Raw genomic sequence first — 115343 nt, 5'->3', positions numbered from 1 at the left:
CCAGACGTTTGGCGGTCTCCTGATCTTTGTTTCCGCGGATGAAAATACAGTAGGACTGATGCTCTCCTCTTCCGACACGTCCGCGGAGCTGATGGAGCTGTGCAAGGCCGAACCGTTCGGCATTTTCCACCATCATCACCGTCGCATTCGGCACGTTGACACCGACCTCCACGACTGTCGTCGAGACGAGTACCTGGATTTCTCCGCTGGCGAACCGCTCCATGATCTCGTTTTTCTGCGCCGCCTTCATCTGTCCGTGCAGCATCTCTACTGTGATGCCCGGCAGCTCTTTTTTCAGGAGCTGTGTATAGTCGGTGACGTTTTCCGCTTCCAGACCCTCGCTCTCCTCCACCATCGGGCAGATCACATACGCCTGACGGCCCAGTTCGACCTGACGCGTGATAAAGCGGTAAGCTTTTGGACGGTAAGACGTATCCACCACACAGTTTTTAATCGGCAGACGCTTCGCCGGAAGTTCATCAATCACAGAAATCGAAAGATCTCCGTACAGAATGATAGCCAGGGTTCTTGGAATCGGCGTTGCACTCATAACGAGAACATTCGGCGGTTCCCCTTTTTCAGCAAGTGCCGTTCTCTGCCGGACACCGAAGCGGTGCTGTTCGTCTGTGATGACAAGCGCCAGATTTTTGTACTGTACCTTTTCCTGAATCAGTGCATGTGTGCCGATCACCATTTTGCAGCTTCCGTCTTCCAGACTGGCATAGATTTCCCGGCGTTCTTTTGCTTTCGTGGATCCAGTCAGAAGGCGGGGATTGTATTCCGTCAGATTGTTTTCTTTCAACAGAGTGCAGAGCGATTCATAATGCTGCCGCGCCAGAACCTCCGTCGGAACCATCAGCGCCGATTGGTAGCCGTTCTCAGCTGTCATAATCATTGCAAGGAATGCCAGAATCGTCTTTCCGCTTCCGACATCTCCCTGTACCAGCCGCGCCATGCGGGTATGGCCTTTTAAGTCCCGCTCCAGTTCGCCCCACACGCGCATCTGTGCATTCGTGAGACGGTACGGCATATTTTCGATGACTTCCTCCGTCTTCCAGACGGCGCGGATCGGGAACACATTGGTAATTCCCTCCGTCTGCTCTTTTAACTGCCGCAGGGACAGGATGAAGAGAAAAAACTCTTCGAACACAATTCTGCGCCGCGCCGTTGCCAGATGCTCCTGGTCTTTTGGAAAATGAACCTCATGGAGGGCATAATTGATTTCACAGAGTTCATACCGGGCACGGATTTTCTCCGGCAGATAGTCCTGCGCAGGTGCGCATCGTTCCAGCACCTGTGCTACGGCCTTGCTCACCATCTTGTTCGTGAGACCGGCTGTCAGCCCATAAACCGGCTGAAGACTTGCCAGAAGCTCATGGTATGCGGCAGGAGTGAAGATTTCCGGCTGCTCCATCACGAGACGGCCTGATTTTTCCTGTATCTTTCCGCGGAAGATAAAAACACTGCCTTTCTTCAGCGTGCTCCGCAGAAACGGCATATTAAACCAGGTAAGCTGCAGCCGCACCGGCTCCTCGTAGAGTTCCAGGACAACGACGCTCTTTCTCTGGTTTCCTTTTACCGACGGACTGTGGACAATTCTTCCGTATACCGCATTCTTTTCCTCTTGTCTGCATTCGCGAAGGGGAACCGGCTCTGCATAGCAGTCATAATCTCTTGGATAATAATGCAGAAGCTGCTGCAAATTGTAGATTCCTACTTTTGCAAACAGCTTCTCCGTTTTTTCACCGATCCCCTTCAGTGTTGTCAGGGGTTCCGTATTCATATTTTTCTTTCCTTACTCTTATTCAACCGAAACGACACAGTAGTAAATCGGCTGTCCGCCATAGTTTACTTCCACATCGCAGTCCGGATATGCCTGCTCGATTTTTTCGCCAAGGCTTTCGGCATCTTCCTCACTCATATCTTCACCGTAGTAGATGCTGATCAGCTCGCTGTCCTCATCGACCATGGCGCGGATGGTTTCTTCTGCAACGGTAAGAATATCCTGTCCGACAGCGAGAAGTCCATGATCGCCAAGTCCCATGATGTCGCCCTGATGGATCTCTTTCTCATCGATGTGGGTATCACGTACCGCGTACGTTACCTGACCGGTTTTTACCATCTGGATGCCCTCTGTCATGGCCTCCTCGTTCTCTTCTGCAGATTTCTCCGGCACATAGCTGATCATGGCTGTGATGCCCTGCGGAACGGTTTTGGTCGGAACAACGATGATATTTTTGTCCTCAGTCATGGCTTTTGCCTGATTTGCTGCGAGGATGATATTTTTGTTGTTCGGCAGAATAAAGATATTCTTTGCATTGACCTTCTCAATTGCAGTCAGCATATCCTCGGTGCTCGGGTTCATGGTCTGACCGCCCTCGATCAGGTAATCAACACCGAGTCCCTGGAAGATCTCTTTGATTCCCTCTCCGATGGACACGGCGATGAATCCGTTCTCCTTCGGCGGCTGTTTTGCTGCTTCTTTTCTCTTCTTATCTTCCTCTGCCTGCTGTGCTGCGATCTTTTCTGCGTTCTTGATCAGGCGCTCCTGATGCTCCTCACGCATGTTGTCGATCTTCATTCTGGTCAGCTGTCCGTACGTCAGCGCCTTGGAAATTGCTTTTCCAGGATCGTTGGTATGTACGTGTACCTTAACCAGCTCGTCGTCTGCAACGAGAACGATCGAATCTCCGATTCCATTCAGGAAATCTTTGAATGCATAAACCTCTTCATCCGGAAGCGGGTTTTCCAGCATAATGATAAACTCGGTGCAGTAGCCGAATTTGATTTCTTTTTCTGTCTCTTTGGACGGTCTGACAAATTCTGTCTTTGCTTCCGGCATCTCGAAATTCAGATCAATCTCTTTCCCGAGGAACGCGTCATATGCGCCCTGCAGTACGGTTAAGAGACCCTGTCCGCCGGAATCCACAACGCCTGCCTCTTTTAATACCGGAAGCATCTCTGGTGTCTGGGAGAGCACGTACTCTGCATGCGCGAGAACGTCCTCGATGAATGCGTTCAGATCTTCGCTTTCCGGTGCAAGCTCTGCTGCTTTCTCTGCTGCTCCCTTTGCCACGGTCAGGATGGTACCTTCTTTTGGCTTCATAACGGCTTTGTATGCAGTCTCGACTGCTTTTTCCATTGCCTCTGCAAGAATCTCTGCATTCAGCTCTTCATAGTCGCGGATCTTCTTGGTAAAGCCACGAAGGAGCTGGGAAAGAATAACGCCGGAGTTACCTCTGGCACCGCGCAGAGAACCGGAAGAGATTGCCTTGGAAAGGTTGTACATGTTCACTTCTGTGAGCGAGTTTACTTCCTTGACTGCGGACATGATCGTCAGCGTCATGTTGGTACCTGTGTCGCCGTCCGGTACCGGGAACACGTTCAGCTCATTGATCCACTCTTTCTTTACTTCCAGATTTTTTGCACCAGCCAGAAACATTTTTGCCAGTAAGCCGGCATCAATTGTATTTGTAGCCACTTTCTTCATTTCCTCCTATTACCATCAGTCGATGACGCGAACGCCTTCAACCAGGATGTTGATTTTTTCAATTTCCATTCCGGTGAACTCTTCCACCTTGTATTTCACATTATTGATCAGGTTATCTGTTACGGCAGAAATACTGACTCCGTAAGAAACAATCACGTGGAAATCCAGGGAAATTTTATTTTCCGAAATCGATACATTGATTCCGTGTGTCAGACTCTCTTTTTTCAGAAGTTTGACCAGTCCATCTTTCATGTTTACCGCTGCCATTCCGACAATGCCGAAGCACTCCACAGCAACGCTGCCCGCATACAGGGCGATTACATCCGGATTGATTACGATTTCTCCCAAGCCTGTATTCATACGACCTTTCATGCCTTGTATCCTCCAATTCCATCATACTATTCAAAACACATGGAGACAGGAATAACTGACTCCACTCTACGATACATTATAACCGCTTTTCCGCAAAAAAGAAAGTTTAAAATGAAAAACCTTCAAAATTCATATAATTTTTTCATTTTTTACTTGCAAAACCGGTATAGATCTGTTAGAATGACTTATGTTGTGAGTCTAAAATGCGTTTTGACTCAAGTACGTATGTCAAGGAGGTGCAATCATGGCAAAGTGTGCAATTTGTGAGAAGGGTGCTCATTTCGGAAACAACGTAAGTCATTCACATAGAAGAAGCAATAAAATGTGGAAATCTAACGTAAAATCTGTCAAAGTTAAAGTTGACGGTGTACCGCAGAAAATGTACGTATGTACTTCCTGCTTAAGATCCGGAAAAGTAGAGCGTGCATAAGTTGAATGGTTAAAAGGCCTTTCCAGTCCGGGAAGGCTTTTTTGCTGTTCAAAAATAGAATTAAGATTTTAAAAAAAGTTCTGGGAAGAGCAAACAGGACATAAGTTTTCGCTTATGCCCTGTTGTGCTCTATTTTTTATATTTTAAAAGGGAGAAAAAAATAGCGTGGTCTCTTAAGCTGAACCTGCCAACGATCCATATGCTTAGCAAAAGAAAAAGAGCATCCTACCGAAACTTTCGTTCTGGTAAGACGCCCTCGTCTTGATCTATGATATTAGTATAGTTGGCTGATTCATTTAAGATGGACTTATTATAGCGCAGCTTTCTTCATTTTGCAAGTATTTCTCTGTACAAATCAGCCAGTTCATTTCCGATCTTTTTGTGCATCTTTCACTATTCCCCTGTATTGCAGAACAGATGATATCCCACGCACAGCAGCAGAGCGGCCGCAAGAACCGTAAGAAATGAGCTGCGGATCATCAGGCTGATGAGAAGCCCGACCCCCATCCAAAACAGCAGAAAACCTAAAATTCTGCACAAACGAGCTTACTCCTTATCCGCCTCTTGGTTTATTATATGCTCTACTTTCTCTGCGGTATACCCGTCCTCTTCCTTTTTGCCGGTAAAGCGGCTGATCAGATCCGGAGCCATGTCAATGATTTTGGTGACAGCATCCTGGTTTTTGATGTTGACCAGACGCGTTCCGTTTTTGCTGATGACAAGAACGGCGCTCGGAGAAATTTTTCCGCCCATACCGCCTCCTGCATTGTTCTTTGCATTTTCTGCGAATGCACCCGCTCCCACGCCGAAGGAAACGTCTACCAGCGGCAGAAGAATCGTATCCTCAATGTGGATCGCCTCACCTACGACCGTCTTTGTTGTGATAAAACTGTCCATTCCGCGGAACAGTGCTTCTACGGTATTCTGAAATGTGTTGTCCTTTTCTGCCATCTTTTAGGCCTCCTTGTGTTTGAAATGTCGTATGGTTTTCCGAAGATTCTGATCCCGGAATAATCGAAGTGCAATGCCGGCTGCTGTCACAGCCTGAAAACTTCCTTTCATCCGGACATCGCCCTGGAGAATTTCCTGTTCGAAATCCGGCTGGATGGAAAGGTCTTTCGGCAGTTTTCCATAAATCATACCCAGAATGCCGAGTGTCTCTCCGGTCAGTGCCGGATCGTTAAATCCGAACCGGACTGTGCCGGTTACTTTTTTCGGTGCTGCTTTCTTCAGGAAATAAAGCACTTCTTTCTTTGCATGGAGCAGCGCCTCACGGAACATCTTCGAACGGAAGAATTTTTTCACACTCTCCCACTTTCTTTTTAACCGTCTGCCTGCCTGGATTTTCTGCTCCAGTTTTTCAAGCAGACGGAACGGAAGTTCCAACAGCCGGAAAGCTGTCTGCAGCAGACGGCTGGCAAGATTCAGCAGTTTTTCCGGAAGATATTCGATCCTTCCGAAAAACCGTTCCAGAATGCTTTTTTTCGGCGCATCCGGTTCCTGCTCTTGCTCTGGCTGCTCCTTCTGTGCTGTCACCTTTTGCTGCTTTTCTTTCTGGTCCGGTGCTTTCTGCTCTGCTGTTTTTTCTGCTTCCGGCGCATTTTCTGTCTCATTTTCCTCCGTCCGGGGCACGGACGCTTCTCCCCGGCGGATCTTTTTCAGCCGCCGTTTCCATGTTTCCAGTGATGCCCCGAAAAGCAGAATCTGCGCCTCCGGCTTCTGTTCCTCATACGAGGCCGTCAGCGCGACAGCTCCGAAAAGCCACGATACTCTTCCGCTCGCTTTTACGCAGGCAAATCCCTCTTCTTCTTTCAGAACCTGCGCCCGGTAGCAAAAAGGAAGAAACAGGACGGTGCAGACGATAAGAAGCACGAGAAACAGTAAAACAAGGAGTAAAATCCCCAGTGCCTTCAAAATCATGAATAGTATATGTATCATTCACATCCCTCAATCCGGTTCAGCAGCCATTCCCGGATTTTTACTTCTCCGGTTTCCCGATAAGTTTCCAATGCGATCGCCTCCACAAGCTCAAAAGCTTCCTCGCGCGACACGGCAAGTCCGACAATCATCGGACAGTTTCTCCGCACGGCCGGCTGCAAAAGCAGATCCGCCGGAATTACATCCAGATTGTTCTGCTGATTGGAAGGCAGTGTGAGGAGCCAGACTCCCGGAACTGCTTTTTTGTTCTCAATCCGGCGCATCCATTTTTTCTGTTTCTTTTTTGCAGTATCCCCGACGTACAGATTTTTATACCAGTTTACCATATTTTCCCTGAGCCTGTGGCTGAACCTTCCATAAATTTGCTCTCTTCAGTTCCAGATACTCCTGATAGGCCTTTTCCAGAATCTGCCGTTCATTGGAAAACTTCAGCAGATGATATGCTTCGTGATACTTGTAATAGCCCGAATCCACAAAGTATTCTTCTCTCTGTGGACGGCTGTAGTAGCCGGATGAGACCATCAGATACCAGTGCACCTCTTTTTCCACGGTGTCCTCCGGAATGCTGAAGCTGTACTGGCTTTTTCCCACGTACTTGATGATGGTGCCGTGTACGCCGGACTCCTCATATACCTCGCGGACAGCAGTCTGTTCATGGGTTTCTCCCGGCTCAACGGTTCCTTTCGGCAGAACCCAGCCTTCATATTTGTTGCGGTAGCTTTTGTAAAGCGTCAATATTTTTCCACGGTAGATTACGATACCTCCGCAGCTTACTGCTTCGATCATACGTTTTAAGCTCCTTCTGGCTTTTTCCATTCCCTGACAGCTCTTTTCTTCCCGCTTGCCGCCAGATCTTCTGTTAAAAAGTATACCTCTTTTCCCGCCCCCGCGCAACCTTAAAACCGCATCCTTTTTCTAACATTTTTCTAAAAATTCAGAAAACGCGCCCGAACCCATCCTTTCCGGTTCGAACGCGTTTTTTTCATCGTTTACTGCTGTGCATAATATGCTTCAATTACCTGTCTTGCAATCGGTACAGCGACTTCACTCGAATATCCGCCGTTTTCTGCCACAACAGCAATGACAATATCAGGATCATCCGCATTGGAGAATCCGACAAACCAGGAATGCGGTGTCTCTCCGTCGCTTCCGTGTTCTGCGGTTCCTGTTTTACCGGCGATATTGTACGGCAGATCCGAAAGTGAAACTGCAGTTCCGCTCTGGACAACGCCTTTCATCAGCTCTGTCAGCGTATTGGCTTCGCTCTCGGACATTACCGTGCCAAGAGACTCTTTGTAAAAGGTTTTGACTGCCTGTCCGCCCGCAGACACAATGTTGTCCACATAACGCGGTTTGATCATTTCTCCATCATTTGCAACCGCGGAGGCGATCAGTGCCATCTCCATCGGTGTTACCAGCGTATCGCCCTGGCCAATGGAGGTCTGCATCACAAGAGCATCCGCCGTTGTCGAATCAAGGTCGAAAGAACTTTTGCTGGTCGGAAGCTCCAGATCCAGACGGCTGTTCAGATACAGGGAATCCGCCAGCGAGCGGAAGGCATCTTTATCCAGCCCAAGGCCAATCTGTGCAAAGGCAGAGTTGCACGAATGTGCAAACGCACCTGCAAAATCTTCCGGTCCATGCACTTCACCGCCGGAGCAGTGAATCGTATAGTTTCCTGCTGTCAGCTCACCGTCACAGTCGAACGAAAAACCGTCCAGTGTGCCGTTCTGACGGAGATACGCAAGCGAAGTAACAATCTTGAACGTAGATCCCGGCGGATATCTTCCCTGCAGACCGCGGTTCAGAAACACGCCGCTCTCATCGTCTGCGTTCAGTGCCTCCCAGTCCTCATCAATCGTATTAGGATTAAAAACCGGATTGCTCACATTGGCAAGTACACGGCCCGTTTTTGCCTCCAGCACGACAACTGCACCGCGGTATCCGTCCAGTGCATCGGCCGCGGCCTGCTGGAGTGTTGTATTCAGCGTTGTATAGAGACTGTCTCCCGGGTTCTTCGCATCGCTGAATTCATTCTTTACCTGCTTTAACTTACTTGTATGGGACTCCATCAGCATATAGTTGTAGGAAGATTCGAGGCCGCTGTTTCCTTTTCCCGTGTAGCCAACCACCTGCGCAAACAGGCTGCCGAACGGATACGTTCTTACCTCATCCCCGTTTTCATCTGTCGTCGTCTTTGCCAGTTCCTGGCCGTCCGCAGAATAGATTGTTCCGCGGATCACGCGCTCTGCATAGTTATTCTGTCTCGTATTGTAAGAACTATTCAGAAATTCTTCTTTCCGCACGACATTAAAGTAAACGAGATACGCGATCAGCCCAAGAAACATGGCCACGAACAGGAACGAAACGATCAGATACGGCCCTGCGCCGTTGTTTGCCGCCTTACCAGTGGAGGCTGTTCTCGGTCTGCTCTTCGATCCGCCGTTCGAATTCATCCGGCTGCTCGCGGTACTTCTGGCGGGTTCCCTGTCCATCGTTCCGGCTGCCGCTCTTCTTTCGTCTTTCGGTCTCTTCGTCCGGGCGTCGTTTTTTCTTGGCGCCTGGGTCGTTTTTCTGCTGGTTTCGTTTCTTCTTGTTTCGTCTTTTCTCAAGCTCCTCACCTTCGTCTTCCCTTAAGATGTACAATCCCTGAATGATCGACAGCATCAGCACCGTGGAGAACATAGAGCTTCCTCCATAGCTGACCAGCGGCAGCGTGATACCTGTCATAGGAATAAATTTAATGGTTCCTCCGATGGTGAGGAACACCTGTGTCGCATATTCCGTTCCAAGACCCATGGCAATCAGTTTGTAGAACCGTTTGCTCATCTTCATGGAAATATTGATAATCAGAAGGAATGTGGACATGCACAGCAGAATCAGGCAGATTCCGAAGATAATGCCCATCTCCTCACAGATCGCACAGAAAATAAAGTCTTTCGTTGCAACCGGGATAATGTCAGGCCGTCCCTCGAAAAGGCCGGTTCCGAACCATCCGCCGGAGCACATGCCGAAGAGGCCCTGTGCTAACTGGCTGCTGATATCCCAGTTTCCGATCGGATCCTGCCAGAGTGCCACACGGTTCCGTACATGGGAAAACAGGAAATATGCCACAACGCAGGCGGCACTCATTCCCGCAAGTCCCAAAAGCGGATATCTGGCTTTTCTCGTTGCCACATAGATTACAACCACGTACGCCATAAAGAAGACGAACGCAGTTCCAAGGTCGGTGGATGCAACAAGGATCAGCACATGAACTGCCGCAATGACCGTTGCTTTCACAACGTTTCCAAAGGAATTATCCTCGCGCAGCATGCCTGCCATAAAGAACACGAGTGTGAGCTTGGCAATCTCGGAGAGCTGGAACGTAATGCCGTGGATTTCGATCGACAGCTTCGCACCGCCGGAAGTAAAGCCAAGCACCATAACGACGGAAAGCATGGCAATTCCGAGCACAGCGTAAATCCAAGTCAGATTTTTCAGGAACTTGCCCTTTCGGACAATGACCGGAATGATGAAGCAGAGCAGTGTGGATGCCGCCAGAATTTTGTACTGGGACATCGCCTTTGACACGCTCAGTCTCGTCAGAATAATCATGCTGATCGAGAGCAGCATACACATGTTGTTTACCAGGATCATCGATGCCTTCCGGTAAATCAGGCGGTACAGGATCTGTACGCCCAGGATATACGCCATCGTGAGCAGAAACATCTGAATCGTTGATACTTCGCCCTCCTGGAGGAACATCACGAAGAAACAGATGAAATTCATCAGAATGATCATGATGATCTGCCGCATCAGAATGTAATGGCGCTCATCCTCATCCCGCTCTTTGAGTGCAGCAAACGACTGCACGGTAAAACAGATCATGAGGAAGGTAATCACATATTTTGATAACTGAACAATGGTATTTTCCATAAATTCCCCTTATTTTTTCTCACCGTTTACTCTACTTTCCGGCGGAAATGGCCTTTGGTATATTCCTGTTCGGCCGGAACTGCGATTCCTTTACAGTACGTTCCAGCAAACGCAGCGGCGATTTCTTTTGTCTCCTCCAGTGTCTCGATGGTAAAATTCAGCCGCACCGCAGCCGGATGCATGGACCGGATCTCATCGGCTTCTTTTACCAGGCCGAGCGGAAGGCTGTTGTAGATCACACTGTAGCACGAGGTGCAGTAACTCTTCACCGGGAAGTATTTTCCCATCCGGTCTTTTAAGCGTACCAGGGAATAACTGTGATTGCAGCCGTTCAGGTTCTTCTGGACACACTGGGCGGAAACCATCATCGGAAGGTAGCCGTAGACCACTATTTCGCTGTTCGTATTGTCACGTTTTCCGATTTCCCACTCGTTCAGCTCATACGGAACGGTATCACGCTGCACGCCCTGCTCCTGCCAGAATGCCTGCGCACGGCTGTTGTACGTGTAAACGCTGTAATCGAGCCGGATATCCTTTTCCATTCCCATCTCTTTCAAAAATGAAAAGCTTTCGAGATTGCGGATCAGGAAACCGCCAAGACCGATCTCCTTCAGACAGCGGAACGTGTCGCGGTATTCCTTCAGATCGCCTTCACGTACAACGTGCGGCAGCATCAGATAAACCTGTTTTCCCAGTTCTTTCGCCTGCAGGATGCCTTTTTCCGCCTGCTCTTCGAAGATTTCCCGTTTGAAGCATCCCATGCCGGCGTAGATCGTCGTGATCTCCGGAATCTCGAGCAGCGCATTCCACTGGGCTCTCGTCTCGGCAGATGCGGTCAGCTCCATTTTCTTTTCTGCCCTGCTCTCCTGGTCCGGTTTTCCAGATGCTTTTGCTTCCTGTTCCGGCTTTTCCGCTGCTTTTCTGCGGTATGGCTCTGTCATCTCTTTCACCAGCTGGTCCGAAACGCCTCTCCGCAGCTCATTTAACGTCTGCATCGGCACGAAACAGTTGTCATCCATACAGATATCGAGTTCTTTGAAATAGAATGGTGTCTCGCCTGTCTTTTCCAGCTGTGTTTTTACGCGTTCCTCGGTCAGCGGCTGCTTCTTTGCCGGTTCTACCATGCCCGCCTCTGCTGTTACGCTGTATTTTCCGCTTTCTGCACTTAAGAACGCCGGCTGGCCCGGATACAGGGTCAGAAAGCCGGAAATCGGCTCTTTTGCCTCAGTCTCGATATAATCTCTCTGGATCTCATAAAAGAGCTGCTCATTTCTGCGCTGTTTCTTTTTATTTTCCTGCTCTTTTTCGTTCTTCAGCGCCATCATATCGCGTCCGTTTCTTACGGTATAATAGCTTTTGTTGAAACCGTCACGGTTATACAGCTCATACAGCTTTTTCATGTCCTCCGGCAGAACGTGGAAACGGGACGGCTTTTTTTCGTACAGATCGAGGTATTTGCGGTAAATGCTGACAACGCCCGCTGTATACTCCGGCTTTTTCATTCTGCCTTCGATTTTGAGGGACATAATCCCGGATTTTACAATCTCCGGCAGCAGTTCTACCGTACACATATCCTTCGGGCTTAACGGATAGCGGTCGCCCGGCTCCCCCATGCGGTGGTTGTCTTTATCGTACGCTTCGTACGGCAGACGGCACGGCTGCGCGCATCTTCCGCGGTTTCCGCTTCTCCCGCCGATCAGGCTGGAAAAAAGGCACTGTCCCGAATAGCAGTAGCAGAGCGCCCCGTGGACGAAGCATTCAATTTCAAGGTTGGTCGTCCGGTGGATTTTCTGGATCTCCGCAAACGAAAGCTCACGGGCTGGTACCACACGCGTCGCGCCAAGGCTCTCCAGGAAACGCGCTCCCGCAGATCCTGTCACTGTCATCTGTGTGCTCGCATGAATGTCGAGATCCGGGAACCAGGAGCGGACCGCCTTTAAAACGCCCATATCCTGGACAATCACGGCATCCAGTCCCTGCTCATAGTACGGACGCAGATACGGATACAGTTTCTCTTCCAGTTCCTCCTCTTTTAAGAGGGTGTTGACCGTCAGATACAGTTTCCGGTTCCGCAGATGGACGTAATCGATGGCTGAGAGAATCTCCTGCTCATCCAGATTTTTTGCATACGCTCTTGCGCCGAATGCGGCTCCGCCGAGATAGACGGCATCCGCACCGGCGGAAACCGCCGCTTTTAACGCTTCCATCGAACCGGCTGGTGCTAATAATTCTGTCTTCATCTTTATCTCCTAAAAACGGGCGATTACCTGTTCCGCAATCCCCCGTTTTTCCTTCTTTTACGCTTTTAATAAATCTTCCAGATCCTTATTTGCCTTATCAAGCTGCCGCTGCAGTTCTTCCATCTCGCCGCGCACATGTTCCAGCTCGATTCGTTTCTCTTCCAGCTCTTTTTTCAGATCGCCGGCCTGGATTTCCGCTGCGATCAGATCGTGCTTCATATCGTAGGTTTCCCGGTCTTTGGCTTCCATATCCTCTTCGAGGGTATCTACCTGGCTTTTTGCTTTGAAATAGTCGTCTGCAATGTTCAGTGCAAGCAGTGTGTGCTTCGTATCCACCGACAGGCGGTTGTATCCGGCTGACTGGGAAAGTTCGCTGATCTTCTGATTCAGATAAGCAGCTACTTTCTGCAGATATTCCGGGCTCTCATAGCCTCCCAGTGTGATAATTTTTCCATCTATTAAAACCTGTGTTGTATTTTTTACAGCCATTCTTTTGCTTTTCCTCCACTGAATTTAACCGGACCAAACTTCCGGCTAATATAACCTATCATATACCGAAAATGGAAGAAAAACAACCTTTTTCTGCAAAAAGCGACAGAAAATGAAAGATTCAGGGCTTTTACTCTTCGATCTTACGCGGTGCCTCCAGCCCCAGGTGGTGCCAGGCAAATTCCGTTGCCACTCTTCCGCGCGGAGTGCGGTTGATAAATCCGGATTTGATCAGGAACGGCTCGTAGACATCTTCGATGGTGCCGGCATCTTCTCCAATCGATGCTGCCAGGGTATCGAGTCCCACCGGACCGCCCTGGAACTTTTCCATAATGGTGGTAAGAAGCAGCCGGTCAGTCTGATCCAGTCCGTAACGGTCTACTTCCAGCAGATCGAGAGCAAATGATGCGACCTCTTTTGTGATTCTTCCATCGTATTTCACCTGGGCAAAGTCGCGGACACGCTTTAAAATCCGGTTTGCCAGACGCGGTGTTCCCCTGGAACGGCGCGCCATCTCAAGCGCTCCCTGCGGGTCCACCTCCACATTCAGTACTTTTGAGGAGTGCAGGATAATGTTGGCCAATTCTTCCTCCGTGTAAAATTCCAGATGGTGGATGACACCGAACCGGTCGCGGAGCGGGGCAGTCAAAAGACCTGCACGCGTTGTTGCGCCGACCAGCGTAAACTTCGGCAGATCCAGGCGGATCGAGCGCGCCGAAGAGCCTTTTCCGATCATGATATCAATCGCAAAATCCTCCATCGCTGGGTAAAGAACCTCCTCGACCTGGCGGTTCAGGCGGTGGATCTCATCAACAAACAGGACGTCGCCCTCCTGCAGATTGTTGAGGATCGCTGCCATCTCACCCGGTTTTTCGATCGCCGGGCCGCTCGTTACCTTCATATGGGTTCCCATCTCATTTGCAATGATGCCCGCCAGCGTTGTTTTTCCAAGTCCCGGAGGGCCGTAAAACAGCACATGATCGAGAACATCACTTCGCTGTTTTGCTGCTTCAATATATACTTTCAGGTTCTTTTTCGTCTTTTCCTGTCCGATGTAGTCGTCCAGGTGCTGGGGACGGAGCGAACCTTCGATTTTCACGTCCTCCTCGAGAACGTCAGTTGTGATAATTCTTCTTTCCATCGTTATAAGGTTTCCTTCTTCCACAATTTAGGACCATCTGCTAAAACATATGCTTCAATGCCGCTTTCAGCACAGCCTCGCTGTCCATGCCTTCGGTGATTTCGACTTTCTTTACTGCCTGCAGTGCTTCCGTTCCGGAGTAGCCAAGCGCAGTCAGCGCCTGTACCGCATCCTGGAAGGCATCCGGTTCGCCTGTCTGCCGTACCGCCGCAGCCGCCTGATTTCCTGCCAGCTTCTGCTCGAACGCTTCCTGCAGGTCGAATTTGTCTTTTAATTCCAGAATCAGCTTCTGCGCGGTCTTCTTTCCGATGCCCGGTGTTTTGGCAATCGCCTGGACATCTTCCGAGAGGACGGCAAAGCGCAGATTGTCTGCAGTAAGCGTGGACAGCACCGCAAGCGCCGCTTTTGGTCCGATGCCGCTTACGCCGATCAGCATACGGTATATTTCAAGATCTTCACGGGACAGAAAGCCGAATAGGGAAATTCCGTCTTCCCGCACACTCATATGGGTATATATCTTTAACTCTTCTCCCTCCCGGATGCCTGCGTCGAACATACTCGCTGGAATATTCAGCTCATAGCCGATTCCATGGCTTTCGAGAATCATTTTTCCTTCCGAAAGAGAATCTACAGTTCCTTTGATAAATGCAATCATGTTTTTCCTCCAAAGCGCCGTTTTCTTTTTTCGAAAGCGAACGCACATTCTATTATAGCAGAACTTTTCTCATCACGCAACGATTAGTCGCTGTCTTTCTTGCATGTCAGATTTTTTCGTCTTATAATATCTTTAGATTCAAAAAAGTTTTTCAAAGGAGACAAAAAACCTTATGCAGATCATAGATTCTACCCCCGCTGCTCTCTCTGCCAATCTTCAGATGTATCTGAGAAACGGCGATGTCTTTTTCGATATTGAGACGACCGGCCTTTCCTGGCGTACCTCGCATCTCTATCTGATTGGTGCGCTGTTCTTTGACCCGGCCGCGGATGCTTTCACACTGCGCCAGTGGTTTCTTGATCGACCGACCGAAGAAAAAGAGATGCTTGTCTCTTTTTTCACGTTTCTTTCCGACGTGAAGCAGCTGGTGCATTTTAATGGAACGACATTTGATCTTCCTTACCTCACACACAAAGCACTGTTTTATCAGATGGAAGATCCGCTTTCGTCAATCGCATCCCTGGATCTTTATCAGGCACTCCGCCCGTTTCAGTCAATCCTGGGACTTTCTTCAATGAAACAGAAAAATGTGGAACAGTATCTCTCATTCCCACGGAAGGATCAACTTAACGGAAAACAGTTGATTTCTGTTTACCACGACTATCTTCAGACACTGGATGAAAAGAAACTGGAACTGCTTTTCCTTCACAATTATGAGGATGTCCTCGGCATGGGTTCTGTTCTGGAACTGCTCGCGCTTCCTGCCCTGTTTCACGGCGATTTTTCTGTCCAGTCGTGTCGTTTTACCGGACAGACACTGGAAGTTTCACTGCAGCCCGAGCGGGAAGTTCCGGTTTTCCTCTCCCGTGTCTGCGCGGATGGTTCTCTTACAGCCTTTGGTTCACGGGTTTCTCTCTCCCTGCAGACGCATACGGCGGAGCTGAAATATTTCTTCCCGGACTATAAGAATTACTATTATCTTCCGCTGGAGGATCAGGCTGTTCACAAGAGCGTTGGCGCGTTTGTCGATCCGGAACACCGTCAGAAAGCAAAGGCTGCCAACTGCTATCAGCGGCGGACCGGTACATTTCTTCCGCAGCAGAAAGAGTTTTTCACCCCGGCCTTCCGCGAGGATTTCAAAAGCCGCCCTTACTATTTTGAGTGGTCCGATGCCTTTCTTTCGCAGGAAAATCTCCTGAAAGAGTATCTCTGTTCCGAGCTTCAGCTCTTTTTCAAATACGATAGCAAAACCAGAAAATAAAACAGCCGTACACGTTTTTGCATGCACGGCCGTTTTTCCGGGACTGTCCTTTCCAAGCAGTCCTTTATTTTTTCTCTTCTTTCTCTTCTACCTTTTTTTCTTCCTTTTTCAGAGAAGCATGATGCGTTCCCTGCAGATGCGGATAGGCGCGCAGATAACGTTTCGTTGTCAGGCGCATCAGCCAGTTGGTCGGAAGCTGCGGTTTTGTCATCTGGTCAAAGCGCTCCAGCAGCTCTTTAAGATCCGGCATCTTATCGCTGCGCACATCAAATCCAAGTGCCGCAAACCGTTCTTTCTGCTCTGCTCCGAACTCGGTCAGGCGTTCCTTCTGCTCTGCTCCGAACTCCATCAGGCGGTTCTTCGACTCGGAAAGCGGATTTCTTCTTCCCTCGGCTTCTTTCCGCTCCTTCTCCAGCTTCTGCATCTGCTCCATTGCCTCAGACAGTGTCTGGCGTTTCTCGGCCAGATATTCTTTCATCTTATCTCTGGAATACTCTGCACGATACTGCTGTACTTTCGCATTCATCTCCTCGGCAAGCTGGTTAAAGCGGGATTTCTGCAGATATTTCATAAATTCTCCCCACGTTTTCTCCAGACTGCGCATCTTCTGTCCCAGCTGGAATGCTGCGGCTGCGGAAAATCCAAAATCTACCAGATAGCAGACGGTAACAACGGAAACAATGATCTCTCCTGTAGTATCCGAAACAAGATTCACTACTTTCACGGCAATCGGCTGCAGAATATAGAACAGCCCCAGTGTAAAGAATCCCCAGGCAATCGAACTGCTGAGGCAGATCTTTCCCTGAAAATTAAACTTCTGATTGCTGTAGTCCCACCAGTGCGCATGAAAAATGGTCTCCATCAGCACGCCGGTTACATATTCCAGAACCGTCGCTACAATGACACCTCCGAAATACAGTGCCCAGACGTTCGCTTCAAACGGGCGCAGGATCAAGTATACCATAACAGCGCCGGTGCCGTACAGTGTCAGCAGCGGACCATTGACAAAACCGCGGTTGACCAGTTTTTTCTGCCGGATCGATACATAGGAACTCTCCCAGATCCATCCGCAGAAGCTGTACAGCCAGAACCATGCTAGAACGTGGTACAGATCCACACCCAGAATCTTCGTCTCCCACATAAACTTTCATCCCCTTTTTCTTTTCTGGTGCCAAAAACAGGATGATAAGAAAATACCGCAGGCAACAGGTTTCCTGTCTGTTCAGGAAACCCGGTTGTCTACGGCATTCTAATCATCCAACTGCAGCACCTGCAAGTTAAATTATTCTTACTCTTCTACTGGCTCTTCGTTTTCCAGAGCTTTCATGCTCAGAGAGATTTTTTTGTCTTCCTCGTTGAAATCAACTACTTTTGCAGTGATTTCCTGTCCGATTTTCAGTGCATCAGACGGTTTCTCAACGTGCTCTCTGGAGATCTGGGAAACATGAAGCAGAGCATCTACGCCCGGCTCAAGCTCAACGAATGCACCAAAGTCAGTCATACGGGCAACACAGCCTTCTACTACGTTGCCTACAGCGTATTTGTCAGCAGCGTTCAGCCACGGATTCTCTTCCGGGAATTTTAAGGAAAGAGCGATCTTGTCGCCGTTGATGTCTTTGATCAGAACTTTTACAGTCTCACCAACTTTGAATACTTTTTTCGGGTTCTCTACGCGGCCCCAGGACATCTCAGAGATGTGAAGCAGTCCGTCAGCTCCGCCCAGATCGATGAATGCGCCGAAATCGGTAACATTCTTAACAGTTCCCTCTACAACATCGCCAACTGCAATGCGTGCGAACAGTTCTTCCTGCAGTTTCTTCTTCTCAGCAACGATGAGCTGTTTGCGGTCACCGATGATGCGTCTTCTTCTCGGGTTGAACTCGGTAATAACGAATTCAATTTCCTGATCTGCATATTTAGACAGATCTTTTTCATATACATCAGATACAAGGCTGGCCGGAATGAATACTCTGGTCTCCTCAACAACTACGGATAATCCTCCGTTCAGTACCTGTGTTACTTTTGCTTTCAGAACTTCATGATTCTCGAATGCTTCCTCGAGTCTCTTGTTGCCTTTTTCAGCAGCAAGTCTCTTGTAAGTAAGAAGGACCTGTCCCTCTCCATCATTTACTTTCAGAACTTTGACTTCCATTTTGTCACCTGGCTGTGCAACGGTGTGAAGATCGATGGAAGAATCGTTGGAATATTCGTTTTTGGTAAGAATACCATCGGCTTTGTATCCGATATTCAGGATAATCTGATCGTCTTTGACATCGATTACAGTACCCTCAACGACTTCTCCGTTTCTGATTGTTTTAAATGATTCATCCAGCATTTGTTCAAAACTCATTTCTGACATTTTTTGAACCTCCTCAATTATTTTATTCGGGGTGGATGCCCCAGCTGTAATACCTACGCGACCAAATGATTGAAAAGGCTTAGATTCCAAATCAACGAGTGTCTCTATAAAGTAAGTATTTTTACATTCTTCTTTACATATCTCATACAGCTTTTGCGTGTTTGAACTATGTCTGCCTCCCACGACAAACATGGCATCAACCTTCCTGGCAATTGCTCTCGCTTCCGTCTGTCTTTCCTCGGTAGCGTTGCAGATAGTCTTTAAAACAGTACTATCATAACTCTTTTTCAAAAAAATTTCAACTAAATCTTTAAATTTGTTGTAATTAAATGTCGTCTGTGCCACAATAGATATTGGTTTTCCATTTTCGGGCACAAAACTTTCCGCTTCTTCGGCGGTATGCATCACGGTAACCGGGCCGCTCGCCCATCCCATGATGCCCTGTACCTCCGGATGATCCGCGCTTCCGATGATGACGACGTGGCGGCCTTTTCTGCCCTCCTCGTCCACAATCCGGTGGATCTTCTTGACAAACGGGCACGTCGCATCTACAATCTTCATGCCGCGCGCTTCGATCTTTTCACAGACATCCCGCGACACGCCATGCGACCTGATCACAACGGTTCCGCCGGAAAGCCCCTCTAGTTCATCTTCCGAATGGATCACCTGCACGCCGCGGTTTTCGAGATCCTCCACAACCTGTTCGTTGTGAATAATCGGCCCGAAGGTGTAGACCGGCTTTTCACCGCTCTCAATTTCACGGTATACCGTATCGACCGCCCGTTTGACGCCGAAGCAGAAGCCTGCACTTTTTGCAACAGTTACTTCCATCTGTTTTTCTTCTCCTCTTTTCTCTGCCGCGTTTACATACGCTCGCGGGCAAGGCTTAAGATCTTTTCCACAACCTCATCGATCGTCATTTCAGAGCTGTCAACGAGTACGGCGTCTTCTGCCTGTACCAGCGGGGAATGCTCTCTGTGCATGTCCTGATAATCACGCTCATTGATATCTTCCTCGATTTTCGCAAGATCGGCTGTCTGTCCCTTTTCGGTCAGCTCTTTCCAGCGGCGCAGTGCGCGGACATGGGCACTTGCTGTCAGATAGACTTTCAACGGTGCGTTCGGCAGAACGGCAGTTCCGATATCGCGGCCGTCCATCACAAGATCCGTATTCTCCGCCATCTCCTGCTGCAGCTCCACGAGTTTTTTCCGTACTTCCAGATAGGCGCTTGTCGCGGATGCCATCTTTCCAGCCTCCTCGGTGCGCAGTCTTCCGGTGACATTGACGCCGTTTAAATAAACCTGCTGCTCTCCGTTTTCGTAGGAAATGGAAATTTTCACATCTTTGCAGGCTGCCTCAATTTTTTCCTGCTCTTCCGGTGCAATGCCAAGATCTGAAAAATAGATGCCCATGGCACGGTACATTGCTCCTGTATCAACGTAGACAAACGAAAGCTCCTTTGCCACACGTTTTGCGATTGTACTTTTGCCAGCGCCTGCCGGTCCGTCAATTGCAAGATTAAATCTCATCTTCTCTCTTCCTCCTGAAAATTCTAAAATCTGTGATCCATATTTTATTCCTGTTCTTCCTTTGCCCGGATCTCTTCGGCTGCAGCGTGGGCACTTGCCCAGGCAATCTGCAGATTGAAGCCGCCGGTCAGTGCATCGAGATCGAGCACTTCTCCTACGAAGTACAGACCTTCTTTTTTCTTTGCCTCCATCGTGCCCGGACGGATCTCTTTCACGGAAACACCACCCTGTGTGATAATTGCTTCACGGAAACCCCGTGTTCCGGTTACTGTAAACGGGAAATGCGTGATCAGCTCTTCAAAGTGCTGACGCTCCGCTTTCGATACGGCATTGACCTGTTTGTACGGGTCGATCCCGCCAAGAGAGAGCATCACCGGAAGCAGTTTCGCCGGGAACAGACTGTTGATCACGTTGCGGAACTGTTTGTTCCGGTTTTCCTCAAATTCACGCAGGATCCGCGCATCCAGCTGTTCTTCCGTGAGTGCCGGCTTCAGGTTCAGATATCCTTTCAGCGGCTGCTGTTCCAGTGCTTTTCCGATGTAGGAGCTCGCAGAAAGCCCCAGCGGGCCGGAAATTCCGAAATGTGTAAACAGCATCTCGCCGAATCCATCGAACAGCGTCTTTTTGCCGTTTTTAATCGTCATCGTCACATTTTTCAGGGAGAGTCCCTGCAGCTCACGGATGTACGCTTCCTCTGTTTCCAGCGGCACCAGCGCCGGGCGGAGCGGAGTGACGGCAAGTCCTGCCTTTTCTGCGAAACGGTAGCCGTCTCCATCCGATCCCGTCGTCTGGTACGACATACCGCCGGTTGCGACAACGACATCATTGTAAAAAAGCTCTTTCCCGTTTTCCAGGCGGATTCCTTTCACGCGGTCTCCTTCGAAAAGAAGCTCTTTTACTTTTGTATTCTTATGCACCTGCACATTTTTCCGTTTCAGTTCCGTCTCCAGCGCGCGGATAATATCCGAGGAGTGATCTGACTCCGGGAAGACACGGTTTCCGCGCTCCACTTTTAAGCGGACACCTGCCGCTTCGAAAAACTCCTGCACCTGGGCGCTGTCAAAGCTGTAGGCGGAGCTGTACAGAAATTTCGGGTTTGTCACCACATTCGTGAAGAACTCTTCTGTCGGGCAGTCGTTTGTCACATTGCAGCGGCCCTTTCCTGTGATAAACAGCTTCTTTCCCAGCTTTTCATTTTTTTCATAGAGATGAATCTCTGTCTTTTCGCCGGCGGCAAGCACGGCGGTCATCATTCCGGCGGCGCCTCCGCCGATTACTGCTGCTTTTCTCATGCTTTCTCCTTTACCGGCAGAGCTGCCTTTTTTCCGCCCATGGGACGTGCATCGTCCAGCCCGTTGATTTCATCGTTGCTGTAAACCTGGTACTCATCCCACAGTTTTTCCATGCTCTCAAGTGTCTTTTTCACATCCGCCTGGCGTTTCATGCAGAGCGCCACGACAAGCGCATTGATTACACTCAAAGGGGCCACCAGAGAATCAACGATCGATGCCATATCGCTCTTGGCAATCAGCGTACAGGCTGCATAAACATTCATCGGTGAATGCACACTGTCTGTGATCGTAATCACCTTCGCTTTGCGGCTGTTCGCAAATTCCAGTGCCTTCATCGTACGCATCGAATACCGCGGGAAGCTGATGCCGATCACCACATCATCCTCCGTGATGCGGATCATCTGCTCGAAAATCTCGCTGGAACTGTTTGTCTGTACCTGGCGCACATCCGGGAAAATCATATGGAAATAGAACGCCAGAAAGCTCGCAAGCGGCGCGCAGCTCCGAATGCCGACAATGTAAATTGTCCGCGCAGAAAGAATCGTATCCGCAGCGCGCTCAAAGGCGCTCCGGTCCACTTCTTCCAGCGTCATCTTGATTTTTTCAATATCCGACTGCAGGACGGTCTCCAGAATTTCTCCCTGCGGCACGCGGCCATACGTAAACTGCATCCGCTGCACTGAATTCAGACGATTCATCACCATCTCCTCCAGTGCGCGCTGGAACTCCGGATATCCCGCGTAGCCAAGCTGCATCGCAAAGCGAACCGTTGTCGATTCGCTGACGCCGACCTGCTGTCCCAGGCGCGCTGCCGTCATCGATACGGCCTGGTCATAATGTGCCGTAATAAAATCTGCCAGCCTCTTCTGTCCTTTGCTCAACTTTCCGTAATTTTGATTCAGACGAATGAGGAGATTCTCGTTCGCTGCCTTCTGCTCTTCTGAAGAAGACTGTTCTTTTTCTTTTTTCATGTTATTTTCTTCCTGATTTGTTTTTCCGATCTGCAAATGCCGTTCGGCATCCACATTTTTTCTTTTGGGAGCATCCTGATTCTTTTTCGGACACACCTCGATCTTTTGAATTATAACACGAATAAATTACTGACGCAATGGCTGAAAAGCTGAAAAGGAAAGCCGGTGTTCTGCATTCCCTTTTTACAGGGAACACAGAACACCGGCTGATTTTTTTACTCAGATTTTATTTAGACCGGATATGCGCCGTCTTTTTTGTCAGCGGCTGCCGGATCTACTTTTGTCTGCTGCGCTTCACGATATTTGAAGAAGTCTACAGCTACCTGCGGGAACAGAGCGTAGGTTAATACATCCTCATCCTGCTGTTTCCACTGCTCGATCTCTTTCTCCAGTTTCGGAAGCTCCGGCTCAAGCAGGTCTGCGTAGCGGCAGGTGATCGGCTCGGTATCGCCGATGCATTTCTTCTGTACTTCCGGATTGAACGGTTTTACAGTTGCACCGTATTTTCCGGCAAGAACGTCTTTTGTCTCTTTCGTTACCATCTTGTAACGCTCGCCCATCAGGACATTGAATACAGCCTGGGTACCAACGATCTGGGAAGACGGAGTAACCAGCGGGCACTCGCCGAGGTCTTTTCTTACGCGCGGTACTTCTTCGAGTACATCGTAGTATTTGTCCTCTGCGTGCTGCTCTTTTAACTGGCTTGTCAGGTTGGAGAGCATACCGCCCGGTACCTGATACAGAAGAGTCTTGATATTTACGCCAAGGTTCTTCGGATTTAAGAGGCCTGTATCGAGCGCTTCGTCTCTCATCGGACGGAAGTAATCTGCGATCTCAGCCAGTTTGTTCTGATCCAGACCAGTATCGTATGGAGTGCCTTTGAAGGTTTCAACCATAACCTCAGTTGCCGGCTGTGAAGTACCCATAGCGAATGGAGACATTGCGGTATCGATGATATCAACACCAGCCTCTACTGCTTTCAGGTACGTCATGGATGCAACACCGGAAGTATAGTGGGTGTGCAGCTGAATCGGAAGATCGGTTGCTTCTTTCAGCGCGGTTACCAGCTCAGTTGCCTTGTACGGAACGAGCAGGCCTGCCATATCTTTAATACAGATGGAATCTGCACCCATCTCTTCGATTCTCTTTGCCATGGTGGTCCAGTAATCCAGGGTGTAAGCATCTCCTAAAGTATAGGAAAGTGCTACCTGTGCGTGGCCTTTTTCTTTGTTTGCTGCGCTGACAGCGGTCTGCAGGTTGCGCAGATCGTTCATACAGTCAAAAATACGGATGATGTCGATTCCGTTTGCAATGGATTTCTGTACGAAATACTCTACTACGTCGTCTGCGTACGGACGATATCCCAAGATATTCTGTCCACGGAACAGCATCTGCAGTTTTGTATTTTTGAATCCGTCACGGAGTTTTCTCAGTCTCATCCATGGATCTTCATGCAGAAAACGTAAGGAAGCATCGAAAGTTGCACCTCCCCAACACTCTACTGCGTGATATCCGACTTTATCCATTTTATCGATGATCGGAAGCATCTGTTCTGTTGTCATTCTCGTCGCGATCAGGGACTGATGTGCATCACGCAGAACAGTTTCCATAATCTTGACAGGTTTCTTTTCTACTGCCATTTCTATCCTCCTAAATGAAGTGTTTTTCACTTGTGTTTGTCTCAAGAAGTTATACACCGAAGATCGCCATGAAGGTACCGGCCGCTACGGCTGTACCGATAACACCGGCTACATTCGGTCCCATTGCATGCATCAGCAGGAAGTTCGTCGGATCTGCCTCCGCACCGACTTTCTGGGATACACGGGCTGCCATAGGTACCGCAGATACACCTGCAGAACCGATCAGCGGGTTGATTCTTCCGTGGGTTGCCTTGCACAGTACCTTTCCTAACAGGACACCGCCTGCGGTACCGAATACGAATGCGATCAGACCCAGGGCAACGATCTTTAAGGTGCTGACATTTAAGAATGCCTCAGCACTTGTGGATGCACCAACGGAAGTACCAAGAAGGATAACTACGATGTACATCATGGCATTGGAAGCTGTCTCCTGGAGCTGTTTTACAACGCCGCACTCACGGAACAGGTTACCAAGCATCAGCATACCTACCAGCGGAGCGGTAGATGGAAGGATCATGCAGACAACGATGGTGATAACAATCGGGAACAGGATCTTCTCGAGTTTGGATACGGAACGAAGCTGCTCCATTTTGATTTTACGCTCTTTCTCTGTAGTCAGAAGCTTCATGACCGGCGGCTGGATGATCGGCACCAGTGACATATAAGAATATGCTGCTACTGCGATCGGTCCCATCAGGTGCTGCTGTCCGAGCTTGTTCAGAAGGAAGATAGAAGTCGGGCCGTCGGCACCGCCGATGATGGAGATAGCTGCTGCCTCTCTTCCATTGAATCCCATGAAAATAGCGAAAAAGTACGCCAGATAGATACCAAGCTGTGCTGCAGCTCCCATGATGAAGCTGATCGGGTTTGCAATCAGCGGACCGAAGTCTGTCATCGCACCTACACCCATGAAGATCAGGGATGGAAGGATACTCCACTCGTCCAGAGTAAAGAAATAGTAGAACAGACCGCCCGCATGCTCAAGACCCTGTACGTCGGTATAAGGCTCAGCCATGATGTCCGGGTAAATGTTTACAAGCAGCATACCGAATGCGATCGGTACAAGAAGCAACGGCTCAAATTCATGCTTAATCGCAAGATACAAGAAGAAGCAAGCCACTGCGATCATAACGTAATTGCCCCAGTCCAGATTAAAAAACGCCGTCTGGTGAAGCAGGTTGTTTAAAGTTTCAGTAATCATTTTTTCACCTCCGGTTTTTTCTTACAACGGGCATTAGTTCATGGTTGCAAGAACGTCACCGGATTCTACTGCATCGCCTACTGCTACATTGATGGTTGCTACTGTGCCATCCTGCGGTGCTACAACCGGGATTTCCATCTTCATGGCTTCCAGTACAAGAACAGCATCTCCTGCTTTTACAGCGGTGCCTGCTGCTGCTTCGATTTTGCAGATTTTACCAGGTACAGAAGCAGTAACCTCTACGCTGCCTGCTGCGCCTGCCGGAGCTGCTGCTTTCGGTGCTGCCGGTGCTGCTTTTGGTGCCGGAGCTGCTTTTGCTGCGCTGACAACTGGAGCTGCGCCTGCTGTGGTTCCTTCTTCTACAGTTACGTTATATACATTTCCGTTTACGGTAATGGTGTAGTTTTTCATTGAAAATTTCCTCCTTAAGCTCTTTTGCCTTTTCTGCGGATCGGACGTGCAACATAAGCATCTCCGGATGCAGAAGCCATATCTTCTTCATACATGGCGATTGCAGCTGTAATAACAGCCTGCAGCTCCATATCGTCTGCTTGCGGTGCTGTCTCTTCAACAACCGGTGCTGCGACAGCCTTCGGTGCTTCCTGTACAGGTGCTGCCGGTGCTTTTTTCTTCTTCTTGTCTCCCAAAATGTAATCAAACGAAGAAATAACGAAAATCAGGAAAATCAGCATAACAAATACGGTACCGATTCCGATGATGGTGTTCATGCCGGCCTGGCCGATCAGAACGCCCTTTGACTCCTCAACGGTGATGGTGAGGTCGGTCGGAACTGGTGTTCCGGTGCTGATGTTCCAGAATACGCGGACAATACCAGGATTTTTTTCAAATTCACCCGGAATTGTGCAGGTTACAAAATCTCCGTCTACTTCGAGAGTACCGTCTTCCAGGCTTTTTACCTCTCCGAGGTCAGCCTTTGCCTCTTCCCATGCCTCAGCTGCTCTTGCATAGAACTGCTGGTCGGAAGCTTCCATATTGGCAAGATCGTCATCGCTGTAGGTCATCAGGCTCTGTCCTACCCACTGAACACTGGAGGAGAGCAGAGAATCTACCGTAGATGCCTCAACCGGTGAATAAGCCGGTGTAGATGCCGCATCCGCAAAAACAGGAGCTACGGTCACAACCATGGTGCAGGCTGCGGTAAGGACGAGACTTACTAATTTTTTCCAGTTCTTTCTCATCGTATGCCACCTTCCTTAGACTGTTCCGTGTTTTCTGTCCGGTCTGTCTTCTCTCTTGGTATACAGCATCTCGAATGCGCCGATAACATATTTTCTGGTGTCTTCCGGCTCGATGATGGTGTCCACATAGCCTCTTCTGGCTGCGGAAGTTACATTGTTCTGAAGGGTTGCATATTCAGCTGCTTTCTCGTTGATGGTAGCAGCGTCAGATCCTTCGTACATGATCTTTGCTGCAGATTTTGCATCCATCATTCCGATTTCTGCGTTCGGCCATGCAAATACCATGTCTGCTCCGATGGATTTGCTGTTCATGACAACGTATGCGCTTCCGTATGCTTTGCCGACAACAACGTTTACTTTCGGAACGGTTGCGTTTGCGAAAGCTGCGGTCAGGGCTGCTGCGTTCTTAGCCATGGTTCTCTCAGAGCATTTGGTTGCCTTGAATCCGGTTACGTTTGTGATGGTAAGTACCGGGATGCAGAAAGCATCGCAGAAGTTTACGAAATCTGCTGCTTTTTTGGCTCCTCTTGCGCTTAAGGTTCCATCCATTTTCTCTTTTACAGTTCCGTCCTCGCCGTAGATTTCAGAGCGGTTTGCAACTGCTCCTACGGTTGCTCCGTTTAACTGGATGAATGCGGTTACAACATCTTTTCCGTAAGCGGCTTTGGTCTCAAAATAGATGCCGTTGTCGCTGAGCTGGGAAAGAAGGATTCCGGTATCGCCTGCGCAGTTTGCAAGGTCTGCACATGCACGGTTCAGATCATCCTCGCACTCGGTGTATGCTTCGTCCTCGTTGTTTGCCGGAAGCATAGATACCAGGTTTCTGATCTGTCCGAGGATTTCTTCCTCGGTTCCAGCAAAGTCAACAAGACCTGCTTCTTCGCCCTGGAAATCTGCGGATGCGGTATCACATTTGGATACGTGGTTTCCGTCCAGTGCGTTCGGGGAGTTTACGAAAAGTTTTCCGTTTTTAGACTCCATGAACGTGAAGTCTGTCATAGCCGGGATGAGTGCCATACCGCCGCCGCAGGTACCAAATACTGCTGTGATCTGTGGAATCACGCCGGATGCCATTGCCTGCGCCATATAGATTTCGCCGAAACCGTTCAGAGCATCAGTTGCCTCCTGCAGACGCATACCGGCACAGTCTACCAGTCCGATGACCGGAGCACCTGTTTTCTGTGCAAACTCATACAGTCTCGCGATTTTTTTTGCATGCATTTCGCCGATGGTACCGCCCATCACAGACGCATCCTGGCTGTATACGTATACCAGGCTGCCGTTGATCACACCGTAACCAGTAATTACACCATCGGATGGTGTCTCCATGCCGGCCATGTTGAAATCTGTGCTTCTGGCAGTAACCTGTCCGCCGATTTCCACAAAGCTGTTTTCATCCAGCAAAGAGGCGATTCTTGTGCTCGCTAAACTTTGTGCTGTGTTACTCATTCTTCAAACCTCCATCTTTCTATTTTCATTATAAAATTTTAAACAAATTTTATACAAGTCTATCATATCTGTTTTTTCGTTTTTTTTCAATACTTTTTCTCACCTTTTTGACAGAAAATAGACAGAAAAATTTCAGATTTTTCCTATTATAAATGGAAGGTCAAACTTGATTTTTCCCGGCCTTTCCTTTTTCAAAAAGTCCTGTTTTCTTTCCGCATCGTACAAAAAAGCCGCCCGGCGGCGGCTTTTCTTACACGTTTTTCCTTCGGTTTAATATAGTTCAATGTGAACCGGAATTCCATTCTCATACTGCATCGCCGGTTCGCCAAGAATCAGCGGACGAAGATACGCCATCATCTCCTCGGTCACATCATGACCATCTTCTGTAATCCAGGAAAGCGGCACTTTCTTTTCTTTATTTGCCACTTCCGATACCGGAACGGAGGTATACTCCACGCGGTAAGGATCCGCGGAGATTCTTCGGATCGATGCCATCTGTCCTCCCTGTTTTTCCAGTGCACACTGGCAGGCTTTCATGCCGAGCATACGGGACTCCTCAAGATCAGTCGCACTCGCAAGATGAGCCGCGCACCGCTGCATCAGGTTCAGTTCAATCGATCTTACCTTACAGCCGATACGGTCACGCACCAGCTCTTCGAGTACTTTTGCAGAACCTGCAATGTAGCTGTGCCCAAACTGATCCTGTGCATCGCTCTGCACCTGCTCAGAAACATAGCGGCCCTCGCTGTCATGGATGCCCTCGCTGATTGCAACCAGAACACTGTCCTTCTGTTCCAGTTTTTCCTGCACATCCTTTAAAAACTGTTCGGTGTCAAAGACCGGCTCGCAAAGATAGATCAGGCTCGGCCCTTCTCCGCCGTTGACACGGGACAGTGCAGACGCTGCCGTCAGCCATCCTGCGTTTCTTCCCATGACCTCCACGATGGTCACAGCCTTCTTTTCATATACATGGCAGTCTCTCTCCAGCTCTGCAAAGGTTGCTGCCAGATATTTTGCCGCAGATCCAAAGCCCGGGCAGTGATCCGTTTCGACAAGATCATTGTCAATCGTCTTTGGCGCCCCGACAACAAACACATCGTCCACACCGTTTTCTTTGCAGTACTTTGACATCTTGTCTACGGTATCCATCGAATCATTTCCGCCGATATAAATAAAATAACGGATCTCATGTCTGCGAAAAATTTGAAGTATTTCTTCAAAATCCTCCTTGTTTTCTTCCGGATCGCCCAGTTTATAACGACAGGAGCCAAGCGCTGCTGCCGGGGTCTGCATCAGAAGAGAGATTTTTTCTGCTGAATCCAGTTTTTTTCCAAGATCAAGAAATTTTTCTGCAAGCACGCCTTCAATTCCATTTACCGCACCATAAATATGATCTACTTTTCCGGACAGTACAGCACAGGAAACAACTCCTGCCACCGTTGCATTGATCGCCGCGGTCGGTCCGCCAGACTGCGCTACTAACAGATTTCGCATATGATTTTCCTCCATCTATTCCCACTACTTTCTAAAAGTTTTTCACGAAATCACTTTCGCTTCGTCCTATAGCGTACCATATTTTTTTTCTTCCGTACACCCTGTTTTGCGTTTCCGGGAAAAGCCTGTAGACTTTCACAACGGATTGCAAAGTTTTTCGTTTTTTTCTTGCAGGATTGCCCTTAAAAAGCTATAATAGAAGCAATGTCCACGAAAAGGACGCAGAAAAATATACGTTTCATCAACAAAAAAACTGGAGGTTTTTTTCATGCAGACCAAGCAAGATGGCCGTCTCGGCACCGAAAAAATCGGGAAACTGATGCTCGAACTGGCCCTTCCCTCTGTCCTCGCACAGATTGTAAATGTACTATATAACATTGTAGACCGCATTTATATCGGCCGGATTCCTGATGTTGGTTCCCTGGCACTGACCGGTGTCGGCGTCACGTTTCCGATTATCACAATCATCTCCGCCTTTGCCGGATTCGCAAGTGGAGGCGGTGCTCCTCTTGCCGCCATCGCACTCGGACAGAAAAACCGGGACCGCGCAGAAAAAATTCTTGGAAGCTCCACTTCCCTGCTGCTCTTTTTCTCCGTGTGTCTGATGGCGTTTTTCTTTTTCTTTCAGACACCGCTTCTGTACCTCTTTGGTGCAAGCAGCAACACAATCCGATACGCTTCCACGTATATTTCCATTTATCTTGTCGGAACCGTATTTGTCGAGCTGGCTGTCGGATTGAATACTTTTATCAGCTGTCAGGGACACGCACGCACGGCCATGTGCTCCGTTCTCATTGGCGCTGTTATCAACATTGGTCTTGACCCGGTTTTCATCTTCGTTCTTCATATGGGTGTTTCCGGGGCCGCACTTGCTACCATTCTCTCCCAGGCTTTAAGTGCTGCATGGGTTCTTCGGTTTCTTACCTCAAAAAAATCAGGTGTCCGCCTTTCTCTTCGCACCATGAAACCGGATTTTTCCATTTTAGGCTCTGTCATGGCACTCGGCATCTCACCATTTATCATGTCTGCAACGGAAAGTGCCATCACAATCGTCATGAACCACGGGCTACAGACGTACGGCGGCGACCTCTATGTCGGCTCGATGACAATTCTCCAGTCGGTGCTGCAGCTGATTTTCGTACCGGTCAACGGCTTTACGAACGGTGTACAGCCGATCATCAGCTACAACTTTGGTGCAGGCCAGTTTGACCGTGTCCGCCAGACAATCCGGCGCATGATCGCCATTACTTTTACTGCCGCTTTCGTCTACGTTGTATTCGCAATGCTTCGTCCGGCTCTTTTTGCCGGTCTTTTCACGACTGACCCGGAACTGATTGTCATCGTAGAGAAGGTACTTCCGGTTTACATTGCCGGCATGGCAATTTTCGGACTGCAGAGCGGCGTACAGAGTTCCTTCCTCGGTCTTGGCCAGGCGAAGATTTCTCTTTTTATTGCACTGCTTCGAAAAGTCATCCTTCTGATTCCGCTTGCACTCATTCTGCCGCATTTCTTCGGTGTCATGGGCGTTTACTATGCAGAACCGATCGCTGATGTATGTTCTGTTATCACTGCCGTTACGCTGTTTCTCTGCAATATCCGGAAAATTCTTTCAACGGAAACACTTGCAAAAGTAACTCATACCGAAGAGTGACAAAAGAGGCGCTCTGCGACCTTTTCCATGCACCACCCATAATCAATTTTCTCGATCGTTTCGGCTGCATAGACGGGATATTCCGCGAGAAGAATCCCGTCGATCGAATACGTAACCGAACCGACCTTTTCTCCTTTCTTTACCGGGGCTTTCAAAAGCTCCGGTAAAAAAATGTCTTTTTCCGGTATTTCTGTCTCTTTCAGAAGAGCGGGAAGCGAGCGCGCCGGATCAAGCGCCGGACTTGTAAGGGTAAGGCGGGCGCTGCTTTTTACCTGCAGCATCCCGTCGTAAACACCGTCTGCTACTTCAATCTGCCCTGGGTTCCAGCTATGGTCCAGCACGTCACGATACATATACGATTCCAGCCCGTAGTTTAAAAGCTTTGCGGCATCCGCCCATTTATAGTTTTTATGGCTGGGCCATCCGCATGCAAGCAACGACACAATCAGACGCTTTCCATCCCGCTCCAGCGCACCGGTATAACAGTAACCGGCTTTTGCCGTGAAGCCGGTTTTTCCCGAAACAGCTCCATCCATCTGATCCAGCAGTGCGTTGTGATTATAGCAGTTGAACATGTTTTTCTTTTCCAGATCCCAGAAGGTATAGGACCGCGTCTGCGTCACTGCGAGAAACTGGGCGGCTTTCGGTGAAATCCAGACACAGTATCGCATGATCCGTGCCAGATCAGCTGCTGTCGTGTGGTGATCTCCGCCTGCGTCAGAAGCATCGAGACCGTTCGGCGTCACAAAATGCGTATCCGTACAGCCGATTGCTGCGGCTTTTTCATTCATAAGCGATGCAAATTCCTCTACACTTCCGCCGATGGTCTCTGCAATCATTACCGCCGCGTCGTTATGCGATTCCAGCATCAGGGAATACAGAAGATCGCCAAGCAGAAACTGTTCTCCCTCCCGCACACCGAGATGTACTTTCGGCGCTGCGGCTGCTTTAGCCGATGCAGTTGCGACCGTCTGCTCTTGTCCGTTTTCCAGTGCCAGAATGCATGTCATGATTTTCGTTGTGCTCGCCATTGCCATAGGATCTGTCTCGCGTTTTCCGAACAGCACACGGCCGGTATCGCCATCCATCAGGCATGCCGCCGTTGCAAACAGCTGATTCGGCTCGCTCTCCTGCTCTGTCGCAGTCACGGACACACTTCCCAAAAACAGAAGCAGGATTCCCAGGAAAAAACCTGTCTTGTTTCTTCTTTTTCTGTTCAAAATCAGATCCCCCTTGTGTTTTTTCTCTTTAAAAATGGAAAAGCCGGACGCTCTTTTGGGACCGGCTTTTTGTCTGCTTCTTCTTCATTATATGAGGTTTCCTGCAAAATCATGGTAAAATTTCACAAAGTTATTGACACTGCGATCCATATCATGTATAATTCCCCGTGTTTGTATAGAATTACTAAACTTTTTGTTTATTTTTACTGAGATTTCCTGAGAATCCGTATTCAGCAAAAGGATCCCGGGAAAGACTTTGGATGCAGAAAGGATTTTTTATGGAAATCGGAAAAAAAATCAGGGAACTGCGGATGTGGAAAGGGCTGACGCAGGAGGAACTGGCAGATCGGAGCGAGCTGTCAAAGGGATTTATTTCCCAGCTTGAAAACGATGTGACCTCTCCCTCGATCGCCACGCTGGTTGATGTTCTTACCTGCCTTGGAACGGATCTAAAAACGTTTTTCGGCGAAGAGCAGGACAATCAGGTTGTCTTTTGCGAAGAAGATTACTTTGTAAAGACCGCTGAAGCGCAGGGCAACGAGATCGCATGGATCGTTCCGAATGCACAGAAAAACAGGATGGAGCCAATCCGGCTGACGCTGCAAAGCGGCGCGTGCACCGAGATTGATTCACCGCATGAAGGCGAGGAATTCGGCTATGTACTTTCCGGCCGTATTCTCCTTCATCTTGGAGATGAATGCCACAAAGTGAAGAAAGGGGAAAGCTTCTACTATCCCGCTTCCTGTAATCACTATCTGGAAAATCCGGGTAAAACACCGGCCATCATTCTCTGGGTCAGTTCACCGCCTTATTTTTAGATTTTTTACACCGCGTGATTTTCACGAGAAACGGTGTTCCAAATTTCACAACCCGAAAGGAGCATATTACACATGAGTACCAAATTACTTGATCTGGTCAACATCACAAAATCGTACGACGGAGTTACCATTCTGGATGATCTGAATCTTTATATCCGTGAAAACGAATTTCTTACCCTCCTTGGCCCGAGCGGCTGCGGAAAAACAACCACATTACGTATCCTCGGCGGTTTTGAGACACCGGATGCCGGAAAGGTTTTATTTAACGGACAGGATATCACCCAGCTTCCGCCGAACAAACGCCAGTTAAATACGGTGTTCCAGAAATATGCTCTTTTCACGCATATGACAATTGCGGAAAACATTGCTTTCGGGCTGAAAATCAAAGGAAAATCCAAAGCATATATCGATGACAAAATCAAATACGCATTAAAACTTGTTAACCTTGAGGGTTACGAAAACCGCTCCCCGGCGCTTCTCTCCGGCGGCCAGCAGCAGCGAATCGCCATTGCGCGCGCGATTGTCAACGAACCAAAAGTTCTGCTTCTGGATGAGCCGCTCGGCGCACTTGACTTAAAGCTCCGTCAGGATATGCAGTACGAGTTGATCCGTCTGAAAAACGAGCTTGGTATCACCTTTGTCTATGTCACCCATGATCAGGAAGAGGCGCTTACTATGTCGGACACGATTGTTGTCATGAACCAGGGTTATATCCAGCAGATCGGCACACCGGAAGACATCTACAATGAGCCGCAGAACGCATTCGTTGCAGACTTCATCGGTGACAGCAACATTCTCGACGGCATCATGATTGAGGACCGTCTCGTCGAGATTCTCGGTGCGAAGTTCGAGTGCGTTGATGTCGGATTCGGCAAAAACAAACCGATCGACGTTGTGATCCGCCCGGAGGATATTGATCTTGTGAAGCCGGAGGAAGGTACCATCCGCGGACGTGTCACCCATCTGATTTTCAAAGGTGTTCACTATGAGATGGAGGTTACGGTGAACGGCTTTGAGCTTCTCGTTCACTCTACCGATCTGTTCCCGGTCGGACAGGAAGTCGGCATTCACGTCGATCCGTTCGATATCCAGATTATGAACAAACCGGAATCCGAAGATGAGGAGGCGGCAGCCATTGAAGAGTAATAAATTAAAGAAATGGCTGGCAGCACCGTATGCCGTCTGGGCTGCCGGTTTCATCATCATCCCGCTGATCCTGATTCTCTACTATGCGTTCACCGGGGAAGAAGGCGGCTTTACCCTTTCGAATTTCGCCTACGTTGCGACGAAGGAAAACATCAAGGCACTCGGCCTGGCGCTGTGGCTGTCGCTTCTTAGCACCGCGCTCTGTCTTTTGCTTGCCTATCCGCTTGCCATGATTCTGGCAAACCGGAATGTCAATCAGACCAGCTTTATTGTGCTGATCTTCATTCTCCCGATGTGGATGAATTTTCTGCTCCGTACGCTTGCATGGCAGACACTGCTTGAGAAAAACGGCGTCATCAACAGCATCCTCGCGTTTTTCCATCTGCCCGGCATTTCTATCATCAATACACCGGGAGCGATCATTCTCGGTATGGTGTACAACTTCCTGCCGTTTATGGTTCTGCCGATCTACAATGTTCTGATTAAGATCGACCGTGATGTCATCAACGCAGCAAGGGACCTCGGAGCAAACAGTGTGCAGACGTTTCTGAAAGTAACGCTGCCGCTCACCACGCCGGGTATCGTAAGCGGTATTACCATGGTATTCATCCCGGCGCTTACAACCTTTGTTATTTCCGACCTGCTCGGCGGAAGCAAGATCCTTCTGATCGGAAACGTCATCGAGCAGGAGTTCAAACAGACCAACAACTGGAATGCCGGAAGTGCACTCTCCACAGTCCTGATGATCTTCATCATCCTGTCGATGGTTCTGATGAACAAATACGATAAAGACGGGGAGGGAACGGCATTTTGAGAAAGAAACTGGAAAAAATTTACATGGCACTCATTTTTATTCTTCTGTATGCGCCGATTGTCACCCTTGTGGTGCTCTCCTTTAATGATTCAAAAACGCGTGCCAAATGGGGCGGCTTTACCCTGCACTGGTACCGCTCACTGTTTGCCAATACAGAGATCATGAATGCGCTGTATACGACACTGATCATCGCGCTTCTTGCCTCTGCGATTGCGACTGTGCTGGGAACGCTTGCGTGCATCGGCATCAACAGCATGTCGAAAAAGAGCCGGACGGTTTTCATGGGCATCACCAATATTCCGATGCTGAACGGTGAGATCGTCATGGGTATCTCGTTGATGCTGCTCTTTATCATCTGCCGCATTCAGCTTGGATTCGGTACCATTCTGATGGCACATATTACGTTCAATGTTCCTTACGTTATCTTGAGCGTTATGCCGAAATTAAAGCAGACGAACAAATCGACGTACGAGGCAGCTCTCGATCTTGGTGCCTCTCCGCTGTATGCATTCTGGAAAGTTATCTTCCCGGACATCATGCCAGGCGTTGTTTCGGGCTTTCTGCTCTCCTTTACGATGTCCCTCGATGATTTCGTTATCACCTACTTTACCAAGGGACCGGGCGTTGATACGCTCTCCACAAAGATTTATGCCGAAGTCCGCAAGGGAATCAAGCCGGAGATGTACTCGCTCTCCACGATTCTTTTTGTTACCGTACTGCTTCTGCTGCTCCTTGTGAATGTGAATCCTTCTCCGAAGGAAGAAAAAGAGGAGGCAAAAGAGCGCGAGGCTATGGCGAAGAAGGGCATCCGTTTCCGCATCACGAAACGTGTGGTCTTCCGCCGGATTCTTCCGATCGCCATGGTGCTTGTCATCGGCGGCGGCGGTATTTACTACGGAAGCCAGAATGCTTCAGCCGGCGGCTCCCAGCAGCTGATTGTGTACAACTGGGGCGAATATATGGATTCTGATGTCATCGATATCTTTGAGGAAGAAACCGGTATCCACGTTGTTTACGAGGAGTATGAGACGAACGAAATCATGTATCCGAAGATCAAATCCGGTGCGATTTCCTACGATCTTGTCTGCCCGTCCGACTATATGATTCAGAAGATGATCCAGAACGATCTGCTGCAGCCGATCAACTTTGACCATATTCCGAACGCTTCCAACATTGGAGATATGTACTACGAGACTTCCGAGCAGTTCGACCCGGGCAATCTCTACTCGATCCCGTACTGCTGGGGAACAGTTGGTATTCTGTACAACAAAAAAATGGTAACCGAGCCGATCGACTCCTGGTCTGTTCTGTGGGATACCAATTACCGCGACAGCATTCTGATGCAGGACAGCGTGCGCGATGCGTTTGCTGTTGCTTTAAAGGATCTGGGATACTCCTTAAACTCCACCAATATCAAGGAGCTGACGGAGGCGAAAGATCTGCTTGTGACACAAAAACCTCTCGTGCAGGCGTACGTTGTGGATCAGGTGCGTGACAAGATGATCGGAAATGAGGCGGCTATCGGCGTTATTTACTCCGGTGAAGCTATCTACACGAAGCGTGAAAACCCGGATCTGGAATACGTTGTTCCAAAAGAAGGCTCTAACGTCTGGATCGATTCCTGGTGCATTCCAAAAGATGCGCAGCATGTCGAGAACGCAGAGAAATTCCTGAATTTCCTCTGCCGGCCGGACATCGCACTGAAAAACTTTGAGTATATTACCTACTCTACGCCGAATGATGCGGCGCGTGAACTGATTGAGGATGACGATATCCGAAACAGTGAAATCGCCTTCCCGGATGAGGAAACGCTTGCACGGTGCGAAACCTTTACGTATCTTGGCGATGATGCCGATGAGGTTTACAACCAGCTGTGGCGTGAAGTAAAATCAAATTAAAGATCTGCTTTCGGACAAAAAAAGATCCCGGTCAGGAATTCTTAGGAAAGATTCCTGCCGGGATTTTTCTATTCTTACTGTTGCTCTCAAAAGTCTGTTTTAATCAAAATTGTGGTCAAAGCGCGGAGAAAGCGTTCCGTTTCCATGGAGCACTTCATCCAGCTTTACAAGCTCCTGCGGCGCCTCTGCAAGCGCTCTTTCGTACAGGTGGACAAGATTCCGTGTGCCCGCTTCGCATTCCTTCTGAGGCCTTCCAGGCATCACACGGCCGCCCATCGAATCATAGCAGCCGACCAGTTTCATCGCTCCAAGAAGAAGGCTTCTTACCGCACTGCTGCGGCAGATCGTGATTCTCGTCCAGAGCTTCATGCCCTTCAGGCATTCGACAATTTCTGTTTCCCCGATTTCCGGAAAACAGCGGTGGATGACCTTGTTGCCGTCGGTGTGCGGGCAGATCGGCGATGCCGGACGGTATACGAGCGGATCGAGGCCGTCCTCCAGCATGAAGTACTGGTCAAGGCTCGTCTCAATCTTTGCATGGGAAATTCCAGTGTGATCCACAAATTTCCCGATATACGGATGACACGTCGAATCGAGAAGGTAATGGCAGGCAAAGCCTAACAGATACGCTTCCATCGCCTCTGACGGGCTCTGCTGATACTTTTTCACCTCATCCTCGAACAGAACGGAAGCCGTCTGCTCATGCAGAAGCGTTCCGTAATCAGACACACGGTTTTTCGAGAACGGATGGTAATAAAAGAAGATATCCGGCCCGTGCAGTCCGATCAGATACAATTTTTTGTTTTCTCGAATGATCTTTTTCAAATTTGCCGGAAGCTGTTCATAGACTTCTCTTCCGAACCTGTCGTGTGCGTACGTAGTAGGCATATCGGTATCTCCCTTCTTTTTTCTCCTGCCGGATCAGACATCCAGCTTGATCTGCATTTCCTCTTCCACTTCTGCGCGGAAGTCCTCCATCTTGACCGGACTGATCTCCGGCAGATTGTCGGTGGAATCGACGCCGAAGTTCCGCAGGAATTCTTCGGTCGTGCCGAACACAATCGGGCGGCCCGGCGCGTCGAGACGGCCAAGCTCCTGCACCAGATTGTACTCCACCAGTTTGTTGACCGCGTGATCGCTCTTGACGCCGCGGATCTTGTCGATCTCCTGCTTCGTGACCGGCTGCTTGTAGGCAATGATCGAGAGAGTCTCCATCATGACGTCGGTCAGAACCGCCTTCTTCGGCTGCATGGCGATGTTGACAAGATAATCATAATATTCCTGTTTCGTGCACATCTGATACGCATTTTCAAGCTCCACGATGTGGATGCCGCGGTCTTTCGTATTATATTTTTCCATCATATGGTTCAGAATCCTGCGGGTCGTCTCCGTGTCATGGCCGATCGCTTTTGCAATCCTTCCCAGCTCCACGGAATCTCCCATCGCAAAAAGGACTGCCTCGATGGCTGCTTCCGCCTCCTCGACCGAAGAGGGGCGTCTTGCCTCACCCAGGGCAGTTTCTTTATTCCTGTTCTGTTCTTCCATCTGTCTTGTCCTCACTGTCTGTCTCGTCTGTATACGGCACAACTACGGTGTCTTCATCCTCCAGGGATTCAATCAGGATATCCCCGAAAAGCTCCTCCTGGCTGATCCGGATTTTGCCGGTTTTCATCAGCTCCAGGATTGCAAGGAAGGTGACAATCACATGCACCTTGCCCGGCTGGGATTCCAAAAGGTCGCGGAAGCTGAAGCGGCGTTTTTTAACAGCAAACTGCTCGACATACGTCATCTTGTCCGGCAGGCTGACCTCTTCTTTTTCGATCTTTCCGAACTTGCTTCGGATCGGGTCGATCTTGTCCTCCTGGCGCTTTAAAATCATTTTATAGATCGTATGGAGCTTCGCGAGAGAAATCTGCGAGAGAAGCTCGGAGGTGTCGACCGGCGTCCTGTACTCCAGCACTTCTCTTGGAAGCGTCGGCTCCTTGTACACGGAACGGCTCGCCTCGTTCATGCGGTCACGCAGCTCGTACGACATGTACTTGTACATTTTGTACTCTAAAAGCTGCTGCACCAGCTCGGCTCTCGGGTCCTCTTCCTCGCCTTCCTCATTCACTTCTTTCGGAAGCAGCATGCGGCATTTGATATCCAGAAGCGTCGCCGCCATGACCATGAACTCGCTCATGATGTCGAGGTCTTCCCGCTCCATCTGATGAATGTATTCCAGATACTGGTCCGTAATCTCTACAATGGGGATATCGTAAATATCTATTTTGTTTTTATCGATCAGGTGAAGAAGAAGGTCCAGCGGTCCTTCAAACACCGGAAGCTTTACTGGTATCGCCATGTGCTCTGTTCTCCCTTACGTTTTCCCGATATCTGTAATAATCAATTCTCTTCTGTTCCAGATGCGGACCGGAATGGTGTGTTCGCCCGTTCCTGCACTGATGATCTGGCAGGTGCCGCCCGTCAGGAACAGCCCGCGGCAGTTTTTCGAAAAAAGGCGGAAATCCGGCGTCACAAGCCCCCGGTGCGCGCCAAGGCCCACCACGCCGCCGTGATAATGGCCGGAAAGCGTCAGATCGGCTCCATATGATGCATAGGAGCTGCGGTAGGCAGGGTGATGCGCCAGCAGAATGCCGTAGCGCGCCGGATCCGGTTTTCCAAGATGGTCCGTCAGTTCCGAAACCGGCAGCGGTCCGCGGTAAAAGCGGTTGTAATAGGTGCGGTCCATGGCATAGCCGTAGATCCGGACCGGACAGCCGCTGATGGTAAGATCCGCCGTCTCATTTTCCAGATAGCAGATTCCTGCCTTTTTCAGGCGCTCCCGGAGCTTTTCATACAGATCGCCGTACTGTTCCGGATACAGCTTCAGACGGTATTCGTGGTTTCCGCAGCCATAGATTACCTGGTATTCCTCCGCAAGACGTTCCGCGAAACTCAGACCCGGGTCGAGGTTCTCCCCCGGCTTTGCCACAATCTGGTCCCCGCCGATGATGACAAGATCCGGAGCCGCCTCATCGATGACTGCCTTTAACACCGTGTTATCCGGGCCAAACTCCATATTGTGAAGATCACTGATAAACGCCAGACGAAAACCGTTTCCTTCCAGAAATTTTCCATTTGACGAAAGTTTGTAATAGGTCGTTGTAAATTTTCTCATACCGTTCATTATACTTGATTTTTCGGTGTATGACAACCCGTTTTCCCTGCTGTTTATAAGCCCAATGCCTGTTTTGCCAGCTGATCGGCTTTTTCGTTGTAGGTGACGCCGGTGTGGCCCTTTACTTTGCAGAAGCGGATCGCAACTTTGGCCGATGCCAGATCGTAAAAATTCCGGTAATCGATGGTTCCCTGTTTTTTCGCCTGCCATTCTCTCGTACACCAGCTTGCGATTCCCTGGTAATCGTGATAGATGGCCAGCTCCGGAATATCATGTGTCAGGCAGTAAGCCATGGCCAGCTCTGCGCCCTTGATCTCGCCTGCCACATTCCGCATGGAGACGAGATCCGGGTCGCTGTATTCTTCTGCAAGATTCAACTCTTTTCCGTCCAGGAAGAGGACCACACCGCAGGAGAACTTTCCGAGCGCATGCTGATAGCTTCCATCCACGTATGCGACGGCGCTCCTGCCGACACCGGCGTATTCCGGGTCTTCGCATGGTTTTTCTGCCAGAATCAGGTGTTCCCAGTCCCAAGAAGAAGGATCGGGTGCTGCCGTGCTCTGTACTGCCTTTCGTTCCGGGGCAGCGGAATACGTTCCTTTTGTTTCCCGCAGCAATGATTCCGGCATTTTACCGCCGCCCAGAAAGGCCTCTGCCTCCTCCAGACGCTCAAATCCCTTGTAAATTGCGCCAGGATAACCGTGTACCTGCGCTTTGCACGCATCCCATGTCCGGTAGATGCCCGGAACCTTTCCCTGTTTTACCGCATAGTAATTTTTCTTTGCCATGTTTTTCTCCTTTTCGCGCATGATACTCCGGCTTTATGCCGTCCCAAGAAAATATTGTTTCATCGTACATCCGAACAGGTCCCACATGCCGGCTCTTGCCACGTCTGCTCCATATAAAATCGCAACGGAACCAAGTTCCTCACCGTCTGCTTTGTAAACAACTCTTCCGGCACACTCGCCTTTCTGGATAGGGGCCTGCACCTCTTCCGGCAGTTCTATCGTTTTTTCCACTTCACCGATCACCGTCCCGCCCGTCGCAAGATAGCGGAATTCTTCCGCATATTCCAGTTCTGCCGTATCCTGCTTTCCATAAACAACCGAAAGTTCCGGCAGGGGATCGCGTTCCCGGTCTATGTAGATGCTGCAGGACGAAAACCCATACTGGAACAGTGACGCCGCATCTGCAAACCGCACCTTGTAGTCCGGTGCTCCCATCACGACTGCCAGCATTGTCAGATCATTTTTCTTCGCCACTGCCGAGACGCAGTACTTCGCCTTCGAGGTGCTTCCTGTTTTCAGTCCCACACAGCCCTCATAGCCGCGGATCAGCTTATTTGTATTGGTGAGGGTGAATGGTTTGCTTCCCTTCTGTGTGACATGCGTAATCTCTTCCATCCAGATAGAGGAATAGTTCAGGATCTGCGGAAAGCGCTCGATCAGCTCCCGAGACATTTTCGCCACATCTGCCGCTGTCGTGTAATGGCCGTCGGAATCCGTGAGGCCGCAGCAGTCCTCAAACTTCGTGTCGTTCATGCCGAGTTCTTTTGCTTTCTGGTTCATCCGGCTGACAAACTCGCTTTCTGTCCCCGCAATATGCTCTGCCATCGCTACAGATGCATCGTTTCCCGAAGCAACGACAATACACTTGATCATCGTCTCAACGGTCTGCTTTTCGCCCTCTTCCAGAAAAACCTGGGACCCGCCCATACTTCTGGCGTGCGCACTCGTCGTCACTTCGTCGGTCAGCTGGAGCGTCCCTTTTTCGAGCTCTTCAAAAATCAGCAGCAGCGTCATGATTTTTGTGATGCTCGCCGGGCTTCGCTGTTCCGACGCATTTTTCTCGTACAGAACAGTTCCGGTCTGTGCCTCCATCAAAAGAACAGACGGCGAAGTCAGCCCAAGGTCCGGTGTCATCTCCGGTGCTGTCTCCTCCGTCTCTTCTGTTTTCTGTTCCGTTGTTTCGTTCTGCTGCTTGTCGGAAGATTCTCCATTCTGCTCTGCCGCAGTCACTTTCAAGGGCGCTGCAAGAAGCGCCAGGATCATCAGCAGGCTCCAGACGATATTTCGTGTTCTTCTCTTCATATTCCCCCGAAACATCTGCTCTTTCTTCCCTACAGGCTATGCAGACGACCGCAGAACTATGCTGTCTGTTCCGTTTACAGCAGCGGTGCCAGAAACTTCAGCGCACCGCGGAGTGCACGGACTGCAAAATTTTTCTTTCGGCAGTAGTCCATATTGATCTGCTCACACTGTTCAAACGTGGTCAGCGCATCCTCTTTTACCTGGGCAACCGCACTGCTGCCGTACATCCAGACACCGCACTCAAAATGCAGGTACATGCTCCGGTAATCCATGTTGATCGTTCCGACCGTCGCAACTTCATCATCACAGACAAAGCTCTTGGAATGGATAAAGCCCGGCGTATACTGGTACATCTGAACGCCGGATTCCAGCAGGATCTCGTAATTGGCCTGCGTCAGAATATAGACAATCTTCTTATCCGGGATGCCCGGCGTTACAATCCGCACATCGACTCCGCGCTTTGCCGCCATGCAGAGAGCGGTCAGCGTCTCGTTGTCCGGAATCAGATACGGAGTAAAAATATAAAGATATTTTTTCGCCTGTGAAATAATGTTCAGATAAACATGCTCGCCTACTGTCTCTCCATCCAGCGGGGAATCGCCGTACGGCTGCACAAAACCGTCTTTTTTAAACGCTTCCTCGTGATAGATCTCCGGCCGGTATGATTCGAAATTGCATTCCATACCGGTGATTGTGCTCCACATCTGCAGAAACATCACCGTAAAACTCCATACCGCCTCACCATGCAGACAGATTCCGGAATCCTTCCAGTGGCCGAACCGCTCCTTGCGGTTAATGTATTCGTCCGCAAGATTAATGCCGCCCGTGAAAGCCGTATGACCGTCGATCACGGCAATTTTCCGGTGGTCACGGTTATTTAAAATGACATTCAGCACCGGTCGGAACTGATTGAACGCCGCACACTTGATGCCCATCTGCTGCAGCGATTTATAATACTGATACGGCAGCGTCGTCACGCAGCCGAAATCATCGTAAATCAGCCGCACATCCACACCGGCGGCCGCTTTTTCCTTCAGAATCTCCAGCACCGTATCCCACAGATACCCCTCGCTGATGATGAAATATTCCATAAAAATGTAGTGTTCTGCCTTTTTGAGTTCCTCAATAAAGTGCTCAAACCATACATCTCCCAGCGGGTAATACTCTGTTTCTGTGTTTTCATAAACAGGATAATGCGCATAATTGGTCAGATAGGAAGACTGCCCCGCTGCCAGGATATTTTCTTCCTCGAGCTTTTTACGCGTCTCTTCTTCCTCTCCAAGAACGCCTCCCTGCGAAAGCAGAACTGTATCGTAATGTGTACGGAATTTTCTTGCCACACTGGAATGGCCGAGAATGCCGTACAGGCAGATTCCGGTTACCGGAAGCGCCAGGATACAGACTGCCCACATCAGTTTGTAGCCGGGATTCATTTTCGGATTATTGATAATCGAAAGCACTGCAATCAGGGAAAGGATCGTGACCGCATAGTTGATGTAGACAGATTTTTCATTGAGCTGCATCATAATTCCGGCCAGCCAGCAAAATTCCAGAAGAAGTGCAACACCGATAATGACCATACGGCTGGTAAGCAGCTTCAGAATCTTTTTCACGATACGAAACAGCTTGTTTGCTATTTTGTACAAAATTCTCATTTGTCACCGCCTTGCTGTTTTGTCAAAACCTGCGACTTTAAGTTACAAGTATAAAAATCCCCGGCAAAACAGATCGCCGGGGATTTTTTGCACATTAATTATACTTACGTTTTCTGGCAGCTTCAGATTTCTTTTTACGACGAACACTTGGTTTCTCGTAATGCTCTCTTTTACGAATCTCCTGCTGAATGCCAGCTTTTGCACAGCTACGCTTAAATCTGCGTAAAGCGCTGTCCAACGTTTCGTTTTCTTTAACGATTACATTTGACATAGTCTCACACCTAACCTCCCTCCAGTTGTAGATTGTGCATAATACAACTGTATGGGTATTTTTTGCACTGTTCTTATTATACCAGAAAAATCTCGTACGTCAACAAGTTTTTTCATTTTTTTGCAAAATTTTTCCCTGCCGCCTGCCTGGCTCCTTTTTCTGCCCTGCAGGCGGCAGGATTTTGTGCTGTTTTTCCTGCTTATTGTTATGCGATCTGGCCTTCCAGTACCTCAGCAGCTTTTGCAACTGCTTCGTCGATCTTCTCCGGATTCTTTCCGCCGGCCTGTGCCATGTTCGGACGTCCACCGCCGCCGCCGCCGACAACGGCTGCCACTTCTTTGATCAGTTTTCCGGCATGTGCACCTTTCTTCATCGCATCATCGGTTACCATGGCAAGAAGGCTTACTTTACCGTCCTTTGCAGATGCCAGAACAACAACGCCGCTTCCCAGTTTTTCTTTCAGCTGGTCGCCAAGGTCACGCAGTCCGTTCATATCGACATCCGGTACGGATGCAGCGAGAAGTTTTACACCTTTGACTTCGGTTACTTTATCCATAACATCGCCGAGCGCTTCTTTTGCCAGTTTGCTCTTTAAGGACTCATTCTCTGCCTGGAGTGCTTTTGCCTCTGCCTGCAGATGAGCGATCTTCTCGAGGAGATCCGCCGGTGTTGTCTTTAAGAGAGCTGCTGCCTCATGTATTTTCTCTTCCTGTGCTTTATAATATGCAGTAACAGACGGTCCGGTCAGAGCTTCGATTCTGCGGACACCTGCTGCAACGCCTGCCTCAGAAACAAGTTTGAACAGTCCGATTTCAGCGGTATTCTTTACATGGGTACCACCGCAGAGCTCTTTGGAGAAGTCTCCCATGGAAACGACACGTACTTTGTCGCCGTATTTCTCACCGAACAGAGCCATCGCGCCGGATTTCTTTGCTTCCTCAGTATCCATGATGTCGGTTACAACCGGGATCTGCTCCTGAATCTTTTCATTTACCAGATTCTCAACTTTTTCCAGTTCTTCCGGTGTCATAGCCTGGAAGTGGGCAAAGTCGAAACGGAGTCTGGTCGGGGTTACGAGAGAACCTTTCTGCTCTACGTGTGCACCGAGAACAGTCTTTAATGCCTTCTGCAGAAGGTGTGTTGCGCTGTGGTTCTTCTCGATATTTTTTCTTGCCTCTTCGTTGACCTGAAGTGTAACTTCCTCGCCGTTTGAAATCATACCGGATTTCATGACACCGACGTGGCCGTATTTTCCGCCGCGGAGTTTGATGGTATCTTCTACTTCGAATACACCATTTGCTCCTTTGATGATACCGCAGTCGCCTTCCTGACCGCCCATGGTAGCGTAGAACGGAGTTTTCTCTACGAAAATGGTTCCCTTCTGGCCTTCCATCAGAGATTCTGCAATCTCAGTCTCTGTCGTCAGAACGGTTACTTTGGAGGTATCCTCCAGATGATCGTATCCGGTAAACTCAGTTGTTACGGACGGATCGATCTCATCGTAAACGGTTGCATCAGCACCCATGTAGTTTGTTACTTCACGGCTCGATCTTGCACGCTCTCTCTGCTCTTCCATTGCTGCATGGAAACCGTCCTCGTCGATGCCGTAGCCCTTCTCCTCGAGGATCTCTTTGGTCAGATCCAGCGGGAATCCGTAGGTATCGTACAGTTTGAATGCATCCTGTCCGTCCAGAACTTTTTTGCCTTCGCTCTGCATTTTTTCTTCGAGCTCGGAGAGGATATGAAGTCCCTGGTCGATGGTTTTGTTGAACTGGGTCTCCTCGTTGTTCAGAACGTTGAAGATGAAATCTTTTTTCTCTTCAAGTTCCGGATATCCGTCTTTGGAGCCTTCGATTACGCTTGCGGAAAGGCGGGCAAGGAACAGTCCGTCAATGCCAAGCAGACGGCCATGACGTGCTGCACGGCGGATCAGACGGCGCAGTACGTAGCCTCTTCCTTCGTTGGTCGGCATGATTCCATCGGAAATCATGAATGTTGCGGAACGGATATGGTCTGTGATAAGGCGGATGGAAACATCGGTCTCATGATCTTTATCATACTCTTTTCCGGAGATTTCGCATACTTTGTTGCGGAGTGCCTGAATGGTGTCGACATCGAAGATGGAATCTACATCCTGTACGACAACAGCCAGACGCTCAAGTCCCATACCGGTATCAATGTTCTTCTGGATCAGGTCGGTGTAGTGGCCCTCGCCGTCGTTGTTGAACTGGCTGAATACGTTGTTCCATACTTCCATGTAACGGTCACACTCGCAGCCAACGGTACATCCCGGTTTGCCGCAGCCGTATTTTTCTCCGCGGTCATAATAAATCTCAGAACACGGACCGCACGGACCTGCGCCATGCTCCCAGAAGTTGTCCTCTTTTCCAAAACGGAAAATACGGTCTGCCGGGATGCCGATCTCTTTGTTCCAGATATCAAATGCTTCATCATCGTCCTGATAGATGGATGGGTACAGACGATTCGGATCGAGCCCTACTACCTGTGTTAAAAACTCCCAGGACCATGCGATTGCTTCGTGTTTGAAATAATCACCGAAGGAAAAGTTTCCGAGCATCTCAAAGAAGGTGCCGTGACGGGCTGTTTTTCCTACATTTTCAATATCGCCGGTACGGATACATTTCTGGCATGTTGTTACTCTTCTTCTCGGCGGAATCTCTGCGCCTGTGAAGTAAGGTTTCAGCGGAGCCATACCGGAGTTGATCAGTAAAAGACTTTTATCGTTGTGTGGAATCAACGAAAAACTCTTCATAGCAAGATGTCCTTTGCTCTCGAAGAACTCAAGAAACATCTTTCGTAATTCGTTTACGCCATATTTTTCCATGACTGTTTGTCCTCCAAATAATTCAGTGTGTCCCGGAATTTTTTCCGGGAATCCATTCTTTTATAATAGCACACTTAATTATTTAACGCAAATTTTTTTGAAATTCTTCTTTCCTTTTTTCAGAACGATACCGTCCTCGCCGAAGGCTGCTTTTTCTACGGCATATTTCGGATCTGTGATTTTCTCACCGTCTACGGATACACCGCCCTGCTCTACGGCACGGCGTCCTTCGTTTCTGGTCTTTGCAAGCTCTGCTTTGACAAGAAGGGTTACGATATCGATTTTATCGTCCGTGAAATCCTCTGCAGAAAGTTCACTGGTCGGCATATGCTCGGAGCTTCCGGTAGAGAATACGGCACGTGCGCCTTCCTGCGCTTTCTTTGCTTCTTCCTCGCCGTGTACCATGGAGGTCAGCTCATAGGCCAGGATCTCTTTTGCCTCGTTCAGCTTGCTTCCTTCCCAGGAATCCATCTCGTCGATCTGCTCCAGCGGCAGGAAGGTCAGCATACGGATACATTTTAAGACGTCGGCATCGTCCACGTTTCTCCAGTACTGGTAGAAATCGAACGGGCTGGTCTTGTTCGGGTCAAGCCATACAGCGTTTCCTGCGGTTTTACCCATCTTCTTGCCCTGAGAGTCGGTCAGAAGGGTGATGGTCATTGCATAGGCATCTTTTCCAAGTTTACGGCGGATCAGTTCGGTTCCTCCCAGCATGTTGGACCACTGGTCATCGCCGCCGAACTGCATATTGCAGCCGTATTTCTGGAACATGTGATAGAAGTCGTAGCTCTGCATAATCATATAGTTGAACTCCAGGAAGGAAAGACCTTTTTCCATACGCTGTTTGTAGCACTCTGCACGGAGCATGTTGTTGACGCTGAAGCATGCACCTACCTCACGGAGCAGTTCTACATAGTTCAGGTTCAGCAGCCAGTCTGCGTTGTTGAGCATCATAGCTTTTCCCTCGCCAAACTCGATGAAACGCTCCATCTGACGTTTGAAGCACTCTGCGTTGTGGTCGATCTCCTCGCGGGTCAGCATTTTTCTCATATCGGTTCTTCCGGACGGGTCACCGATCATGGTGGTGCCGCCGCCGATCAGGGCGATCGGTTTGTTTCCTGCCATCTGCATCCGTTTCATCAGGGTCAGTGCCATGAAGTGACCTGCAGTCAAACTGTCTGCGGTGCAGTCGAATCCGATATAGAACGTTGCTTTTCCATTGTTTACCAGGTCTCTGATTTCATCTTCGTCGGTTACCTGTGCCAGAAGGCCTCTGGCGATCAGTTCGTCATAAATCTGCATTTTGTTTTTCTCCTTTTTTCGGTTGACTTTCGGGTATGTGTTACCGTCTGGGACCAAAGTTTTTTATACAAAAAAACTCCCGTCCTTTCCGATTCAAAGGACGAGAGCCCGTATCTCCCGTGTTACCACCTTACTTCACAGCTGTCTCACGGCAGCTGCCTTTGTCGGTATCCAAAGCCTCTGAATACCCTGACGCTGTAACGTTCGTCTCTTACGTCGCAGCCTACTAAAAACGTGCATCATAGTTCTTCTGCCGCCCGTTTTATTCGGTGCGCAACTCCGGGATGTATTCGAATCGTACAGAACCTGCATGCGCCTCTCATCTGCCGGCTGCTTTCTGTCCGCGTTTTTGTACGTCTACTTGTTCCCTTCCAAGCCTTTTTCCATGTTCCATAGTATAAACGGTGATTCGAAATCTGTCAAGACTTCTGCTTTCCGTTTTTTCATCTATTTTTAATATCCGCGGTCCTGATCCATCATATACAGGAGTGCGTTGCAGATGCACGCCGCGATATTGCTGCCGCCTTTTCGTCCGCGTGCCACGATATACGGGATATTGGTCTGCATAATCAGTTCTTTGGACTGTACCACATTGACAAAACCGACCGGAACTCCGATGATCAGCGCCGGTTTTATTTTTCCTTCCCCGATCAGTTCATAGAGGCGGACCAGTGCCGTCGGCGCATTTCCAACCGCAATAATCAGCTTTTTATCCAGCTCCGCCGCTTTTTCCATGCAGGCTGCCGCGCGGGTGCTTCCGGTTTCTTTTGCTCTTGCCGCAACATCTTCGTCTGACATAAAGCAGAGCGCTTCACCGCCGTGGCGCGCAAGCACCTTTTTGTTGATGCCGGATCTTGCCATCTGCGTATCCGTCACAATGCAGGCTCCCTCCCGGATCGCCTCGATGCCTTTTGCCACCGCATGCTCCGAAAAGCAGAGATTATCCGCATAATCAAAATCCGCACTTGTGTGGATACACCGCTTTACAACCAGTTCCTGATCCTCTGGAAACGTTCTTCCGTTTAATTCTTCCGTAATAATTTCAAAGCTTCTCTTTTCAATCTCGTGCGGGCTTACCTGCTCCAGTTCTATCTTCATCTTTATGCCCCTTCTTCCAGAATTTGATAAATCTTCTTCATGTCGAGATGCTCGCGCAGCGCATCTGCGAGAATATCGTACTGTGTCTCTTTGAATGTCTGGTAATCGACACCGTGAATCTGCTCCATGGCAATTCCCTTATTCTTTGCAAGTGCTTCCACGATCCGCTCGGCAACTTCTTCTTTGTCGAAAATGCCGTGCACATACGTACCGTACACATTTCCTTTCTGTGCACCGTCCAGCTTATCCGAATCAGCACGGTTCTGATCATTGATGAACGTGAATGCTTCTGTTCCTTCTTTCCGCACCGTTTCTCCCATATGGATTTCATAGCCCTCAATCCGGGTTCCCTCGATCCCGGCAAGAACGCCTTCTGTTTTTCCAAAAGCGCCCTCCGCGCGGGTTCTCGTCTTTTCACCGGCAAATACGGTATCCATCGGCAGGAGTCCCATTCCTTTGATCATTCCGCCGGCTTCGACATGCAGCGGATCGCTCAGCGTATCTCCGAGCATCTGGAAGCCGCCGCAGACACCGAAAATTACTTTTCCGGCCGCAGCCGCCTTCAGTACGGCCGCTTCCAGACCATTCTGACGCATCCAGAGCAGATCCTCCATCGTGTTTTTCGTTCCCGGAAGCAGAATCATATCCGGATTTTTCAGTTCGGAGACAGAGCTTACGTAGCGGAGTGATACGCCTTCGATCCGCTCGAACGGGTTGAAATCGGTGAAGTTTGAAATACGCGGGAGACGGATGACCGCAAGGTCAATGAGACCGATCTCCTCTTTTCTGGTGAATCGCTCGGTCAGACTGTCCTCGTCTTCCACTTCGATGTGGAGATACGGCGCCACGCCGACCACCGGGATGTGTGTTTTTTCTTCCAGCATCACAACGCCCGGGTCCAGGATGGTTTTGTCCCCGCGGAATTTGTTGATAATCAGACCCTTGATGCGGTCGCGCTCATCCGGCTCTAAAAGCTCTACGGTACCGTAAAGCTGAGCAAAAACGCCGCCGCGGTCAATATCTCCGACGAGGAGCACCGGTGCATCCACAAGCTTTGCCATTCCCATATTGACGATATCATCGGCTTTCAGGTTGATCTCCGCCGGACTTCCGGCTCCCTCGATCACAATGATATCATACTGTTCTTCCAGTGCATGGTACGCTTTCATGATGTCCGGGATCAGCTCTTTTTTGTGGGAAAAATATTCCCGCGCACTCATGTTTCCCAGTACCTCACCGTTTACAATCACCTGCGAACCGGTGTCATTCGTCGGCTTTAACAGAATCGGGTTCATCAAAACGGACGGTTCGATCCCGGCCGCTTCCGCCTGCATGACCTGTGCACGTCCCATCTCAAGGCCTTCTCTCGTAATAAACGAATTCAGCGCCATATTCTGTGATTTGAACGGCGCCACACGGTATCCGTCCTGATGGAAAATCCGGCATAAGCCCGCCGCAAGCAGACTTTTTCCCGCATTTGACATCGTTCCCTGTATCATAATTACTTTCGCCATCGTTTTTCCTCCTAAAACCACTGCAGAATCTGTGAAACGGCTTCTGTCAGAATCTGGTTTTCTTCATGTGTACGTACGGCTGCACGGTAATATCCGTCGGCAAGGCCCGGGTAGTTGGAGCAGTCGCGGATCAGAATGCCGCCTTTTTCCAGCCGTGCGGCAAGTCCCTTCGGTCCCTCAAAGAACAGATAATTTGCACAGGAATCCCATACGGTAAGACCTGCTTTTTCCAGTTCTGCTTTCATCCAGGCGCGTTCTTTTCCGATCAGTTCCCGTGCTTCTTTGACGTAAGCATCCTCGTTCAGGGCGGCAAGGCCTGCCATCTGCGCCGGAATCGAAACATTCCACGACTGCATGCTGCGGCTGATCCGATCCAGCAGATCCTCGTCGCTGCAGAGCAGATAGCCAAGACGCAGGCCCGGCATTGCGTAAATCTTTGTGAACGCACGCAGAATCAGCAGATTCGGATATTCGTCCAGTTTTCCCTGCATCGTCACTTTTTCCGGCTCCGGCAGAAATTCTATGAAACACTCATCCAGCACCAGATAGATGTTACGCTCCCGGCAGTTATCCAGGATCTTTAAAAGAAGCTCCTGCGGAATCGTAATGCCGGTTGGATTATTTGGATTACATAAAAAAACAAGATCCAGATCGTCGGTCAGATCATCGCAGAAATCGTCCTGTAAAAGAAAGCCTTTTTCCTTTTGCAGCAGATACATACGGATAAAACACCCTGCCGCTGAAAGTGCTGCTTCATACTCTGCAAATCCCGGCGCTGCAATCAGCGCTTTTTTCGGGCGGAGAGCCTGTGTCAGGGCAAAAATAAGCTCCGCGGCGCCGTTTGCAAACAGGATATTTTCTTCTGGAAGCTGCTCCTTTTCCGACAGTGCCCGGGTCAGGTCCCGGCACAGTGCGTCAGGATACTGTTCCACCGATTCCGCGCTCTTTCTCACCGCCTCTTTCACACTTTCCGGAGCTCCAAGAGGATTGACATTCACAGAAAAATCGACTCTGCATTTTTTCATGTAAATGTCTCCTCCATGTGGATTTTGTCTCATACCATATGCCTTCCTTTCTCTTTTCCGTTGTGTTTCTATCTTCTCTTTTTACAGAAATAAAAAGAGCGCGCGGATTCCCGCAAAGAACACCAGTCCGAGGAACGAGGTCAGATACATCAGATGATTTGCTCTTTTGATATCTTCCGCCTCGACCGGGCGGATGTCATCGCCGATCGTTGGTTTCTTTACGACTTTGCCGAAATACACGGCATCTCCGGCAAGCTGTACTTCCAGCGCCCCTGCCATAACTGCTTCTGTCTGCGCAGAATTTGGGCTGGCGTGGCAGTAACGGTCGCGTTTGTAAATTTTTTCTGCATTTTTCCAGTTCATGCGCTCGCATGCAGACGCAAGAATCATCAGCCATGCGCTGATTCTCGCCGGTATGTAATTGACGACATCATCCAGCTTTGCCGCACACCGTCCAAAATACAGATATTTGTCATTTTTGTATCCCACCATGGAATCCATGGTATTGATGGACTTATACAGAAAGCCTAATGCCGGTCCGCCGATGGCAAGAAAGAGGAGCGGTGCAATGACACCGTCCGACGTATTCTCCGCGATCGTTTCCACGGCAGCTTTCGTCACTCCTGTTTCCGAAAGATTTTCCGTATCACGTCCTACGATCATGGAAACCGCATAGCGCGCCCCCGGAAGATCGTTTTCTTTTAATTTCTGATAGACCTTCATGCTCTCATCCTTCAGGCATTTCGTTGCCGGAATCTGCCAGCACCAGAGAACCTCCAGAAGGAAGCCGATGACCGGATGAATTTTAAATGCCGCAAAGAGCAGCAGTGCCGGAACACCGTATCCCGCCAGACAGACGAGGATCACGAGAAAAACTCCTCCGGCAAGCTCTCCCTTTGGTGTTTTCGGAAATACCTTCCGCAGCCATTTTTCCAGCAGGGCAATGAGATTTCCGATCACACGGATCGGATGGTACAAAAAGGAGGGATCTCCAAGCAGCAGGTCCAATCCATAGCCCACAATCAGGGCTGCTAATGCTGTTTTCATCTTGTTTTCTCCTGTTCTTTCCGGTAAGAGACACACTGCTCCAGAAATTCCAGTGCGAGGTGCGGACTTGCCATATAGTAAAGATGCGGGAATCCCGCCATCATCCGTTTTGTCGCATGAATGCATTCCCAGTTCCGCTTCCGCAGCGGTTTTGCCGCATGCCATGCACTTCCGCAGTCTGTGCTGTCAAAGTAATGGAACTCATGGCCGCGCACCGGATTTCCGCCGTTCCGAAAGGTATCCTTCGTGTTTGGCGTGAGGGTGATATAGCCGAATCTTCCCAGCTTTTTTGTCCGGTAAACATTTCCCGGAACAGCCTGTACCATAGGATACACATTTCCATCCATATCCTCCATGGATTCTGACAGGTACATATAACCGCCGCATTCTGCAAGAACCGGCATTCCCTGACGGATGTTATCGCGGATCTTCGTTCTCATGGTCTGGTTTTCCGAAAGCTCTTCTGCGTGCAGCTCCGGGTAGCCGCCGCAGAACAGAAATCCGTCTGTATTCTTTGGCGGCTCCGCATCGGAAAGCGGCGAAAAATATTCGATTTTGGCTCCAAGCGACGCGAGAAGCTCCAGATTATCCCGATAAAAGAAACAAAATGCTTCATCCTTTGCAACGGCAAGAATCGGCTTCGCAGCACGCACCTTGGCGGCTGCTTCGCTTTCTGTCACCTTACGCAGGACTTCCGGCATTTTTCCCGAGAGCTCTTCTGCCCCTTCTGCAATCGCAAGAATTTTTTCAAAATCCAGTGTCTTCTGCAGTGTTTCTGCAAGCAGATTGACCTGCTCCTGCAGATTTTCCACCTCATCCGGCATCACAAGGCCGAGGTGGCGGCTTTCTAAGTGGCATTCCTTCAGTTCCGGCACAAAGCCGACACAGGAAATGCCAAGTTCTTTTTCCGCCATCGGCGCGATCTCCCGGTACAGCATCTCTGACATCCGGTTAAAGATTACACCGGCGATCCTGCTGTCCTCTTTGTACTGCAGGTATCCCTTGATAAAGGCAAGCGCTGAAACGCTCATGCCTTTGGCATCGACAACCAGAAGAACCGGCGTTTTTGTCATACCGGCGAGATCGTAGGCGCTGCCTTTGGTAGAAATTCCGCCAAGACCGTCGTAATACCCCATAACGCCTTCCAATACGGAAATGTCATGACCCGCTGCATGTTTGCAGAACAGATACTGTGTTGTTTCTTCCTCTGTGAAAAACGGATCCAGATTACACGACGGGGCGCCGATTACCTGTTCGTGAAACATCGGATCGATATAATCCGGGCCGCATTTAAACGCTGCGGGCTGCTTTCCCATCTGCTGCAGTGCACGGAGCAGTCCGCAGGTGATCATCGTTTTCCCGCTTCCGCTCCTTCCTGCTGCCAGCATGATTCTTGGTGCTTTCATTCTTTGGCACCTCCCTGGGCTGTAAAGATATAAACCGGATTCTGGGCAATCATCAGATGGCTTCTTCCGGCCTTTTTCGCATTGGAAGCCTGCAGGCAGACGATTTCCGGCTCTTCAAACGCAAGTTTTTTGAAACACGATGCTGCCTCCGCTAATGTTTCCACGGTTACTGTATTTAATACCACGCGGATGTTCGGATTCTTCCGCAGGAGCAGTTCCAGAATCTCTTTTAAGTTTCCGGCAGACCCGCCGATAAATGCATGCGTCGGAACCGGGAGTGCTTCGAGTGCTTCCGGTGCAGTTCCCTCAATAATTTCCAGATGATCCACTGCAAATTTCTTTTTATTTTCCTGCAGAAGTGCAACGGCTGCCGGATTTTTTTCTATCGCATATACCTTTCCCTGTGCTGCACGAAGCGCCATCTCAATCGAAACAGAACCTGTGCCCGATCCAATATCATAGACAACAGAATTCGAAGAAAGCTGCAGATGAGAAAGAGATGCATTGCGCACTTCCCGCTTGGTCATCGGTACTTTGTCACGCAGAAATACTTCATCTGCCATGCCGGCTGTAAACTCCGGTTCCGGATTCGGGTTTTCAAACAGAAGAACCGCAAGCGGAGCAAACTCCATTTTAGCAAGTTCGAATGGGGTTCCTGTCACAATCTGTTCTTCCGGATACGACAGATCCGTTCCCACATGCAGCACAATCTGCTCCCAGCCGTACGAACTTAACGTCTGGCAGATTTCCCTGACACTGCCCTTTCCGCCGGCGATCGCCAGAGTTTTCCGGTTTCGGCGGACCGTCTCCAGAAAGTTGCAGTGCTGCCCGTGCAGGCTCACAAATGCTGCATCCTCCCAGGACACTCCGATTTTGGCACAGAAATAAACCAGCGAAGAAATTCCCGGCTCTACACGGACAGAAAAATCCGCATCTTCCGCAAGGACGGCCTGAAGTTTCTTTGCTCCGCTGTAAAAGCCGACATCACCCGACTGCAGAAGAACAATCTTTTCATATTCCGGGTGCGCCTTCAGATACTCGTAAATCTTTTCCGGGCTGTATTCTGCAAGCATTGGCTTCTGATATTTTTCTACTGCTTTTGTCATGCGTCCCGCACCGATCAGCACATCCGCCTGCTCACACGCGTCTACGAGCGCCAGCGTCATCTGTGCTTCTGCACCAGGTCCGATTCCGGCGATCACGACGTCCCGTTTCACGGACAGATCAAATTTTTCAACGAGATACCGCTTGACCTCGTCCTCCGAGAGTCCTTCTTCCTCTTTCGGACGGCCGATCAGAACGACACGGACACCGGCCTTTTTTGCTGCCTCAATTTTTTCTTCAAAGCCGCCGTTTCTTCCGGATTCCTTCGTTACCATCCATTCGGCATGGAACGACTGCAGCATTGCAACGTTCATGTCCATAGAAAACGGTCCCTGCATGCCTATGGTATGTGCGGCATCAAATCCAAGTTCCGCGCAGGATGCAATTACGCCTGGCAACGGCAGCACCCGGGCATACACACGGTTTTTATAATCCGGAAGCTCTGCAAATTTTGCGAGTTCCTTGCTTCCTGTTGTCACCAAAATCTTTCCCTCTGTGCCCGCCAGATACGATACCGCTTCTTCTGTCGTATCGACCATGACGCAGGATGGATCTGCCGCAAGCGACGGCCGCAGCAGCCGAAGATACGTTTTTCCTGCTTTTTCACATGCAGACCGGATATTTTCCGACACAAGATCGGCATACGGATGGGTTGCATCAATAACCATTTCCGGCTGTTCTTCGCCAAAAAGCTGTTCCATCTCTTCTTCTGTCAGTCTTCCGCTTCGAACCGTCAGGGCACCGCCCTCCTCGATCCGGCACTTGCCGTATTCTGTCGCCGTACAGGCAAGGGATGCAATCTCATATTTCTTCAGAAAACTGCAGATTTCCCGGCCTTCCGTCGTTCCGGCAAAGACGATTACTTTATTCATAGCGATATCCCCTCGGCGTTACCATGTGATCCCGGATTTCCTTTGTCTGACTGTTTCCGATAAATACCGTCGTAAACATATCCACTTTTGTATTGCGAAGTTCTGCAAGCGTCATGGTCCGGCTCGTCTCCCCGTCTCTTCCGATCTGGCTTACGATTCCGCAGACGGTTTCCGGCGCTTTGTAACGAAGCATCAGATCACACGCTTTTTCCAGATAATCCGCTCTCTTATGGCTTCCCGGGTTATAAAGACAGATGACAAAATCCGCTTCCGATGCCAGCAGAAGACGTTTTTCAATTTTCTCCCACGGTGTCAGAAGATCGCTCAGGCTGATCAGGGCGAAATCGTGGATCAACGGTGCACCAAGAACGGCAGCGCCTCCCGTTGCGGCGGTCACGCCTGGAATTACCTTAATTTCAATATCAGGCCATTCTTCCGAAAGCTCATACATCAGACCTGCCATACCGTAAACGCCGGCATCTCCGCTGCAGATCATAGCAACCTGTTTTCCCTCTGCCGCAGTTTCAAATGCCAGACGGCAGCGCTCCACCTCTTTCCGCATCGGCGTCGTCAGAAATTCTTTTCCTGCAAAATGTTCTTTTACCAGATCCACATAGACGGTATAGCCGATGATCACATCGCAGTTCCGCAGCGCATCCGCCGCCTCGATCGTCATTTTTTCATATGCTCCGGGGCCGATGCCCACGACAAAAATTGTACTCAAAATACTGCCCTCCAGTCCGCCGCAGCCAGTGCAACTGTTACACCGTCCGCTGCCTTTTTTTTCTTTATCAGTCTGCCGCCGGCAAGAACTGCGCTGCGCTCACAGACATTGTCAATTCCTGTAATCTTCTTCACAAACGGAGACGGCGTAAATTCCCCCTCCGCCGTTTCCAGTTCTTCTGCAGAAAAGGTCCGGTACTGCCAGCCATACTTTTCCACCAGCTGCAGAATTCCCGGCTCCTGCGCTTTCAGATCAATACTTGCCGCCTGTCGAACTGCTTTTGGAGAAATCCCGGCCGCCGCAAGTGCCGCAAGAACCTTTTCTTCAATCCGGCCGGCCGGTGTATTCTTCTTACAGCCGATGCCGACGGTGATCACCTTCGGGATCAGGTGAAGTGTTCTCTCATATGGCGAATCCTCTTCCGATGTGGTAATGCAGATTCCCATCGACGGTTTTGCCGCCTCTTCCGGGATCAGTTCCTCCGGTTTTGTTCCCTCCACCGGAAAACGGCTGCAGAATCCAACCGTTTTTCCGTCCACCAGAAGCGCCGCTGTCTCTTTTGCCAGCTCCATCTCACAAATTTCACAATGATTTTTTACAGCAAAGACATCGACCGCAAACTTGTGATTGACATCCGTTGCCGTTGTAATGACCGGAACCGCACCCGTTACAGCTGCAACTTCTTCCGTCAGCTCGTTTGCTCCGCCGATATGGCCGGAAAGTAATGAAATCACGAACTTTCCCTGTTCATCCATACACAGAACCGCCGGATCTGTCTTTTTACTTTTCACGTACGGTGCAATACTGCGCACCGCAATCCCGCACGCCCCGATAAACAAAATCGCATCCATTTTCTGAAACATGCGCTCTGTCCATGCAGGAAGCGACGGTGCAATCGCAGGAATTCCCGCTTCTTTCCCGTACTTTTCCAGTGCATATCCTTCACAGCTGTGTTTTTTCAGTGCCGCACAGAGTTTTTGATTCCAGACGCATCCGTTTCTTGTAAAACTTGCTATGGCTATTTTCATCTTATTTTTCTGCCTCTCGGAATTCGGTGGTAAACGTCGGATTGTACAGATCACTTCTGCGGTAATTTCCCTGGGAAACGGCATTTCCGATGATCATCAGCGCTGTCTTGGTGATCTGGTTCTTTTTCGCCGTCTCGGCAAGTGTTCCAACGGTGCAGACGAACGTCTTCTCCTCCGGCCAGGTTGCTTTGTAAACGATCGCTGCCGGAGTATCTGCCGTATAGCCGCCTGCAATCAGCTCACGGGAAAGTTCCTCTAAGAGTCCCGTGCTTAAGAATACAACCATCGTTGCCTGATGTGCCGCAAAAGACGCAATGCTCTCCCGCTCCGGAACCGGTGTTCTTCCGGCCATTCTGGTGATGACAACACTCTGGGAGATATCCGGCAGCGTATATTCCATTTCAAGGGCAGCAGCCGCTCCGCAGAAAGAGCTGACACCCGGACAGTCATCGTGAGCGATTCCAAGGGCATCGAGCGCATCAATCTGTTCGCGGATTGCACCGTACAGGCACGGATCTCCCGTGTGGAGTCTTGCCACAGTCTGGCCTTTGCTTTCGGCCTCTTTCATAACATCAATCACCTGCTCCAGCGTCATGGTTGCACTGTTATATACCACACAGCCCTCTTTTTTCAGATCCAGCAGTGCCGGATTGACAAGAGAACCTGCATAAATGATAATGTCCGCCTCACCAAGCAGCTTCTGTCCTCTTACCGTAATCAGATCCGGGGCTCCGGGGCCCGCTCCAATAAAATGTACCATCTATTTTTTCCTCTTTTCTTTTACAATAATCAGTGAATAGTAACTTGCCTGGTCTGGGATTTCTTCCGCGCTGAAATACTTCTGTTCCGTATCCATGCCGCAGTTTTCTACCATCACCGCCCGGCAGTTCTTTTCCTTCAGGAACTGTTTCACAGCCGGCATCTTTTTACCCGCTTTCATCAGAACCTTTGTTCCTGAAAGTTCCAGTGCATCTTCAATCTGATAAGACGCCGGAATCACATGCAGTTCTTCGGAATTTTCCACCAGTCCCTCGGAAAGAGATGCTGCTGCCGCGCAGAACGATGTAACACCGCTTACAATTCTCGCATCGTAACCGTCTTCCAGTACCCGTCTGTGTACATAAAGGTAGGTAGAATACACGGTTGGATCTCCGAGTGTCAGAAATACTACGTTTTTTCCTGCATCCAGCAGCTCCTCTATTTTTTCTGCACCGCGCCGGTGATTTTCCTCCAGTTCTTTGGCATTCTTTGTCATCGGCATTGGAATAGCAACGAGCTCTTTTTCTGCCAGTTCCGGCACTGCCTGAACAGCAATCTGGTAGGCAATGCTCTCTTCCGGTTTCTCTCCTGGTACTGCAATCGTATCATTTTCCCGGATCAGACGGACGGCCTTTAACGTCATAAGCTCCGGGTCTCCCGGTCCGATTCCTGTTCCAAATAAAATTCCTGTCATTTTGTTTTTACTCTTTTCTGTTTTCTTTTTCTTCCTGCTCCCGCAGGCGCTCCAGAAGTTCTCCCGCTCCCGGGGTTTCCCCGAGCAGGCCCTCATTGCTTGAAAAAACAATCGCCTCCGTCTGCACTCTGCCCTCAATATGGTAATTCATGTAAAAAGCAATTTTTTCTGTCACTTTTTCCATGGTCTCTTTCAGGCATCCTGCTTCCTTTAAAATCTGCACCGCTTCTTCCGTCGTTCCGGTCTCCAGCAGTTTTTTTGCCAGTGCAAGATCCGCCCCTGCACGCACCGCCTGCGCCGTAAGAAGCTCCGCACGGCAGTCTGCCTCGTGGGAATGGGTATTCATAATTCCGCCGGACACCTTGACAAATTTTCCAAGATGTGCCACAAAAAGGATGGCGTCAAAGCCGAGCTCAGCTGCAAATTCCAGTGTTTTTCCGACGTAATTACTGCACTTAACGGAATGGTCTGCACGGACCCACGGATACGTTTTTAAGAAGTCCTGTCCGTAATTTCCCGGTGTCACCAGAAGGACGCGGTCACCCTGTGCTTTCCGCATTTCCATCTCGACGCGGATCGTGGAAATCAGCGCCTCCTCGCTCATCGGCACTACAATCCCGCTCGTTCCAAGGATTGAAATGCCGCCGGTGATGCCAAGTCTCGGATTGAATGTATGCTTTGCCAGTTCTTCCCCTTCCGGTACGGAGATGATAACCTGCAGTGCGCGGAAATCATCGAGTTTTTTCTGAATCTCCTCCACATTCTCGCGGATCATCTGGCGCGGTACATGGTTGATCGCCGCGTTTCCGACCGGCTGATCCAGCCCCGGCTTTGTCACACGCCCGACGCCGAATCCTCCATCGATTACAATTCCCTCTTCTGTTCCAAACGTCACTTCCGCGTAAATCAATGCTTTATCTGTCACATCCGGATCATCCCCGCCGTCTTTTCGGACGGCACAGCTTACTTTTTCGGCACTTCTCCGGATATCCAGCAATTCCAGATTCAGAACAATGCCCTTTGGCGTATGGATTTTCACTTCCTGTATTTCTTTCCCGGAAAGCAGCATAAACGCCGCTCCCCGCGCTGCCGCTGCAGCGCAGGAACCCGTCGTATATCCCATGCGGAGTTTCTTGCTGCCGCGCATAATATATGCATCTTCCAAGCCTGTCCTGCTCATGTTTTTCTCCTTAACAGATCCGGCGGTTTTTCTGCCGGACCACGCGATCTATTTTATCATAACACACAATGAAAAAATGCTGAACCATTTTCGCATATTTTTTCAAAAAAGATCAATTTTTCCCGGCTGTTTTTCTATCTCAGAAACTTATTCTTTTCCCAGCTTCCTGTTGTTTCAAACTCCGCAGCTCTTCTTTCTGCCTGTTTTACAATTTTTTCATCAATTCCCATATTTCCAAGCAGCGCAATCGCATTCTTTCCTCTTGCCGGCCCCTGTTCCAGGCGATACGGGAAGGAAATACTCTGCGCGGTAATCTGCTCTTCAAAATGATAATTGGTGTAGAGATCTTCCAGCAGATACGTCAGTTCAGTATCATGTGTTGCTGCAAGACAGAGCACATTTGCACGGCGCAGGGCAGCAAGCACACTCTCTGACGCTGCAATCCGCTCCGTCGTGTTTGTTCCCCGCAGCACCTCATCAATGACGCACAGAAGCGGTGTTTTTTCACGGCTTGCCTCCAGAATCCGTTTTAAAGATTTTACTTCCACAACAAAGTAACTCTCTCCCCGTGCCAGATTATCGCGGAGTGCCATGGATGTCATGATCCGGCACACAACACCGCGGTACCGCTTCGAAAGACTCGTGTTCAGTGCCTGTGCCAGAATCGCATTCACTGCCATGTTTTTCATAAATGTGGATTTTCCCGACGCATTCGAGCCGGTCAGCAGAATTCCGCCCTCCGCATACAGACTGTTTGCCACCGGATGTGTCAGAAGCGGATGATAAAGCTCCTCCACATCGATCCGACAGCCCGCCTTTTTCTCATCCAGGAATTCCGGCCGGCAGTAATACGAAAGGCTCTCCCGGTACGATGCTGCAGACAGTGCAAAGTCCAGGAATCCAAGATCCTCTGCCATCTGCAGAATCGCTTTTTCATACGATTTCACTCCGGAAACAACCGAAGAATACTCGATCAGATCCAGCAGAAAAAACGTGTGAAAGTATGCAAAAATCATGTTTGCTGCACCGCCCTGCGATTCTTTCGTATTCACAAGTGTTCTGCATTTTCTTGTAATCGGACGGAGTTGTTTTTCCTGTTCTTCCAGACGCTTCTGATACATTTCCAGTCCGGAAATTTTTTCTTTTCCAAGTTCCCTGGCTGTCCGCTGCAGCCGCAGGATACAGCCAAACGCTTTTAATGCACTCTCCAGCTTTTTGCTCTCCCTTCCATGCATCAGTCCGTTGCCGACCATAGAAGCAAACAGAACAGACACACCCAGCGGAGGCAGTGCAAACAGCAGTCCAATTCCAAGCACAGCAATACCGGCCATCAGAAGATATTTCCCCTTCTCTCCCGGCTCCGCCTCCATCAGTACAGCTATTTCTTCTGTCGGCGGATTCATCTTTTCTTTTCCCATCAAAAGAAGTGCTTTCTGCACTGCTTCTCTGGCTTTTTGGTTCTCTGCAAAAAGCTTCATCAGCCGTTCCCGCTCTTCCCTGATTTCTGTTGTTGTGACCGGCATCCGAAGCACCGTGTACAGATATTCTTCCCCGCACACCGACACTGTGTGGTCAACTGTGTCAAAAACCGCATCGAGATCCAGGTCATTCCAGGTAATCGCGTCCACGCAGAAGTTTTCCCCTGCTTTTCGTCTCAGACACGCTTCCAGTTTTTCTTTCTTTTCCCGTTCTGTCCGTTTCTCCTGCTTTTTTCCCCATTTCTTCCGCAGTTGTACCAGCTTCTTTTCCTGTTCATTTCTGTTATTCTGTACCATCCAAACTCCCAGCAGTATCAGAACAACAAAAATTCCTGCTGCCGTGTACAGTTCTTTCATGTCTTATCGCCATCCTTTTTCCTGCTCTGTATCATAAGTCTTTTGATTCTGTCTTATTCTAGCACAGAACCCTCTTCCCTTCCAGATTTTGTTGCAAAAATCATCTCCACCGCCGCATGTACAGCCAGTCTCTGTGAACTGCTGCCGTCACCAATGCAGGTGGAAAGGGTAAGTATCTTTTGAACTTCCTTTTCCTCACCGCTGCCAAAGATAATGCTGTTTTCTTTTCTTTCCTGTACCCATGCATTCCAGTCCGCATCGCTCCATGCTCCCAGCCGGTAAACATCACTTTTGGCATCCGTCTCCTCCACACTCCAAATACGGCACTGCCATGCTTCACCCGGCAAATACAGGTACAGATACGGAATTTCCTGTTCCCACGACGCCTCACGATACTTTTTCAATCCTCCGAACATCGTTCCATCTCGCATATTATGCCCATATAAAATCGTGTGACGTTCAGAAAAATCCTCCGGTGTATCACACGGTGCAAAAATACTGCCGTAAATCCGCTCCCTGCAAAACGCATCGTGTGTCAGATAATATGCGTTATCCTGCCCGTGCGCAACCGGAACATCTAAGGCGCAGCCCGGAATCCAGAGCCACGCGCAGATTTCTCTATTTTTTGATCGAAGTCCTGCAAAATCAATTGTCCGAAACAGATTTTGATCTGTACTGCCCGGTTCCTGCTCCTGCACTTCTTCGCTTTTTTCGTTTTCCTCTTTGTTCTCTTCTTTTTCTTCTCTGACATACCTCTCCACCGCTTCTTCCTGTTCTTTTCGAATCTGCCGGCTTACCTGAATCTGCGGCAGATACCAGAAAAAAAGTGCCGCCAATGTTAGAACTGCAATCCCTCTTCTTTTTCTGCTGATTTTTTTCTCTCTCCATTTTGTTTTCATTCCACCACCCGAACCGATGGTGGAATGTTTTTCCGTTTTGTTATTCAACCGGAATCCGGTTTTTTACAATACTGTTGTGTCCATAATCATCCCAGCGGTATTTCTGATTTTCAAATACAACCTCACTTTCTTTGGGATGTCCGCAAAGATTTACCGATACCGAAAAGACGCGCGCAGGATCTTTTCCATATGCCGGCTCTTCTAGTTTTTTCACGGTAACATTCTTCGTACCTGTCACCTGCATAAGCGAATACCGCAGCACCTTCTTCTCCTGTACCCGGTAATCGTTTCCTGCCGGAATTCCCCGGATCTGTACCGACTGTTCCGTGTAGCCGTCCTGATCTGTCGTTTTCTCCACCTGTGTTTTTGTAAACGTAAGATAGCATTGGTATGTATGTTCTTTTCCATACAGATCCTTTCCCTTCACGGAAAACAGAAACGTTGGATTTCCATGCGCCCATGTAATCTCATCCGCCTTGATCTTCTTTGTAATCGTCAAGGTTTCACATGCAAGATCCTTCATCGTCACGGTCTGCACTTCCTGTTTTGCCTCCAGCACAAACGAAACCGGTTCTGCCGCAAGGTATCCATCCGGCGCGGCCTCCTCCACAAGGACATAAGAACCCGGCTTTAATTTTTCCAGTTCATGCGGGCCGCTTCCTCCTGAAATCCAGCTGTCCACACGGTTTCCATCCATATCTTTTAATACCAGCTTTGCGCCGGAAATTCGTTTTCCGCTCTCTGCATCTATTTTTTCAATTGTCAGATGTGTTCCATCATTTTCGACCGTCACCGACAGTTCCGATTTACCGTCAATTTTTCCGTTTTCTACCACAAATTCCCGGCATGTGCTGTCCAGCAGAAAGCCCTCCGGAGATGCTGTCTCCTGATAGTACCAGACACCGTCCAAAAGTCCCGTCAGCTCAATTTTTCCATTTGCATCCGTCTTTTTTGTCTCATCAAAACTTCCATCTTTCGTCCAGATATGAAAGGCTGCTCCCTGAAGCACTTTTCCGTCTCCCTGACTTACTTTCTGCAGAACAAAACGGTTCTTCCAGTTTGTAAACGTCAGTGTGATCTGTGCGTTTTGTTCCCCGATCGTTATTTTCTTTTCCGTCGGATCCAGCACATATCCATTTGGAGCCGCCGTTTCCCGCACAAGATACGTTCCGTACTCCAGCCCGTTTTTGAACGCCTCTCCATTTTCATCCGTTTTCAGCACAGCTGCTACCGCCTGATCCGGAAACAGCACTGTTCCGTTTACCGTTGTAATTGCTCCGCTCGCAATCACCTGATATGTTGCACCAGAAAGTGCTTTCCCTGAGTTTTCTTCCGTCTTTTTTATCTTCAGTGAGCCTGTTTTTCTTGTGTTTTCTGCCTCCAGATGGATCGTCTGCATGCCTTCCTTGTCAATGGAAAATTCCTGCTCCCAGCTTCCTGCATAACCAGCTGGATTCTTTGTCTCCACAACACGGAATTTTCCATTTTCACTGTCTGTATCCCGAATTCCCTCCAGCAGATAAGAACCCGTTTTTTTCACCCAGTTCATCTTTTTGAATTCACTCCAGGTGTTGTTTTTCCAGCGGTACACGGTAAATTCTGCACCCGAAAGAGCTTCTTTTGTCTCTGCATCCATTTTTTTCACTACAAGATCTCCTACTTTCGACAGATGACAGGGAACGTTCGCTGTGTAACCAAATTCCGAAGTATTCCACGGCACAACAGTTATTCCCGTTTCCCGGGATGCTCCATGCCAGTTGTTGTACGTACTGGAAGTATCGTTTACAAAATTATCCGGCCATTTTTTCGGTGCTTTCACTCCGCCGCCGGGACCAGTTACCGCGTCGTTAGTGCCTCCATCATAGAAAATCATCGTCTGGGAATTTCCTTCAAAGGTAAATGTAACCCAGCCTTCCGAATTTTCCGGAGTTGTTCCACCGTCCGGCTCAGAGCCGCGTCTTGCCGACCAGATCGCTTCTGTTCTGGCATCGTAGACGATTCTGGCATCTGCCTCCTTCGTCAGATAGATATGTTCTGTCTCATCAGCCAGATAAAAGCCCTGCTTAAAGTCCAGATCTGAAAGTGTAAAATATCCTTTCACATTCAGCGGATTTCCTTTACTGTCGTAATAAGCAAACCGTACCTTGATCCAGAGCAGACCTTTAATATCAATGACCGGCTTATTGTGGTCAATCGCCACGACTACCGCATCCACGTCCTCATACCCTGATGGTACAACCGTGTTCTGCCAGTCTTCCAGCCAGATCCGCATCGTTACATTTTCCCCGTGGCACTCTCCAACATTCGTATATTCCGCATACATTTTTCCTTTTTTCGACTCCAGCGGCGTGAAGGAACGGAGATTACTCCATCCCTTTACATCGGCCGCCGGCCACCATGTGGAACAGCATTTCGAATGGCTCTCTCCGTTTTTGCAGAACAGATTGTCCCAGGTACTTCCATCTGTACTTCCAAAACGGATTTTTGTCTCACTTCCGATCAGCGGGGTAAAATCATATCGGCCGTCAATAACAGAGTCCGATGATACAACTTCTCCGATTCCGGCTTTCGAAAGAGAAGGAAGACTCGTAAGACTCGAAGCCAGAACATCTTCCCGAAAACAAAATCCCAACAACAGCAGAATTCCTGCGATAAACCAGAAGCTTTTCTTTGCTCTTTTCATTCTTTCCTCCTTTCAGACCGGCCCGCGGTAAGAAACAGGAAGGCTCCTGTCACGGCAATTCCAATGGGGACCGCTGCTGACGGATCGCGCAGACCTGTTTTTGGCGCGCTGTGCCAGATAGAGGGGCCTTCTTCCTGCGGCAGATCTTCTCCTTCGACAGAAAAAATCCATTTTACCCCGCTTTTCCGAAGTGCCCATTCATCTCCAAGTTCTGACGGCACACGGATTGAAAAACAGATTTCTTTCCGTTCATCTGGACTGCATATTCCAAGACTTTTTGCTGCCCATAGTCCCTCACTCTCTAAATCACCTTCATAAATCACGCTGTCTCCCTCTCGTATTTCCAGTTTCACCTTGGAAAGCAGTTCTTTTTCTGTTTCACTGAGTTCTTCCGGAAGTTCCGTCCGCAGAAAAAATTCTGCACGGCTTGCTGTCGTGTTCACCAGTGTGAACGTATCTTCCCATTCATCTCCCGGCATCAGCACTGGAAAGTTCCGAAAGAAATTGTCGGGTGCCAAGATCAGATTCCGCGCTGCTCCTTCGTACGAAACGGTGAGGAAGCTCTGCTGCGAAACCTCCGAAACGGTATTATCCGCCTCGTGGACACACTGTTCAATTTCCAGTTCTTCTCCCCACGGAGCTTCTGCCGTAAAATCCGGCGTCACATTCGCTGCCTGTACGGCCTCCGCCTGGATTTCAACGGACAGCACCTGTCCCTCCGCCTCACTGGTCCACGCAGATGGAATGGTGATTGTACGGAAAAAATCGACAGATTCCTGCTTTCCCAGCACTTTTGGATAATAATAATACTCTCCTGCTTTCAGCCAGACGTCCTCGATTCCCCCAAGGTCCTCTTCCCCCAGACGGTAATCCTGCGTTTCTTCCTCATCAAACACAGGCTTTACCCGGACATAGCATGGTTCAGCATAATTGGTGATCCGCGGAATTTTTGAAATCACCTGGGAAGGCAGTACAATGCCGTTTTCCGGTCCCTCATACTTCTTTTCTCCATCCCCGTCTTCCTCATATTCCCAGATTCCAATATTTACATCTCCGACAGCTATTTTGTTAATGGTCTCAACACTGCTCCGGTAATATGCATACGTTCCGCTGATTCCCATCAGAAGACTTGCCGCCGCACATCCGATCCTGACGCGTTTTCCTTTCATGTCTGACCACCTCTCTCATAAGCATCCCATGCCTCCCGATAGCCGTGAAATACCATATTCCCCTTCTGGATCTGCACCGATTCCTCATAGACCGAAACCTCAAGTTCTTTCTGTTCCATTTCTTTTGCAACGCGGATTCCGGTAAACAATTCCGTCGTGCTTTCGCCTTCTGAAACCGGTTTTTTGTAATAATAGTAGTCATCTTCTCCTTTTACCCAGTTTTTCGTATCAAGTCCCTCAATCGCTTCAATTGGTTCACTGAATATAAGTGCCGCACGAATATAGCAGGCAACGGAGCCTTCATTTCTGATTTTTACTTTCTTTACCACACTTTTCCCTGGCGGTACGGGCGTCGGTGTCGGAAATTCTTCATCGATCGTACTTGTATTATGTCCGAACACCATACGATTCCAGACATTCTCGTGATCTGTAAAATACGCCGAAGTTCCCGGCAGCAGCCAAATGGCTGCCGCCATCGTACACCCGGCCGCACCCGCAAGGAAAAACAGCCGTTTCGTCTTTTTCTTCATCTTTTGTCCCCCAGAAAACTGCTTAAATTCCAGGTGCTTCTGTCTGTTCCGGCTCCGACTGCGGTGCCGTTACCTGCCCCTTCTGCCCATTATTCTGATTTACATACTTCTCCCAGGCCTTTGCTGCCCGCTCGGCAGCTGTACTTCCCTCACCGGTATTCAGCGCCTGGATTGCATAATAATTGATCGGAATATCGACCTCTTTTTCATCCAGCTGCCCTTCCACGATATTAGCTGCTGTCACGCTCGTAAATAAAGGATCCGTCGTTTTGCCAGCTGCGAGCACTTCATTGTAGAGATATGTATATACCATCGAATTGTTCTGTTTTTTCTTGTACATCAGCACCCATTTTTTCGAAAGCTGATTCATCGAAAACAGTTCCGTATCGACGGCTGCCCCGCCGTTTAAACGGTTTCCGGATGTATCTGCAACGATCACTTTTGCGATTGGTATGGAAACATCCATATAGACGTAAGAATCATTTTTACCTTTATTTTTGATACGCGGGTCCTTCGGAATCACCTGGGTCGGCACAATATGATTGGTCTTTCCGTCCGGATCCGGTGCGTACGATGGTTCATTTCCTTCGATATCTACTTTTCCCACAACAAACTGGTTCGTCACAGAATCCTTATCCGTCAGATACGCCAGTGTTCCGCCCGCTGCCAGGGCTCCTGTCAGAAGCAGTGATGCTGCCCAGAATACGATTTTCCACTGTTTTTTCATAGATCAATTCCTCCTGTTTTCCTAAATAATTTTGCTAATTCTTTTTATAACTTGTTTTCCTGCATGATTTTTCTACCGTGCCAAAGCTGCCGGATTGTAAAAAGCATCACCGCTCCCACGGTCAGAAAAAAGAGTGTTCCTCTCTGCCGGAGCCAGACGATACCAAAGCCAAGCCAGGGAAGAGCTACGATCACATTCCCGATCACCTGTTTTTCCAAAACGATGCCTGCATCTTCCTCCGCGTTGGCATCCCCCTTAGTACAGTATCCTTCCTCGCTCTTTTCCACGATCCGGTGTGTCACCACCATATTTCCTCTCCGGTAGGTAATCACATCCCCCGGATTCCATTCCTTCTTCCGTCCATCCACAACCACAACAGATCCCGTCGGGATCTCCGGTTCCATGGACCCGGACAGTACGACATAGGCGCAGAAATACTGCATCAGATACCATCCCGCCGCCAGAAAAAGGAAGGAAAGAAAGCCCTGCAGCCCCAGTTTTCCTTTTGCTTTCATTTGCTCCCTTCCGTCGATGCGGATATCCAGACTGTCATTTTTGCACGCAAAAAACAGAGGATAGCATTTACCCTCTGTCTCAGAATATCCCTGTTTCATTTTCTCTAAAGTTCTTGTAAAAGTGATTTAAACTTACCATAGTCCGGGCGAAAGCGCAAGCATTGTCTGCCCGTTTAATTCTAAATTTTTTCTAAAGCCTGAAACGCAGAAAATTTTCAGAACTTTTCCCGGATCTTTTTTTCTCCAAACTCAAGCCGCTTTTCCAGCTCCTGCCCATTTTCTGCCCCAAGGATTTTTCGCATTACACTCTCTTCTTCCCGGATTCCTTTTCCGTGAAGTACGCCGTATGCGCCGGCATCACTTCCCGCCGCAAGCACAACGTCCTTTTCAAATGCGAGCTGCAGACCTTTTTTCTGCGTCTCAAAAATCCACGCCAGCGTTTCAGCCGGATATCTGCCGTTCTCCAGAAGATTCGAAACCGTCACAATTGTCGGCACCCAGATTGTTGCATGCTCTGCCATACAGCAGATGCTCTCTTCATTCTGAAAGTTCCCGTGTTCAACCGAGTCCACGCCTGCCTCTGCCGCATCCATCACAGCCTGTGCGCCGTTCACATGCGCCATCACAGAAAGCCCCGCATCATGTGCCGCAGCCGTCATTGCAAAAACCTCCTCCCTGGAAAGCGGCTCACTGGTCACATGCCCCTTTGTCGCGAAATCCAGGATTCCCGTCGTCATGATCTTGATAAAATCTCCGCCCGCACGGCGTACTTCACGCACAAGCGCACAATACTCTTTCCAGTCTGAAAATGCGCGTCCGACAATTTTTCCATAACGGCCTGCCCTGTGAATCGCAAAAACCGGTGTGCGGTATGTGATCCCGTACTCCGGCGCAAGGCTCCGTGCAAGAACACCCGCCCCGTACGGATCTCCGCCGTCACGCACATAGGAAATCCCTGCCTTCTGATACGCCGCCAGATGTTCCCGGATCAGATCCTCCCGCGGGCCGTTTTCATGCGCTGCCGCCGCCTTTTTGTAATCCACACCGTCCATAAAAATATGGGCATGGCATTCTGCTGTCACCATTTTTGTTTACCGCCTTATCTCCGATTCCACCACAGCTTCTCTGCGGCCCATTTTCCAGTTCTGCTCCGAGAGATACAGATGATATCCACAGCCGTTTTCTACTCGCCAGTCATAGTAACTCCTCTGTGGCACGCCGTACTGCTCAAGGATACTCATGATCGTGCCTCCGTGCACCACCATCGCCACGTTGCGGTAATGGCGGCGGATACACGTATCCACCATCTTGTCAAAGCCGGCGATGCAGCGGTCCTTGAACTGCTGCGGGCTCTCACCGCCCGGAAAGGCAAGCGTCGCCATGGAATCAATCCACTCCTGGTATTTCGGATTATCTTTTAATTCCTGATAATTTTTGTTCTCAAACTCACCAAAATTGCACTCTGCAAATTCCGGGATTTTGACCTGTTTGGCGTACGGATACAGAATGTCTGCCGTTTCCAGACACCGTTTCAGCGGGCTGACGAACAGAAGCTCAACGGTATCCATCGTCCGCTGTTCCAGCTCTTTTTTCCCTTCCTCACACAGTGGTTCATCCGTCACGCCGATATACCGTCCTAATGTATTGCCATAGGTTTTTCCATGGCGGATCATTGCAATTTTAATCATGTTTTTCCTCACCTTTCAGCAGGATTCCGATTCCGCACACCACACGGGTTACCGAATCAGCCTTTGCTGCCAGCTCCGTACAGATGCGCCCCGTCTTTTCCCGCCATTTCCGGTCGAAGGGTTCGATCGGAACCACTCCGTAACCGAGTTCATTCGTAACAATGCAGATTTCCGGATTTTTCTGCAGCAGTTCTTCCAGTTCCGCTTCCGGTGCAGTCCCGGTCTCCTCTTCCAGAAGGAGCCATCTGCGGACCAGTTCCTGAAAATCATATACGCCGGAACATGCCGACAGCTCCTCTTTCAAAACTGCTGCCCCATCGGCCCATCCTGTTTCTTTTCCGGTCATCTTCTTTGCAAAGTCAAGCTTTCCCTGAAAAGCCCCTCCAATTACTAATTTCATTTCCAGTTCTCCATTCCAAGAGAAAGTACCACAAGAGACAGGAGCTGTGCCAGCTCACAGAGCGAAAGGAAATAGCCTGCGAGATCTCCTGTAATTCCTCCAAAATACTTACTGCTTTTCCATTTATAATAACAGAATACCAGTGCCGATACAACCAGTACATCCAGTGCCGCCCAGACGCAGAACGAAGCTGAGAGCGCCGTCACGGCAAAAATCGTCACAACAAGCACCGCCGCCGTTCTTTTTTTCTCTGCGCTCATGCCAAACGCTGCCGCTGTTCCTTTCGGATTGGCATTTGGAAAAAACGCGATCGAAAGACCGCTGAACGATCTCGAAACTGCGAAGCCAAATGCATACGCCGGAAAAATCTTCCAGACAAGTTCTCCGGCTGCGCCCGCGTACAGTACAAAATACAGACATCCCATAATAATCGCAAATGCTCCGGCGTGCGGGTCTTTTAAGATTTCCAGTCGGCGCTGTTTTTCTCTCCAGGAACTTAACGCATCCATCGTATCCAGATAGCCGTCGAGGTGAATGCCGCCCGTCACCAGAACCGGAACTGCCGTCAGCACTGCAGCCCGCAGCATGCTTCCCGCGCCAATCTGCTGCAGCAGCCAGAAAAGCACCGCCGAAACTGCACCGACAGCCAGTCCGACCCACGGAAAGAAACACAACGCATATTTCATGTTCTCTTTTTCCCAGTCTGCCGGCGGCATCGGGATTTTCGAGTACATGGCAAACGCCACTTTAAAATTATTCCATATCGTTTTCATCTTATTCTTTTTTTATTCTGACGGGAATCCCATACACAACCTCGGTCACACAGTCCGCCATCTCTGCCAGACGTACATTAATGTTTCCCAGGATCCGCTGGTATTCCATCGTCTCCTCCTCATATCGGTATCCGTCCGAAAAAATTTCATTCGTCACCAGAACCAGATTCCGCGCCTGATGGGCCAGACGGGAAACGCCCGCAAGAATTTCCTCCTCCGTCCGCGCTTTTCCCGCCCCGGATGGATCAAATATTTCATTTGCCGTGAGATTCGACATACATTCGAGCAGCACATCGCTTCCCGGTTCCAGCTCCACTTCTTTTAAATTCGTATAACACTCAATCGTCGAAAACTTCTTTGCCGCGCGCATCTTCCGGTGGCGTGCAATACGCGCCTGCCCTTCCGCACCGAACGGCTGCATCGTTGCGATATAAACCCTCCGTGTTCCGCCAAAATCCAGAATACACTGCTCCGCATACGCCGATTTTCCGCTGCCGCTGCCGCCTGTAACCAGATGTATCATCGTTTCACCTGCCTTTTTTAAGTCAGCGGCACATACGTTTCGATCTGTGCCTCGTCAAATGTCGCCATGCCGCGGTATACGGCATTTGCCTGATCCAGAATCGGGAAAAGCATGATGGCGCCCGTTCCCTCGCCCAGACACATATCGCAGTGCAGGAAGGCTTCTTTTCCAAGCTCTGCAAGCAGCAGATGCGCCGCCGGCTCCTTCGATACGTGCGAAGCGATCATATAGTCCTTTGCAAACGGTGCAATCCGTGCAGCAAGAAGCGCTGCCACACAGGAAATAAAGCCGTCCATCACAACCGGAACGCCATGTGCAGCCCCTGCAAGAAAGACACCCGCCATGCCGGCAATGTCAAAACCGCCGACCTTTGCCAGCACATCGATGGGATCGGACGGATCCGGCTGATTGATGGCAATTGCTTTTTCAATCGCTGCAATTTTCCGCGCAAGACCTTCACTCGAAAGCCCGGCGCCCCGTCCCGTCAGTTCCGGAACCGGCTGATTCAGGAAAACGGCTGCCATTGCACTGCTCGTCGTCGTATTTCCAATGCCCATCTCACCGGTTGCCATCAGCTGATAGCCCGCCGCAATTTTTTCTTCCGCCACGGCGATTCCTGTTTCAAGCGCACGAACGGCCTCTTCCCTTGTCATCGCCGGACCTTTTGCCATATTTTTTGTTCCATACGCAACTTTATACCGCGGAACCTTCGTATCGCGCGCCATTCCGATATCAATCGGAAACAGATCCGCATGCGCACTGCGGCAGAGAATGGCTGCTGTCGCCTTCTCCTGCAGAAAATTTTCCGCAACTGTCGCTGTCACTTCCTGACCGCTCTGCGTCACGTTTTCTTCCACAACGCCATTGTCCGCACAGAACGTCAGAAGTGCTCTTTTTTCAATCGAAATCTCCTCTTTTCCGGTGATTCCGGCAATCTGGATGAGCACGTCCTCCAGCTTTCCGAGGCTGTGGAGCGGCTTTGCAATGCCGTCCCAGTGAGCCTTGGCACGATCCATCGCCTCTTTCGAAAGCGGATGGATCTGTTCGATTGTTTCCTGTAATGTCATCTTTTGTTCGCCCCTTCTTTCGATATGACGTCCGATCAGCTCTGTTTTTTCACCCAGTTCACAAAGAAAATATGGGAATCTTCCCGCGCTGTTCCGCTGGAAGTTGTCCATTTATAGGTGTATGTATATGTCACACATTTTTCTTTATCCATATTCAGATTTTTAAATGCTTTCGGAGTCATGAAATATAGATAATCAAAATCATCTCTCGTATCGCCAAAGCCCGGGATCACACGCTTTGTGCCGTTCTTCAGATATGCATCCATGATCGACTGGGATTCATCCACTGCACCGTAGGCTCCATTATTTTTCAGCTGATTGATAATCGAACTGCTCTGCTCCGCAATTCCCGTCAGATAGTTTGTCAGACTTCCGTTCCGCGCCGGTTCAAACTGCTGCTGTTTATAAATCGCGGTGCGGAGCGAAATATTCTGTGCCGCCATCCGGTTCCGGATGACCATCGCAACTGCCGTCATACCTGTTTTTCTCTGGACACCCGCCTCCGCACTGCAGATAGCCGCAAAGAAATCACGGTCACTCACAGACGGATCCGTGTAATACTGATGCTCCATCGTATAATATTTTCCGCTTACGCTGTCCTTTGCACGCACATACTGGCTCGAGCCGAGAATGCACACTCCGTTTTCGTCAAAGCTGTAGTACCAGTTGCTGCTGTTCTTTTTCAGCAGAGCGTAATACGATTTTACCATCTTTCCGTCGCTTCCAAAGTAATACCAGCCCGTCTGCGGATCACCGCTTACCATCCGTTTCTGTGCATTGAGCCACTGGTTCTTTGCCATCCCTCCCCAGTCTTTAAAGTAATAGGAAGCGCCGTTAATAGTCCGCTCTCCCGTCACCATCACGCCGTTGGCATCGGCATAGTAACTGTTGTTTAAATGCGTAAAGAAAGTATTGCGGTACATCGCACCATTTTCCCGGAAGTAATACCACTGGTTCTCTTTCGAAAGCCAGCCCGTCACCATCTTTCCATCCGCATCGGCATAATACGTTTCACCGCCAAGCTGGAAAAAGGTACTACGGTACATGCCGCCCCAGCCCCGGAAATAATAATACGTACCATTGATTTTCTGCCAGCCGGTTACCATCTTTCCATCTGCATTCACACGATATGTATTGTTGTCATATTCAAAAAAGCGGTCAAAATACTGCTCTCCGGTTTCATCAAAATAGTAATATGTACTGCCCTGCTGCAGCCAGCCGACGGTCAGTTTTCCATCTGCAGCCGCATGGCATACACTCGTTCCGTTTTTGATAAATGCATTCTGATACATGCCGCCCCAGTCCTTGAAATAGTACCAGTCACCGTCGATCTGTTTTTTTCCGACAGCCATCTTTCCGTTCTCATCGGCATAGTAAAGTGCACTTCCTGTCGGTGCTTTGAAAAAGGTGCTGCGGTACATGCCGCCCCAGCTTCGGAAATAATACCAGGTTCCATCCTGCTGCAGCCAGCCGGTCGTCATCTTTCCATCCGTATCAACATGATAAATATTATTTTTATGCGTCAGAAAGGTGTTTTGTGCCATGCCGCCCCAGCTTCGGAAGTAATACCAGATCCCGTCAATCTGTTCGAACCCGGATGCCATTTTTCCATCCGCATCAACATAATACGTATTCTTGTCATACTCAAAAAAACGATTCCGGTACATCGCGCCCTGATCATCAAAATAATAATACACATCATCGATCAGTTTCCAGCCGGTCGCCATTTTTCCGTCCGCATCAGAATAATACGGTACATTTTTCACGGTGTAAAAGGCATCCCGGTAAACACCGCCCCAGCTTTGGAAATAATACCAGGCTCCATCAAGTTTTTTCCAGCCGACCGCCATTTTTCCATCATTATTCAGGTAGTAACGGTTCTTGTCGTACTCTCTCCAGGCTCCTTTGACAATGGTACCATCCGGATCCTTAAAATACCAGATCCCGTTCTCATTCACCCATGGGTAATAGCTTCCAGCCTGCACGGATACCGCCGTCTCTTCGGGCTTTCCGCTCTGTACTTCTGCCGCCGGAAGATCCGAGGCGGCATTTTCCGCTGTCGAATCCGGCGTCTCCGTTTCTGTCATCTCCGGCGTATTTTCGTCTGTGGTTTCCGCCTCCGATGTTTCTTCTGTTTCTTCCTGTGTAACAGCAGAAGCCTCATTTACCAGACTCTGCTCTGTGCCTGCTCCAAATACGTTCGCAGCACTGACAGCGGTTGTCACGCAGGCTGCCGCCAGTACTCCCCTGATTACTTTATTTTTCATTATTTATTCTTCTCTCCCTGCAAAAACAGGCAAAGCCTGCTGTGTGCTCTGCCTGTTTTAAAATTCTGCTCCTGCTTTATCTTATTTCAAAAACGCCCGAACAGTCTCCGGCATCTGATCTACATCACACTCTGTCGTATGAAGCACCGGTGCAGTACGGATTTCTTCGATCGCACGCGGAATCTCGGTATTGGCAAGTGCAGACAGCTTGTCTACCTGCTCCAGTACTGGAAGGGTGTCATACTCCGGTGCAATCGCTGCAAGAACGCTGCTTGTAAATTTATACGGGCTTGCGGTAGATGCGATGACGGTCTTGGTTTCGTCATAGGTTTCCTCGCGGTATTTTCCGTATACAGCCGCTGCAACCGCGGTATGGGTATCAATCACATATCCGGTATCGCTGTACAGTTTTGCAATCGCGTCTGCTGTCTCCTGTTCGGATGCATAATTGCCGTAGAAGTCTGCCAGCTCTTTTTTCATCGCATCGGTGATCTCATATTTTCCGTCCTTTGCAAGATCCTGCATCAGCTCGCGGTCTGCTGCTTCGCTGTTTCCGGCGATGCGGTAGATCAGACGCTCCAGATTGCTCGAGATCAGGATATCCATGGACGGTGATGTTGTCAGAATAAAGTCTCTGTTTCTGTCGTAAACGCCGGTGCGGAAGAAGTCAAACAGAACTTTGTTCTCATTGGAAGCGCAGATCAGTTTTGCGATCGGCAGTCCCATCTGTTTTGCATAGAATGCAGCGAGAATATTTCCGAAGTTTCCGGTCGGAACGGTTACATTGATCTTTTCTCCGTCTGCAATCTCTCCGTTTTTCACCAGGTTTGCGTAAGCATATACGTAGTAGACGACCTGCGGAACGAGTCTTCCGATGTTGATCGAGTTTGCAGAGCTGAACTGGAAACCTTTATCTGCCAGCTCTTTTCCAAGCTCTTTGTCGTTAAACATTTTCTTCACGCCGGTCTGTGCGTCGTCGAAGTTTCCGTGGATGGCAACAACGTGGGTATTTTTGCCCTTCTGTGTTACCATCTGTTTTTCCTGAATCGGGCTTACGCCGTTCTTCGGGTAAAATACAATAATTCTGGTGCCCGGCACATCTGCAAAGCCTGCCATTGCTGCTTTTCCGGTATCTCCCGATGTAGCAGTTAAGATGACGATCTCATTTTTCACGCCGTTTTTCTTTGCGGCGGTCGTCATCAGATGCGGCAGAATGGAAAGTGCCATGTCCTTGAACGCGATCGTTGCGCCGTGGAACAGCTCCAGATAGTAAACACCGTCTGCTTTTGTCAGCGGTGCAATTTCCTCTGTGTCAAATTTTGCATCGTATGCGTTTGCAATACAGTTTTTCAGTTCATCTTCTGTAAAGTCGGTAAGAAAACGGCTCATTACCTCGTATGCCACTTCTTGATAGCTCATAGCCGCAAGTTTTTCCATGGGAACATCCAGTGCTGGAATGGAGGTCGGTACAAATAATCCGCCGTCGTCGGACAGACCCTTTAAGATTGCCTGGGATGCAGTTACGGTTTCTCCATTGCCTCTGGTACTTTTGTATAATACTTCCATGCTCTTTCTCTCCTTCACTTTGACTCCCGGCAGAGCCTCTCTAACTCCCGGCCGGATACGTTTCAGATTAGTTTTACCTGTACGCTTCCTCTTATTATAATGGATGAAGTATGAAAAAACAACAAAAATATACAAAAAATGACTGTGCACAAAAATGCACAGCCATTTTCCACCATTCTGCCAAAATATTTTTTGTCAGAATGTATGATTTAATTTTCGTCGGACTCCTCCGTTTTTGCTTCGCCGTCTTCTAACGCCGGAGCTTCCCTTTCTGTCTCCTCGAGTGCGAGTGCCTCTTCCTCTTTTTCCGCATTCTCTGCGATTTTATCTTCCGCCCAGGTCACAAACGCTGCCGCGTCTCCGATTTCAAAGCGTTTCTTATCGAGAAAGGTGCTTCTGCCTCCGATGGTGATCCGGATAAAGTTGTCAAACTCCGTCACCTTTGTCAGCTCTTCGAGCGGAATATCAGTGCTTCTGCCCTCTTTTTCGTATGTCATTGTGAGCACCTGCTCAGTAAAACGAAGGGTACGTTCTCCAAGGAGTCCTCTCTTTTTGCATTTTTTCATCTGTGAACGTGCCATCAGATTCGGCAGAAACGTACACAGAAGTGCCATCAGAATGGAGATTCCAAGATTGAAGAAGTCTCCCGGCATGATAAATCCCCGCGCTGCTGCACCGTAGATCATAAAAGCGATCGCAGCCACAACAGCAATCCCTGTAATGATCCGCAGTACCAGACGTACTTTTTTTATCTCGGTGCCGTAAATCTCCACAAACATTCCTTTGGTGTATTCAATTTTGTTTTTAAACAGCATATGCTCTCTCTTTTCTTATCGGTTGTTGATTGCAGTTACCAGCGCGTCGATGGAAGCACGGATGATATCCGGATCTACGCCTGCGCCCCAGGAAAGGATTCCGTCCGGCTTTTTGATGCCGACGTAGGCAATTGCCTGTGCACTTGAGCTCTGCTCCAGCGCGTGCTCCGTATAGCTGACCAGATCATACTGCAGATTGTACTGCTGTTTCAGCGCGTTGCTGACAGCATTCAGACGGCCGTTTCCTTCTGCATATGCAGTTGCATACTCACCGCCCTCGTAATTGGAGGTAACCTGTGCTTCAATTCTGCCCTCATCGAGCTGTTTAAAGTGAACGCCGTTGATGTTGTACGGTGTCGTTACGTTCTCGAAGGTATCTTTAAAGAGTTCAAAGATCTCATCCGGACGCAGCTCTTTATGCAGATGATCGGAAACGGATTTTGCGGTATAGCTCATAGCCTCGCGCATCTTCGCCGGCAGATTCAGGCCGTATTTCGTCTCCAGAATATAGCCGACACCGCCCTTTCCAGACTGGCTGTTGATGCGGATGACGTCTGCATCGTAGTTTCTTCCGATATCGGTCGGATCGATCGGCAGATACGGAACGGTCCAGGTATCCGGTGCTTTCTCCTCGATCCAGTGCATGCCTTTTGCGATCGCATCCTGATGGGAACCGGAGAAGGCTGCAAATACGAGAGATCCGCAGTACGGGCTTCTCGGGTTGATGCTCATACCGGTGAAGGATTCAAATGCATGGCAGAGTTTCGGCATATCGGAGAAGTCAAGCTCCGGATCGACGCCCTGCATGTACATGTTCATGCCGACCGTGATAATATCCACGTTTCCGGTTCTCTCGCCGTTTCCGAACAGCGTTCCCTCGATACGGTCTGCTCCGGCAAGGATACCCATCTCTGCATCGGAAACGCCGCAGCCGCGGTCATTGTGCGGATGAAGGGAAAGAACGACATTATCGCGGTATTTCAGGTTTTTGCTCATGTATTCCACCTGGCTTGCATAAACGTGCGGCATGGAAAGCTCCACGGTGCTCGGCAGGTTGATGATGGCTTTGCGGTCTGCAGTCGGCTGCCATACGTCGAGAACGGCGTTGCACACCTCAAGCGCATATTCCGGCTCGGTTCCGGTAAAGCTCTCCGGGCTGTACTCGAAGCGGTATTTCTCGCCGGCCTCTTCTGTCAGCTCTTTTAAGAGCTTCGCTCCCTCAACGGCGATTTTCAGGATGTCTTCTTTCGACTTTTTGAAGACCTGCTGACGCTGTGCATAGGAAGTGGAATTGTAAACGTGAACGATAGCATTCTTGCAGCCCTTTAATGCCTTGAAGGTCTTGCGGATGATATGCTCTCTCGCCTGGGTCAAAACCTGAACGGTTACGTCTTCCGGGATCAGATCCTGCTCGATCAGGGTGCGGAGAAACTCATATTCGGTCTCGGATGCTGCCGGGAAGCCAACCTCGATCTCTTTGAAACCAACTTCCACAAGAAGTTTGAAGAACTCTACCTTCTGTTCCAGGCTCATCGGAATGACAAGCGCCTGGTTTCCGTCACGCAAGTCAACGCTGCACCATACCGGTGCTTTCTCGATGCTGTCTTTTTTTGCCCAGTCCATGCACGGAACCGGCGGCATATAGTACTGTTTCTGATACTTCTTTACATTCATCATGATTTTCTCCTCTCAGAAAGTGAAATATAATTTATTCTGCCGACATAAATTCGGGATGAAAGCATAAAAAAATCTCTCATCTTCTGTGTCGGCTTCTGACACAAGAGACGAAAGACTTGCTATCTTACGCGGTACCACTCCTGTTTTACAGAGATTTTCTCTGTACACTCTGCGGATACGGATGAAACATCTGCATATCCTGCCCCTCTAACGGTGGGTTTCCGTCTGCACCTACTCTTTTTATTCTAAATTTGGGAGCAGCGGCTCTGAGGTCAGTTCCACGGAATTCGTCTGCTGTTTCGCATCACCCAACAGCTTTCTGGATTCGGAAGCTCCATGTAGTATTCCTCTTCTTTGCCTTTTTCCTAACTTGGCTCTTATGTTACCATTTTTCTCCATCTCTGTCAAGCGCAAAACGCAGGATTCCGTAAAAATACACCCGCCGGAAAGGAGGCTCCGGCGGGTGCTCTAATACATGATTTCGTTGTTTTATTTGTTGTACTCTTCCAGGTATTTCTGGTAATCCTCTACCTGTTTTCCGTGGATTTCCTTGAGTTCATCCAGTGTAGTCGGAACAGCCAGTCCTAAGTTGTCCAGCCAGTCTTTCCAGATCCACAGAGTCTCACATGCCGGCTCTGCAACGTCGCCCGGGATACGGTAAATTCCGTTGTCTCCGGATGCATAGAACATAACGCCAGGATCTACGCTGTTGTAGTAGTCAACCATGTTGGTGTATTTCTTCATATACGGAGAAACATCCACCAGAAGGCCTGCGTCTACCCATTTCGTATAGTCAGCTTCCATGTTCCACCACCAGATGATGTCCGGTCGCTGTGTCTCATCGCCCATCAGAAGGGAAATTTTGGATGTTGCATCCGACCAGCCCGGCAGTGCAATGATATCGATATCCAGGTTGCAGCGGTCCTCCATCCATTTCTGCATTTCGCTCTCTCCTTTCCTTCCGGCGATATAATGCATTATTTTGCACCATTATTTTTTAATGTGTGATATTAACAAGGTTTTTATTCTTGCGTTTTTGTTCAGTTTAGTTTTCCTTAAATGCACCATTTTGCATTACTAATTAGTGTTTTTCTACATGGCATTTATGCACGAATTTGAATCATTGCAAAAAGGGAGCCGGAAACGCCCCGGCAGACGGTTTTTCTTCTCGTCCGCCGGGGCGTCCCTGGCTTTCTTTCTTTGTTCACTTTTTCCTGTTTTTTCTATTTCTTTCTATCCCTGACGCTTGCACGAGGAACGGCGCACCACAACCTCCCCCGAAACGAGAATCCGCTCTTTCGGCGCTTCCGGGTGCTCCTCCCGCCATAAAAATTCATGCACCATACGGCGGCCAAGCCACTTCGTATCGACATGAACGGTTGAGAAGAACGGATACAGCATCCGGTCCTCATCATCATCAAATCCGGTCAGTGCCACATCCTCCGGCACGCGCACGCCGATTTTCCGGAAGGATTCTGTCAGTCTTTTGGCGATCATATCGTTGCCGCAGACAATCGCTTCCGGCAGTGTATCGTAGCTCGCCACAATCTTGTCAAAATTTTCCGGGTAATAAAAATGATCGCTCTCCATATTGGGGCGCACAAGCTCCTCCTCGAGCGGAATGCCCGCCTGTTCCATCGCTGCAAGGAAACCGACATACCGGTCATGCATCGACTCATACGTGCTGCTGTGCTCACTTAGGAAACCGATCCGCGTCATGCCCTGCCCGATCAGATGGGACGTCAGAAGACTCACCGGCTGCACACCGTCCACACGCACGATATCGCCCATCGGCCGCTGTTCGATACCGCAGTAATGGTCGAGCTGAAAAATGCGGTATCCCAGATTTACCAGTTTCTGCATATATTCCGGCGGCAGCATTTTAATGCAGAAGATCGCATCGATATTTTCATTCAGGCCGAGCGGCAGAATGCCGTTCTCCTCCTCCCGCTCCGTCACGACCGCAACGCGCGTCTGACAGTTATTGAGGCTCGCCTCCTCGGAGATGCCGCTCACGACACGGTCCCAATAAACAGCGGCATCCCGCGTACGCAGAACCATAATATTGTAATGCTTCTCCTGCGGTGCCCGAACTTCTTCCACATATACATTTTCGCCCAGATAGCCATTTCTTTTCGCCATCCGAAGAACTCTCTCCCGCGTCACCGGAGCTACCTTCGGATCATCCTTTAATGCCATGGCAACCGTATTCCGGGACAATCCCAGCTCCTTTGCCATACTCTGTATCGTTACTTTCCCCATAACTTCCTCCCTGTTTTTTCTGCGCAATTCATTTTTCTTCCGCACACGTCTTTGTCCGTAAGAAAAAAAGTGCCGTAAAACGACACTCTTACCGATCGGGGCAACAGGATTTGAACCTGCGACCTCACGGCCCCCAGCCGTGCGCGCTACCAAGCTACGCCATACCCCGTAATCATGTTTTCATTATACCAGCGAACTTCTGAAAAATCAATGTTATTTTTCCCTCTCCCGTTTCATTACATTCATTTCTTTATTTCGTGTCATATTCTCTTTTATTTTACTATATTGTCACTTTTTCTTTCTGAATATGTAATTTTTCGACGTTTTCCACGTATCATAAGTGAAAGGGGAAAATCGTATGCCATACAAACTTTCACCTCTGGCATGCCCGTCTGCAAAGACTATGTAAAAACTGAATAAAAGGAGACATCGTAATGGAAACTGAAATTTACTTTCTACTACACTCTTTAGGAATTGGTGCAAAATACCGCGGATTTCGCTATCTCGCCTATGGTATCGCTTTATGCATGGAAGACGAAGATTATCTCCTTCGGGTCAGCAAAACGCTGTACCCAAAGATCGCGCAAACGTTTCAGGTATCGTCCTCCTGCGTCGAACGAGACATCCGCACCGCTATTTCCGTCTGCTGGACCCGCGGAAACCGTGATCTGCTCTTTTCGCTTTCTGTGCATCCGGTTCTGACAAAACCGACCAATTCCGAATTTTTTGATATTTTAAGTTCTTATATCAAATACTACCGTGCTTTTCCTGCCTGTCGTCAGGAGGCATAAAAAAAACGAATACAGAAAAGATAACACTTCCGCGCCCTATCATATTGGGGGATATGCATGGCGCGGAAGTGTTTTTTCTATGATAAAACGATAGAACGAAAAAAGGAGACTGCCCGCAAAGGCAGCCTCCCGATATGGATCATTTGACAGCAAACCGATTAGTTGTTGATCAGTTTGTCCTCGTTGCTCCAGCTGTACAGTTTTCTGACTTCTTCTCCGACTTTCTCTGACGGATGCTCTGCAGCTTTTCTTCTCATTGCACGGAAGTGAGCCTGTCCGCCTGCTGGGGACATATCCAGAAGGAAGTCTTTTGCGAAAGTACCATCCTGGATATCGGAAAGGATCTTCTTCATGGTCTTCTTGGTTTCTTCTGTGATGATCTTCGGTCCGGTGATGTAATCGCCGTACTCGGCTGTGTTGGAGATGGAGTATCTCATTCCGGAGAATCCCGACTGATAGATCAGGTCTACGATCAGTTTCATCTCATGGATGCACTCGAAGTATGCGTTTCTTGGGTCGTATCCAGCCTCGCACAGAGTCTCAAATCCAGCCTGCATCAGGGCGCATACACCGCCGCAGAGAACTGCCTGCTCACCGAACAGGTCTGTTTCGGTCTCAGTTCTGAAGGTTGTCTCCAGAAGACCAGCTCTTGCTCCGCCGATTCCAAGGCCGTAAGCCAGTGCTCTGTCCAGAGCTTTTCCGGTGTAATCCTGCTCAACAGCAACCAGGCAAGGAGTTCCTTTGCCAGCCTGATACTCGCTTCTTACTGTGTGGCCAGGTGCTTTCGGAGCGATCATAGCTACATCTACGTTCTTCGGAGGTACGATCTGTCCGAAGTGGATAGCGAAACCATGAGCGAACATCAGCATGTTGCCCTCTTCCAGGTTTGGCTCGATATCTTTTTTGTACATTGCAGCCTGTTTCTCATCGTTGATCAGGATCATGATGATATCAGCCTGTTTTGCAGCCTCAGCAGCGGTGTATACTTTGAATCCCTGTGCCTCTGCTTTTGCCCAGGATTTGCTGCCTTCATAAAGTCCAATAATAACATCACAGCCGGAATCTTTCAGGTTCAGTGCATGAGCATGTCCCTGGCTTCCGTAGCCGATAATTGCGATTTTTTTGCCTTCCAGTAAAGAGAGATTACAATCTTCCTGATAAAAAAGTCTTGCTGCCATTTTATTTTCCTCCATAATATATAGAATGTCTTGACCGGCGGCAGGTCGGCCAATTTATACAGCGAAAAGCATTTCTGCCTTTTGCTGTTTGTCAGGGAAATGAACTTTTCTATACAAAAATTTCATTCCTCTAGCAAACGTATGTAATGTGATCTGCGTTAATCGAGGTAACGCACATCGTGGGCTCCTCTGGAGAGTCCTGTCACTCCTGTTCTGGCCAGTTCCAGGATTTCGTATCCCTGTACCAGATTCAGGAACCCTTCGAGCTTTGACTGGTTTCCGGTCAGCTCTACAATCAGGCTTTCCTGTCCCACATCCACGATTCTTCCACGGAAGACATCGGAGATGGCGATGACATTGCGGCGTTCATTTTCATTCACACGGATTTTGACCAGCATCAGCTCTCGTCTGACACTCTCGTCCGGCTTCAGCTCTTTGATATCCCGCACATCGACAAGTTTTGCCAGCTGTTTTTTGATCTGCTCCAGAATCATTTCATCACTGCAGTACAGAACAACAGTCATTCTTGTGTATCGCGGGTCTGCTGTCACACCGGCGGTGATCGTCTCGATATTGTATCCGCGTCGGCTGAAAAGACCAGCTACTCTGCTTAAAAGTCCCGGCGTATTATCCACCAGCAGGGATAATGTTCTTTTCTGTTCCATAAACACCAACTTTCCTCCATCCGCAGGCGCCGCGGATTTTCAGCAATTTCTTACAACTTCCAACGCCTTATCCAATATATTAGCAACTTATCCTCACTTTGTCAACAAAAATTTTACCAAATTATTCTTTTGAGCAAAAATCTTTTGCCTCCTGTGGTTCCCATTTGCATACCTTCCGGTCATACGTAAGGATGCCGTTCGACTCCTCCTCGACATCGGTAAGCTGTGTGTAGACTGCTGCGGCAAGTCCCTGTTCTGTGAGTTCTCTTATCTTTTCTGCCAGTGCATTCATCGCTTTCTGGTACTGTGTCTGGTTCTGGTACGTGCGGTAGCCGAACGATTTTTCGGAGTAGAGATGCTCCTGTACCGGATACGTATAGCCGCCGTATTCAGAAAAAGCAAACGCGCGCTCCTCCGGTTTTACTTTTAACGGACGAAAGTAATTGTGAAGGCTCTTGATGTCCCCCGCTCCCTGATCGTACCAGCCGCTCGCGTGGTCGATCTGCCGCGTCGGATCGAGAGCGCGCACCATTTCTGTCATCTCCCTGGCATCAAACTGTCCCCATCCCTCGTTGAACAGAACCCAGAGCGACACGCACGGTGCATTGTAAAGCTGATGAACCGTCTCGCGGCACTCCCGCTTCCACCACTCTCTTCCCGTTTTTGAGGTCCGCGAAAAGAGCGGATAACAGTTATCCCTGAATTCCGTTGTCACAAACGGCAGTACGGTCGGAAGGTACAAAAGGAACGTCTGGATCGACCGGCCGCCGCCGTTGATCATATCCTGCCACACCAGCATACCGATATGGTCGCAGTGGGAATACCATCTTGCGCACTCAACTTTCAGGTGTTTCCGGATCATATTGAAACCGAGGCGTTTGGCCGTCTTAATGTCATAAACCATCGCCTTATCGGACGGCGGCGTGTAGAGGCTTTCCGGCCAATAACCCTGGTCGAGGACACCGTTCTGGAAATACGGCTTTCCGTTTAAGAGAAGACGCGTGATTCCTTTCTCATCTTTTCCAATGCCGAATTTGCGCATGCCGAAATAACTCTCAATGCGGTCTTCTCCCGCTTCAATGGAAACCCCATAGAGATGCGGATGTTCCGGGCTCCAGCCTGCAAAATTACCGAGAATCAGCTCCGCCTCGTTTTCTCTCGTCTCCCGGACGCAGATCACCTTCGCATCCGGCGCTTCGCTCTCCCGCACCGTAATTTTTTTCGTCAGTCCCGCATCCGGTCCGTTGAGGAAAACCCGTACTTTTACGCTCGCCGTATCATATTCCGGCGTGATCACGATGCGTTCCAGATACGTCTCCGGCACCCATTCCATCCAGACGCTCTGCCAGATGCCGCTCTGCGCGGTGTAAAACATGCCGCCCGGGGTAAGGCTCTGCTTTCCGCGCCCCTTCCAGTCCGTGTCCGTCTCATCGCGCACCTTGACGGCAAGCTCGTTCTCTCCCGTTTTGAGATACGGCGTAAGATCCACTGAAAAAGAAAGATACCCGCCGAGATGGCCTCCGGCACGCTTTCCGTTGCAGTAAATTACCGCATCCTGATCCACGGCGCCGAACTGCAGCAGCAGCCGTTTTCCGGCAGGAATTTTTGGAAGCTGAATCGTGCGGAAGTACCACAGATATTCTTTTGGAAGCAGCTGCCGCTTCACGCCGGACGCATCGCACTCCGGGGAAAACGGAACGAGAATTTTTCCGTCCCGCTGTTTTGGCATTTTCTGCGTTTCCGTGAACGCATACTCCCACCATCCGTTCAGATTTGTCCAGTTTTCCCGGCGCATCTGCGGACGCGGATATTCCGGAAACGGGAGCTCTTCTTCCGGATTTTTCCCAAATTCCGTAGAAAGGCGGAATTTTTTTCCTTCCTTTTTTCCAATCTGTAATGCTTTGACCGCATTTTTGAAGTCCATTCTTTTCCCTCTTTTTCTGATTTTTATGATTGATAAAAGCGTGCCCGTACAAAATCCCGGACACGCTTTTGGTGTACTGAAAATCAAAGCGGATATTCACAATCCGGTTAGATAAACGCCAGCGTTTTCATCAGATACAGCCAGAACGTCAGCGTAAAGGCACTGCCGCACGTTGTGAGCATAACGGTGTTTGCCGTCAGACTTCCCTCATGACCCATATTTTTCGCCATGATAAAACTGCTCACCGTCGTTGCGGAACCCAGCATCACAAGGATTGCCACCAATTTTTCCTGACGGAAGCCAAGTATCACGGCGATCGGCAGAAAGACAGCTGCAAGACCGACCAGCTTAATCGCAGCTGCAGCAATCGACGGCCGGATATTCTTTGCCGCGCTCTTTGCCTCAAACGACGCCCCCATCGCAATCAGGCCGAGCGGCGTTGCAAGTACCGCAATATTCTGCACCGTTTTCTGCAGAATCACCGGCTTTGGAATGCGAAGCACCGACCAGAGAAGTCCTGCAGCGATCCCGAGGATAATCGGGTTTGTCACGATATTTTTCGCCGTCTTTTTCACAAAATCTGCCGTGATCTCCTCCCGTTCCGGACGGAATACTGCAAGAACGACAACCGCCATGATATTATACAGCGGCACACTGCTGATGATCATCAGCGGCGCCATGCCGGAATTTCCGTAGATATTCTGGATAAAGGCAATACCAAGGATCGCCGCACTGCTCCGGTACGCCGCCTGGATAAATTCGCCTCTTGCACTTCTCTCTTTTAAGAGATGGGAAAGTCCCCATACCGCAAGAATTGAGAGCAGTGTTGCAAAGAAGCAGAACAGAACGAATTTGATATCCCACACAGCGGAGAAATCAGAATCCGACAGGTCCTGGAACAGCAGCACCGGGAGTGCGATTTTAAACACAAATTTGTTCATTTTGCTTGTGAACGATTCGTCCAGAATACCAACCTTTCGAAAGAAAAGTCCCAAAATCATTGTCAGGAAGATCGGCATCGTCGCGTTCAGGCTGAAGATCAGATTACTCATACCAGTGTTTTTCCTGCCAGTACATTTTTATAATCTTCGTAGTTCTCTTCGAGAAGCTTCGGCGTATTCAGACCGTAGGGACATTTCTTCATGCAGGCGCCGCAGTGGAGACAACCTTCGATTTTCTTCATCATCGCCTGGCCGCGCTCGGTGAGCTGGTTGGCGGACGGGGAACGGCGCAGAAGCAGGCTCATGCGCGCGCAGGTGTTAATCTCAATGCCTGCCGGACATGGCATACAGTAACCGCAGCCGCGGCAGAAGTTGCCGGAGAGCTCTTTCTGGTCTTTCTCGATGATCGTCTTGATTTCATCCGTCATGGCAGGCGGACAGGCAATGTAGCTTAAGAACTCGTCCAGCTCTTTTTCTCTCTGGACGCCCCAGATCGGAAGCACGTTGTCGTACTGGTCTTCAAAAGCATATGCAGCCGCGGAGTTTGTGATCAGCCCGCCCGAAAGCGCTTTCATTGCGATAAAGCCGATATTTTTCTCTTTGCATCCCTGTACCAGTGCTTTCTCACGGTCCGTTGCCAGATAGCAGAACGGGAACTGCAGCGTCTCGTAAAGACCGGACTCGATGATCTCCTCTGCCACGCTCATGCGGTGGTTCGTGATACCGATGTGGCGGATTTTTCCCTGTGCTTTTGCTTCCAGCATCGCCTCATACAGGCCGGTTCCATCTCCCGGCTTAGGACAGAAGGACGGATTGTGGAACTGATAGATATCGATGTAATCCGTCTTCAAAAGGGAAAGGCTTGTCTCCAGATCCTTCCAGAAGCCCTCCACATCCTTTGCCATCGTCTTCGTAGAGATAAAGACCTTCTCACGCATTCCCTCAAACGCTGCGCCTAATTTTTCCTCGCTGTCGCTGTATGCACGCGCGGTATCAAAAAAGCGGATGCCTCCGTCATACGCTTTGCGCAGCAGATAAACAGCGTCTTCTTTCGTGACACGCTGTACCGGCAGCGCGCCGAAGCCGTTCTTGTTTACACAGATTCCTGTACTTCCCAGTGTTACCATGGACATACTTGTGTTCCTCCTTTTTCGCTTTCATTGTTTCAACTCATAGTCGGTATTTCACGGAGTCTGACATGTCGAAAATAGTTCGACTGTGACTTGCCTCATGTCAGTGGAGAATACCGATTTCTCTCCGCCCGCCACTGCCGTTATGTTTCTTTTAGCAATTCATCCCACCGCTTCAGAAACGGGGGACTTCTTGTCTACTGGTGTTAAAATCCGTTATTTCTATAGTATCACACTTTCTATCAGACGGCAAACGCGATTTAAAGAGGCAGGCACAAAGGGAAATACTTTCCTTTTATGTCTGCCTCTGAATATCATTTTTTATTTTACTTCTTTATAAAAGTTTACGCAGTCCGACGGATCATAATAGATTTTATTATCCGCAAGCAGCGTGGAAACACCGTTCTGTACTTCGATGATGCTGACCGCACAGTTGTACGGCACGCCGCCGTGCCAGAAGTCGTTCTTGTCTTCATAGACATTGCGTAGCAGCGCACGCATGCAGCAGCCGTGGGTGGCGATCAGGATCGTCTTGTCCTGGAGCTCCGGTTTTGCAGTCAACTCATGATAGAACGCTTCTGCCCGGTCGCAGACCTCCTGGATCGTCTCTCCGTCTCCCGCCGGGCAGAAGTGGAACGGATCTCTGTAAAAATCGTCGAAGTGTTCAGACGGAATCTCAAAATTGTTTGCCCGGCATCCAAGCCCTTCCCAGGAGCCAAAGGAAAGCTCCATCAGGCGGTCGTCGGTCGTAAGCGGCACATTTCTGCCCGCAAGGACGAGCTCTGCCGTGTGCTTTGCGCGGCGCAGTGGACTGGAAATTCCAAGGTCAAACGGGATATTTTTCAGTCCTTCCGCCGTCACTTTCGCCAGACGGACACCATTCTCATTCAGCTCGGTGTCCGTCTGGCCCTGCAGTCTGCCTTCTACGTTCCACGCAGTTTCACCGTGGCGTATGATATAAAGTTTCATAAAAATCAGCCTCTCAGTTCGATGTTGAACTCATTCTGCAGTTTCTTGCAGATCTTCTCGACAAATTTCTGTACTTTTTCGAAGTCAAATGCTTCTTCCTTCGGTGCAAAGGTGACGGTGAACGCCATGCTCTTCTTGCCTTCCGGAATCTGGCCGCCCTCGTAAACATCGAACAGACGGATCTCTTTTACGTATTTGTTTGCCTCGCGGATACAGTTCTCTACATCGCCGCAGCTGATGTTTTTGTCCATGACAAATGCCAGGTCACGTTTCTCCTCCTGGAATTTGGAGATCGGCTGGAAGGTGCGTTTTTTGCCGTACCATCTGGAGAGCTCTTTTAAGTCAAGCTCCATGATGTAAGAGGAAGTACGCATGCTCAGCTCGTTCTGGATATCGTATGCTGCTTTTCCGAAGTATCCGATTTCTGTACCCTCGCAGAGTACTTTCACTGCCTGATACGGATGCAGGAAGGATTTCTGAACCGGCTCGTAGGTGAACTCAATGTCCATGCTCTCGGCGATGGTGTTGGCGATGCCCTTCATAGTGAAGAAGCTCTCGTTGTTTCCGAAGGTTCCGACGCAGAGAACTTTTCTCTCATCCGGGTAGGATGTCAGCGGCAGGGACTCCGGAATGTAGATGCTTGCTACCTCGAACAGTCTTCCTTCAAGGGTGCCCTGTTTCTCATTTCTGGAAATGGCATTCAGCATGGAAGCTGCCAGTGTGGTACGCATCAGGGACAGATCCTGGTTGATCGGGTTGATGATCTCGATGGCATTTCTCTCTTTTGCATCTGCCGGCAGTTTCAAGAGATCCAGATCTGCAGGGGAGAAGAAGGAGTAATGCATGCACTCGTAGATACCCATGGTGCATAAGGTATTCTTCAGTGCCAGCTCGCCTTTCTGCTCTTCATTGTAGCCGCCCATCGTTACCTGTGCAGCGGAAAGGAAGGTATCGGTTACGTGATCGTAGCCGTACATACGGATGACTTCCTCTGCCACGTCCGGATAGCGCTCGACATCGTTCTCTCCCTCCGGCAGCATATCCTCACGGTAAGCCGGAACCTGGATGGTCAGCTCATCGCCGTTGATTTCCGGTGCAAAGTTCAGGTTTTTCATAATGCGGAGAATCTCTGCTTCCGGAACTTCGATACCGAGTACGCCGTTTACTTTGCTGACACTGACGGTCATCGGAGTCGGATCGATGGAGTTTCCGGTGTTCACATCGAAATGGGTACGGGAAACTTTACCGCAGCCAAGCTCTTCCATCAGATGCAGCGCACGTTTCATACCAAGTACGGTTGAATACTCGTCCACGCCTTTCTCATATCTTGCACTGGCATCCGTCGCTTTTCCAAGCGCACGGGCTGTCTTTCTGACGTTGTCGCGTGCGAATTTTGCGGACTCAAACATAACAGCCTCTGTCGTGTCGCGGATCTCGGAGTTTAAGCCTCCCATGACACCGGCAAGTGCAACCGGTTTTACGCCGTCGCAGATCACGAGGTTGTTCTCATTCATTGTGTATTCCTGCTCATCGAGGGTCACAATCTTTTCATTTTCTTTTGCTCTTCTGACACAGATTTCATTGCCTTCCAGATAAGAGCAGTCAAAAGCATGCATCGGCTGGCCGATCTCTTTTAAGACGTAGTTTGTGATATCAACCACGTTGGAGATCGCGGACATGCCGACGAGTGCCAGACGGCGTTTCATCCATGCCGGGGACTCTCCGATTTTTACGTCATATACGTAATGAGCGCTGTAACGCGGGCAGAGTTCCGGAGCTTCCACGCGGACAGAGAAGCCTTCTTTTTCCACATCCGTCTCGGTGTAATCGGTTGCCGGCATTTTTAAAGGTTTTTCCAGCATCGCCGATACTTCTCTTGCGATACCGAGGATACTCTGGCAGTCCGGTCTGTTTGCAGTCAGGGAGATATCAAAGATCCAGTCGTCAAGACCTGTCAGCTCTTTGACATCTGCGCCAAGCTCGGCATCTTCCGGCAGAACAAGCAGTCCGTTGTAGCCTGCGCCCGGGTACAGATCCTCGGTAAGGCCGAGCTCCACGCCGGAGCAGAGCATTCCGCAGGACTCATATCCTCTTAATTTTCCTTTTTTGATGGTCATAACACCCTCGATGGTCTTATGATCTTTTGCTGTTGCATAAACAGAAGCGCCAGGAAGGGCAACCGGGAATTTTCCGCCGGTGTGCACGTTGTCTGCGCCGCAGCAGATCTGCATGGTGCCGTGTTCTCCTGCATTTACCTGGCACACATGAAGATGGGTCTCCGGGATCGGCTCGCAGCCCTCCACCAGACCGACAACAACGTTGCTGATGTCTTTTCCCACCTGATAACGCTCTTCTACTTCAAAACCGCCGTCGAACAGTTTTTTCTCCAGTTCTTCCGGGGTAACATCGATATCTACATATTCTTTCAGCCAACTTAACGGTACTAACATATTAAACCTCCAAATTCAAACTGTTTCGTCTTTATTTCTCGTTAATCTGATTTAAAACCCGCAGATCGGAACCGAATAACAGTTTGATGTTGTTGATTCCGTATTTCAGCATGGCGATACGCTCCAGGCCGATGCCAAAAGCGAAGCCGCTGTACTCTTCTGAATCAATGCCGCAGTTCTCCAGCACGCGTTTGTTTACGATACCTGCTCCAAGGACCTCGATCCAGCCGGTTCCCTTGCAGAGGCTGCATCCTTTTCCGCCGCAGGCGAAGCAGCTGCAGTCTACCTCAACGGACGGCTCCGTGAACGGGAAGTAAGATGGACGAAGACGTGTTGTCGTTCCCTCGCCGTAGATCTTCTGTACGAGTACGTCGAGCATTCCTTTCAGGTCGCAGAGGGTGATGTTTTTGTCGACAACGAGTCCCTCCATCTGATGGAACATCGGAGAATGGGTTGCGTCGTCATCAGACCGAAAAACACGTCCCGGGGAAAGGATCTTGATCGGCGGCTTTTTGTTTTCCATGACATGAATCTGGCCTGCCGATGTCTGGGTACGAAGCAGGAATTCCGGGGAGAGATAGAAGGTATCCTGCATATCTCTTGCCGGGTGATCCTGTGGTGTATTCAGTGCAGTAAAGTTGTAGTAATCGGTCTCGATTTCTCTTCCCTCGTATACCTCAAAGCCCATGCCTGCAAAGATGTCGATGAGCTGTTTGCGGATCAAGGTAACCGGATGAAGGTTTCCGATCGCTGTCTCTTCTGCCGGAAGGGTCAGGTCGATTTTCTCGGACTCATATTTCTTCTGCAGCTCGCGCTCTTTCATCTCCTCTTCCACTTTCTGGAAGCGGCCAAGCGCCCACTCTTTTAACTCATTGACGGATTTACCGTAGTTTGCGCGCTCTTCCGGGGCAATGTTTTTCATTTCTTTCATCAGCCCGCTGATCTTACTTTTCTTTCCTTCCAGATACTCGCTCTTAAATTCATACAGTTCTTTGGAGCTTTTCAGCTCTTCCAGTCCATTTTCAATCTTCTGTTTTAATTCAGACAGATGGCCGGTTAATACACTTTTTTCCTGCATTTGACTCTCCTACTTTCTTTTTCTTGCTTGTTTGATGGTAAATGTGAAAAACAGTCAGATACCCCGCTGCAAACAGCGGAGCATCTGATTTTCGTGGCAGTCGCCAAATATCCATGCAAGCATGGCTGTCTGGCTCGTTGCTCACAAAAAAAGACCCCGCCCCACAAAGGGACGAGATCTGAAATTTCGCGGTACCACCCTGATTTCTGCAGATACTTCCTGCAGACACTCATAACCGGTGCTGTAACGTACACCAAACGTCTGTCCCTACTTGCATTTCCAGTATCCTGCTATACGTTCCGGACATCTGCTCCAATGCGAAATTTGAAATATTCCTGAACCTGAAGGAGCTTGCAGCCGATGACTCCCTCTCTCTGGCGGAAAAAATATTTCTCTGAACATCTTCACAGCATTTTTCCTGTTAGATTATTTATAAAACTTTCATAAACAATATTTATTGTACCGTCTTGACCCCCGGATGTCAAGCCATTATTTTCCCGCTTCTTTATTCGTCTCTTTATTTTCCATAAAATGCTCGATCGCCGCGTTCTGCAGTTTCCGCAGTTTATCCTCAAAATACGCGTTGATCTCCGCGCCGATCAGAAGGATCCACATGCAGAAATACATCCAGATCATGATAAACACGATCATCGTCAGACTGCCGTACATATTGGACGCCGCAAGCGCGATGTCGAGGTACATGGAAAATGCAAGGGAAAAAATAGACCAGGCAAGGGATGAGATCAGTGCGCCCGGGCACTGGCTCTTAAAGCTCGCCTTCCGGTTTGGAATACATTTATACAGTACAAGAAACAGAAGAGCCAGCACGCCTGTCGTGATCAGGGTACGCATTCCCATGATAGAGGATGTCACACGCGCCACCATCGGCAGATGTTCCGTCAGCTTATTCTGAATGCGGGTTCCGAAGACCAGAAGCACCAGACTGGTGAGGAATGCAACGACAAATATCAAGGTATATGCCATGCCCCGCAGCCGGTTGATGATGTAATTACGTGTCTCTGTTACGTGATAAATGCTGTTCAGCCCATTTGTCAGCGCCGCAATGCCCTTTCCCGCCGACCACAGCGTTGTGATGATCGTAATCGGCATATAAGCAACGGACTGATAAAAGATCTCATTTACAATACCGCCCACGTAGCTCTGAAACTCCGTGGGCAGCATATTGATCAGAACGCTGTAAACATCGTCGCGCGTCAGCGGCGTATATTTTACAAGCGTAACAACCAGAAGAACAAACGGAATAAAGGAAAGAAGAATGAAATACGCACTCTGCGCTGCATAAGCACCGACATGGTCCTCATTCAGGCGCTTCATAAAACCGCGGATTGTTTTTATCATCTGGCAAAACCGCCTTTTCTTTGTTTTCGTGAATCTATCCCATTCTTGCACATATATCGTACTTCAGGATAGCCTACAAAGCATATCATACTTTTCTTTCCTTCGCAAGGGATTTAATTCCATTTCCGGTAATACCATGCGTAACCGCGTGCCGGAACCGGAACGCCGCGCAGAACACGTTTCTCGCCGGTAAACAGATCCTTCCAGGTGAACTCACCCATATCGATCCAGGCCGTGCGGTCTTCATTGCTGAAGTTAAAGAGACCCGTTACCATCTCATTGCCGGATTTTCTGCAGACACAGAGAAGCGCCGTATCATACGTTTCCTCGGTCCAGACATCCGCCTCACCCTCAAACGGACGGTATTTGAATTTCAGCTCCTCCATCTTTTTCATCGAAGCAAAAATCTGATTCTGAACCGTTCCTTTTTTCTCCTTCTGGGGCTCCAGATCCCAGCGGAAGTGGCCGCGGTGCAGATAACGGCTGTCGGCTGCGCGGTCAGAATCTTCACTCTCTTTGTAGGAATAATCGTTGACCTGGCCGATCTCATCGCCGCTGTAGATAACCGGAATACCAGACTGGATGAAAAGGTATGCGTTCAGCATCTCAATTCTCTGGATCGCCTGTTCGGTCTTCGCCTCATTCTGCTCAAAGCCTGCCGCCTCAAGTCCACACAGGGAAGCGGTTGTTCCGCAGAGACGCGCATCCTGCAGCACCGGATCGTCGTTATAGAGCTCTCCTCTTGCGTCGCTTCCCTCCACATAACCGCGGAAATAGTCATTCAGATATTTCTTATGCGGTGCCTCGGCGATGCCGAACTGTTTCAGCCATTCGTAATCGAGGCCCCAGCCGATATCATCGTGGCATCTCAGATAGTTCAGGAAGACATAGTCCTTCGGCAGTCTCGTCACAATATCCATCTGATGTTTCAGCAGGCGGGTATCTGCCGTTGCAATGGTGTGCCAGGTGGATGCCATCGTCGTTACGTTGTACAGCATATGGCATTCCGGTTTCTCGAGTGTTCCGAAGTACGGAACAACCTTTTCCGGCTCCATGACAACCTCGCCGAGCAGCAGAACGCCCGGGCAGACGATCTCGGTGATCATACGCATCATGCGGACAATGGTATGTACCTGCGGCAGGTTACGGCAGGTGGTGCCGAGCTGTTTCCAGATGTATGGAACGGCATCAATGCGGACGATATCGATTCCCTGGTTGACGAGATAGAGCATATTGTTTACCATCTCGTTAAAGACAACCGGGTTCGCATAGTTCAGATCCCACTGGTATGGATAGAACGTCGTCATGACAAATTTATGGCAGTCCTCTCTCCAGGTAAAGTTGCCCGGTGCCGTTGTCGGGAATACCTGCGGACAGGTCTTTTCATATTCGGACGGAATATCGTAGTTGTCGAAGAAAAAGTAACGGTCCTGGTACTCTTTTTCACCGGCAAGTGCACGTTTTGCCCATTCATGATCCTCGGAAGTGTGGTTCATAACGAAATCCATACAAAGGCTCATGCCCTGGTCATGGCATTTTTCAGAGAGGGCAGCCAGATCTTCCATCGTTCCAAGGGACGGCTGTACCGTGCGGTAATCGGCAACCGCATAGCCGCCGTCGCTTTTTCCCTTCGGCGTTGCAAGGAACGGCATCAGATGCAGGTAGTTGACGTTGCACTCTTTTAAATAATCCAGTTTTTTCTCAAGGCCGCTGATGTTATCTGCGAATGCGTCGATGTACAGCATCATACCGAGCATTTTCTGGCTCTTGTACCAGTCTTTCTGTTTTTCTCTTTTCCGATCCAGCGCTTTCCATTTTTTATTCCGCTCTTTGTACCACTGCTCCATGGCTGCACAGAGTTCCTCAAAGCGTCCCTGGCCGTTTGGATACAGCTCACAGTAGAGCCATTTCAGCTCGTCGTAGTGTTTTTCGAGTCTTCTCTGATATTCCACTGTCATGTTGTTTATTCTCCTTTATCTTATTCTTTATTTTGTCACATCATTCCGGTAACGGTAATTCTGTGTTACGTTTCTTCTCTTGCAGTATACCGTTGTGTGAATTATATGTCAACCGTTTACATACCATATTTTTCAACAAATTTCCGGCTTCTTCTTTGTCTTTTTTGCTATTTTTCTGTCTATCGTTTACCGCAGGGCAGAAAAAAACTCCGCGGTTTCTTTTTTCCGCAGAGTTTTCTTTTCGTTTTTGTTTCACGCCGAATCGCGCACCACAAGGCTCACCGGCATGGTCGTCACATTCGGCACCATCTCTCCCTTTCTTCTCCGGTCGATATACGCAATGGAAAGCTCCGACATTTCCTCAATCGGCTGATGGATCGTCGTGATGGAAGGCGTGGTAATCCCGGCGATCACAGTGTCATCAAACCCGACAACTTTAATATCCTCCGGCACCCGTTTTCCCATGGCGTAAAGGCGCTGGAGTACCTGTGCGGCAATCAGGTCACTGCTTGCAAAAATGCCGTCCGTCTCCGGGTGCTCCAGAAGGCCCTTTTCAATATAGGATTCATAGTGCATGGAGCCGTAGCTTAAGCGGTCACTCAAAAGAACTTCCCCTTCAATCCCCCGCTCCCGGCAGACGCGCAGGAATCCATCCGCACGCCGGTCCGCCGGCATATCTCTTCCGACGATTCCGCCGAAATGAAGCAGATGGCAGCAGCCGCAGTCCGCAAGATGCGATGCTGCAAGCGCTCCTCCCTGCTCGTTGTCACACTGGATTGTAATGGCCTCCGTATTTTCCTCTCGCTCGAAATTGACGATCGGAATTTTCAGATCATGAAACTTTTCAATCTGCACATCGCGGCTTGCCATCACAACGCCGGTTACACGGTTGGAGATGAACATATCGAGATATTCGGTTTCTTTCTCCGGCTGATCTTTCGAGTTGCAGAGCAGAATCTTGTAGCCCCGCTTTGCCGCCGCGCTCTCGAGTGCACTGATCATTTTACTGAAAAACGGGTGCGAGATGTGCGGAACGATAACCCCGATCGTATTGGAATGCGCTTTTGCCAGGGAACGCGCCAGCTCATTCGGCTGGTAATTCATCTCCTGCATCGCCTGCGTTACTTTTTTTCTTGTCTCTTCACTGATGTATCCGCGGTTGTTGATCACGCGGGAAACCGTCGTCGCCGTAACGCCGGCGCGTGCCGCTATGTCCTTGATTGTCGCCATGTTTCTCTCCTCGTCATTTTCTAACTGTTTTTCACTTTCGCCCATTATAGCACAAAAAATCTGTTTTCGGTGATTTTTTTAAAAAAGGGAACGGCAGTCGCCGATTTCGATGTTCTGGTAAAAATAGCGGAGAATCTCCTCATACGATTTTCCCTGCTCTGCCAGATGTTTCGCACCGTTCTGTGACATGCCGACGCCGTGGCCGTAGCCGCCGCCGTAAAATGTAAAGGAGACAGCCGTTTCCCCTTCTTTTTCCGGAACCACGATAAAGCAGGCACTCGGAAGCAGCTCCATCTCACAGCTTACAGTTCCGTCATTTTTCTGAATCGGCCAGCCTTTCGCCGAGAGGAACTTTCGGATCTGATACTCTCCCTCGATTTCCATGGATCCTTTTTCTCCCTCGATACGGACGGTTTCTGCCGCACCTCCCTCTGACCGCCGCCGCACCTCAATCCCCGTGATCTCCCCGATTTTCTGATCCGCTGCCCGTTCTGACAGCACATCCGCCGGAATCGTCACCTGCCAGCGGTACCAGCCGTCCTCCACTTCCAGACTTGTGCTGTCCCTTTTGGTGATAAACGATGCAAACGCCTCCTCCGTCTCCGGTTCCTGCTTCTCCCCGCCTACCGTCACGCTCTTCAGATATTCTGCCGTCTCCGCCGTATTCCACACTTCATCCGTACTCGTCTTCCCGCAGGAGGTTGAGAAAAAATACGCCTGAATTGGTTCCCCGCCGCAGGTAATGATTTTTCCTTCTGTCTCCGCCACCGCAGCGTCTGTCTCCGGCTGCGCTTCCATATTGTGGTAGACCTGGCTTTCCACGCTGTCGTCTACATCCGCGTGGTAGTTCTCCCACGTTTTTTCACGAATCCTGGCACACGCATACGTTCTCGCACAGACCGCCTGTGCTTTTAATGCCTCCTTTTCATAGGAGGACGGCATCTCACTCGGCACGACATACCGAAGATACATTTCCAGATCAAGTTCATTTACAACGAGAAGTCCCTCTTCGCTTTTATAGATGACAAAACTTCCCGGATAAACCGTCTCGTCCTCCGGCTTTCCCGTAAGGGAAACCGCCGTTCCCGCCGTCTCATCGGCCGGCACCACATGCACAACTTCCCCGCATTCCTGTTCCGTCACACAGATCGTCTCCTGCGGGGAAGCTATGTATGCGCCGTCGTTCATGGAAAGGCTTGCGTTTCCACGCAGGGACACCTGTTTCTGTGCGTATCCCAGCTTTCCGCAGTCTGTCAGAAGGACACGGATCTGCACCGGTCCGGCTGCCGTTGTTTCTTTTTGTTCTTCCTTTTTACTGTTCAGAAAAGCCGCGTTTTCCTGTTCCATGTTCTGTATCGTCTCCTCCTGCTTTTTGCCTTCCATCGTCTCCGTCCTGCTTTCTGCTGTCGCTGTCTCTTCCGGCGCATCCAGACGGCGCTTCACAACAAACAATAACAGCAGCAGGAGAATCCCCACTCCTAACAGTATCAGTTCCAATTTATCATTTTTTCTCTTCATATCTCATTCTATGCACACGGCTTTTTGTCTGATTCCTTTTCTTTTTGCGATTTTTCCTTGACAAATACCGCCCTATGGTATATAGTACGGTTGTGTATAAATTTCATATCAACATCCAGAGTGCATCAAAAGAAGATCCGTCTTTTGGTGAGAGAGGGAATTCAGGTGAGATTCCTGGGCGATCCGGTCACTGTAATCAGGGAGTGAAGCATAACAAATCCATTGTATGTCCGCAACATATGAGAAGGAATGTGGAACGATGATCTGTAAGTCAGGAAACCTGCTCTGTATGCATAGGGTTGATGCTTCCGATGAAAGCTTCCATTCAAAGACTATTATGGGATATGGAATGTCTGAAAATTTTCGATTAGATTTTTAGAAACCTTCGAGCGAGATTTATGCATTGCATTAAACGGCCGGGTAAACCGTTTCAGATTCTGGTTTCGCCTGTTCTTAGTCAGGCGCCATCCTCCGCTTAAAGGTGTCTGCTATTCCGCTTGCAGGTTGATTCAGATGGCGAAGCGGTTACCCACCTCTGAAAAGAATATGACATAACTGGTAAGATTCTGTTGGATTCGAAAACAGGGTCTTTTCTTTTTCTGTTTTTTCAGAATTCGTTTTCTGCATATTTTCCCATAAAAAGGCTCCCCGCCTGCGCTCCTGTTTTCACAGGACGCTGCAGGAAGGGAGCTTTTTTATGCTGTTTCTATAGCAAGACCCGAAAATAATGCAAAAAAGGCAGTGCTGCAGAGCGCGAATTGCAAGGAACAGATTTGAAGGCGTACCGAGGTACGACGAAAATCTGTGACGCAGTAATTCACGCTCTGCGGTGCTGAATTTTTTGCATTATTTTCGAGGATTGCTATAAAATAGGATCTTAGAAAATGAATTTGTATACGGTTGTGGTGTCGTAAGTATCGCCTGCCTCGAGGATCGGTTTCTCCTCACCCTCCTGGTTGATGGCATTCGGCACATACTGAGATTCCAGGCAGAAGCCGTTGCGTTTGTCATAGAATACCCCATTCTTTCCGGTAACCGGAGCAATGAAATTTCCGGCGTAAAACTGAACGCATGGCAGATCCGTGAAGGCTTCCATGGTGATGCCGCTCTCTTTGCAGGATGCGACTGCCATCAGCTCAATGCTTCCCTCGACAGCCTTGTCCAGGATAAAGTTGTGGTCGTAGCCGCCGGTCAGTTTGAGCTGTTCGAAATCTGCTTCGATCTCTGCTCCGATTGCTTTCTCGCTGGTGAAATCCATCGGGGTTCCCTGTACCGGTGCATGCTCGCCGGTCGGGATGGATGCAGAATCGATCACCGGGCTGAACTGCTCCGCTTTTAAGACAAGTGTCTGGTTCTCAATAGATCCGGCATCGTGGCCTGCCAGGTTGAAGTAGCTGTGGTTTGTCATGTTGACAACGGTATCCTGATCGCAGCTTCCCTCATAGTGGATTTCTACGGCGTTCTCATCGGTCAGGGTATACGTAACGGACACTTCAAAGTTTCCCGGGAATCCCTGGTCTCCGTCCGGGCTCATCAGAACGAAGGTAACGGCGCTGTCATCCGCCTCTTCTACGTTCCAGAGGCGGTAATCGTATCCGTCCGGGCCGCTGTGCAGGTTGTTGTTGTTCTCATTTTTTGCCAGCTGGTATGTTTTTCCGTGCAGTTCAAATGCTGCTCCCGCGATACGGTTTCCGTTTCTTCCGATGGTGGCTCCAAAATGGCTTCCGTCGGTCTCATAGCCGGTTACGGAGTCAAATCCAAGGACAACGTCTCTCTTCTTTCCATCCTTATCCGGAACGAGAACCGATACCAGATGTGCGCCGTAATCGGTTACACTGATTTCCATTCCGTTTTTATTGGAGAGCGTGTAGAGCAATGCTTCTTTTCCGTCTTTTGTTGTTCCAAAACCCTGTTTTTTCATGTTCCTTCTCCTTTTGGTTGTATGTAACGTATAAAAGAGAACCATTTTCATGATTCTCTTTTTTCTCTTTTGTAACCCCGGAATGCCGTTTCCCATACTTTGACTCCTAGCAACGCAAGCTAGGTGGGTAGCCGCAGTCACCATTTCTGCCTTCCACTGACGTCTGTTTCCAGGGTGGCCTGACATCCACATGACAATAATAAGCCTCCCGTTTAAAGTAAATGTAGGTTCAAAATAATGAGATCATCGAACATTCCAGGAAGTTACATTTTTCTTCTTTTCTTTTCACAATTCGGATTATACGCTATTTTGGTTCGCTTTTCAAGTATTATTGCACAATTACTCAAAAATATTCGAACAGCTTTTGTATTAAATGATAATACACACCATTCCGCCCCGGCTGTCGTTGACAATTTTCTGCATGGAATCCTGGAGTTTTGCCTGGCCGTCCTCGGTGATCTGGGCGATTTTGCTGCGGATGCCGTCGTCAACGAGCTGCTCGACGGATTTGCCGAAAATGTTGGTATTCCAGATTCCCTCCGGGCTCTTTGCGCTCTCTTTGATATAGGCGATCAGATCCTCCGCCTGCTGCTCACTTCCGACGATCGGCGCAATCTCCGTCTCGATGTTGGCCTTGATCATATGAATCGACGGGCTCACCGATTTAATTTTCACGCCGTATTTGTTTCCCTGATGGATCACGGCTGGCTCCTCCAGCTGAATCTCCTCCCTCCCCGGAATCACGACGCCGTAGCCGCATCCGCGCACCGCATGAATCGCGTCCTCTACCTTGCGGTACTCTTCCCGCTGTGCCGACAGCTCGCGGATCGTCTGCACCAGATCATACTCGCCTTTGATCTCCACGCCGGCAAGTACACTCAGCATTTCATAATAATACTGCTCTTTCACCTCAATCCGCACCTTCACCGTACCGCTCGCAAGATCCATCGACTGCAGCAGTGTCTGGCTGACATACTGACTGGCAATCGCTGTTTTTCCGCCCACTGCATCCTTCAGGCGCGTCTTTTCCCTGCACATCTCACGGATCTTCTGCAGCAGCTCTGCCTTCAGCGGATGGTCATCGGCAAGAAGCTCCACCCATTTAGGAATATAAAATTCCATCTGCTGAAGCGGAAACTCATACAGCACCTTTTCGAGCATATGCAGAATATCTTCTTTGCGGAGCTGGTCGCAGTTCACCGCCATCGCTGCCACGCCGAATTTTGTTTCAAGCTCCTTTACCTGCCGCTGTGTCTCCTCCCGGTACGGTTTTTTCGCATTCACAAGAATCAGGAAGGGCTTTCCCTGCTTTTTGAGCTCCGCAACGGTTCGTTCCTCCGCCTGCAGAAAATTCTCCCGCGGCAGCTCGCCGAACGATCCGTCGCACGTCACCATAAGACCGATCGTGGAATGTTCTGCGATCACCTTCTTCGTACCGATCTCCGCCGCCTCCCGGAACGGAATCGCCTGCTCGGACCACGGTGTTTTCACCATCCGCTCCTTCTCATTTTCCAGATTTCCCGCCGCGTCCGGCACCAGAAAACCGACGCAGTCGATCAGTCGCAGCCGGATCGGATCGCCCTCCCCAAGCTGCAGCTCCACGGCGTCTTTCGGCACAAATTTCGGCTCCACCGTTGTGATCGTCTTTCCCTCCCCGCTTAAAGGCAGGGCATCCCGTACCTCCGCCTGTTCCTTTTCCGAAAGATACGGCAGTGCCAGCACCTCCAGGAAACGGCGGATCAGGGTGGACTTTCCCGTCCGTACAGGCCCCACCACTCCGATCAGGAACTGGCCCTTCGTTCGTTTCTGAATATCGCGGTATACTGAATATGCATCCATGCGCTATTGTCCCCCTTTTGATCTTTGTTGCTATGTACTGTTATATTCTATGAGCCGGCCCCCTCTCCTATCACCAAAACTGCACTGCCGCGCACGCAAAAAAGGCACCGCCGCCCTTTTTTCGGACGCACAGTGCCTTTTTTCTGTCACTTTCTTATCTTCAGCCTATGATCAGCTGTTTTTTCTCATGGCAGCCTCTACCACATGGCCGACCAGAACAGATGTGGTAACGGATCCTACGCCGCCTGGAACCGGTGTGATTGCCTCAACGATCGGCTCAGCTTTTGCGTATGCAACGTCTCCGCAGAGTTTTCCTTCTTCGTTTACGTTGATTCCGACATCAATAACGGTCTGGCCTGCACACAGGTAAGTATCATCTACAACACCTGCACGGCCTGCTGCTACGATCACGATATCTGCCTCTTTAACTACAGACGGCATGTCTTTCGTTCTGGTATGGCAGATGGTTACGGTTGCGTTTTTCTTTAACAGCATCATGGCTGCCGGTTTTCCTACAACGAGGCTGCGGCCTACGACAACGGCTTTTTTACCGGTGCAGTCGATGCCGTAGTGGTCGAGGATCTCCATGCAGGCCTGCGGAGTACATGGCGGGAAGCCCTGTTTTGTTCCGGCGAATACGCCTACCATGGAACCGTCTGTGATACCGTCTACGTCCTTCTCCGGGGAGAGTGCTTTGATGACTGCTGCCTCATCGAGATGTTTCGGAAGCGGACGGAAAATCAGAACGCCGTGGATGGAATCGTCTTTGTTTACTTTATCGATGGTAGCCATCAGCTCTTCCTGGGTAACGTCTGCCGGGAGAAGGAATTTCTCGTATGCAACGCCTAAGGTCTCACAGCGTTTGGTTGCTCCTCTTTCGTAGGAAAGGTCATCCTCTCTCTCTCCGACACGGATGATTCCGAGAGTCGGTTTTACTCCTTTTGCTTCCAGCTCTGCTACATTTGCTTTGATCTTCTCATTTAATGCTGCTGTTACTTCTTTTCCTAATAACTGTTTTGCCATTTTTTTATCCTCCGCTTTTCTTTTCGGTCAAAGAGAACTCCTTTTGCAACCCGCTTGCTGCCGGGAAGTTTCTCTGGCCGTTTGTTTTCAGGCTTTCAGTCTTCCCAGTACGTTCCGGAAAATCTCGTCTGCTTTTACGGTATAGACCGCAAGCATTTCATCACATTTTCGATTTAGTTCTTCTGCATATTCCCGGTTTTTCATAGATTTCGTGTTGATATATACATTCAGGGAAGCACCCTCTAAGGCTGCTTTGCAGAATGCTGCGCCAACACCTGCGTCACTGATCGCAAGTGCAGAACCTTTTGCTGCAAATTCTACGATCAGGTCGATTGCTTCGCAGCATTTTTCCATAATTTCCATTGGAACAGAGCAGGCATCCTTCAGCACAATCTCCATGACTCTTGCTTTTTCTGCCTTCTCCTCCTCTGTCTCGCGCGGCATGCCGTATGCTTTGGAGAGCGGTTCGAACACTTCTGCATCGCGCTCGATCAGGTGAAGCAGTTCGTCCTGAAGCGTGGTTGCTTTCGCCATCAGCTCTTTCATTTCCTCTTCGACATCCGCATATTTCTTTTTACCTACTGTCAGCGCACCAACCATGTTGCCAAGCGCTGTGCCGACAGCGCCAACCAGTGCAGAAGCTCCGCCGCCGCCCGGAACCGGTGCTTTGGAACCGAGCACGTCTACAAACTCATTGCAAGGTACTGTTGAAAATCCCATGTTATTTTCCTCCGCTTATTTTTTTCGATCCAGAAGCCATCCTGATGGCCTCAAACCATAACTATTTTGCAGCCAGAGCCTTCAGCATATCAATTGTGACATCTCCCACAACCGCCATATCCTCTCCCTGCGTAAATGCAGCCGGGAAATTGTCCGAAAAGAGGATCTGCGCGGACGGCGGAAACTCATCATCTCCTGCCCATAAAATCAGTCGTACAAAAAGCCCTTTCATAAACTCCAGCTCATATCCGACATCACCGGATGAAATCGCCTGAGCGCCGACACGTTCCATGATCTCACGGAATGCATCCAGCTTTCCGCCAAAGCCAAACGCAAGACGGAACAGGCATCTTCCCTGGAACTGTTTAAAATAAACTTCTCCCCACGGAATCTCCCGGTACGTCAAAAATTTTCCGGTAGACGGAGCAGCTCCGCCCTCTGTCAGATAACGCAATACCAAAATTTTTGCATTCGGTTTTTTCTCGAGTGGATACCAGCCAATTATCGGCGAAACGCTTCCATCATCTCCAATATGAAATACGTTGTACTCCGGCCACGAAATCCGGTAGGAAACACCCATCAGGGAAACGGTAAACTCCTGTTTTTCCGCATCATACGGAACGTCGCACCGGCTGGAAATCTCTCTTGGATCTGCATTCTGATACACTTCCAGATAATGCTCATACGGAATACGCTCTTTGCTGTCTTTTTCGTAATTTAAGTCTACTGCCATGTAAATCCAATTCCTCTCAAAAAGGTTCGCCACAATTCAAAGCAAAACCACATGTGTTTCACCTTGAATCGTAACAGAAAGTTCTGCTTCCGTTTTATGCTTCCACAGACGGGAACATCGTCGTGTCTGTGTGCGGCAGGAAGCACGCCGCTACAAATTCATCCATATAGGTTGGTACCGTAGAGAGTTCCAGATATGTCATGTTCCGGGCAACCTCATACGTTTTCTTCTCTGCTGCTGTCGATAAAAGCATTGAATACGCACCGGTCAGGGAAGAGTTACCAATGTAATGGAATTTTTCCAGCGGAATATCCGGGAACATACCGATGGTAACGGCATTTTTCATGTTGATGCCGCTTCCGATACCGCCCGCTACGTAAACCTCCTCGATCATGGAAACATCCATATCCAGATAGTTCAGCATCGTACGGATCGCTGAGAAAATCGCGCCCTTGGCGCGGATAAAGTTGTCGATATCGACCTCGGTAATCTCAACATCGCGGACACTTCCAGCCTCCTCCTCGAACGCAATGACATAGCTTCCCATGCCATATTTGTCGTGGCGGATCCGTTTTCCCTCACGGATAAATTTACCCTTCGGATTGACCATCTTCGCGCGGAACAGCGCCGCAATCACATCGATGATACCGGAACCGCAAAGGCCGATCGGTTTCGTACCCTCATCTCCGATAACATGGTACGAAGGTTCCATCGTCTCCGGATCAATCGTACATTTTTCAATCGCACCGTCGGTCGCACGCATGCCACAGCTGATATCGCCGCCCTCAAAGGCCGGTCCGGCCGAGCAGGCACAGCTTACCATAAAGTCAGAGTTTCCAAATGCAAGCTCGCCATTGGTACCAAGGTCAATAAAAAGACTCATCTCCGGCCGGTTCCAGATCATGCTGACCAACGCGCCGGCAGTAATATCTCCGCCCACATAGCTTCCGATGTTCGGTGCCAGAATGATATGGGCGTCCGGATGAATCGCAAGATTGACATCCGATGCAAACAGTGAGTTTGTCTTAAAGAAGGCCGGAATATACGGCTCCATCCGAAGCGGATCTGCATTGATGCCCATCATCAGATGCTCCATGGTAGTGTTTCCGGCAATCGCCGCACGGTAAATCTGCTGACTGCTGATTTTCGCTGCACGGCACATGTTGGAGATCATCGGGTTTAAGGTTTCTTTGATGATTGCATTCTGCAGTCTTTCATGGCCTCCCGGTTTCTGGGATTCAATGATACGGTTGATAACATCCGCACCATACCGGATCTGTCCGTTTCCGGAAGAGGCTTTTGCCAGGATTTCTCCGCTCAGCATATCCACGATCAGTGCAGAAACTGTCGTTGTTCCAATGTCGACAACGAGACCGCCGACAACTGCTTTTGCTTCCATTGGAAGCATATCGTATAAAAAGACGTCATTTGGCGTAACCCGGACGACACACTGTGCCTGAAAATGGGATTCCCGAAGGACATCCGGCATTTTTTTCAGTACAGAGTACGGAATCCGTACCCGGTCAAGCCCCGTCGCTGCCTGTACAGCCCAGGTTACTCTCTCGTTATCCGGCATCGTATCATCCAGAGTAGGCTCTTCCATTGAGATTGTAATCACCTGCATGCTGTTTTTCAGCTCCAGACCGGCGTCTGTAATTTTCTTTTTCGTATCTTCAAAAATTGCAATTTCACTCGGTGAACTAAGGTCTGCCACTTTCATGCGGCTCCGGTAAGCGGATGCAATGTCCGGCACTTCCACTTCAACATCGCCTTTGACGGTGCTGACGCACGCCAGTCTCCAGCCATTCTGATATTCTTCCTCAGAAATATGGCGGGTTATTTTGGAATCCAGCTCACCGCTCACAAGACGAACGCGGCATTTACCGCACGATGCGTTTCCGGAACACGGTGCATCGATCGGCACATTGCTCTTCTGCGCTACTTCAAGAAGGCGCTCACCCTCGGTTGCGTAGGTGACTACCGGTTCTCCCTCTTCAAATCGAAAGGTTACTTTTGCCATAATCTGTAAATCCCCCAGTCGTATATATTCTCCGCTGTTTTTTTATTTTTCCGCTTTTAGATAGAAAAACCCCTGATGGTGCCTCAGGTTTTCGCAAACGCTACGGCACCATCAGGGGAAAACCTGCGAGATTTAAAGATTAAAGCTCCAGATAAGAATCTGCGTACAGAGTGTTGCCTTTGAATACGTCACAGGATTTAATGGTCTCCATCAGTCTCAGGTCATTCGGGTTAACGATGGCGCTGGTCAGACCCTGCATCATAGCCATAGCTACAAGTGCGGAATCCATGATCGGACGGATGTTTTTCGGCATACCGTTGGAGTTGTTGGAAAGTCCGCCGGTAGAATTCAGTCCCATATCACTGAACATCTTGATGCACTCAAGAACTTCCATCTGTTTGTCCTGCATTCCTTTTACAACCAGAAACAGCGGGTCAAACCACAGATCGGTCGGCTCCATACCATGCTCCATACCTCTTTCCAGAAGGGTCTGGCAGTACATCATACGCTCGTCGTTGTCTTTTGCAATTCCTTCGCCGTTGCAAAGTGCAATAACGATTGCATCGTTTGCAGCCGCAAGGTCAACGTACTCGATTCTTCCTGCAGCATCTGCAGAGTTTACGATCGGTTTTCCTTTGGAACGGTTGTATACAGAGATACCAGCCTCAATTGCTTTTTTGTTGGATGTATCCAGAGCCAGCGGAACATTGTCAAAATTGCTCTGCAGCAGCTCAACAGCCCATTTCATGATGTCTTCTCCATCATTCTCAGCCGGTCCGATGTTTACATCAAGGTAAACGGCACCAGCATCCAGCTGCTGTTTTGCTCTCTTTAAAATTGGCTCTTCATCTCTTGCTGCGAATGCTTTGTTTACAGTAGGAGCTGTAACGGAAAGTCTTTCGCCGATGGTTACAAATTTTGCCATATCTCTTCTCCTTTTCTTTTGGGAATCCCCCATAATTATTTTTTTCACGGAAGGAACTCCGCTTGTCTGGAGTTCCTCCCGGAATTTTTATGTATTACAGTTCTCCGTTTGCCTGCAGATCTTTCATGAATTTCACAAGCTGAACTGCCTCAAGCGGAGCAACGATTACTTCCCATCCAGGAAGTTTGGACTCAATGTCGCCCTTTAATACGGCTACTTTACCAGGAATGATAACTTTTCTGGATTTTACTTTATCTTCTACATTCTCTTTGAAGAATTTGGAGATAGAGTTACCGGAGAATTTACCTGCTGCCCAGGATGTCAGTACAGAAAGTCCGCCGGCGTCGTTGATTACAAGGTTTACCGGAACTCCGGATCTCTCGAGCTCTCCGGATACCAGGAAATAGGTCAGAGCAAAGTCTACTGTGGTCAGGCAGATCGAATTTTCATCTGCGCCGTTCAGCGGGTAGATGCCCGGCTCTACTTTCATCGGTTTCTGCGGATCGGTAAATACGTTCTGGCGAAGTCCGAATACCGGAAGTGCCTCTGCGTATCCCATTTCCTCAAGAACAATAATGGAACCGTATTTCATGGTGAACAGGGAAAGCAGTGCCTGCTGCATATATCTGTCGCCCTGTGCAATTTTTGCCAGATTTACAATAGACGGATAACCAAAGGTACGGTCTGTATCCTTTAAGGATGCACGTCTTACCTGTACGGTAGTAGCAAAGGTCTCTTTGATGGTCGCTTCTGTGGTATCAAGAACAAGGTTCTTGTTGCCGAGTTTCTCGATTGCTTCTACGGTGTCGTGAAGCTCATCAATGTTTGCGCCACTTACGCCGAGAACAACGCCTGCCTCTGTGGCAAGTTTGCTCATCTCTTCATAATTGGATGCATTTGCACCATTCAGGATCGGTTTGCCTGCTTTGCATACTTCCAGAGCAGCTTTTGCAGCTTCTGCGTCCTCACAGCCAAGTACCAGAACTTTTCCGGTTGCTGCTGCTTTCGTTACAAGAGATACGTATTTGTCTACGCCATTTCCGGCATAGTTTACATACAGCATCTCTGCGCACATACGCTCACCGATACGGTCGTAATCAACTTTTTTGTCTTCTTCCAGTTTTGCGTCGATCTCTTCGTCAGACATGCAGCTGCAGAGAGATACTGCATAACGGGTTTTGCTTACAAATGTTTTCTCATGACGATAGAGAACCGTCTCTCCGCCAAGGGTGTACTCACTGTCGCCGGTTCCGACTTTGATGGTCTTCATTGGCGGTGCGGTAGCTTCGGAAAGCTGTGCCATAGCGTCGTCAGACATATATGGGCACGCTGAAATATCCATAGCGCCCTGTGCAACCTTCATGGAGAATGCCATACAGGTCGGACATCCGCACTCTTTACAGTTTTTCTTTGGGGTCATTTTAAAAATCTGAATACCTGATAATGCCATAATTCTTTATCCTCCTAATCTCTTCCTTACGTACTGATTACATCAGTTCCTGAATCATTTTGGAAATGGTTGCAACAGACTGTGGATGTTTGAGGATAACTGCATCAGAACCAGAAGCCAGAGATGCGGCTGCTGTCTGAATCTCCATAGAGATTCCTCGTACTTCCTGATTTCCCCATTCCGGAGATTCCTCTTCTGTTGCCATTGCCTCTTTTACATTCCATGTCTCAGAAGCGATTGGAGTAATAATTGGCATCTGCAGCATTTTATCGTCCTGGGATAATGCTGCTGCTTTGATACGGTCCAGTGTAGATACTACGTACTCATATCCGTATCCGACTGCTGCAGAACCTACGTTCATAACAATGCTGTCCGCGCTGACACCAAGCTGGGTCATAACAACATTCAGCTGTTTTGCAAGGTTGATATCTACAGCGGACTCAGCGCCGACTTTCTGGCTGTATGCCAGACCTGCGGCTGCACCAACTGCCTTGTAATCTTCTTCTCTTGCGGACATAACAAGAACGTTTCTTCCCTGAAGGACCTCTGCTACTTTTGTGAGCAGTTCGGAATCCTTCTCAACGTTTTTACATCCTTCTACAACAAGCGGCACGTCAACGGCATCAGCAACCTCTTTGACTGTCTCAATGAGTTCTTCTACCGATTTGTTCAGACCGTTCGGGTCTCCGCCTGCCAGACGAAGGCAGAGGAAATCTGCACCTTCCATAGCTGCTGCTTTTTTTGCAATCTCGCCCATGGTAGCTGCACCTTCATAGTATGCTTTTACGCTTTCCGGTTCTCCTTCCATACCAAGGTCTGTGATTTCAACGCCGACCTTCGGTCCGTTTTTGATTTCACCGTCGAAAGCATAGAATGGTAATACGTTTTCTCCGCCAAGAGTTACGGTTTTGTCTCCGCTGCCGATTACAACGGATTTAATTGCTGCATTAAACTTTTGTGGTTTGCGATTAAACGGCATAAAAAAAGCCTCCTTAAAAATAAATTCCATACAGGCATATCTCCATGATTCCGCTTCATGGACACACCTGTTATTATTTTAACGTTTTTTCCCGGAGAATGCAAGATTTACCAGGATATTTTCCAAGATTTTCTGACAAAAAGTATCCGTTTTCTCTTCGTCAGCCGTTTTTTTCCAGAAAATCACTTTACAGCTGCCGGCATGTGCCGGAAAGGGCTTCCTCCTCCGCTTTGGAATCCCCTCCCAAGCCATGCCGGTCTGCTTATTCTTTCACAGGATAAGCCTGTAAAATACGAATTACATCATTGGATCCATGCCAAGTGCCGGATGACCTTTCTCGGTCAGGAATGCAACCAGTGTCTCCGGATCTTCTGCGATGGTCTCGTCACCGATCATATCGGTAAAGTTGTCGATACCGTACAGCTCTTTTGCTGTTTCATTCAGTTTCTCTGCAACCTGCTCTTTCAGCTCTTTCGGCATCCATACGATACGGGCAACGCCGCCTTCTGCTTTCATAAATTTCTTGGAAGCGATAAAGTGTTTGCCGTGTCCCATGAATCCAGGAGTCTGAACACCGCCGCCTGTCATGGAAGCCAGCTCGGAGAAGGTCATTCCCAGAGGAGTCATGCCTGCGTACTCACGGTTTGCGATGCAGACACCGTTGGAGAACGGCTCGATACCACAGATACACTCGAAGCATCCGCAGGATGTCATTGGTTTTTCCATGATGGAGTACAAAGATACATCATCAAGAGCGCCCTGGGAAAGTTTACGAACAGCCTCGTTAACATCCTCGTACTCACCGATTCTCTCATCAATTACTTTTTCTTTTGTGATAACCTGGCAAGGTCCGTTCGGATCCAGCTCGTTGGTAGCTTTTGCATCCAGCCATGAAACAGCACCGCAAAGTCCGAGACGCTCTGGTGTAACAACACATACATGGCTCGGGGAGAATGCCTGGCACATGATACAGCTGTAGTATACCGGTACGGATTCATCTGTCATGGTAGACAGACGCTCATCACGTTTGTCGAATACCGGAATTGCAATTTCGTGACGGATCTTGGTACAGTCTTCCGGATTGGTGTAGATCTTAACCTGACATTTGTCAACAACAGCCTCGAACTCGTTCTTCACCTGTGCGTACAGAACTTCTCCGAAGTGTTTTGCACGGAAGCCTGCGTTGAAAGCTTCTTTGCTGACACGGATACGGATCATATCACGCTGTCCGGTATGCATCACACCTTCGATGCAGTTCAGGTAGCTGTGGAATTTACGCTCAAATACAGGCTCGAAATCCGGCTGCATGCTCTTTCCGGCAACCTCAACAACGTATGCAATGCTGTGCTTGGAACCTACCTCGAACTCGTCGATGTCCGGTCCGATCAGCTCGATCTTGTGATCTTCTACTTCGGAAGCATCTTTTGTCTGAACCAGCTCGCAGCAGTCTACACGGGAACCGTCAAACTCAACCTGCATATCACCGCGGCGGATGATTTCGCCCTCAAATGCAGATGCGAATGCAACCGGGATATCGATGTTTGTAATTTTAATCTTGATGTCGCGGGCTTCCAGAGAAGTTGCGTTGAATTTGGAAACGTCCTTCTGGATAATGAGACTCTTCGGAATAGCCGGAACGTCTTTGTCATCGTTTGTGATAACCGGGAAACCAAGTGCAATCGCACCAGCGCCGCATGCAACGATCACATCATCCAGAGGAGCAAAAGCATTTACGAATGCCGGTACACGGTCTTTGGTGTAGGTCATCAGTGCGCCTGCATCGCCTGCAGTTACGTTACCGAAGATCAGGGCTGCACGGATTGCTACGGATACAACGTGGATTACAGATGTTACGTCTTTTCCAAGCGGGATGACACGTACGTTTGCGCCGGTCTTGTATCCTAATTCCTGACACTGATCAATGATTCCGCCAACCAGTGTTACAAGAATACCCTGTGCCTGATAGCTCTTAACCAGATCCACGCCTTCCTGTGCGGTCGGAGCGCTTCCAAGGATAACAGCTACGCCCGGGATATCGCCTGTTACAAGCGGCACACCAAGCTCACGGATGATGGCATCGCTTAAATGGCCGTAGCACGGCTCATCATATGGTTTTGCACCGTCGATGTATTTAATTGCCTCGATGAACTCTGCGCAGAGTGCAGTTGCAACACCGGACATAAATACATCATTCAGCTGATTTTCTCTTGTCATCAGAGATTTTACCACGCCAAGAGCCTCTTTCATCTCTTTTAAGTTGGTAACCTTTACTCCTGTTACAGCATAGTAACACGGAAGTGCGTAAGCAGTGTCCGGGAAGCTGACTGCTTTTTCCTCTCCGTTTGCTGCGATTGCGGCATCAATGGCAGCTTCGGTAAGACCGTATACTGCATCATTTCCGCCAAATACTCTCTCGAATAATGTCATGTGTTTTTCCTCCTATCACACTTTTTCCATGCCAGGCATGTTTGACTTATCGATTTTTGTTTTTATTTTCCGTATCTCTTCTACTGCAGCCGCGCTGTAATCATATGGAGACGAACCTTCCCTGTCCGCTTCCATAATTTCCGGGTTGTAGTGGACCATGCCCAGAAGATCCTCCGGGGGGATACGGTCCTGTATGAATGCCTCATCTTTTTCGTCGCGTACTTTGTTTGCCACGACATGAACCTGATGAACGCCAAGCTCTTCGGCCAGACGTTTGACATTCTTATAGGTCTGAATACTTCTTGCACCCGGCTCGATGACTACGATGAACATATCCATGCCCTCCGTCGTTCCTCTTCCCAGATGCTCAAGGCCTGCTTCCATGTCGAGGATGACAACATCCCCTCTGTGAAGGACCAGGCTGTTGATGATTCTCCGCAGCATCACATGCTCCGGGCAGACACAGCCGCTTCCGGCCGTCTCCACGGTGCCAAGCGTCAGGAGTTTGACTCCATTGTACTCTTTGCTGTATTTATCGGGGATATCACTTACTCTCGGATTTATCTTGTAAAACCGGTTGTCTGCACTTGCCTCGGTGCGCTCTTCGATCAGTTTTCTCATTTTGGTAATCGGAATGATCGAATCGAGGATTTCTTCCGGAAATCCAAGCGCAAGGCCCAGATTGGCATCCGGATCGACATCTGCAGCCAGAACCGGATGGCCTTCTTCTGCATAAAGTCTTGCAAGGGTCGCTGCGATGGTTGTTTTTCCTACGCCACCCTTTCCAGTTACTGCTATTTTCATTTTACACCTTTTCACTTCAAAAAGGGCGGTCTCTTTTTACGTCAGGGACCGCCCTGTCCTTTTTATACGCCGAGTGCGGCACGTTTCTCTTCGATTCGTGCGAGCATTGCATCGCCCAGCTTGTCGATGTCTTTTTCTACTGTGTAAGCTGCCTCAACCCAGTCGCGGACACCGTTGGTCAGGAGTCCTGTTACCTCAGTGGATCCGGATACGTACGGCTCTACGCCAAGGTAAGTATCGATACCGGTTGCTACAACATAGTTTCCGATGGAAACTGCTTTCTCAGACATCCACTCCGGAGCACATCCGACAACCGGAAGCTGGGAAATATTGACATTACCGATTTTAGCAAGTTCTGCTACAAGAACCATCATACGGGAGATATCAACGCAGGATCCCATGTGGAGTACCGGCGGGATATCAGCCAGCTCGCAGACACGTTTCAGACCTGCACCGCAGAGATCTTTAGCACGTTTGTCCATCAGACCTGCTCTTGCTGCTGCCTGTGCAGAGCATCCGGAAGCAACGATGATAACGTCGTGCGCGATCAGCTTCTTCATCAGCTCGATGTGAGCGGTGTCCGGACGGACTTTCGGGTTGTTGCATCCTACCATGGCAACTGCACCGCGGATAACGCCGGATGCCACACACTGCCACAGCGGCATCAGAGTTCCGGTCTGGTCAACCTGGGAATTGGTTACTTTATCCAGAGTCTTGATGATGGACTCAAAAGAGTATCCAACGGTTGCTTTCTGCTTCATATGCGGGATATGTACCAGCTCCGGTTTCCGGTTTTTAAAGTTTTCAATTGCCATTTTTACGATGGCTTTTGCATTCTCACCTGCTGTTTTTGCGTTGAAACGAATGTATTCTGCATCCGGCATCTGCGCAATCGGGCTGGTGGTAACGAATTTAGTATGGAAACATTTGCTTAAAGGTCCAAGGGCCGGGAAAATACACTGTACGTCAACAACGATGGCCTCGCAGGCACCGGTCAGTACCACGTTTTCCTGCTGCAGGAAGTTACCTGCCATCGGCACGCCGCGGCGCATTGCTACTTCATTGGAAGTACAGCAGACACCTGCCACGTTGATTCCCTTTGCTCCCATTTCTTTTGCATATGCGATCATCTCCGGATCGTCTGCGTATTCGCAGATCATCTCGGAAAGTGACGGATCATGGCCATGAACGATGATATTTACTTCATCTTCTTTCATAACACCAAGGTTTGCCTCGGTTTCGATCGGCTTTGGAGTTCCGAACAGTACGTCAGAGAACTCGGTACCCATCATGGAGCCGCCCCATCCATCGGAAAGTCCGGAACGAAGGGACTGGCGAACGAGTGCTTCCGGAAGGGAAGAACATCCCATATGAGTCATATGAAGAGAACATGCAACCTCACGGTCAATCGCACGCGGTGCGATTTCTTCTCTCTCCCAGATTTCCTGTGTGTGCTGCGGAGCACGTTTCAGGAATCTCTGTGTTCCAAACGGTTTACCATACTCCATCAGAGCCAGCTCGGACAT

General features: G+C 49.4%; 98 protein-coding genes, 1 tRNA gene, 1 other RNA gene, 1 riboswitch and 2 other annotated features (2 of these 103 running past the window's edge). Of the genes, 8 read left to right on the top strand and 92 right to left on the bottom strand.

From position 1 onward, the window contains the following. The 3 genes in view from recG to DWY63_RS02030 are tightly spaced (at most 24 nt apart) and all read right to left on the bottom strand, a layout consistent with a single transcriptional unit that may run on beyond the window. Positions 1–1783 carry the 5' portion of an ATP-dependent DNA helicase RecG gene (gene recG, locus DWY63_RS02040; protein ID WP_117508994.1) on the bottom strand. 272 nt of this gene lie to the left of the window's left edge, so 1783 of the gene's 2055 nt are visible here — the first part of the coding sequence; the start codon lies at positions 1781–1783; its stop codon lies off the left edge, out of view. An 18-nt stretch (positions 1784–1801) separates the two neighbouring features. Beyond that, positions 1802–3481 carry a DAK2 domain-containing protein gene (locus tag DWY63_RS02035; RefSeq protein WP_055226532.1) on the bottom strand — a complete coding sequence of 560 codons (1680 nt, stop codon included), beginning with the start codon at positions 3479–3481 and terminating at the stop codon, positions 1802–1804. 24 nt (positions 3482–3505) lie between these two features. After that, positions 3506–3862 carry an Asp23/Gls24 family envelope stress response protein gene (locus tag DWY63_RS02030; RefSeq protein ID WP_022461895.1) on the bottom strand — a complete coding sequence of 119 codons (357 nt, stop codon included), beginning with the start codon at positions 3860–3862 and terminating at the stop codon, positions 3506–3508. A gap of 244 nt (positions 3863–4106) precedes the next feature. Between DWY63_RS02030 and rpmB the strand changes: the two genes are divergently transcribed. Then, positions 4107–4292, top strand: a complete 186-nt coding sequence (rpmB, locus tag DWY63_RS02025; protein WP_022461896.1) for a 50S ribosomal protein L28 — start codon at positions 4107–4109, stop codon at positions 4290–4292. A gap of 393 nt (positions 4293–4685) precedes the next feature. On the opposite strand, the gene DWY63_RS18095 is transcribed toward rpmB, so the two are convergent. From DWY63_RS18095 to ruvA, 11 genes are all read right to left on the bottom strand, one after another. Further along, positions 4686–4832 carry a hypothetical protein gene (locus tag DWY63_RS18095; RefSeq protein ID WP_167622772.1) on the bottom strand — a complete coding sequence of 49 codons (147 nt, stop codon included), beginning with the start codon at positions 4830–4832 and terminating at the stop codon, positions 4686–4688. A 6-nt stretch (positions 4833–4838) separates the two neighbouring features. Next, on the bottom strand, positions 4839–5243 hold the full coding sequence (locus tag DWY63_RS02020) for a GerW family sporulation protein (RefSeq protein WP_117760321.1): 405 nt from the start codon (positions 5241–5243) through the stop codon (positions 4839–4841). A gap of 3 nt (positions 5244–5246) precedes the next feature. Beyond that, positions 5247–6230 (bottom strand): DUF2953 domain-containing protein, encoded by a 984-nt coding sequence (locus tag DWY63_RS02015; protein WP_117801030.1) that lies wholly within the window; start codon positions 6228–6230, stop codon positions 5247–5249. Then, entirely contained in the window at positions 6227–6556 is a 330-nt protein-coding gene (locus tag DWY63_RS02010) for a hypothetical protein (protein ID WP_022461899.1), read from the bottom strand. Before DWY63_RS02010 ends, DWY63_RS02015 begins: the two co-directional genes overlap by 4 nt. Then, positions 6540–7016, bottom strand: coding sequence for an NUDIX hydrolase (locus DWY63_RS02005; protein WP_117508996.1), 477 nt, complete (start codon positions 7014–7016; stop codon positions 6540–6542). The genes DWY63_RS02010 and DWY63_RS02005 overlap by 17 nt, the downstream gene beginning before the upstream one ends. A 203-nt stretch (positions 7017–7219) precedes the next feature. After that, positions 7220–8725 carry a peptidoglycan D,D-transpeptidase FtsI family protein gene (locus tag DWY63_RS02000; RefSeq protein WP_243001827.1) on the bottom strand — a complete coding sequence of 502 codons (1506 nt, stop codon included), beginning with the start codon at positions 8723–8725 and terminating at the stop codon, positions 7220–7222. Then, positions 8634–10148 (bottom strand): FtsW/RodA/SpoVE family cell cycle protein, encoded by a 1515-nt coding sequence (locus DWY63_RS01995; RefSeq protein WP_117801027.1) that lies wholly within the window; start codon positions 10146–10148, stop codon positions 8634–8636. The genes DWY63_RS02000 and DWY63_RS01995 overlap by 92 nt, the downstream gene beginning before the upstream one ends. Before the next feature lie 26 nt (positions 10149–10174). Then, positions 10175–12388, bottom strand: coding sequence for a U32 family peptidase (locus tag DWY63_RS01990; RefSeq protein WP_117801024.1), 2214 nt, complete (start codon positions 12386–12388; stop codon positions 10175–10177). Positions 12389–12445: 57 nt separating this feature from the next. Next, positions 12446–12877, bottom strand: a complete 432-nt coding sequence (gene zapA / locus DWY63_RS01985; RefSeq protein WP_055226374.1) for a cell division protein ZapA — start codon at positions 12875–12877, stop codon at positions 12446–12448. A 130-nt stretch (positions 12878–13007) separates the two neighbouring features. Continuing rightward, a complete protein-coding gene (ruvB, locus tag DWY63_RS01980; RefSeq protein WP_022461905.1) occupies positions 13008–14018 on the bottom strand; it encodes a Holliday junction branch migration DNA helicase RuvB in 1011 nt (336 codons plus the stop codon). A gap of 40 nt (positions 14019–14058) precedes the next feature. Then, positions 14059–14673 carry a Holliday junction branch migration protein RuvA gene (ruvA, locus tag DWY63_RS01975; RefSeq protein WP_117508999.1) on the bottom strand — a complete coding sequence of 205 codons (615 nt, stop codon included), beginning with the start codon at positions 14671–14673 and terminating at the stop codon, positions 14059–14061. Positions 14674–14845: 172 nt separating this feature from the next. Here ruvA and DWY63_RS01970 point away from each other — a divergent pair, with 172 nt between their 5' ends. Then, positions 14846–15934 carry a ribonuclease H-like domain-containing protein gene (locus DWY63_RS01970; protein ID WP_117801021.1) on the top strand — a complete coding sequence of 363 codons (1089 nt, stop codon included), beginning with the start codon at positions 14846–14848 and terminating at the stop codon, positions 15932–15934. A 64-nt stretch (positions 15935–15998) separates the two neighbouring features. Here DWY63_RS01970 and DWY63_RS01965 read toward each other — a convergent pair whose 3' ends face one another. The 11 genes from DWY63_RS01965 to DWY63_RS01915 all read right to left on the bottom strand — a co-directional run bounded on the left by DWY63_RS01965 (position 15999) and on the right by DWY63_RS01915 (position 29068). Beyond that, positions 15999–17075: a putative ABC transporter permease gene (locus DWY63_RS01965; RefSeq protein ID WP_117801018.1), complete on the bottom strand. Its 1077-nt coding sequence runs from the start codon at positions 17073–17075 to the stop codon at positions 15999–16001. A 147-nt stretch (positions 17076–17222) separates the two neighbouring features. After that, positions 17223–19124 (bottom strand): bifunctional 4-hydroxy-3-methylbut-2-enyl diphosphate reductase/30S ribosomal protein S1, encoded by a 1902-nt coding sequence (locus DWY63_RS01960; RefSeq protein WP_117509002.1) that lies wholly within the window; start codon positions 19122–19124, stop codon positions 17223–17225. 32 nt (positions 19125–19156) lie between these two features. After that, on the bottom strand, positions 19157–19822 hold the full coding sequence (gene cmk, locus DWY63_RS01955; RefSeq protein ID WP_022462337.1) for a (d)CMP kinase: 666 nt from the start codon (positions 19820–19822) through the stop codon (positions 19157–19159). A 44-nt stretch (positions 19823–19866) separates the two neighbouring features. Then, positions 19867–21114 (bottom strand): NAD(P)/FAD-dependent oxidoreductase, encoded by a 1248-nt coding sequence (locus tag DWY63_RS01950; protein ID WP_117509003.1) that lies wholly within the window; start codon positions 21112–21114, stop codon positions 19867–19869. Further along, on the bottom strand, positions 21111–22085 hold the full coding sequence (locus DWY63_RS01945; protein ID WP_117509159.1) for a MurR/RpiR family transcriptional regulator: 975 nt from the start codon (positions 22083–22085) through the stop codon (positions 21111–21113). Before DWY63_RS01945 ends, DWY63_RS01950 begins: the two co-directional genes overlap by 4 nt. 230 nt (positions 22086–22315) lie before the next feature. Continuing rightward, positions 22316–23725: an oxaloacetate decarboxylase subunit alpha gene (locus DWY63_RS01940; RefSeq protein ID WP_022462334.1), complete on the bottom strand. Its 1410-nt coding sequence runs from the start codon at positions 23723–23725 to the stop codon at positions 22316–22318. A gap of 49 nt (positions 23726–23774) precedes the next feature. Then, the gene (locus DWY63_RS01935) at positions 23775–24926 is read right to left on the bottom strand and encodes a sodium ion-translocating decarboxylase subunit beta (RefSeq protein WP_022462333.1); all 1152 of its coding nucleotides are present in this window, start codon (positions 24924–24926) and stop codon (positions 23775–23777) included. A gap of 33 nt (positions 24927–24959) precedes the next feature. Then, positions 24960–25337, bottom strand: coding sequence for a biotin/lipoyl-containing protein (locus DWY63_RS01930; protein ID WP_117509004.1), 378 nt, complete (start codon positions 25335–25337; stop codon positions 24960–24962). Positions 25338–25351: 14 nt separating this feature from the next. After that, positions 25352–26125 carry an OadG family protein gene (locus DWY63_RS01925; RefSeq protein ID WP_117509005.1) on the bottom strand — a complete coding sequence of 258 codons (774 nt, stop codon included), beginning with the start codon at positions 26123–26125 and terminating at the stop codon, positions 25352–25354. Between the two features lie 15 nt (positions 26126–26140). Then, positions 26141–27574 (bottom strand): acyl-CoA carboxylase subunit beta, encoded by a 1434-nt coding sequence (locus DWY63_RS01920; RefSeq protein ID WP_022462330.1) that lies wholly within the window; start codon positions 27572–27574, stop codon positions 26141–26143. A gap of 270 nt (positions 27575–27844) precedes the next feature. Further along, on the bottom strand, positions 27845–29068 hold the full coding sequence (locus DWY63_RS01915) for a 6-phosphofructokinase (RefSeq protein WP_055226388.1): 1224 nt from the start codon (positions 29066–29068) through the stop codon (positions 27845–27847). A 268-nt stretch (positions 29069–29336) separates the two neighbouring features. On the opposite strand from DWY63_RS01915, the gene DWY63_RS01910 reads away from it, so the two are divergent. Continuing rightward, positions 29337–30719 carry an MATE family efflux transporter gene (locus DWY63_RS01910; RefSeq protein WP_055226390.1) on the top strand — a complete coding sequence of 461 codons (1383 nt, stop codon included), beginning with the start codon at positions 29337–29339 and terminating at the stop codon, positions 30717–30719. Here the strand turns inward: DWY63_RS01910 and DWY63_RS01905 are convergent. Next, complete coding sequence (locus tag DWY63_RS01905) at positions 30704–31939, bottom strand: D-alanyl-D-alanine carboxypeptidase family protein (RefSeq protein WP_226906314.1); 1236 nt, start codon at positions 31937–31939, stop codon at positions 30704–30706. The two genes, DWY63_RS01910 and DWY63_RS01905, sit on opposite strands and share 16 nt — an antisense overlap. A gap of 278 nt (positions 31940–32217) precedes the next feature. On the opposite strand from DWY63_RS01905, the gene DWY63_RS01900 reads away from it, so the two are divergent. The 4 genes from DWY63_RS01900 (at position 32218) to DWY63_RS01885 (ending at position 36615) form a co-directional block, all read left to right on the top strand. Beyond that, entirely contained in the window at positions 32218–32757 is a 540-nt protein-coding gene (locus tag DWY63_RS01900; protein WP_055226534.1) for a cupin domain-containing protein, read from the top strand. Between the two features lie 72 nt (positions 32758–32829). After that, positions 32830–33903 (top strand): ABC transporter ATP-binding protein, encoded by a 1074-nt coding sequence (locus DWY63_RS01895; RefSeq protein ID WP_117509007.1) that lies wholly within the window; start codon positions 32830–32832, stop codon positions 33901–33903. After that, the gene (locus DWY63_RS01890) at positions 33875–34717 is read left to right on the top strand and encodes an ABC transporter permease (protein WP_055218051.1); all 843 of its coding nucleotides are present in this window, start codon (positions 33875–33877) and stop codon (positions 34715–34717) included. The genes DWY63_RS01895 and DWY63_RS01890 overlap by 29 nt, the downstream gene beginning before the upstream one ends. Positions 34718–34740: 23 nt before the next feature. Next, positions 34741–36615 (top strand): extracellular solute-binding protein, encoded by a 1875-nt coding sequence (locus DWY63_RS01885; protein WP_442857748.1) that lies wholly within the window; start codon positions 34741–34743, stop codon positions 36613–36615. Between the two features lie 99 nt (positions 36616–36714). Here the strand turns inward: DWY63_RS01885 and DWY63_RS01880 are convergent, their stop codons facing one another. The 41 genes from DWY63_RS01880 to DWY63_RS01680 all read right to left on the bottom strand — a co-directional run bounded on the left by DWY63_RS01880 (position 36715) and on the right by DWY63_RS01680 (position 81954). After that, positions 36715–37503, bottom strand: coding sequence for a zinc dependent phospholipase C family protein (locus DWY63_RS01880; RefSeq protein ID WP_055226396.1), 789 nt, complete (start codon positions 37501–37503; stop codon positions 36715–36717). A gap of 33 nt (positions 37504–37536) precedes the next feature. Beyond that, positions 37537–38160 carry an SMC-Scp complex subunit ScpB gene (scpB, locus tag DWY63_RS01875; RefSeq protein WP_055226398.1) on the bottom strand — a complete coding sequence of 208 codons (624 nt, stop codon included), beginning with the start codon at positions 38158–38160 and terminating at the stop codon, positions 37537–37539. Continuing rightward, positions 38138–38959, bottom strand: coding sequence for a segregation and condensation protein A (locus tag DWY63_RS01870; protein WP_022462320.1), 822 nt, complete (start codon positions 38957–38959; stop codon positions 38138–38140). Before DWY63_RS01870 ends, scpB begins: the two co-directional genes overlap by 23 nt. Positions 38960–38974: 15 nt before the next feature. Beyond that, on the bottom strand, positions 38975–39775 hold the full coding sequence (locus DWY63_RS01865; RefSeq protein WP_070103705.1) for a metallophosphoesterase: 801 nt from the start codon (positions 39773–39775) through the stop codon (positions 38975–38977). Positions 39776–39828: 53 nt separating this feature from the next. Beyond that, positions 39829–40563, bottom strand: a complete 735-nt coding sequence (locus tag DWY63_RS01860; protein ID WP_117509011.1) for a ribonuclease H1 domain-containing protein — start codon at positions 40561–40563, stop codon at positions 39829–39831. Between the two features lie 33 nt (positions 40564–40596). Beyond that, positions 40597–41865 carry a D-alanyl-D-alanine carboxypeptidase family protein gene (locus DWY63_RS01855; protein ID WP_242991098.1) on the bottom strand — a complete coding sequence of 423 codons (1269 nt, stop codon included), beginning with the start codon at positions 41863–41865 and terminating at the stop codon, positions 40597–40599. A gap of 74 nt (positions 41866–41939) precedes the next feature. Beyond that, on the bottom strand, positions 41940–43520 hold the full coding sequence (gene cls / locus DWY63_RS01850; protein WP_117801014.1) for a cardiolipin synthase: 1581 nt from the start codon (positions 43518–43520) through the stop codon (positions 41940–41942). Positions 43521–43614: 94 nt separating this feature from the next. Beyond that, positions 43615–43791, bottom strand: a complete 177-nt coding sequence (rpsU, locus tag DWY63_RS01845; protein ID WP_004222305.1) for a 30S ribosomal protein S21 — start codon at positions 43789–43791, stop codon at positions 43615–43617. A 205-nt stretch (positions 43792–43996) separates the two neighbouring features. Continuing rightward, a complete protein-coding gene (gene alaS, locus DWY63_RS01840; RefSeq protein ID WP_117801012.1) occupies positions 43997–46636 on the bottom strand; it encodes an alanine--tRNA ligase in 2640 nt (879 codons plus the stop codon). Between the two features lie 78 nt (positions 46637–46714). Continuing rightward, complete coding sequence (gene tyrS, locus DWY63_RS01835) at positions 46715–47938, bottom strand: tyrosine--tRNA ligase (RefSeq protein ID WP_022462314.1); 1224 nt, start codon at positions 47936–47938, stop codon at positions 46715–46717. A gap of 453 nt (positions 47939–48391) precedes the next feature. Next, positions 48392–49036, bottom strand: coding sequence for a precorrin-8X methylmutase (locus tag DWY63_RS01830; protein ID WP_055218068.1), 645 nt, complete (start codon positions 49034–49036; stop codon positions 48392–48394). 2 nt (positions 49037–49038) lie between these two features. Next, positions 49039–50550 (bottom strand): cobyric acid synthase, encoded by a 1512-nt coding sequence (locus tag DWY63_RS01825; protein WP_117801010.1) that lies wholly within the window; start codon positions 50548–50550, stop codon positions 49039–49041. A gap of 11 nt (positions 50551–50561) precedes the next feature. Beyond that, complete coding sequence (cobD, locus tag DWY63_RS01820; protein ID WP_330415396.1) at positions 50562–51575, bottom strand: threonine-phosphate decarboxylase CobD; 1014 nt, start codon at positions 51573–51575, stop codon at positions 50562–50564. A gap of 81 nt (positions 51576–51656) precedes the next feature. Next, the gene (cbiB, locus tag DWY63_RS01815) at positions 51657–52622 is read right to left on the bottom strand and encodes an adenosylcobinamide-phosphate synthase CbiB (protein WP_117801005.1); all 966 of its coding nucleotides are present in this window, start codon (positions 52620–52622) and stop codon (positions 51657–51659) included. Continuing rightward, the gene (locus DWY63_RS01810) at positions 52619–54028 is read right to left on the bottom strand and encodes a cobyrinate a,c-diamide synthase (protein ID WP_117509017.1); all 1410 of its coding nucleotides are present in this window, start codon (positions 54026–54028) and stop codon (positions 52619–52621) included. Before DWY63_RS01810 ends, cbiB begins: the two co-directional genes overlap by 4 nt. Then, entirely contained in the window at positions 54025–56004 is a 1980-nt protein-coding gene (cobK, locus tag DWY63_RS01805) for a precorrin-6A reductase (protein WP_117801002.1), read from the bottom strand. Before cobK ends, DWY63_RS01810 begins: the two co-directional genes overlap by 4 nt. Continuing rightward, entirely contained in the window at positions 55997–56728 is a 732-nt protein-coding gene (gene cobJ / locus DWY63_RS01800) for a precorrin-3B C(17)-methyltransferase (protein WP_022462307.1), read from the bottom strand. The genes cobK and cobJ overlap by 8 nt, the downstream gene beginning before the upstream one ends. Next, the gene (locus DWY63_RS01795; protein WP_117800999.1) at positions 56725–57756 is read right to left on the bottom strand and encodes a cobalt-precorrin 5A hydrolase; all 1032 of its coding nucleotides are present in this window, start codon (positions 57754–57756) and stop codon (positions 56725–56727) included. Before DWY63_RS01795 ends, cobJ begins: the two co-directional genes overlap by 4 nt. A gap of 1 nt (position 57757) precedes the next feature. After that, entirely contained in the window at positions 57758–58516 is a 759-nt protein-coding gene (gene cobM, locus DWY63_RS01790) for a precorrin-4 C(11)-methyltransferase (protein ID WP_117800996.1), read from the bottom strand. Continuing rightward, positions 58517–59209, bottom strand: coding sequence for a precorrin-2 C(20)-methyltransferase (gene cobI, locus DWY63_RS01785; RefSeq protein WP_022462304.1), 693 nt, complete (start codon positions 59207–59209; stop codon positions 58517–58519). It lies immediately after the preceding gene. Between the two features lie 7 nt (positions 59210–59216). Further along, positions 59217–60389, bottom strand: a complete 1173-nt coding sequence (gene cbiD, locus DWY63_RS01780) for a cobalt-precorrin-5B (C(1))-methyltransferase CbiD (protein ID WP_055226415.1) — start codon at positions 60387–60389, stop codon at positions 59217–59219. A 134-nt stretch (positions 60390–60523) separates the two neighbouring features. Next, positions 60524–62224 carry a MutS-related protein gene (locus tag DWY63_RS01775; protein ID WP_117800993.1) on the bottom strand — a complete coding sequence of 567 codons (1701 nt, stop codon included), beginning with the start codon at positions 62222–62224 and terminating at the stop codon, positions 60524–60526. A 53-nt stretch (positions 62225–62277) separates the two neighbouring features. Further along, the gene (locus DWY63_RS01770; RefSeq protein WP_147343049.1) at positions 62278–63123 is read right to left on the bottom strand and encodes a class B sortase; all 846 of its coding nucleotides are present in this window, start codon (positions 63121–63123) and stop codon (positions 62278–62280) included. Positions 63124–63163: 40 nt separating this feature from the next. After that, the gene (locus DWY63_RS01765) at positions 63164–65806 is read right to left on the bottom strand and encodes a SpaA isopeptide-forming pilin-related protein (protein WP_117800988.1); all 2643 of its coding nucleotides are present in this window, start codon (positions 65804–65806) and stop codon (positions 63164–63166) included. Beyond that, entirely contained in the window at positions 65803–66975 is a 1173-nt protein-coding gene (locus DWY63_RS01760; protein WP_117800985.1) for a hypothetical protein, read from the bottom strand. Before DWY63_RS01760 ends, DWY63_RS01765 begins: the two co-directional genes overlap by 4 nt. Then, positions 66972–67505: a hypothetical protein gene (locus tag DWY63_RS01755; protein ID WP_117800982.1), complete on the bottom strand. Its 534-nt coding sequence runs from the start codon at positions 67503–67505 to the stop codon at positions 66972–66974. Before DWY63_RS01755 ends, DWY63_RS01760 begins: the two co-directional genes overlap by 4 nt. A gap of 22 nt (positions 67506–67527) precedes the next feature. Further along, positions 67528–68232, bottom strand: a complete 705-nt coding sequence (locus DWY63_RS01750; RefSeq protein ID WP_117800979.1) for a SipW-dependent-type signal peptide-containing protein — start codon at positions 68230–68232, stop codon at positions 67528–67530. Positions 68233–68276: 44 nt separating this feature from the next. Next, a complete protein-coding gene (locus DWY63_RS01745) occupies positions 68277–68846 on the bottom strand; it encodes a signal peptidase I (protein WP_117800975.1) in 570 nt (189 codons plus the stop codon). 116 nt (positions 68847–68962) lie between these two features. Beyond that, the gene (locus tag DWY63_RS01740) at positions 68963–69832 is read right to left on the bottom strand and encodes an amidohydrolase family protein (protein ID WP_243001826.1); all 870 of its coding nucleotides are present in this window, start codon (positions 69830–69832) and stop codon (positions 68963–68965) included. Between the two features lie 6 nt (positions 69833–69838). Next, the gene (locus DWY63_RS01735) at positions 69839–70435 is read right to left on the bottom strand and encodes a histidine phosphatase family protein (protein ID WP_117800972.1); all 597 of its coding nucleotides are present in this window, start codon (positions 70433–70435) and stop codon (positions 69839–69841) included. After that, positions 70428–70835 (bottom strand): bifunctional adenosylcobinamide kinase/adenosylcobinamide-phosphate guanylyltransferase, encoded by a 408-nt coding sequence (locus DWY63_RS01730; protein WP_117800969.1) that lies wholly within the window; start codon positions 70833–70835, stop codon positions 70428–70430. The genes DWY63_RS01735 and DWY63_RS01730 overlap by 8 nt, the downstream gene beginning before the upstream one ends. After that, complete coding sequence (locus DWY63_RS01725; RefSeq protein WP_055226435.1) at positions 70832–71608, bottom strand: adenosylcobinamide-GDP ribazoletransferase; 777 nt, start codon at positions 71606–71608, stop codon at positions 70832–70834. Before DWY63_RS01725 ends, DWY63_RS01730 begins: the two co-directional genes overlap by 4 nt. Position 71609: 1 nt before the next feature. Further along, a complete protein-coding gene (locus DWY63_RS01720) occupies positions 71610–72131 on the bottom strand; it encodes a bifunctional adenosylcobinamide kinase/adenosylcobinamide-phosphate guanylyltransferase (protein ID WP_117800966.1) in 522 nt (173 codons plus the stop codon). 17 nt (positions 72132–72148) lie between these two features. Beyond that, the gene (gene cobT, locus DWY63_RS01715; protein ID WP_117760346.1) at positions 72149–73198 is read right to left on the bottom strand and encodes a nicotinate-nucleotide--dimethylbenzimidazole phosphoribosyltransferase; all 1050 of its coding nucleotides are present in this window, start codon (positions 73196–73198) and stop codon (positions 72149–72151) included. Between the two features lie 35 nt (positions 73199–73233). After that, a complete protein-coding gene (locus tag DWY63_RS01710; protein WP_117800963.1) occupies positions 73234–75465 on the bottom strand; it encodes a cell wall hydrolase in 2232 nt (743 codons plus the stop codon). An 81-nt stretch (positions 75466–75546) separates the two neighbouring features. Next, positions 75547–77031: a threonine synthase gene (gene thrC, locus DWY63_RS01705; RefSeq protein WP_117760348.1), complete on the bottom strand. Its 1485-nt coding sequence runs from the start codon at positions 77029–77031 to the stop codon at positions 75547–75549. 209 nt (positions 77032–77240) lie between these two features. Further along, a complete protein-coding gene (locus DWY63_RS01700; protein WP_055218094.1) occupies positions 77241–77846 on the bottom strand; it encodes a hypothetical protein in 606 nt (201 codons plus the stop codon). A 15-nt stretch (positions 77847–77861) separates the two neighbouring features. Next, complete coding sequence (locus DWY63_RS01695) at positions 77862–79523, bottom strand: 2-isopropylmalate synthase (RefSeq protein ID WP_173815685.1); 1662 nt, start codon at positions 79521–79523, stop codon at positions 77862–77864. Positions 79524–79623: 100 nt separating this feature from the next. Next, positions 79624–79887 (bottom strand) — a binding site (T-box leader). A 125-nt stretch (positions 79888–80012) separates the two neighbouring features. Next, complete coding sequence (locus DWY63_RS01690; RefSeq protein WP_158568304.1) at positions 80013–80465, bottom strand: extracellular solute-binding protein; 453 nt, start codon at positions 80463–80465, stop codon at positions 80013–80015. A gap of 291 nt (positions 80466–80756) precedes the next feature. Next, entirely contained in the window at positions 80757–81785 is a 1029-nt protein-coding gene (locus DWY63_RS01685) for a LacI family DNA-binding transcriptional regulator (protein ID WP_117800954.1), read from the bottom strand. Between the two features lie 95 nt (positions 81786–81880). Continuing rightward, positions 81881–81954: transfer RNA gene (locus DWY63_RS01680), tRNA-Pro, on the bottom strand. 265 nt (positions 81955–82219) lie between these two features. On the opposite strand from DWY63_RS01680, the gene DWY63_RS01675 reads away from it, so the two are divergent. Next, on the top strand, positions 82220–82576 hold the full coding sequence (locus tag DWY63_RS01675; RefSeq protein ID WP_022462283.1) for a sporulation initiation factor Spo0A C-terminal domain-containing protein: 357 nt from the start codon (positions 82220–82222) through the stop codon (positions 82574–82576). Positions 82577–82734: 158 nt separating this feature from the next. Here DWY63_RS01675 and ilvC read toward each other — a convergent pair whose 3' ends face one another. From ilvC to cooS, 25 genes are all read right to left on the bottom strand, one after another. Beyond that, positions 82735–83754 (bottom strand): ketol-acid reductoisomerase, encoded by a 1020-nt coding sequence (ilvC, locus tag DWY63_RS01670; RefSeq protein WP_022462282.1) that lies wholly within the window; start codon positions 83752–83754, stop codon positions 82735–82737. A 158-nt stretch (positions 83755–83912) separates the two neighbouring features. Further along, positions 83913–84419, bottom strand: a complete 507-nt coding sequence (ilvN, locus tag DWY63_RS01665) for an acetolactate synthase small subunit (RefSeq protein WP_022462281.1) — start codon at positions 84417–84419, stop codon at positions 83913–83915. 121 nt (positions 84420–84540) lie between these two features. Next, complete coding sequence (locus DWY63_RS01660) at positions 84541–86343, bottom strand: glycoside hydrolase family 2 protein (RefSeq protein WP_117800950.1); 1803 nt, start codon at positions 86341–86343, stop codon at positions 84541–84543. A 107-nt stretch (positions 86344–86450) separates the two neighbouring features. Continuing rightward, complete coding sequence (locus DWY63_RS01655; protein WP_022462279.1) at positions 86451–87395, bottom strand: AEC family transporter; 945 nt, start codon at positions 87393–87395, stop codon at positions 86451–86453. Beyond that, positions 87392–88417, bottom strand: a complete 1026-nt coding sequence (locus DWY63_RS01650) for an aldo/keto reductase (RefSeq protein ID WP_022462278.1) — start codon at positions 88415–88417, stop codon at positions 87392–87394. Before DWY63_RS01650 ends, DWY63_RS01655 begins: the two co-directional genes overlap by 4 nt. 318 nt (positions 88418–88735) lie before the next feature. Next, complete coding sequence (locus DWY63_RS01645; protein WP_022461826.1) at positions 88736–89383, bottom strand: histidine phosphatase family protein; 648 nt, start codon at positions 89381–89383, stop codon at positions 88736–88738. A gap of 5 nt (positions 89384–89388) precedes the next feature. After that, entirely contained in the window at positions 89389–91833 is a 2445-nt protein-coding gene (gene pheT / locus DWY63_RS01640) for a phenylalanine--tRNA ligase subunit beta (RefSeq protein ID WP_055226441.1), read from the bottom strand. 31 nt (positions 91834–91864) lie between these two features. After that, positions 91865–92911, bottom strand: coding sequence for a phenylalanine--tRNA ligase subunit alpha (gene pheS, locus DWY63_RS01635; RefSeq protein ID WP_022461828.1), 1047 nt, complete (start codon positions 92909–92911; stop codon positions 91865–91867). 164 nt (positions 92912–93075) lie between these two features. Further along, positions 93076–93328: a binding site (T-box leader), on the bottom strand. Between the two features lie 72 nt (positions 93329–93400). Continuing rightward, positions 93401–94270, bottom strand: a complete 870-nt coding sequence (locus DWY63_RS01630) for a YihY/virulence factor BrkB family protein (protein WP_055226442.1) — start codon at positions 94268–94270, stop codon at positions 93401–93403. 113 nt (positions 94271–94383) lie between these two features. Then, positions 94384–96228: an alpha-amylase family protein gene (locus DWY63_RS01625; RefSeq protein WP_022461830.1), complete on the bottom strand. Its 1845-nt coding sequence runs from the start codon at positions 96226–96228 to the stop codon at positions 94384–94386. 252 nt (positions 96229–96480) lie between these two features. Continuing rightward, on the bottom strand, positions 96481–97458 hold the full coding sequence (locus tag DWY63_RS01615; RefSeq protein WP_022461831.1) for a LacI family DNA-binding transcriptional regulator: 978 nt from the start codon (positions 97456–97458) through the stop codon (positions 96481–96483). A 78-nt stretch (positions 97459–97536) separates the two neighbouring features. Beyond that, on the bottom strand, positions 97537–98976 hold the full coding sequence (locus DWY63_RS01610; RefSeq protein WP_117800944.1) for a SpoIID/LytB domain-containing protein: 1440 nt from the start codon (positions 98974–98976) through the stop codon (positions 97537–97539). 101 nt (positions 98977–99077) lie between these two features. Continuing rightward, a riboswitch (cobalamin riboswitch) is annotated at positions 99078–99278 on the top strand. A 575-nt stretch (positions 99279–99853) separates the two neighbouring features. After that, the gene (locus tag DWY63_RS01605; protein WP_055218365.1) at positions 99854–100897 is read right to left on the bottom strand and encodes an aldose epimerase family protein; all 1044 of its coding nucleotides are present in this window, start codon (positions 100895–100897) and stop codon (positions 99854–99856) included. 70 nt (positions 100898–100967) lie between these two features. Beyond that, a non-coding RNA gene (gene ssrS / locus DWY63_RS01600) (6S RNA) lies at positions 100968–101162 on the bottom strand. A 104-nt stretch (positions 101163–101266) separates the two neighbouring features. Then, on the bottom strand, positions 101267–102736 hold the full coding sequence (spoIVA, locus tag DWY63_RS01595) for a stage IV sporulation protein A (protein WP_022461834.1): 1470 nt from the start codon (positions 102734–102736) through the stop codon (positions 101267–101269). Positions 102737–102907: 171 nt separating this feature from the next. Then, positions 102908–103759 carry a bifunctional 5,10-methylenetetrahydrofolate dehydrogenase/5,10-methenyltetrahydrofolate cyclohydrolase gene (locus DWY63_RS01590; RefSeq protein WP_117509041.1) on the bottom strand — a complete coding sequence of 284 codons (852 nt, stop codon included), beginning with the start codon at positions 103757–103759 and terminating at the stop codon, positions 102908–102910. Between the two features lie 87 nt (positions 103760–103846). Then, positions 103847–104479, bottom strand: a complete 633-nt coding sequence (locus DWY63_RS01585) for a cyclodeaminase/cyclohydrolase family protein (protein WP_117509042.1) — start codon at positions 104477–104479, stop codon at positions 103847–103849. Between the two features lie 61 nt (positions 104480–104540). Then, positions 104541–105212 (bottom strand): DUF3786 domain-containing protein, encoded by a 672-nt coding sequence (locus DWY63_RS01580; RefSeq protein WP_117509043.1) that lies wholly within the window; start codon positions 105210–105212, stop codon positions 104541–104543. Positions 105213–105306: 94 nt separating this feature from the next. After that, positions 105307–107232, bottom strand: a complete 1926-nt coding sequence (gene acsV, locus DWY63_RS01575; RefSeq protein WP_117509044.1) for a corrinoid activation/regeneration protein AcsV — start codon at positions 107230–107232, stop codon at positions 105307–105309. 139 nt (positions 107233–107371) lie between these two features. Beyond that, positions 107372–108157 carry a carbon monoxide dehydrogenase/acetyl-CoA synthase methytransferase subunit gene (gene acsE / locus DWY63_RS01570; RefSeq protein ID WP_022462424.1) on the bottom strand — a complete coding sequence of 262 codons (786 nt, stop codon included), beginning with the start codon at positions 108155–108157 and terminating at the stop codon, positions 107372–107374. Between the two features lie 94 nt (positions 108158–108251). After that, the gene (gene acsC / locus DWY63_RS01565) at positions 108252–109607 is read right to left on the bottom strand and encodes an acetyl-CoA decarbonylase/synthase complex subunit gamma (protein WP_117509045.1); all 1356 of its coding nucleotides are present in this window, start codon (positions 109605–109607) and stop codon (positions 108252–108254) included. 37 nt (positions 109608–109644) lie between these two features. Beyond that, positions 109645–110586 carry an acetyl-CoA decarbonylase/synthase complex subunit delta gene (gene acsD, locus DWY63_RS01560; protein ID WP_117509163.1) on the bottom strand — a complete coding sequence of 314 codons (942 nt, stop codon included), beginning with the start codon at positions 110584–110586 and terminating at the stop codon, positions 109645–109647. Between the two features lie 297 nt (positions 110587–110883). Next, complete coding sequence (acsB, locus tag DWY63_RS01555; protein WP_117509046.1) at positions 110884–113013, bottom strand: acetyl-CoA decarbonylase/synthase complex subunit alpha/beta; 2130 nt, start codon at positions 113011–113013, stop codon at positions 110884–110886. A 15-nt stretch (positions 113014–113028) separates the two neighbouring features. Beyond that, positions 113029–113817, bottom strand: coding sequence for an ATP-binding protein (locus DWY63_RS01550; RefSeq protein WP_117509047.1), 789 nt, complete (start codon positions 113815–113817; stop codon positions 113029–113031). A gap of 62 nt (positions 113818–113879) precedes the next feature. Then, on the bottom strand, positions 113880–115343 hold the 3' portion of the coding sequence (cooS, locus tag DWY63_RS01545) for an anaerobic carbon-monoxide dehydrogenase catalytic subunit (protein ID WP_117509048.1). The gene runs 429 nt beyond the window's last position; the window shows 1464 of its 1893 coding nt (coding positions 430–1893); the start codon falls outside the window, past its right edge; its stop codon occupies positions 113880–113882.

Source organism: Blautia sp. AF26-2 (assembly GCF_003460955.1).
Classification (GTDB): Bacteria; Bacillota; Clostridia; order Lachnospirales; family Lachnospiraceae; genus Fusicatenibacter; species Fusicatenibacter saccharivorans.
The sequence above is the reverse complement of the archived record's forward strand: the minus strand, read 5'-3'. Positions and strand labels throughout refer to the sequence as shown.

Coding starts and splice junctions, on each gene's coding strand:
- DWY63_RS02030 (WP_022461895.1), bottom strand. CDS start 3,862: ATGAAAGGTCGTATGAATACAGGCTTGGGAGAAATCGTAATCAATCCG.
- rpmB (WP_022461896.1), top strand. CDS start 4,107: ATGGCAAAGTGTGCAATTTGTGAGAAGGGTGCTCATTTCGGAAACAAC.
- DWY63_RS02020 (WP_117760321.1), bottom strand. CDS start 5,243: ATGGCAGAAAAGGACAACACATTTCAGAATACCGTAGAAGCACTGTTC.
- DWY63_RS02015 (WP_117801030.1), bottom strand. CDS start 6,230: ATGATACATATACTATTCATGATTTTGAAGGCACTGGGGATTTTACTC.
- DWY63_RS02010 (WP_022461899.1), bottom strand. CDS start 6,556: ATGGTAAACTGGTATAAAAATCTGTACGTCGGGGATACTGCAAAAAAG.
- DWY63_RS02005 (WP_117508996.1), bottom strand. CDS start 7,016: ATGATCGAAGCAGTAAGCTGCGGAGGTATCGTAATCTACCGTGGAAAA.
- DWY63_RS02000 (WP_243001827.1), bottom strand. CDS start 8,725: ATGGACAGGGAACCCGCCAGAAGTACCGCGAGCAGCCGGATGAATTCG.
- DWY63_RS01995 (WP_117801027.1), bottom strand. CDS start 10,148: ATGGAAAATACCATTGTTCAGTTATCAAAATATGTGATTACCTTCCTC.
- DWY63_RS01990 (WP_117801024.1), bottom strand. CDS start 12,388: ATGAAGACAGAATTATTAGCACCAGCCGGTTCGATGGAAGCGTTAAAA.
- zapA (WP_055226374.1), bottom strand. CDS start 12,877: ATGGCTGTAAAAAATACAACACAGGTTTTAATAGATGGAAAAATTATC.
- ruvB (WP_022461905.1), bottom strand. CDS start 14,018: ATGGAAAGAAGAATTATCACAACTGACGTTCTCGAGGAGGACGTGAAA.
- ruvA (WP_117508999.1), bottom strand. CDS start 14,673: ATGATTGCATTTATCAAAGGAACTGTAGATTCTCTTTCGGAAGGAAAA.
- DWY63_RS01970 (WP_117801021.1), top strand. CDS start 14,846: ATGCAGATCATAGATTCTACCCCCGCTGCTCTCTCTGCCAATCTTCAG.
- DWY63_RS01965 (WP_117801018.1), bottom strand. CDS start 17,075: ATGTGGGAGACGAAGATTCTGGGTGTGGATCTGTACCACGTTCTAGCA.
- DWY63_RS01960 (WP_117509002.1), bottom strand. CDS start 19,124: ATGGAAGTAACTGTTGCAAAAAGTGCAGGCTTCTGCTTCGGCGTCAAA.
- cmk (WP_022462337.1), bottom strand. CDS start 19,822: ATGAGATTTAATCTTGCAATTGACGGACCGGCAGGCGCTGGCAAAAGT.
- DWY63_RS01950 (WP_117509003.1), bottom strand. CDS start 21,114: ATGAGAAAAGCAGCAGTAATCGGCGGAGGCGCCGCCGGAATGATGACC.
- DWY63_RS01945 (WP_117509159.1), bottom strand. CDS start 22,085: ATGAAAAAAGAAAAAGAACAGTCTTCTTCAGAAGAGCAGAAGGCAGCG.
- DWY63_RS01940 (WP_022462334.1), bottom strand. CDS start 23,725: ATGGCAGTAGAAAAGAAACCTGTCAAGATTATGGAAACTGTTCTGCGT.
- DWY63_RS01935 (WP_022462333.1), bottom strand. CDS start 24,926: ATGATTACTGAAACTTTAAACAACCTGCTTCACCAGACGGCGTTTTTT.
- DWY63_RS01930 (WP_117509004.1), bottom strand. CDS start 25,337: ATGAAAAACTACACCATTACCGTAAACGGAAATGTATATAACGTAACT.
- DWY63_RS01925 (WP_117509005.1), bottom strand. CDS start 26,125: ATGAGAAAGAACTGGAAAAAATTAGTAAGTCTCGTCCTTACCGCAGCC.
- DWY63_RS01920 (WP_022462330.1), bottom strand. CDS start 27,574: ATGAGTAACACAGCACAAAGTTTAGCGAGCACAAGAATCGCCTCTTTG.
- DWY63_RS01915 (WP_055226388.1), bottom strand. CDS start 29,068: ATGCGAAATCTGTTAGTAGCGCAGTCTGGCGGACCGACCGCGGCGATC.
- DWY63_RS01910 (WP_055226390.1), top strand. CDS start 29,337: ATGCAGACCAAGCAAGATGGCCGTCTCGGCACCGAAAAAATCGGGAAA.
- DWY63_RS01900 (WP_055226534.1), top strand. CDS start 32,218: ATGGAAATCGGAAAAAAAATCAGGGAACTGCGGATGTGGAAAGGGCTG.
- DWY63_RS01895 (WP_117509007.1), top strand. CDS start 32,830: ATGAGTACCAAATTACTTGATCTGGTCAACATCACAAAATCGTACGAC.
- DWY63_RS01890 (WP_055218051.1), top strand. CDS start 33,875: ATGAGGAGGCGGCAGCCATTGAAGAGTAATAAATTAAAGAAATGGCTG.
- DWY63_RS01885 (WP_442857748.1), top strand. CDS start 34,741: ATGGCACTCATTTTTATTCTTCTGTATGCGCCGATTGTCACCCTTGTG.
- DWY63_RS01880 (WP_055226396.1), bottom strand. CDS start 37,503: ATGCCTACTACGTACGCACACGACAGGTTCGGAAGAGAAGTCTATGAA.
- scpB (WP_055226398.1), bottom strand. CDS start 38,160: ATGGAAGAACAGAACAGGAATAAAGAAACTGCCCTGGGTGAGGCAAGA.
- DWY63_RS01870 (WP_022462320.1), bottom strand. CDS start 38,959: ATGGCGATACCAGTAAAGCTTCCGGTGTTTGAAGGACCGCTGGACCTT.
- DWY63_RS01865 (WP_070103705.1), bottom strand. CDS start 39,775: ATGAGAAAATTTACAACGACCTATTACAAACTTTCGTCAAATGGAAAA.
- DWY63_RS01860 (WP_117509011.1), bottom strand. CDS start 40,563: ATGGCAAAGAAAAATTACTATGCGGTAAAACAGGGAAAGGTTCCGGGC.
- DWY63_RS01855 (WP_242991098.1), bottom strand. CDS start 41,865: ATGAAGAGAAGAACACGAAATATCGTCTGGAGCCTGCTGATGATCCTG.
- cls (WP_117801014.1), bottom strand. CDS start 43,520: ATGAGAATTTTGTACAAAATAGCAAACAAGCTGTTTCGTATCGTGAAA.
- rpsU (WP_004222305.1), bottom strand. CDS start 43,791: ATGTCAAATGTAATCGTTAAAGAAAACGAAACGTTGGACAGCGCTTTA.
- alaS (WP_117801012.1), bottom strand. CDS start 46,636: ATGGAAAAATATGGCGTAAACGAATTACGAAAGATGTTTCTTGAGTTC.
- tyrS (WP_022462314.1), bottom strand. CDS start 47,938: ATGCAGATTTATGACGAACTGATCGCCAGAGGCCTTCTGGCACAGGTA.
- DWY63_RS01830 (WP_055218068.1), bottom strand. CDS start 49,036: ATGAAGATAGAACTGGAGCAGGTAAGCCCGCACGAGATTGAAAAGAGA.
- DWY63_RS01825 (WP_117801010.1), bottom strand. CDS start 50,550: ATGGCGAAAGTAATTATGATACAGGGAACGATGTCAAATGCGGGAAAA.
- cobD (WP_330415396.1), bottom strand. CDS start 51,575: ATGAAAAAATGCAGAGTCGATTTTTCTGTGAATGTCAATCCTCTTGGA.
- cbiB (WP_117801005.1), bottom strand. CDS start 52,622: ATGAAAACAGCATTAGCAGCCCTGATTGTGGGCTATGGATTGGACCTG.
- DWY63_RS01810 (WP_117509017.1), bottom strand. CDS start 54,028: ATGAAAGCACCAAGAATCATGCTGGCAGCAGGAAGGAGCGGAAGCGGG.
- cobK (WP_117801002.1), bottom strand. CDS start 56,004: ATGAATAAAGTAATCGTCTTTGCCGGAACGACGGAAGGCCGGGAAATC.
- DWY63_RS01795 (WP_117800999.1), bottom strand. CDS start 57,756: ATGAAAATAGCCATAGCAAGTTTTACAAGAAACGGATGCGTCTGGAAT.
- cobM (WP_117800996.1), bottom strand. CDS start 58,516: ATGGTACATTTTATTGGAGCGGGCCCCGGAGCCCCGGATCTGATTACG.
- cobI (WP_022462304.1), bottom strand. CDS start 59,209: ATGACAGGAATTTTATTTGGAACAGGAATCGGACCGGGAGACCCGGAG.
- cbiD (WP_055226415.1), bottom strand. CDS start 60,389: ATGAGCAGGACAGGCTTGGAAGATGCATATATTATGCGCGGCAGCAAG.
- DWY63_RS01775 (WP_117800993.1), bottom strand. CDS start 62,224: ATGAAAGAACTGTACACGGCAGCAGGAATTTTTGTTGTTCTGATACTG.
- DWY63_RS01770 (WP_147343049.1), bottom strand. CDS start 63,123: ATGAAAACAAAATGGAGAGAGAAAAAAATCAGCAGAAAAAGAAGAGGG.
- DWY63_RS01765 (WP_117800988.1), bottom strand. CDS start 65,806: ATGAAAAGAGCAAAGAAAAGCTTCTGGTTTATCGCAGGAATTCTGCTG.
- DWY63_RS01760 (WP_117800985.1), bottom strand. CDS start 66,975: ATGAAAGGAAAACGCGTCAGGATCGGATGTGCGGCGGCAAGTCTTCTG.
- DWY63_RS01755 (WP_117800982.1), bottom strand. CDS start 67,505: ATGAAGAAAAAGACGAAACGGCTGTTTTTCCTTGCGGGTGCGGCCGGG.
- DWY63_RS01750 (WP_117800979.1), bottom strand. CDS start 68,232: ATGAAAAAACAGTGGAAAATCGTATTCTGGGCAGCATCACTGCTTCTG.
- DWY63_RS01745 (WP_117800975.1), bottom strand. CDS start 68,846: ATGAAACAGGGATATTCTGAGACAGAGGGTAAATGCTATCCTCTGTTT.
- DWY63_RS01740 (WP_243001826.1), bottom strand. CDS start 69,832: ATGGTGACAGCAGAATGCCATGCCCATATTTTTATGGACGGTGTGGAT.
- DWY63_RS01735 (WP_117800972.1), bottom strand. CDS start 70,435: ATGATTAAAATTGCAATGATCCGCCATGGAAAAACCTATGGCAATACA.
- DWY63_RS01730 (WP_117800969.1), bottom strand. CDS start 70,835: ATGAAATTAGTAATTGGAGGGGCTTTTCAGGGAAAGCTTGACTTTGCA.
- DWY63_RS01725 (WP_055226435.1), bottom strand. CDS start 71,608: ATGAAAACGATATGGAATAATTTTAAAGTGGCGTTTGCCATGTACTCG.
- DWY63_RS01720 (WP_117800966.1), bottom strand. CDS start 72,131: ATGATACATCTGGTTACAGGCGGCAGCGGCAGCGGAAAATCGGCGTAT.
- cobT (WP_117760346.1), bottom strand. CDS start 73,198: ATGACATTACAGGAAACAATCGAACAGATCCATCCGCTTTCGAAAGAG.
- DWY63_RS01710 (WP_117800963.1), bottom strand. CDS start 75,465: ATGAAAAATAAAGTAATCAGGGGAGTACTGGCGGCAGCCTGCGTGACA.
- thrC (WP_117760348.1), bottom strand. CDS start 77,031: ATGGAAGTATTATACAAAAGTACCAGAGGCAATGGAGAAACCGTAACT.
- DWY63_RS01700 (WP_055218094.1), bottom strand. CDS start 77,846: ATGCTGTTTAAAAACAAAATTGAATACACCAAAGGAATGTTTGTGGAG.
- DWY63_RS01695 (WP_173815685.1), bottom strand. CDS start 79,523: ATGATGAATGTAAAGAAGTATCAGAAACAGTACTATATGCCGCCGGTT.
- DWY63_RS01690 (WP_158568304.1), bottom strand. CDS start 80,465: ATGCAGAAATGGATGGAGGACCGCTGCAACCTGGATATCGATATCATT.
- DWY63_RS01685 (WP_117800954.1), bottom strand. CDS start 81,785: ATGGGGAAAGTAACGATACAGAGTATGGCAAAGGAGCTGGGATTGTCC.
- DWY63_RS01675 (WP_022462283.1), top strand. CDS start 82,220: ATGGAAACTGAAATTTACTTTCTACTACACTCTTTAGGAATTGGTGCA.
- ilvC (WP_022462282.1), bottom strand. CDS start 83,754: ATGGCAGCAAGACTTTTTTATCAGGAAGATTGTAATCTCTCTTTACTG.
- ilvN (WP_022462281.1), bottom strand. CDS start 84,419: ATGGAACAGAAAAGAACATTATCCCTGCTGGTGGATAATACGCCGGGA.
- DWY63_RS01660 (WP_117800950.1), bottom strand. CDS start 86,343: ATGGACTTCAAAAATGCGGTCAAAGCATTACAGATTGGAAAAAAGGAA.
- DWY63_RS01655 (WP_022462279.1), bottom strand. CDS start 87,395: ATGAGTAATCTGATCTTCAGCCTGAACGCGACGATGCCGATCTTCCTG.
- DWY63_RS01650 (WP_022462278.1), bottom strand. CDS start 88,417: ATGTCCATGGTAACACTGGGAAGTACAGGAATCTGTGTAAACAAGAAC.
- DWY63_RS01645 (WP_022461826.1), bottom strand. CDS start 89,383: ATGAAACTTTATATCATACGCCACGGTGAAACTGCGTGGAACGTAGAA.
- pheT (WP_055226441.1), bottom strand. CDS start 91,833: ATGTTAGTACCGTTAAGTTGGCTGAAAGAATATGTAGATATCGATGTT.
- pheS (WP_022461828.1), bottom strand. CDS start 92,911: ATGCAGGAAAAAAGTGTATTAACCGGCCATCTGTCTGAATTAAAACAG.
- DWY63_RS01630 (WP_055226442.1), bottom strand. CDS start 94,270: ATGATAAAAACAATCCGCGGTTTTATGAAGCGCCTGAATGAGGACCAT.
- DWY63_RS01625 (WP_022461830.1), bottom strand. CDS start 96,228: ATGACAGTGGAATATCAGAGAAGACTCGAAAAACACTACGACGAGCTG.
- DWY63_RS01615 (WP_022461831.1), bottom strand. CDS start 97,458: ATGGCGACAATCAAGGACATAGCGGCACGCGCCGGCGTTACGGCGACG.
- DWY63_RS01610 (WP_117800944.1), bottom strand. CDS start 98,976: ATGAAGAGAAAAAATGATAAATTGGAACTGATACTGTTAGGAGTGGGG.
- DWY63_RS01605 (WP_055218365.1), bottom strand. CDS start 100,897: ATGAAAAAACAGGGTTTTGGAACAACAAAAGACGGAAAAGAAGCATTG.
- spoIVA (WP_022461834.1), bottom strand. CDS start 102,736: ATGGATGCATATTCAGTATACCGCGATATTCAGAAACGAACGAAGGGC.
- DWY63_RS01590 (WP_117509041.1), bottom strand. CDS start 103,759: ATGGCAAAACAGTTATTAGGAAAAGAAGTAACAGCAGCATTAAATGAG.
- DWY63_RS01585 (WP_117509042.1), bottom strand. CDS start 104,479: ATGGGATTTTCAACAGTACCTTGCAATGAGTTTGTAGACGTGCTCGGT.
- DWY63_RS01580 (WP_117509043.1), bottom strand. CDS start 105,212: ATGGCAGTAGACTTAAATTACGAAAAAGACAGCAAAGAGCGTATTCCG.
- acsV (WP_117509044.1), bottom strand. CDS start 107,232: ATGGCAAAAGTAACCTTTCGATTTGAAGAGGGAGAACCGGTAGTCACC.
- acsE (WP_022462424.1), bottom strand. CDS start 108,157: ATGGCAAAATTTGTAACCATCGGCGAAAGACTTTCCGTTACAGCTCCT.
- acsC (WP_117509045.1), bottom strand. CDS start 109,607: ATGGCATTATCAGGTATTCAGATTTTTAAAATGACCCCAAAGAAAAAC.
- acsD (WP_117509163.1), bottom strand. CDS start 110,586: ATGCCGTTTAATCGCAAACCACAAAAGTTTAATGCAGCAATTAAATCC.
- acsB (WP_117509046.1), bottom strand. CDS start 113,013: ATGACATTATTCGAGAGAGTATTTGGCGGAAATGATGCAGTATACGGT.
- DWY63_RS01550 (WP_117509047.1), bottom strand. CDS start 113,817: ATGAAAATAGCAGTAACTGGAAAGGGTGGCGTAGGAAAAACAACCATC.